Origin of the sequence: Phytomonospora sp. NPDC050363, from assembly GCF_040655735.1 — a bacterium.
Classification (GTDB): Bacteria; Actinomycetota; Actinomycetes; order Mycobacteriales; family Micromonosporaceae; genus Phytomonospora.
Map to the genome: position 1 here is coordinate 433,920 of NZ_JBFAKK010000003.1, position 115,343 is coordinate 549,262.

Genomic DNA, 115,343 nt, shown 5'->3' on the forward strand with positions numbered 1-115,343 from the left:
ACGTCTTCTACCGCTACGCCGCCGAGGACGTCGAACTCGGCGGCGAGACCATCCCCGAGGGCTCGACGGTCATCATCTCGCTGCTGGCCGCCAACCGCGACCCGCGACGCTTCGACGACCCCGACTCCCTGGACATCCACCGCAAGGCACGCGGCCACCTGTCCTTCGGCCACGGCGTCCACCAGTGCCTCGGGCAGCAGCTGGCCCGCATCGAGATGCGCGCGGGCTTCGACGGACTGTTCCGGCGTTTCCCCGACCTGGCGCTCGCCGTCCCCGCCGGTGAGGTGCGGGTCAAGAGCGACATGAACATCTACGGCGTCCACGAGCTGCCGGTCACCTGGACCGAGACGGCCGCCTGACGGTCGACCCGTCCGGTGGACCCGCCCGGCGGGCGGATCCACCGGACGGCCTCAGCTCGCCGTCAGCGCCTCCGTCGGCGACAGGCGCGCCGCCCGGATCGCCGGGTACAGCCCGGCGACCGCGCCGATCGCCAGCGTCGCGGCGACCCCGCCGGCCGTCGCCCAGACCGGCACCACCGTGGGCCAGGACTGGGTCGCGGAGTAGAGCGTGGTGACCGCGATCCCGACGACCACACCGCCGACCCCGCCCATCGCCGACAGAAGCAGCGACTCGGCGAGGAACTGCAACCTGATCTGCCCGCGCGTGGCGCCCAGCGACCGGCGCAACCCGATCTCGGATCGGCGCTCCAGCACCGAGATCACCATCGTGTTGGCCACCCCGACCCCGCCGACCAGCAGCGCCACGCCTCCCAGGCCCAGGAGCAGTGCCGTGAAGGCCTCCTCGGTGGCCTGGCGCGCCACCAGCGCGTCGGAGGGCCGCGACACCTTCACCTCGTTCGGGCTCTCCGGGTTCGCCGTCGCCGCCAGCAGCTCCCGCACAGAGGCGACCGAGTCGTCCTCGATGCGCGTGTAGACGGTCGTGGGATGCCCGTCGAAACCCAGCAGCGACTCCGCCGCCGGCCACCCGACCAGCGCCGCGTTGTCCAGTTCGGGCGCCAGCGCCACCGCGTCGAGGATCCCGACCACGGTGAACCACCGCTCGCCCAGCCAGACCTGCACGTCGGGGGAGGCCGCGGGCACGCCCAGCAGGCGGGCCGTCGACGAGCCCAGCACCACCGCCGGGTAGCCCTCGGTCGCGCCGTTGAGCCACGTCCCGTCGGCGAGTTCGGCCGCGACGGTCTCGGTGAGGCCGAGCTGGACGGCCAGCACCGAGATGCCGCCCGACTCCGCCTCGGGGATCTGGTCGCTGCGGTAGACCTTCGCGTCGGCCACCTCTCCGGTCGCCGCGACCACCGTCACCGGCTCGATCCGCGCGATCATCCGCGGCGAGTCCGGCGGGAGGGTGGCCGAGGACCCGTTCATCGACTGGCCCGGTGCGACGGTGAGCAGGTTCGTGCCCAGCGCGGCGAGGGTCCGGTCGAGCCCGGCCCGGCTCGACGAGGAGATCCCGACCACCGCGATCATCGCCGCGATCCCGATCGCGATGCCCAGCGCCGACAGGAATGCCCGCAGCGGGCGGGTGCGCAGGCCGGCCGCGCCGACGCCGAGGACGTCGCGCGGGCTCAGCCGCGCCGGAACGAGCGCCATCTCAGACCACCGCCCCGTCGCGCAGGGCGACCTGGCGCGGCAGCGCCGAGGACAGCTCGCGGTCGTGGGTGATGATGACGATCGTCGTACCCGCCGCGTTGAGCTCCCGCAGCAGCGTCATCACGCCCTCGCCGGATACCGAGTCGAGGTTGCCCGTCGGCTCGTCGGCCAGCAGCAGCGCCGGCTCCCCGACGACGGCCCGCGCGATCGCGACCCGCTGCCGCTCACCGCCGGACAACTCGTGCGGGACGTGCCCGAGCCGGTCCCCGAGCCCGACGCGCTCCAAAGTGGACACCGCCCGGCGGCGGCGCTCGCGCGGCGGGACGCCGGCGTAGAGCAGACCGTCGGCGACGTTGTCGACCGCCGGCAGTCCCGGCGCCAGGTGGAAGGACTGGAAGACGAAACCGATCCGCCGCGCCCGCAGCGCCGACAGCCGCCGGTCGGACAGCGACGCCACGTCGTGACCGTCGACCCGCACCGTGCCCGACGAGGGCCGGTCGAGGGTCCCCATCAGGTTCAGCATCGTCGACTTCCCCGAACCCGAGGGCCCCACGATCCCGACGAGCTCGCCGTAGTCGACCGACAGTGTGACGCCGTTGAGGGCGGCCACGCCCGGATAGGACTTCGCGACCGCGTCGAGCTCGACGACGCTCATGACGGCATCCCCACCGTCATGCCCTCGGTGAGGCCGTCACCGCTGACCTCCACGCGACCCCCCGCGAACAGGCCCGTCTCGACGGCGACGATCCGCGTCGCGCCGTTCTCGACGACCTGCACGCCGTACCCGCCCTCGCCGAGCGCGAGCAGCGCCGCGACGGGGACGGTGAGCACGTCGGGACGTTCGGAGGCGGTGAACTCGACCTTCACGGCGGCCTCGCCGAAGCCGTCGAGCGCCTTTTGGTCCTTCAGCGACACGGTGACCCGCAGCTTCGTGACGTCCTCCTGATCGGCGCCGTCGCCGGGATCGACGACGGTCTCGACGGCGGCGATCTTCCCCTCGGTGCGCTCCCCGTCGGGCAGCCTCACCTCGATCGCGTCGCCCTTCTTCGCGAGGCGCTCGTCGGCGACGTCGAGGTCGACGGTGACGACCCGGCTCATGCCGGTGTAGTCGAGGACCGCCGACCCCGGCCCCACCGCCTCGCCGATGGAGAGCCGGTGCGTGCCGATCCGGACCGCGCCGGGCGCGAAGACCACCCGGCCGAGTTCCACGACGCCGGTCTCGGCGATCCCCAGGTCGGCCTGCCACGCCCGTACGGCCGTGGCCGTCGACTCCGAGTAGGTCTCGTCGACGGTGAGACCGGTGTAGCCCAGCTCGGCCAGGTTCTCCTCGAACTGCTCGACGTCATCGCCCTCGACCCCGGGAACCAGGTCGCGGTAGGCGGGCAGCTTCCCGTACAGCAGCAGCACCGGCACGTCGTCGACCCGGCACAGGGCCTTTCCCCGCTTGACCGCCGAACCCGGCAGCGGCAGCGACGTCACCGTGCCGGCCGCCCTCGCGGTGAAGGTCGCCTCCTCGCCGTACACCAGCTCCCCGCTCTCCGAACGGGTGTCGACCAGCGTCCGGCGGTCGACCGTCGCGGTCGCCGGCAGCGGCGCGCCGGCGTCGTCGTCGCCGTCACCACCCGACCCGAAGGCGTCGAAACCGCTCGCGGCGGCCACAGCGCCCGCGACCACGACGACCGCCGTGGCCGCGAGGACGATCCGGCCGGTTCGCCCGCGCCGGCGCTTGGAAGTGGAAGGCGCCGACATCACCCGGCGTCCTTCGAGTCGTGCGAACCCCCGGCCGGCATGAGGTCCCCGCAGGCCTCCTCGGCGGCGGTGAAGTCGGCGTCACTGCCGGGCGGGGGAGCCTCGTACTGGATCCCGCCCTTGGGCTCGGGGTCGGGGAAGTCGTCGACGCCGTGCTCGCGCATGCACTTCGAGTACGCCCGCAACTGTTCGAGGACCTCCGGATCGAGCTCCGGCGGCTCGCCCCCGTTGGGCATGAACTCGCGGCACTTCTCCTCGGCGGCGTCGAGCGTCGCCCGGTCGACGCCCTCGGGAAGACTGATCGAACCCTCCCCGTTGGCGTTGACCTCCGGGTCCGGCATCGGCACACCGTTGTCGCGCATGCATTGCGCGTAGTCCAGGATCGCCGAGGCCGGGTCGGCCGTCGCAGAGCCCTCCGCCGACGGATCCCCTTCGCCGCCACCGCAGCCGGCCAGACCGAAGAGCGCGAAGGCCCCGGCCGCCACGGTCGTCCGCAGCCTCATCGTCGTTGATCGCATGACCGTTCCTCTCACGGACCACCGGACCGTCCGGCCGTCCGCGACGAAGTACACGCCGGACGGGATAACCCCGGCGTCACCGAATTCGTTAACGCCGGGGAAATGCGGCCATGAGCGAGCATGGAGGCATGCGAATCCTGGTGGTCGAGGACGAACCCCTGCTCGCCGACTCCGTGGCGAAGTGGCTGCGCGGCGACGCGCACGCCGTCGACGTCGTCAACGACGGCGCCGCCGCCCTCGAACGCGTCGGCGTCCACGACTACGACGTCGTCGTCCTCGACCGCGACCTCCCGGTCGTCCACGGCGACGACGTCTGCCGCGAGATCGTCGCCGGAGACTCCCCGGTCCGCGTCCTCATGCTCACCGCCGCCACCGCCGTCAGCGAACGCGTCTCGGGACTCACCCTCGGCGCCGACGACTACCTGCCCAAGCCCTTCGCGTTCCCCGAACTGTCCGCGCGCGTCACCGCGCTCGGCCGCCGCGCCCGCCCCGCCGCGCCCCCGATCCTCCAGCGCGCCGGCATCCGCCTCGACCCGCACCGGCGCGAGGTCTTCCGCGACGGCCGCTACGTCCCCTTGTCGCGCAAGGAGTTCGCCGTCCTCGCCGAACTCCTGCGCGCCGACGGCGCCGCCGTGTCGGCCGAACAGCTCCTGGAGAAGGCCTGGGACGAACACGCCGACCCCTTCACCAACGCCGTGCGCGTCGCGGTCCTCAAACTCCGCCGCAAGCTCGGCGACCCGCCCGTCGTCCTCACCGAACCCGGAGTTGGGTACCGGATTCCATGAAGAGACTGACGATCCGCGCCCGCCTCACCCTCGTCTACGGCGGCCTGTTCCTGCTCGCCGGGATCGTCCTGCTCGCCCTGACCTACGTCCTGGTCTCGCAGCGCATCCCCGGCGGAAGCGTCGAGAACAACGTCAGCGGCAGCGGGGTCGCGCCCAGCACCCCGACCACTCCCGGCCCGGAGACGACCTACGTCAGCCAGATGCTCGAAGACGCCCAGCGCGACACCGTCGACGAACTCGTCACCCAGGGCGCGGTCGCCCTCCTGGTCGTCGGCGCGATCGCCGTCGCCCTCGGCTGGCTCCTCGCCGGCCACCTCCTGCGGCCCCTCCACCGCGTCACCGAGACCGCCCGCCGCATCGCCGACGCGCCCGCCGCCGCCAGCCTCCACGAGCGCATCGACCTCGGCGGCCCGCACGACGAGGTCCGCGAACTCGCCGACACCTTCGACGTCATGCTCGAACGGCTCGACAAGTCCTTCGACGGCCAGCGCCGCTTCATCGCCAACGCCTCCCACGAACTGCGCACGCCCCTGACCCTCAACCGCGCCCTCATCGAGGTCGCCGTCCACAGGGGACCCGCCTCCGACGAGGTCCGCCACCTCGGCGAGACGCTCCTGGCCGTCAACGCCCGCCACGAACGGCTCATCGAAGGCCTGCTCCTGCTCGCCGACTCCGAACGGCAGCTCACCGACCGCGCCTTCGTCGACCTCGCCGACATCGTCGAGCACGTCAGCGAGATCGAACCGCCCGGCTCGGTCGTCGTCCACACCGCCGCCGCCGAGGCGACCACCACCGGCGACCCGATCCTGCTGGAACGGCTGGTGCAGAACCTCGTCGAGAACGGCGTCCGCCACAACACCGAGGGCGGCTGGGTCCGCGTCGCCAGCCGTACCGCCGAGGACGGCTCGGCGGTCGTGGAGGTCAGCAACACCGGACCGGTCGTGCCGCGATACGAACTCGCCTCGCTGTTCGAACCCTTCCGGCGGCTCGGCGCCGAGCGCCTCTCGGCGACCTCACCGGGTGCCGGGCTCGGCCTCTCCATCGTCCGCGCGGTCGCCCAGGCACACGGAGGCGGCGTGCGCGCCGAGCCACGCGAGGGCGGCGGACTCGTCGTCACGGTGACCCTTCCGCCCGGCTGACGCGGTTCGCTTATCCCTCGATGCCTTCGAAGACAAGCAATCGCGACATAATGCCTGCAGGGTGCGCCCTCATCCGGCGGGCCCGGCCGCTCCGGCGGTCACGTCGGGTCCGGCGGCCGAGGGTGCGCGCCCTCGGCCGCCGGGCCGCGACGTCCGTTTACGGTCAACCCCCAGGAGATCGGGCGGCCCGCCACCATGGAGCCTGCCCGTCCGGCTCCATAACTTCGAGATCGTGATCAGTCTCCACGGACTCAGCAAGCGCTACGGCGACAAGACGGTCGTCTCCGACCTGTCCCTCTCCATCAGACCCGGTGCCGTCACCGGCTTCCTCGGCCCGAACGGCGCGGGCAAGTCGACGACCATGCGCATGATCGTCGGTCTCGACCGCCCGAGCTCGGGCAGCGTCGACATCGACGGCGTCCCCTACTCCCGCCTCACCGAACCGCTCCGCAAGATCGGAGCCCTCCTCGACGCCCGCGCCGTCCACCCCGGCCGCAGCGGCCACGCCCACCTCGTCGCCCTGGCCCGCAGCAACGGGATCCCGCGCCGGCGGGTCGCCGAGGTCCTGGAGACCGTCGGCCTCGGCGCCGCGGCCCGCAAACGGGCCGGTGCGCTCTCCCTGGGCATGAGCCAGCGGCTCGGCATCGCCGCCGCCCTGCTCGGCGACCCCGAGGTGCTCATGTTCGACGAGCCCGTCAACGGCCTCGACACCGACGGTGTGCGCTGGGTGCGCGGACTCATGCGCGGGCTCGCCGACGAGGGCCGGACCGTCTTCGTCTCCAGCCACCTGATGAGCGAGATGCAGCTGACCGCCGACCACCTCGTCGTGATCGGGAAGGGCCGGCTCATCATGGACGCGCCGCTGGCCGAGGTCATCGCCCGCAGCTCCCTGACCGCCGTGGTCGCCCGCACACCGCACGCCGACGACCTCGCGCGGAGGCTGTCGGCCGCCGGAATGGACGTCGAAAGGCTCGGTGAGAACGAACTCGTCGCGACCGGCGCGGCCATCGAACGCGTCGGCGACATCGCCCACGAGGCCGGCATCCGGCTGCACGAACTGCGCACCCGGGAGGCCTCCCTCGAACAGGCCTACCAGGAACTCACCGAGGGCAGCGTCGAGTTCGGGGCGGGGGTGGCCGCGTGAACCCGCGACTGCTCGCCCGGACCTTCGGCTCCGAATGGGCCAAGCTGTGGTCGGTCCGCTCGACCTGGTGGTGCCTGGCCGCCGCGACCGTCCTGACGGTCCTGAGCGCGCTCACCCTGGCCGGGGCCACGGCCGCCGACATCACCAACGGCCGCCGTCCGGCCGTGCCCTTCGAGGTCAGCGAGTCGGTGGTGTCGGCCACGATCTTCGTCCAGTTCGCCCTGACGGCGCTGGCGATGCTGGCGGTCACCTCCGAGTACTCCTCCGGCCTCATCCGCGGCACCCTCCAGGCCACACCCGTGCGCGGGCGGGTCCTCGCCGCCAAGGCGCTGGTCCTCGTCCCGGTGATGTTCGTCGCCGGCGTGCTCGCCGGGGCCCTCGCCGCCGTGGTCAACTACGCGGCGCTGTCCATCGACGTCTTCGGCGGGTACGCGACCCTCACCCTCGGCGAGACCCTTGCCGACCTGGCCTCCTCGGGCGTGTTCTACGCGCTGATCGCCCTGCTCACCATCGGTCTGGGAGCCGCCATGCGCAGCGCGGCCGGAACCTTGACGGCGGTGTTCATGCTGGTCATGGGCCTGCCTCTGACGCTCGCGATGAGCGGCAGCGCGGCGGCGCTGGAGATCTCGATGCGGATGCCGATGTTCGCCGGCCTGGCGTTCATGCGCAGCACCGACAACCTCACCGGCGGCCTGATCCCGTACTCCGCGCTGGAGGGACTCGCCTGGCTGGTCGGCTGGGCGGCGGCCGCTCTGGTGGCGGGGTACGTCGTCCTCCGCCGGCGCGACGCCTAGACTCCGCCAACGTGTCGGGCAACCGGATCGCTCGGACCCTGGTCGGCGTGCTCCTCGGCGCGCCGCTCGGGGTCGCCGAGCTGGTCTTCGTGTGCGCGGCCGGTCCGCTGTGGGCGGTACCGGCCGCGCGCCGCGCCGTGGGCGCCGGGACCCGGCGCCTCGTCGCGCTGGAGCGCGCGCGGCTGTCGTCGTGGCTCGGTCATGAGACCCCGCCCGCCGAGGGGAGCCGGACCTTCCTCGCCGTGCGCGGCCTGATCGGCGCCGTCGCCGGCTACGTCTGCGTGGCGGGCGGCTTCCTGGCCGCACTGCTGCTCGGAGGCACCTTCTGGGGCGTGGTCCGCGGCGGGCTCGACTCCGTCCCGGTGCGGATGCCGGGTGTTCAGCTCGTGACCAACACCGGCATGCTGGGACTCCTCGGGGCGGCCGTGCTCATCGCGCTGGTGGCCGGCGCGGTGACGCTGACCGCCGTCGCCGAGCGCCGGCTCGCCGACCGCTTCCTCGGGCCCGGGAGCCAGGAGCTGATGCGCCGGCGGATCGCCGAGCTCACCGCTTCCCGCTCGGGCATCGTGCGGGCCGTCGACGACGAGCGCCGCCGCATCGAACGCGACCTGCACGACGGTGTCCAGCAGCGCGGTGTGGCCCTGGCGATGCTGCTCGGCCGGGCCGCGCACGCCGCCGACCCGGACAAGGCCGCCGGCCTGGTCGCGCAGGCCTACGGCGAGTCGCGGCAGCTCCTCGACGAGTTGCGCAGCGTCGCGTGGCGCATCTACCCCACCGCCCTCGACGAGCTCGGCCTGCGGGCGGCGCTGGCGGGGGTGGCGGAGCGGTCGAGCGTCCCGGTGACCGTCCACTACGGACTGTCCGGCCGTCCGGTCTCGGCGGTGGAGACCGCGCTGTACTTCGTCGCCCGCGAGGCGATCACCAACGCGGTGAAGCATTCCGGTGCCCGTGACATCCTGGTCGTGCTCGGCGAGGACGCCGGCATCGTGAGCGTGTCGGTCTCCGACGACGGCCGCGGCGGCGCCGACCCCGCCGGCGGGGGCCTCGCGGGACTGGCCCGCCGGGTCGGAGCCCTCGACGGCGAGTTCCGGGTCGCCAGCCCGCCGGGCGGGCCGACCGTGGTGGAGGCGTTCCTGCCGAAGGGGGAGCCGTGCGCGTGATCCTCGCCGACGACTCGGTGCTGCTGCGCGAGGGACTCGCGCGGCTGCTGGAGGACGCCGGGCACGAGGTCGTCGCGGCCGTCGGGGATGCGCCCTCGCTCGTCGAGGCGGTCGGCGAGCACCGGCCGGACGTGGCCGTCGTCGACGTCCGCATGCCCCCGACGCACACCGACGAGGGGCTGCGCGCTGCCTGGGAGATCCGCGAGCGCTTCGGCGGGGTCGGCGTGCTGGTGCTCTCGCAGTACGTGGAGGAGGCCTACGCCGCCAGGCTCGTCGCGCAGGACGGGACGGGTCTGGGCTACCTGCTCAAGGACCGGGTCTCGGAGGTCGCCGGGTTCCTCGACTCCCTGGAGCGGGTGAGGGTGGGGGAGACGGTCTTCGACCCCGAGGTGGTGCGGCAGATGCTGTCGCGCACGACCCGCGCCGACCCGCTCGCGAAGCTGACCGGCCGCGAGGGCGAGGTCCTGCGCTGCCTCGCCGAGGGTCTGGTCAACGCGGCGATCGCGCGGCGCCTGCACGTCTCGCTGAGCACCGTCGAGAAGCACGTGAACGCGATCATGGAGAAGCTCGAACTCGGCCGCGATCCCAGCTACAGCCGCCGGGTGCTGGCCGTGCTGCGCTACCTGGGCGGCTGAGCCGCACCCGTCCGGGCGCCGGTCCGGACGGGTGCGGCGACCCCGCCCCGGGGTCAGGCCACCACCGAGATCGCCGAGCGCGACTCGTCGTGGGGGAGGTAGTGGACGTCGACGACGCTGCCGACCTGGAGCCTGGCGACCGCGGCCGGGGGGACGAAGGGCTCCTTGCGGACCTCGAAGGTGGTCCCGTCGGGGCGGGTGATCACCACGTCGAGGATGAGCTTGGGCTTGCCGTCGCGCATCTGGCCGGGGACGGTGAGGGACGTGACGACTCCCCGCGCGGGGATCCCGGTCCGGGCGATGTGCAGGGCCTCCTCGGTGACCGTCCCCTGCCGCAGGGCCAGCTGCTCCATCGCGGTGCGGGCGAGGTGCTGGTCGCCGGAGCGGTCGAGCTCGACCTTGTCGGTGCGGCCGGGCACATAGCGCACCGGGATCATCGCGCCGGGCTGGAGCATGGCCAGCTGGGTGACGGGGAGGATCGCCTTGGCCTGGCTGCGGAAGATCTCCCCGCGCCCGCCGACCACCTCGAGTTCGAGGCGGATCTCGGGCTGGCCGTTGACCTCGGTGCCGGTCGGGCCGGCCGACAGGACGGTGCCCATGCCGACCGGCGCGTCGCGGAACTCGGGACTGTTCTTGCCGGTCAGCGCGGTCATGACGCTGTCGCCGGTGAGAACGAAGGCGATGATGAAGGCGGTGAGGGCCAGCGGCGGGATGATCGCGGTGACGCCCAGCCAGTTCTCGACCGTGCTGTACTCCGTCTCGCCCTGACCGGTCAGCCCGTACCAGAGGTAGAAGGCCATCGCGCCGATGACCAGGGCGGTGACGGACCTGCGGATGATCTTCTTCATGGGTCTTCCTTCCTCGGACTCACTCGATGGACCGAAGGTATGGAGCCGCCGGCGGCTACCGATCCCAGGTTTTGCGGGTTCGGGTGACCGGGCCCATAGGATGGCCGCATGCCGACCGTCCCGCAGCGTCCGCGCGCCCTCGTGCTCCACGAGGTGTGGCGGGAACTGCGCGGTGTCCAGTCGCTCAGCGGCCCGCAGGGCGCGCCGCTGAGCCGCACGGTGAAGCTGATCCTCGACCCGCTGGTGATCCGCCCGGTGTCGCATCCGGAGTGCGCGGGGCCGCTGGTCGCGGCTGACGGTGCGGCACTGCTGCGCGAGCTGGTCACCTCGGCGGCCGGCGTGCTCGCCGCGACCGCCGACTGGTTCGCGCTGTTCAAGCGCGTGCGGCGGCTGCTGCGGATCACCGAGGGGCACCCGCAGGACCGCTACTTCCAGCGCTGCTTCGAACTGGCCACATTGGAGGGCCCGCCCGACCCGGTGCGGGACCGGCCGGGGGTCGAGGAGATCCTGCGCGAGCTGCACGGCTCGGCCGGCGGCCGGACCGTCGAGGCGTTGAAGACCCATCTGGCCGACCCCGTCCTCGCCGCCGAACTGGACACGGTGATCAAGCGGGCCTGGGCCGCGCGGGACGAGACCCCGCTCCCCGAAGCGCACGAGCCGGGCCTGACCGAGGTCCTCGACGCCTGCCCCGCCGGAGACCCCGGGCCCGCCCTCCGGGGCCTGACCGCCGCACGGGCCGGGACCGCCACCGGCCGGGCGCTCTGGACGCGTCGGCCCGTCCTGGCGGCCGGTGCGAACCCGGCGCGGTCGCTCGGCCTGACCGACCGCGAACTGCCCGCCGCACCCGAGCTCGGCACCGCCGGGACGGCTCCGGCCGCGCCCTTCGACCGCAGCGTCTACCAGCGCGTGTTCACCGCCCTGCGCACCAGTGCCGACCGCGCCGAACTGCCGCCGGTCGCCGAACTCGTCGACGCCGAGATCGAGCGCGCCTGCAAGCCGTGGGCGCTCGACGCCGAGGACCTGCGCGTCGTCGCGACCGTCGGCGCGCGCCTCGCCGTCGGACTGCGCCCGCTCGGTGCCGACGACGGCGGCGGCGACACCGCCGGTCACCGCGCCGTCAACGCCCGCTGGCGCCGTGAGGCTTACGTCCTGCGCGCCCGCCGCCTGCGCCTGTCGCCCGAGGCGGAAACCGAGCCGCTGGCCCGCGTCGCCGAGGATCTGCGCAGGCCGGGACCCGCCTACCTGCGCCGTCTCTGGGCGCGACTGCACGGCCGCGACGTGCGCGGCGCCGGTGTCGCCGACGGCGAGTTGTGGGACGTGCTCGACGGCGTCGCGCGCTCGGTCATCCTCGACCACCGCGACCGCGTCCGCCGGGCCCTGTCGGTGACACCGTGAGGATCCTCCGCGACCGCCACGGCGCCCTCGTCATCACCCCGCACGACGGCCTCCCGCCGGACGAACCCGAGGTCGACGCGGCCGTCCTCGACGTCGCCGGCGGCCACCTGACCTGGAGCGTGCTGGCCGCAGACGCACCGGTCGCCGTCCTCGACGACCCCGAGGCCGCGCAGTCGTGGATCTGGGCGCTCTACGGCGAGGAGATCGCCGTCGCCGCCGCCGAGGCACCGGACTCCACAGCGGACTACGCGCCCGTCCTTCCCGAACTCGCCGGCACCGCCGCCCGCCTCGCCTACGCGCACTGGGCCGCCCGCTGGTGGCCCGCCTCCACGATCGACGCGATCCCACCGCTCGACGAGACCCTGCTCAACGCCGAGATCGCCGAACTGACCGAGGAGTGCGAACTCCTCTTCGCCGACACCGAGGCCGAAACAACCCACGTCGCGGCTCCCGCGCTGGAAGGCCCGACGGCCTACGCGCTGGCCGCCGGGCCCGCGACCGGACCCGACCCCGGCATCCCGATCGCCCGCGGTACCACCGGAACCGACTGGCGCCGCTGCCCACCGGGCCTGATCGACGCCTCCGAGCAGGCCGTCTCCTGGCAGGTGTCGCGTCTGGCGGCGCGCACGGTGGTCGCCGTCACCGCCGTGCCCGCGCCGGGCCTGCCGTCGACGGTCCCGGCCCACCTGTGGCCGCACGCGACGGTCACCGGAGCCCCGGAGGAGATCGCCCTGCGCCTGCGCGAGGACGCCTGGATCGGTGACTCGGCCCTGCCCGGCGCCACCGGTCCCGACATCACCGTCGAGGTCCACCTCCCCGGCCTCGCGCCACCGGTCGCCGCCGCCGACCGGGACCTGCGCGGCCGCGTCCGCGCCTTCGCGCACGCCCGCCTCGACGGAATCCGGGCCGGCACGCTCGCCGAACCCCTCCGCGCCGAGTCCGCCGCCGCCGAGACCGAGACGGACTACTGACGTGTCCCGAGCCGACCACCTCTCCGCCTCCCTGTTCAACGAGGGCCTCGCCGCTCTAGCCCGCGGCGACAACCACGCAGCCCGCGACTCCTTCGACCGCGCGGCACTGACCGCCGCCACCGAACCCGCACTGTCCGACCGCCGCGCGCACTGCCTGACCAACTGCGCCCACGCCGCCGCCGCGCTCGGCGACCACACCGGCGCCCTGGCGATGCTCGCCATCGCGCTCGACCTGTGCGATCGCTCCACCGGCGACGCGCTGGCCGGACTGCGCGTGATCGTCCTGCTCGGACAGGCGCCCGCCCTCATGGCCACCGGTGACTACGACGCCGCCGGAGTCGCCCTCGACCGCGCGCTGGCGATCCTCGACGGCGAAGCGCCCGTCGCCGACGACGAACAGCGCGTCGAACTGCGCATCTCGGCCCTGATGTCGCTGACCATGCTCGCCTCCTACCGCGAGGACTGGGCCCGCGCCAACGAGCTGGGCACCCGCTGCCTCGCGGTGGTCACCGCCCAGCGCCCCCACTTCGCCGGCGTCGCGCTGATGAACCTCGCCGACATCGCCCTGCACACCGGCCGCGTCGAGCTCGCCGTCGACTTCGGCGTACAGGCCCTCGCCTCCTTCGAGGAGTACGGCGACACCGCCGGAGCCGCCGGGATGCGCCGGTCTCTCGGCCAGATGTACCTGCGCTCGGGCCGCCTCGACGAGGCCGAGCCAGTCCTGACCGCCGCCCACGCCTACTTCGAGGCCGCGGGCATGCTCCACCAGGCCGCCGCCGGACTCGACATGCTCGGCCTGCTCGCCGCCGCCGGCGGGGACATGCCGAACGCCGGTGCCCGCTTCGCCGCGAGCGCCGAGTTGTTCGAACGCCTCGGCCAGCCGGTCGAGGCCGCCGAGGCGCGCGGGCGGCAGGGCGTGGTCGTCTACTTCGCCGGCGACCGCGCCGGAGGCGAGGCGCTGCTCGCCGCGACCGCCGCCACCCAGACCGCGCACGGCCTGCCGATCCGCGCCGCTCAGATCCACGTCATCATGGCCACCCTCTTCGAGCAGGAGAACGACGCGGCCATGCTCGCCCGGGCGGCCGACCTCGCCGTGCCCGCCGCCCTGGCCGTCGACGCCGTGGCCCGCACTCTCGCCAGCGGACGCCAGCGCGACCAGTGGCGCCGCAACGTCGCCGAACCCGCGCTGTGGCTCGCCTTCCGGGTCGCCGCCCGCTCGGGGAACGGCCCGCTCGTGGCGCAGCTCGTGGAGTCCCGCTGCGCCGGTTCGACCCTGGAGCACCGGGTCGAGGCCGAGGAACCGCCGCAGGGGATGGAGGCGCTGATGTACCCGCCCGAAGTGCCCGTCTCCATCGGCACCGCCCTCGCCGAGGCCGCCGCCGGTCCGGGGCTCGCGCTGGCCCTGCCGCCGCGCCTGGCGCTCACCCCGCACGGCGGTGTCGCCCTCGACGTCCACCTGACCAGGGCCGCCGAGCGTTACGGAATGCCCGTGCGCGCCGAAGGGACGATCCCCTCGTGGTGAATCAGCCGACCGTACTGCTGCGCTACGCCGACGCCGGTCACCTGTACGCGAGCTGGCGCTGGACCGACTCCCTGCACACCGCCGAGGCGGCCTACTTCCCACAAGACGGCGTCGACGCGGCCGTCGGCGCGCTCACCGCCGCTCTGCCGGGTCTCGGTGGTGGCCCGGGCGCCGCGGGTCCCGGTGAACTCGCCGGCATCGACGGGGTCGAGGCCGCACTGACCACCGGCGCCTTCTCCGGCTACGAAAGCGAACTGGCCCTCGCCCGGCAGTTCACCCGCGCTCTCCTTCCACCCGGTCTGGCCGTGCGGCTCGACGAGATGTACGCCGCCGGAATCCGCCCGCGCCTGCGGATCCAGCCCTCTCCGCGCATCGCGCAGATCCCGTGGGAACTGCTGGCCACCGAGCCCGAGGACATCCGCCTCATCGAGATCGCCGACGTCAGCGTGCTCGCGCCCGCCGGGGTCGCGCACGCTCCCGGCCGAAAGGTCCGCGAGTGGGCGTCGTCGCGGGAACTGCCGATCGTGGCGGTCCTCGATCCCCGGGTCCCCGGCTTCCGCGCCGACTCCCGGCTCGGTTCGGTGCTGGGCCGCATGAACGGCGAGGCGCCTTTGGCGGTGCACGTCGCGGGGCTCGCCGGAAGGCTGCGGCCCGCGGTGAGCGACCCGGTGCAGGCCTTCCGCCGTACCGACGTCGACCGCGACTGGCTGGGAGGCGTCCTGCGCGGGGGCGCCGGACGGCTCCTGTACGTGGGGCACGCGACGGCCGCCGTTCCCGAGTCGGGGGAGGGCGAGCACGCGCAGCTCCATCTGGCCTGCACCGCCGAGACGGAGGGATTCGCGCCCGTGCTGCGCGGCCACCGGCCGCTCTCGGCGAAGGACCTGCTGCTGGGGACCGACCGCTACCCGATGCCCAGCCGGGTGGCGCTGATCGCCTGCGAGAGTGGCGGGGACCTGCGCTTCACCGAGACGCTCGGACTGGCCTCCGCGGCGATCCTGGGCGGTGCCGAACTGGTGACCGCGACCCGCTGGACCCTGGCCACCGACTTCGCCGTCGAACGCGCCGGCGGCGCCGGCCGCCCGCTTCAGGACGCGGTCGTTGCCGTCGACTCCGCGCACGACGCCGAGGACCCGGTCGAGGCCCTCGGCGCGTGGCAGCGGTCGCGGCTCGCGGCGTGGCGGGCCGGCGGTTCGGTGGCCGACTCTCCGGTGCTGTGGTCGGCCTTCAGCACCTTCGACACGAGCCCGGCGGTCATGCCCGGGTGAACACGACCGTCGCTCCGGTCGTCTGGGCGGCGGGTACGAAGGGATCGCCGCCGAGGGTCCGGCCGATGTTGAAACCATTGCCGCGCAACAGATCCACCGTCGCGTCGAGGTCGGTGACGGCGGTGGTGAAGGAGACGAAGGCGGGCAGCCCCGGGGCGACCGTGCCGGGCAGCAGCCGGTTGAGGCGGCTCGCGCGGACGAGGGTCAGCGTGGAGGCGCCGAGCTCGAAGATCCGCCCGTGGTCGACCCGGCGCGGTTCGCGGTCCAGGAGCGCGCTGTAGCGGGTGGCGTGGGCGTCGAGTTCGGCGTCGGGCACGCACAAGGCGGAGTCGGTCAGGCTGGTGGCCCCGTTGGCGTGCGCGGGGATCTTGCGCGCTTCGCGGACGGCGGGCGGGGCGTTGGACGCCGCCCCGACGCGGCCCTCGGGCATACGGGCGTCGGCGCCGAACCCCAGGTAGGACGCCGCCTCGGTGGAGACGCGGCCATCCTCGGTCCACACTGGACGGCTGATGTGGTGCACCCCGCGGTAGGCGATCTGGGCCCTGTCGAGGCGCTCGGCGGTCGCCCACGGGTCGGGGCTTTCGAACATCGTGATGTGCAGGCCCTCGAAGCGGGCGAGGAACTCGCCGATGTAGGCGCTGGTCGCCCTGATCGCGCCGAAGGTCGCCTCGCGGCGGTCCACGGGCACGTCGATCGGAATGAGCCGGGCGTCGGCGGGCAGGTCCGCGCCGCCGGCGGTGACCAGCTCGACGAAGTCGTGCCGGAAGTCGATGTGGGCGTTGCCCGCGCCGAATGGCACGAGCTTGTTGCCCGACTGTGCCGGATCGTCGCGCCAGGCTGGGAAGCCGGGCGGCGAAACGTGGAAGCCCAGGCGCCGGTAGATCTCGGCGCTCGCGCCGATGTCGGCGACGATGTGGCCGACGTGGTGCAGGCCGGTGATGTCGTGGCTCATGGTCGCTCCTGAGGGGTGTGGCCGTAGGCGAGCTCGCGGAAACCGTCGGCGAGGCGGGTGAAGGACGCCGCGGCCCGGGCGGCGATCGCCGCCCGGCGCTCGGGGTCGGGGGCTTCGGCCGGTTCGAAGACGCGGCGGAGGGTCTCGGCGAGCCGGTCGGCCTTGGCGTCGAGGCCGAGGGGGAGGCCGGCGGGCAGGAAGGGCTCGATGGCGAAGAAGCCGTAGACGATCGTCGGGAGGGTGTAGTCGAGGTCGGCGGGGGAGAGGTCGCCGCGCAGGAGTCCGGCCTCGGTGAGCAGCGCGACGTACTCGCCCGACGCGAGGATCTTGGCGTCCTGGAGCGGGCGGCGCGAAGGATCGGCGACCAGGCCGCCGAGCGTTTCGGTGTCGCGGGTGAAGACCGCGCGCAGGACGGGGCGCCGCATCGCCTCGACGAAGTAGCGCCGCATGTAGCGGTGCAGCGCGACCTCGGCGGGGTCGGCGGTGATCGCCGCGGCCACTCCGTCGATCATCTCGGCCGCCTCGCGGGCGGCGACGGCGAGGAAGAGGTGCTCGCGGGTGCGCCAGTGCAGGTAGAGCGTGCCCTTCCCGACGCCGGCGCCCTTGGCCACGTCGTCGACGGACACGCGGCGGCTGCCATGGCGCAGCAGCAGGTCGCGCGCGGCGTCGAGGATGCCGTCGGCGCGGGCGACGAGGTCGGTGCGGCCCATGCGAAACTCCGTGACTCGTGACCAGATTGGTGTTCTGGTCACGAGCATAGCGCGCCGCTAGGCGCCCTCGTGCCCCAGGCGCGTGAGCACCGCGTCGGCGATGTCTCCCAGTGCTCGCACCTGCTCGGGCGTCATCATGTCGATGAGGTGCGCGCGGACCGAGGCGACGTGCCCCGGCGCGGCCTCCACGATCGCCGACATGCCCGCCTCGGTGAGCACCGCGAGCGAACCGCGCGCGTCGGCGGGATCGGCCTCCCTGGTGACCAGTCCGCGCTTCTCCATGCGGGTCAGGTGGTGCGAGGTCCGGCTGTGCGACCAGCGCAGTCGTGCGGCCAGCTCGCCGACCGCCAGCCGGGCGCCCTCCAGGACGGAGAGGTTCGACAGCACGTCGTAGTCCTGGTCGGAGAGGCCGGCCTCGTCGGCGAGGTCGCGGGCGATGCGGGCGTCGAGGAGGTTGCGCATCCGCCGGTAGCCGAGCCATGCGCGCATCTCGTCGGGGGTGAGCCATCGCGGTTCGTTCATGGATTCAGCCTAGCGCTTAGTTGACGTGTCACATAAATCGCGCTAGGTTTATGTGACACGTCATCTAAAGAGGAGTTCCCGTCATGTCCCGCCTTCGTCTCCTGGTCCTCGCCGCGTCCACCCGCACCGGCTCCTACAACGCCGCCCTCGCCGAGTTCGCCGCCCGCCGGATCGCCGCCACCGGCGCCGATGTCACCCGCACCACCCTCGCCGACTTCCCCGTCCCGCTCTACGACGGCGACCTCCAGGAGGAACAAGGCGTCCCCGCCGGCGCGCACGAGCTCGCCGCGCGCATCGGCGACCACGACGGCGTCGTGATCGTCTCGCCCGAGTACAACTACTCGATGCCCGGCAACCTCAAGAACCTCATCGACTGGGTCTCGCGCATCAAGCCCTGGCCTACCACGGGCGTCAACGGGCTGCTCATGTCCGCCTCGCCCGGACCCGTCGGCGGACACCGCGGCCTCATCGCCCTGCGCGTCCCCCTCGAAGGCATCGGCGCGCGCCTCCACCCCGACATGTTCTCCCTCGCCGCCGCCGACCGCGCCTTCACACCCGAAGGCGACCTGGCCGACTCCGCGCTGAGCGCCCGGCTCGACGCCACCGTCGAGGCGTTCCTCCACGTCGTCGAGGCCACCAAGCACTACCGCCGGGAAGCCGTCGCGGCCTGACTCACAGCCAGCCGTTCTCCCGGGCGGTGTGCACGGCCTGGATCCGGTTGTTCCGGCCGGTCTTGCCGATCGCCGAGGACAGGTAGTTGCGCACCGTGCTGTCCGACAGGTGCAGCCGACTCGCGATGTCGGCCGCCGAGGACCCGTCCCCGGCGGCCCGCAGGACGTCGCGCTCGCGCTCGGTCAGCGGATTCCCGCCGACACTGAGCGCGCCGGCGGCGAGGTCGGGGTCGATCACCGTCTCCCCGGCCAGGACCGCGCGGATCGCGCGCGCCAGACCGTCGACGGGCCCGTCCTTGACCAGGAAGCCCTTCGCCCCCGCCTCCATCGCCCGCCGCAGATAGCCGGGGCGGCCGAAGGTCGTGACGATGACGACCTGGCAGTCCGGCAGCTTCGCGCGCAGCTCACGGCACGCGTCGAGGCCGCTCGCGCCGGGCAGTTCGATGTCGAGGAGGGCCACGTCGGGCATCGTGCGCAAGGCCTCCGGGACGATCGCGAGACCGTCGGCGACCTCGGCGATGACCTCGATGTCGGCCTCCAGATTCAGCAGCACCGCCAGCGCGCCCCGCATCATCGCCTGATCCTCGGCGATCAGTACCCGGATCACTCGCCCGTTCCTTCCGTAGTCGTCGGCGCCTCCACCCGCAGCGTGAAACCGCGCCGCGACCGCGTCGCCTCAAGCCTGCCGCCGAGCGCCTCGGCGCGCTCCCGCAACCCCCGGATCCCCTCGCCCGCACCCGGCCGCGCGGGCCCGCCGTCACCGTCGTCGGCGACGGTCAGCACCGCCGAGGCGTCCCCGCCCGACACCGTGATCGTGCAGGAGCGCGCACCGGAGTGCCGGATCACGTTCGTCGTCGCCTCCCGCACGACCCAGCCGAACAGCGCGTCGACCGGCGGCGCGAGCTCGCCGTGGCGCTCGACCCGCAGTTCGACGCCGGCCGCGTCCAGCGCGATCCGCGAGCGGTCCAGCTCCCGCGCCACGTCGGCCTCCCGGTAGCCGGTGACGGCCTCGCGCACCTCGGCGAGGGACTGCCTGCCGATCGACTCGATGTCGGTGGCGTGCGCGGCGGCCATGCCGGTGTCGGCGGGGAGTACCCGGCGGATCACCTCGGCCTTCACGACGATGACCGAGAGGGTGTGACCGAGCAGATCGTGCAGGTCGCGGGAGAAGCGCAGCCGCTCCTGGTCGACCGCCCGCCGGGCCAGTTCCTCGCGCGTGCGGTTCAGCTCGGCGATCGCCGAGAGCAGCCGGTGGAAGGTATAGGTGCCGAAGCCGGCGAGGAAGGTCGTCAGCGCCGTCACCCACGTCTGCGTCCAGTCCTCCGAGCGCCACCAGGTCACCAGCGCGCCGAGGACGGTGACCAGCAGGATCGCGCGGTGCGCCCAGCGGGGTGGCGCGACCGACCCGAAGGCCAGCGCCAGGAGCGCGAAGAGCGTGAACCAGTGGTCGCCGTAGTGGGCGGCCGCCGCGAAGGTCACGGCTGCCTGGACCGCCAGGAGCGCGACGACCGGTCGCGAGTCACCGGGCCGGCGGCCGGAGTAGGCGGCGAACACGGCAAGGGTGAAGGCCGCGAACGTCGCCAGTACCGCCGACCACGCGAGCCAGGCGGGGGCGCGGTCGCCGGCGTCGAGCAGCGGGTCGATGAGCAGGACCGGCGCCCACATCCAGATCGTGAAGCGGCCCGGCCCGTACGCGCCGATCGCCGGCATCGGGCACGGCCGGGGAATCATGACCGACCGCCGCTCGGGTTCGCACGTGGCCCGCATCGCCGCTCCTCTCGTCTCCTCATCGCCGGGCGTATCCGGCGATGAACGGTACCGTCAGTCCCAACCCCACGGGCATGTCGAAGTCGCGTGTCTCGACCTGCGCGAACGCCGCCCGGCGGATCGCCGCGGCGGTGTCGCGGACCGGGTCGCAGCCGCGGTCGAAGCGCCGCGAGAACGGCGCCCAGATCCGCTGGAGCCATCTCGTCGGGGTTCCCGCGGGAGCCGCGACGTGTTCGAAGAACACGAAACGACCACCGGGCCGCAGGACTCGGGCGACCTCGGCGAGCGCGGCCTCCTGGTCGTCGACCGAGCACAGGACGACCGTCGAGACGACCGCGTCGACCGACTCGTCGCCCAGCGGGATGGCCTCGGCGGGCGCGTCGAGGATGCGGGCCTTTCGGTCGTGCCGGACGGCGTTGACGCGCAGCCGGTCGTGGACACGACGGTCGGGTTCGAGGCCGATCCACTCGGCGCCGGGGTTCAGCAGGCCGAGGTTCGCCCCGGCGCCGGCCCCGATCTCCAGGACCGTGCCGGAAAGGCCGCGCAGCAGGTCGCGCTTAAGCGTCTCGTACATCGCGCTTCCCCAGCAGTGCCAGGCCGCCGGCGAGGGTGGCCCCGCCGACCAGCAGGTGCATCGCGACCAGGACGAGAACGGTCGTGGCGGTGCTGCCGCTCATCGGGCCGACGATCAGCGACATGAGCGTCCCGACGGTCGCCAGGATCATCCAGACCGTGCGGCCCTTGGCGAAGCGGCGCAGGAAGGAGGCCACCCCGAGCCCCATCACCGTCGACACCGCCGCGCCGAACACGACGGACGCGAGCGTGACGGTCACGTCGGCGTCACCGGTCTTGGCGACCAGGGAGTGGCCGCCGACAGGGTCGACGAGGACCCACAGGACGACGGGCAGGGCGATCGCGGCGGCGAGGGTGGCGAGCCAGACGACGGACTTGGGGCGGGGCTTGGCGGCGGTGGTGGTGGTGGTTCGGGTGGTGCTCGGGGTGGTCATCTGATCCTCCGGAAAAGAGATCGGTGGGTATGCCGATGACGCTACGGACGCGGAGGATCCGCAGGTAGAGACGGATGTCGCGGCTTGGATGTGACAGATTGCCCGGCCGTGTGGATCACACTTCGACAACGCTTGGACGGTGGATCTTGCGCGGTGGCCGCCGATCGGGTGGACTACTGCGGCCCCGAACGTCTTCGCCCAGGAGTGCCCACAGTGGATGAACAGTCCTTCGCCGTGCCCGAATCCCCGTCCTGGCCCACATCGCGCCGGACCCTGCCGATCGTGCTGGCCTCTCTTGCCGCCCTCGTGGTCGCGGCCGCCGCCCTCCTCGTGTGGAGCCCGTGGTCGGAGCGGGAGTTCGCCGCCGACGAGGTCCCGTCCTCCTGCGCCGACCTCGCCGCCGTCAAGGACGCCGAACTGCCCGGGTCGCCGCCGGGCAAGGAGGAGGTCTTCGACAGGCCGGGCTACGCCCGTGTCGAAAACGGAGACATGAAGGGCACGACCCTCATGTGCGGCTGGGCCACCGAGGAACTCGTGCTGACCCTCTACCTCGAATTCTGGGCCGACGGCGTCGACGCCGCCGCCGAGAGCTTCGCCGGCACCATGGCGGACTTCGCGCACGGTGAGTCGCCCGACGTGGGAGACGAGGCCGTCTACGTTCTGCAGCAGTCCCGGGGTGCCCTCGCATACGTCCGAACCGGAAACGTCATCGTGAAAGCGGCACCGACGGCCGCGGAGTCGGGCGACCTGACCGACGAGGACGTCATCCGCCTGCTGACGGCCCTCGTCGAGGCGATCGAAGGCTAGACCGGCGGGGACCGGCCCTCGCAAGCGCGCATCCACGGTGGACCCCGCCGGCCGGGCCACGCTCAGTCCAGCAGCTTCCCGAGGCTCGCCCGCAGGCCGGCCATCGCGTCCCAGTAGAAGCGCGGGCCGTAGGACACGCGCGCGACGCCGATCTCCCGCAGCGTCGCCAGATCGAGGTGCTCGCCGACGTTGCCGTTGACCGGGCCGGGGATCTCGGCGACGAGGGCGGCGATGTCGTCGGCGGCGCGCACGCCGATCGGGTAGACGCAGTCGGCGCCGGCCTCCAGGTAGAGGCGTCCGCGCCGGATCGCCTCGGCGACCCGGTCCGGCTCGGGCGTCCTGCCGGAGGGCAGGAAGGTGTCGACGCGGGCGTTGACGACGATCGGGACTCCGGCGTCGTCGGCGGCCGAGCGCACCTCGGCGAGCCATTGGGCCTGTGCGCCGGCCTCGGCCGGACCGCCCGTCTCGTGGTCGGTGTCCTCCAGGTTGCAGCCGACCGCGCCGGTCTCCAGCAGGCGGTCGACGAACTCACGAGCGCGCATGCCGTACCCCGCCTCGGCGTCCACGGTCACGGGCACCTGCACCGCCCGGGCGATCCGCCCCGCTGCGGCGAACATCTCCCGCCAAGGCGCGCCCTCGCCGTCGGGGTAGCCGAGCATCGCCGAGAGCGCGTTGCTGGCCGTGGCGACCACGGGGAAGCCCGCCTCGACGACGATCGCCGCGCTGGCGGCGTCCCACGCGTTGGGGAGCACGAGCATCTCGCCGCGGTGCAACTCGCGGAGTGTGTCGGCGCGGGCTTCGCGATCCACCGTGTCAGCGGTCATCGGTGTCCTCCTGCTCAGAAGATGGCGGTCGGATGTACCGACACCGCCGGGGACCGAAACTGGTCGCCCAGTGCACTCCCTAGATCCGCACCGTCCCCGCGCACCCGTCAGCGCCGCCCGGAACTCCGCCGACCGCGACCCGTCCGGCCGCGTGGCCGGCAGGATGTTGCCCGGACTCAGATCGCGGTGCACGACGCCCCGCGAATGGGCGTGCTCCAGCCCGTCGAGGACCTGGCCGATCACGTCGACGGCCTCGGCCGCCGCGATCCGCCCGCCCTCGCCGTCGAGCAGGGCCGTCGAGACCGCCGCCGGGGCAGTACTCCATCGTGAAGCAGAAGGTTCCGCCGCCGAAGCCGGCCTCGCGCAGTTCGGCGATGTTGGGATGCCGCAGCGCGCGCGTCAGCGCGACCTCCCGCAGGAAGCGCGGGCGAGCCGCGCGCTCGCGGCCACCCTCGGCAGCATCACCTTCAGCGCGACCTCCGCGCCGCTCTCGTCGTGGCGGGCCAGGTGCACCGCGCCCATACCGCCCCGGCCGAGCTCGCGGATCAGCGTTTACCCCGCGATCGGCGCCAGGTCGCGCCGCCCGTCGCGCGCGAGGTCGAGCAGGAGCCGCAGGACCGCGGCCGGCTCTGCCTGGCAGGAGGCGCACACGTACTCCTCGCCCGCGCCGGCGTCGCCGATCTCGCGGTCGCACTTGGCGCAGCGGGCCAGGAACAGCGTCCGCTTCGGCTCGTCGGCGGCCGCGATGGCCACCCGGAAGACCGTGTCGCCGAGCCGGATCCGGTCGCCGTCGGCGAGGTCGTGCTCGGGGAAGATCGTCGAGGTGGCCTCCTCGGGCGACCGGCCCGGCGCCCGCCGGCCGATCCGCGTCTCGTTGACGTAGGTGCCGTTGAGGCTGCCGAAGTCGCGGATCCGCGCGGCCGGCGGGTTGACGTCGAGCAGGCAGTGGTGGCGCGAGACGGTCCGGTGGCGCCGGTCGTCGGGCAGCCTCGGATCGCAGTCCTCGGCCCGCCCCAGGACGCGGGTCGTCCGCTCGGTGAACACGTACTCGACCGCCTCGCCGGCGCCGTCCACCTGCGACAGCGTCACCTTCGCCGTCACCGGGCACCGCCCGGGCCGGCCGCCAGTTCCCAGTCCAGCTCCCAAAGGCGCATCGAACCGTCACCGCCGCCGGTCAGCGCGAAACGGCTGTCGGGGGTCACGGCGAGACCGGACACCTCCGACTGATGGCCCACCAGCGCGGCGACGCACCGTCCACTCTCGACCTCCCAGACCCGCAGCGCCCGGTCCCTGCCGCCCGACAGCGCGAAACGCCCGTCCGGACTGAAACGGACCACCCGGATCCCGTCGGGCGCGGCGTCGAAGACCCGCAGCAGACGCCCGGACCCGGTGTCCCACCAGCGGACCGTGCGCCCCTCGGCGGTCAGCGCGAAGCGCGCGTCGGCGCTCAGGCACACCGAGTCGACGCGCCGCTGATGTCCACTGAGGACGGCCGTGCGCTCGCCGGTCGTGAGGTCCCAGACGCGCACCGCCTCACCTCCGCCCGCCGAGGCCCCGAGCCCTCCGTCGGCGCTGATCGCGACCGCCGCGATGGGCCCGATGATCCCCGACTCGACCGTGCGCAGCGGCTCCCCGGCGGTCAGGTCCCACAGGCGGATCGCGCCGTCGACCGAGCCGATCAGCGCGAGGCCCGCGTCGGCGCTGAACGCCGCCGGGCTCGCGCCGAGGGTGCGCTGCCCGTCGATCAGCCGCAGCGGCTCACCCGTTTCGGTCGACCAGACCCCGACCGCGCCGTCGCGGCAGGCGCTCACCGCTCGCCGGCCGTCGGCGCTGACACCGACGTTGTCCACCGAGGACGGCTGCTTCGGCAGGACGTGCAGGCACTCCCCGGTGGCCAGATCCCATACCCGGGGATGCGCGTCGAGCCCGGCGGACACCGCGATCCGCGCGTCGGCGCTGACCGCGATGGAGAAGACCGCGCCGGTGTGGCCGTCGAGCGTCCGCGCCTGCCACCCCGCGCGCAGGCCGGCCCGCCGCACCGAACGCCCGAGCGTCCGCCACGCCGACAGGACGCGCTCGGCGCGCTCGTGCCCGGGAACGGCGCGGGCCCGCGACAGCAGATCGAGCGCGCCGGCGTGGTCGCCCTCGGCGGCGGCGCTCTCGGCGTCGCCGACCAGCTCCGCGACCCGCCGGTCGAGCGTGTCGAGCTGTTCGTGCCGGCGCGGGCGGCTCAGCTGCCAGGCGGCGGTGTGCGGCAGGGGAAGCGACCACCACCGCACGGCGTCCTTGCCGACCGTGACGGCCGCGCCGTCGGTGAGCTCGATGCCCCGCAGCTGCCCGAAGTGCGCCTCCGGGAAGGTCCGCAGGCAGCGGCCGTCACGCAGGTCCCACAGCCGCAGCGAGTTCAGGTCGGGCCCGTCGGCCGACATGCCGAAGTGGTCGAAGCCGCCTTCCAGGAGGTGGCGGCCGTCGCCGCTGAGCGCGATCGTGCGCACCGAACCGTCCGTGGGGCCGTTGAGCCGTCGCAGGAGCCGCTTCTCCCGCAGGTCCCACAGTTCGAGGCGGTGGTCGTAGAACGCGATCGCGGCGGTCCGGTTGTCGTCGCGGATCCGCATCGCGGTCACCGCCCCGCGCCCGGGGGGAATGGTGAGCAGGCACTCGCCGGTCGCGACCTCCCACAGGCGGATCGCGCGGTCCTCCCAGGCCGCCGAGAGCACCAGCGTCCCGTCGCGGCTGATCTCCGGCGTGGACTGCCAGTTGTGCCCGTCGAACAGCGGCCGCGTCACCCCCGACGCGATGTCCCAGACCATGACCCGGCCGCGCCCGATCGAGGCGAGCGCGACCGTGGCGTCGCCGCTGAGGCGGACCTCCATGATTTCAGGCTCCGGCCAGTCCTCGGGCGCCCGGCGGCTGTCCAGGAGGCGCCCTTCGGGCAGCGTCCACAGCTGGAGTTCTCCCGAGGAGCCGGTGAGCGCCAGGCGCCCGTCGGCACTGAGGTCGACCGAGGAGCCCGCGCCTTCGAGGACCGGGCCCGCCTCACCGCTGTGGAGGTCCCACGCCCGCACGACGCCGTCGCTGGAGGTGAGCGCCACCCGGCCGTCGGCGCTCGGGACGACGTCGATGAGCGGCGGCGAGACCGGCAGGGTCATTCCCATGTGCGTCTCGGTGCGCGGAACGTAGACGTACCAGGGCATCGAGCGGCCGGCGATCTTCTGGGCGTCGAGGAGTCCGCCGGAGGTAGCGGTCTTCCTCGCGGCGAGCAGATCGGCGTCGTCAGGCTGCTCGGCGAGCGCCTCGTCGAGGTGCCGGACGGCCGCGGCGAGGTCGCCGCGTTCCAGGTGTATCTGGGCGAGCAGGCGTCTCGCCTCCCACGGGGAATCGCCGGCGTGGAGAAGTGCCTCGACGGTGCCGAGGAGGTCGGTGTCGGTGACGATTCCCTGTCTCCACCGCAGAAGCCCGGCGTTGTAGGTGGCCGCGAGGTGCCGCGGGTCGGACGAGAGCGCCGCGGCGAAGGCCTCGCGGGCCTCGTCGGCGCGGTCGAGGTCCAGAAGGGACAGTGCGCGGTTGTTGAGCTCGTCGGCGCGCAGCTTCGCGGCGACCGGCACCGGGCGGGGATGGTCGCGGCCGGTGACGCGGGCGTAGATCCCGGCGACGGCCTCGGCGATCCGCGCCATCGAGGCCGGGCGCTCGGCGGGATCGTCGCGCAGGCAGCGGTCGAGCAGTTCGGCGAGCTCGCCGGGCAGCGGGGGAGGGCCGGGCGTGCCGGGGCCGTCGGTGCGCAGGGCGGCCAGGACATGGCGGGCGGCCGGGCCGGTCATCCAGGTGACACCGCCGGTGTACATCTCCAGGACCGAAACGGCGTAGCTGTAGACGTCGGTGCGGCGGCTCAGGGGACGGCCGGCGGCCTGTTCGGGGGAGGCGTAGGCGGGGGTGAGGCCGCCCGCGGAGACCAGGACGCTGACGTCGGGGCCGGCGTCGCGGTGGCGGCCGGAGCCGGCACGGGCCCGCGCGAGGCCGAAGTCGGTGACCTTCGCGGTGCCCGCGCCGTCGATGAGGACGTTGGCCGGTTTGACGTCCTGGTGGACCAGGCCGTTGTCGTGCGCGTGCTGGAGGCCCCAGGCGATCTGGACCGCCAGGTCGAGGACCCGGGCCGAGGCCGCCGGCTCGCCGCCCGCGTAGAGCCGGCGGTCGATGATGTGCTGCCGCAGGCTACCGCCGGGGACGTACTCGGCGAAGACCAGCGGCACCCCGTCGAGCAGGCGGACGTAGTGGCAGCCGCAGACGTTCGGGTGCAGCCCCAGCGATACCCAGGCCTCGGCCTCGGCGACGAACATCTCGCGGTCGGCGGGGTTGGCGAACATCTCCGGCCGGGGGCTCTTGACCGCCAGATCCGTTGCCCACGACCGGTGCCGGGCCCGGTAGACCAGGCCCATGCCGCCGTCCTCGTGCACGGCGGTCACCTCGTAGCGGCCGTCGATGACGTCGCCGACGCCCCAGCGGGGCGGTCTGCCGATAGCGCGCACGTCCGCCTCCCGCGGTGGATCTAGACGGAGCCGAGCTCGGGGAGCGCCGCGAACTGCGGATGGACGACCGCCGTGCGGGCGGCGTGCGCGGCGAAGCGGCGTGCCCGCGACAGCGGGTGGTCGGGGAACTGCGGGTCGAAGGCCGGGTCGTCGCCGCGGTGGAAGGGCAGGCGGGTCTTCAGCTCCGGGTCATAGGGGTGGGGCATGGACCAGTTGTCGGGCGTGCCGAGCCGCATCATGAGCATCGCCTCGCGCATGCCGGTCGTACCGTGCTCGGCGGCGCGGTAGATCAGCTGCGCGTACTGGGTGGCCTTCGTCAGCGTGTAGATGGAGAGGAAGACCTGGCCGCTGGGCGCGTTCGGCAGCGGGACCTTCACCAGCTGGTACACCGCCCGAGCGCCGCCGAAGGGCATCAGCTCGGCCTGGATGAGGCAGCCGGCCTCGGCGAACATGCCGGCGAACCCGCGGCGCAGCGCCGCCGGGTCGGACATCCAGGAGGCCTCGAAGGGCGATCCCTGGTTGACCTGGAGGGCGACCACGTCGCCGGTCTGGGGATGGGTCCAGGCCTGGCCGTTGGGTTCGGGCTGGAGACCGGTGGTGTCGAAGGTGATCGGCATATGGCGACAATAGCGGCCTGTCCAGGGGGGAAGGAAAGGCTGCGCGGCAGGCGATCGAGCGCACGGAGCCGACGGCGGGGACCCGGCCGTCGAGAGCCGCGGCCGTCCCGAACATCCCCGAAGCCCTGCGTCCCCGCCTTCCGAGCTGCAACGATGCCCCGATGAAGCGCGTGCCCGGTTCGGCAGTGCCACGCCTCGTCCTGTCCCTCGCGGTCGGCCTCGTCGCGGGCGCGGCCGTCACGCTGGCGGCGGGCGCGGCCTTCGGCGTGCTGGCGATGATCACGGTCACGGCGGCCGCGTTCGCCGTCGCCGCGTGGATCGTGCTGTGGCCCATGGACGCCGACACGACCCGCCGCAACGTCACCCGCGAGGACCTGCGGCCCATCCTCGACGAAATCCTCGTCGTCGTCCTCGCGCTCAGCGGGCTGGCCGCCATCGTCATCCTGCTGATACTCGGCCACTCCCGCCAGGCGAACCTCGCCGCCGCCGTCGCCCTGCTCGGCGTCTTCCTCAACTGGGCCGCGCTGCATCTGATGTACGCCACGCGCTACGCGGCCCTCTACTACCGCGACGGCGGATCCGGCGGCATCGACTTCAACTCCGACGATCCGCCCGCCTACCGCGACTTCTTCTACTTCAGCTTCAACCTCGGCATGACCTACCAGGTGTCGGACACCAGCGTCTCCGACTCCCGCATCCGCGCGGTGACCCTGCGCCACTGCCTGATCTCCTACGTCTTCGGCACGGTCATCCTCGCCACCGCCATCAACCTCATCGCCGGTCTGTTCACCAGCTGAAACGCCCGCCCCGAACTCGACCCGGGAACTTAACCCCGCCGAAACCACCGCGACCGGCGCGCCGACCTAGAGTCACGCCATCCTCAACGAGATCGATCCATTCATCGGTACCGCCGCGACCTCCCTGCCAGCGGCGCAGGGGCTCGCGGCCACATGGTGGTGGCCGAAAGCGCAGATCGGCAACACCCACCCCGGCGCGACATCCCCGCTCGGCATGGTCTCCGCCTGCGCCTACTCCGGCGCCTACCCGACCGGCTACGGCCGCTACGCCAAGAACACCGAGGGCCAGCCCGAGGAGCTGTTCGACCGCTCCCAGGCCTCCGGGTTCACCCACTTCCAGCAGTCGGGCACCGGCGCGATCCGCAAGTACTACAACTACGTCCGCGTCACCCCGATGATCCAGCCCCTCGACGCCCTCGGCCAGGCCTGGCCGCTGCACGACGAGACCGCCGAGGCCGGCTACTACGCAGCCACGCTCGACACCGGCGTGCACTGCGAGATCACCGTCGGCGCCAAAGTCGCCGTCCACCGCTACACCTTCCCCGAACACCGCGGCGCCAGGATCGTCGTCGACCTCTCCTGCGGGGGCCTGGCCATCGACCAGGGCCGCACCGTGCCCCTGCGCGCCCACATCGAGAGCACCGGGCACGACCGCGCGAGCGGCACCGTCGTCGTCGAGGGCGTGCCACTCTCGATGCACATCGAGGTCGACACGCCCGGCTGGCGCCAGATGCTCTGGTACGACCGCCGGCTCATCGAAGGAGGCACCCGCCTCGACTTCGACCGCATCCGCCAGACGACCCTGCGCCCCTTCGGCCTGCTGTTCCTCGGCCCCACCCGCGCCGGCCAGAGCGTCGAGGTCCGCATCGGCTTCTCCCTGCGCGGCCCCGAACAGGCCCGCCGCAACCTCCACCGCGAATGCGGCCAGAGCACACCCGCCTTCGACACCGTCCGCGCCCACACCCGCGAACGCTGGCGCGACCACATGGGACGCGTCGAAGTCCAGGGCGGAACACCCGCCCGACGGCAGGTCTTCGCCACCGCTCTCTACCACTCCCTCGTCAAACCCTGCTTCGCCGACGACGAGAGCCCCTTCTGGCCCTCGTCGGGCCCATTCGCCTTCGACGTCTGCACGATGTGGGACATCTACAAGACGCAACTGCCGCTGCTGTCGGCGATCGCCCCCGACCGGGCCGTCGACCTGCTGGAGTCGCTGATCCGCGTCTGCGAGGAGGAGGGCAACTTCCCCATCGGCTACCGCATGGCCCGCGGCGCCGACCGCTTCTTCCGCCAGGCCAGCGCCCTCGCCCACACCGCGCTCGCCGACGCGCACGCCCTCGGCCTCGGCGACCTCGACTGGAACTGGGCGCTGGTCCACATGGAGGCCGACCTGCGCCGCCTCTACGGCGAGGACTTCTACGAGAACGGCGTCGTGCACCCCATCTCCCACACTCTCGACCTCGCCTACGCCTACCACTGCACCGCCGGTGTCGCCCGTGCCCTCAACGACGGCCCGCTCGCCTACGACCTCGCCGCTCGTGCCCACCTCTGGTCGAACGCCTTCGACCCGGCGACCGGACTGCTGCGCGACTCCTCCTTCTACGAGGGCGGCAAGTGGAACTACTCCTTCCGCCTCATGCACGACATGGCCGGGCGGATCGCCATGGCCGGCGGCGACAAGGCCTTCATCGCCATGCTCGACGCCTTCTTCGGCCGCGGCGCGCCCGCCGTCACCCAGCCCGGGATCCGCCCCGACCCCGCCGAGATGGCCATCGGCTACGCCCTCAACCGCTTCGAAGGGCTCAACAACGAACCCGACATGGAGGCGCCCTGGTCCTACCACTACGCCGGGCGCCCCGACCGCACCGCCGAGATCACCCACGCAGCCCTGACCTGGCAGTTCGGCACCGGCCCCGGCGGCCTCCCGGGCAACGACGACTCCGGCGGCCTGAGCTCGTGGTACGTGTGGGCCTCGCTGGGCCTGTTCCCCGTCGCCGGGCAGAACCTCTTCCTCGTCAACGCCCCCGCCTTCGAGCACGCGACGATCCGCCTCGGCGACCGCGAGTTCACCGTCGAGACCACCGGCCACCGGGCGACGCCCATCGGCTGCGACGACCCGGAGGCGACGCCGCCGCCGCAGTACGTGCGCTCGGCCCGCCTCAACGGCAAACCCCTCGACGTGGCGCACCTGCGCGCCACCGACCTGCACGCGGGCGGCCGGCTGCACCTCGAACTCGGCCCCGAACCGACCGCTTGGGGCCGCAAGGTCCGACCCCCGTCACTGTCCGACCCGCACGGGACCGGAGCACGCACATGAACCGACCCGACCGCCGCCTCGTCATCGTCGTCCGCGCCGACCCCGTCATCTGCGGCCACTCCGGCGAGGCCCGCAACCTCGCCGAGGTCGCCCTCACCCGCGGCTTCGACGACGTCCGCCTGCTCACCTGGCCCATCCCCGCCCTCCAGGCCGCCGGCCTGCCCCTCAAGCCACTCGACCGCATCTCGCCCTACAGCCCCGGCATCACCGTGGAGCGGCCCGAACCCGTCGGCGACTACCGCGTACCCGACGGCCGCTACATCGCCGGCCTCACCGGACGCCTCGTCGAACTGCTCGCCGAACCCGCCACCGCCACGTGCCTCTCGCTCTACCTCGCGCCGCACACCGCCGTCGTCGCCGACGCGGTCGCCGCCGCCCGCGCCGTCGGATACACCACCGGCATCCGCACCATGGCCAAGGCCGTCGGCTCCGACGTCACCAACGTGATCCGCTCCTGCCTGCGCGAAGGCCGCTTCGGCGCCGCCGTCGTCCTGCTGACCACCTTCCTCGCCAACGATGACGTGCTCGCCGTGTCGGAGTACACCCGGCGCGAGATCATCGCCTCCGCCGAGGACGTCGACAGGCACTGCGGCACCCGCCTCGCCGAGGAATGCCGGCGCCGCGTCACCGTCAGCTACCCGCCGATCGACACCGCCGCCTACACCGGCCTCGACCCCTCGGCAGTCGACGCCGCCCTCACCCGCCGTGGCCTGGAACGCGACGGCTACGTGCTCTTCCTGTCGCGGGTCACCCGGGCCAAGGGCGTCTACGACCTGGTCGAGGCATTCGCGCGGACGCGGGCCCGCGCACGGGTGCGGCTGGTCATCGCCGGGAACGGCCCGGCGCTCGAACACCTCCGGTCGACGGCCCACCACGACGACCGCGTCGTCTTCCTGTCCGATGTCGACGACGAGGAGAAACCGCTGCTCATGCGCGGCTGCGCCGCATACACGCTGCCCACCAGACCCGAACCCGACTTCGTGGAGACCTTCGGCATCGCGCTGACGGAGAAGATGCTCGCCGGCGGCGGGCCCGTCATCACCACCGTCACCGGAGGAACCGGCGAAGCGGTCGGCGACACGGCCCTCATCGTCGAGGCCGGCGACGTCGCCGGCCTGGCCGCCGCCATCGACCACGCCGTCCTCGGCATGCCCGCCGGCGAGCGCGAACTGATGGCACTGCGGGCCCGCGCCCACGCCATGTCCTTCGACCGCGCCAGAGTTTTCGACGAACTCTTCGCCACCTCGAAACCGGCCGCGCTCGCCGGCTTCTAGGCCGGCACCTCACATTCGGGCGCGCCACGTCGTCGTAACACTGGAGGGCCGCGCACGCGGTCCGGACAGAGAGGACGGGCGACCATGTCCACACAGGACGAAGCCGCGATCCGCCGGCGTGTCGACGGGATCATCGAAGGGCTCCGTGCCAAGGACCTCGAACAGCTGCGAGGCCTGTATGCGGCCGACGTCGTCTCCTTCGACATCGACCCGCCGCTCCAGCACGTCGGAGTCGAGGCGAAACTGCGCAACTGGGCGAGGGTCTTCCAGTTCTTCGAGAAGGTGGACTACGAGGTCCGCGACCTCGAACTCACCGTCGGAGGTGACGTGGCCTTCGGGCACTGCTTCGGGCGGCTGAGCGGCACGCTGGCGAGCGGGGCCGCGACCAGCGGCATGTGGGTCCGCGCGACCTTCTGCTTCCGCAGGACCGACGGCGACTGGCTCATCGCGCACGACCAGGTCTCCGTGCCGCTCGACATCGCCAGCGGCAAGGGCGTTGTCGACCTCGAACCCTGAGACCCGCCGGGCGATGCAGCGCTTCGTTGACATGAAGACACAGAAGGGACGGCCGGCGGGGGTGGTTCGTCGCCGGGACGGTAGGCGAGTCCGAGCAGGGCGCGGAGAACTCCGCGCGGGCCCGCGCGTCGGCGCTGTCGAGCAGCGGCTGCGCGAGCACCGGAGGGTCCATCGTCACCTCAGCGGCGCCGGTGCGTTCCCACGTACGTGCGCTGCTCGAACAGGGTGGTCCAGAGACGATCGATGAAGCCGGTCATGACGGTCCTCCAAGGTCGGTTCGGACTAATGCCCGCTCAGGGGCGTGATCAAACCTCGATGGGCGTCTCGCCCGCCGAGTCGATCACGCCGCCGGACGGCTCACCGTGAGGTCGCGGTCGAGCGGCCGCAGCTCCGTTCCGGTCTCGATCAGGAGCGTGCGGGTGAGGCCCGCGGAGAGGCCGCGCTGCTCGGCCAGCTCGCGGACGGTGGCGCCGGCGCGGTAATGGCCGGCCAGGACCATGCCGAGTCTCACGCGATCGAAGTCCGTCACGTTCTCGTATCCCCCGTAATTGATCATGCCCAGTAAACGATCAAGGAACTGGAGAGTGACGCCGTGGCCGAAGTCCCGGCCCGTCGAGGGCCGGGACTCCGGTGGGCGTTCAGCGGTTCTGCCTCTCGACGGCCTGCCGCAGCTCGTCCTTGTTCATGTCGGAGCGGCCCGCGACGCCGGCCTTGCGGGCCTGGTTGTACAGGTCGTCCTTGGTGACGTTCTGGTCGAAGTAAGGCGTCCCGGCCAGCTCGCTGAGGCGGCGCTCCTCGAATGCGGCGCCCAGTTCGTCGAGCTTGGCGGCCGGCGTCTCCTCCCGCAGCGCGGGCAGGATCTCGGTCTCCTCTTCCTCGACGTGGTGGGTCACGGCGTGGATGAACTCCTTGCACGCGTCGGCGAAGGCGGGCGTGCCGATCGCGGCCTCGGCGGCGGCGAGCTTCTCCTCGGCCTCGCGGTGCTCGTCGACCCCGTGGTGGACCTGCTCGGCCTCGCCGGGGTCCTCCTTGACGAGGGCGGGGTAGACGTGCTCCTCCTCGGCGACGCTGTGCGCCAGGAGTCGCGCCTTGATCTCGGCGAGGACCTCGCGCGGGTCGCCGTCAACGACGCGCAGGGCGGCGAACAGCCGCTCCATCACCCGGTGGTCGTTCATGATGGCGGTAACGGCATCCATTGCTCACTCCGTTCGGTTCGTGTGGGACGACTGGGTACCCGGGCGGCGTGAGGCGAAACGCCATGACCAGGAAACTCTCACCCGGACGGGTGACTCCGGGTTTGTGGGGCGGTGCGCCCGGGTAGTCGAACGAATGTGCGTCCGGCAGCCCCCGCCGGCGGAGCACGGTCCAGGGAGGCCCTCAAGATGGCTAAGGCCCGGCGAAGCGCGTGACCACTTCATCGCCCGAAGCGAACCCGCCGTTTCCGACACTCCACGCCCAGCCCTTGGCGGACGGCGGGAAGGAAGAACCCGCCCGGCGGTCGTCCCCCAAGGCCTCCCGCGCGGGCAAGCCGAAGGTGAAGGTGACCGTCAAGAACGCCGGTCCCCTCAGGACCGTTGGCGCGTTCGTCGGGCTCGCCGCGTGGCTCACCGCGGCCGTGGTCGCCGGTTTCAGCCGGGCGTGGCCGACCGTGCTGCTGTCCGCGGCCGGGATGATCACCCTGGTCATGGTCGTGCTCAACCAGCGCGCCACCGTCCGGGAGCAGCGCAGGATCGCCGCCCAGGTCGAGCGCCTACTGCGCGACGAGGGGTGACGGGCGACCGCATGGGACAGCGCCCAACGGAACCGCCGGGCGCTGTCGGGTGGCGACACCCGCTGAGAGGCCCCGCGTCTTGAGCCGGATCCCGACACGCCGTATCGGGATCCGGGCCGCCGAGATCTGAGTTCCCCTCGCCCGACTCGCCCAAACATGCCCGTCATGTCCACGGCTTCGACGGGCGCGGTGACGAGGGGACAGGGCCTGCTCAGCGGGGGCCGGGCACCGCGCGTGTCGCGATGAGATCATGTGGAGATTCCCCGCATTCCCTGAAGGAGCACGCCGGCCGTGGCGAACCTCAGAGTCACCTACGACGAGACCGCCGATGCCGCGTATGTGCACCTCACCGATCCAGGAGTCCACGTCAAGGCGGCACGCATGTACGCCTGTGATCCGGCCGAGGTCGGCGGGATGATCAACCTCGACTTCGGCGAGGACGGACGCCTCATCGGCATCGAGATACTGGCGGCCGGCTCGAAACTGCCCGGCCACGTGCTCGAATCAGCCGAGCGCTTGGACGCTGAAGGCTCATGACCTGCCCCTAGGCGGCCCCGCTGGCCGTCACCGTCGCCGAAGGCGTGTCCTGTAGATCATGTGGGTTGTTCACAGTGGTGTTGTGGTGCGTCGTGGTGAGTTGACTGATGCTGCGTGGTTGGGGACGCGAGCCGTTGTTGCCGTCTCTGGTGGTGCGTGGGGGCAGGTGGCGTGATCATCGCTTGGTGATCAACGGGATTTTGTGGAAGTTGCGGACGGGTGCGCCGTGGCGTGATCTGCCGGAGCGTTTCGGTCCGTGGAAGACCTGTCATGAGCGGCTTCGCCGTTGGACCGCGGATGGAACCTGGGACAAGATCCTCGCGAGCGTGATCGTCCACGACGACGGGCAACCGGTCGAGTGGGTGATCAGTGTCGACTCGAGCGTGGTGCGGGCGCATCAGCATGCCGCTGGTGCCCGCAAAAGGGGGATCTGAGGGGGCGTCGCCGGCCGCGCTAGCGGGTGAGGCGATCGGTCGTTCTCGGGGCGGGTTGTCCACGAAGATCCACCTTGCGGCCGATGGACGCGGTCGGCCTCTATCGATCCTGTTGACACCAGGTCAGGTCGGTGACAATCCGATGTTGTTCCCGTTGCTGGAGGCGATCGCGGTCCCGACCGGAAACCTGGGTGGCCGCGCCGCCGCCCGGATCTGCTCCTGGCCGACAAGGGCTACGCCCACGACTCGACCCGGCGCCGACTGCGCCGGCGCGGGATCAAGCATGTGATTCCCGAACGCGCCGACACCATCAACCGCCGCGCCGCGAAGGGTTCACGCGGCGGGCGGCCACCGGTCTTCGACAAGGCCGCCTACAAGCAGCGCAACGTCGTCGAACGCTGCTTCAACCGGTTGAAGCAATGGCGTGACCTGGCCACTCGCTACGCCAAACGCGCATCGATCTACCAAGCCAGCCTGATCATCGCCGCCATCATGATCTGGCTCCCATGATCACCAGGATACGGCCGAAGGCGTCAATCAGTCCGTAACCACGGTGATGCTCAGCAAGCCGCACCCGTACGCCTTCGCGCGCCCGATTCCTTCCTCCACGGCGGTGCGCAGCAGGTCGGGGTCGGTGACGGTGCCGAGGCCGTCGAAGCGCGTGATGACGTGCTTGATCGGCCGCCGCTGGTCCCCGCTGCGGGCGCTTTCCTGCCGGGTCGCGGTGAGCGTGTCGACGTCGAGGCCGCTGGCGGCGGCGCGTTGCCGCCACCACTCCTCGGCGTCGCTCCCCGACAGCGTCAGGAGCTTGCCGGCCTTCTCACCGGGCCTGCCCGCGGGACGCTTGGTCGCGTTGGCCGCGATGCGGTACTCCACGCGCGCCCCGCTGGTCAGGGCGTCGAGCAGCGGCCGCAGGTCGGTGGTCTCGCACGTGCCGTACCCCTCGGGAAGCCGCCCGAGCCGGGGCTCGTCGCGGGTCTGGGCCAGCAGCCGAACCGCGGGCGGGTCGGCCTCGATCCGGTAGAGGATCCCGGCCTCGTGGCGGGCCTGGTCGCCGAGGCCGTCCTCGACAAGGGTCATCACCCGGCGGTGCATCTTCACGGTGTCGTCGAGATCGTCGCGGACGTCCCGTCGGCTCAGGTCGGGCGTGATGCGGGTCAGCCACATGTCACCGGGCTCCGTTCGGGTAGGACTTCAGGCGGGACAGGTGTGCTCCCGGTGGGGTAGCTGCGGGCCGTCGAAGGACGGACGGTTCGGTGACGAAGTCTAGGTGCGGGCGCTCAGGCGCCGGTGGGAGGCACGCGGCGGGTGTGTCGCGGCCGACCCCGATGAGTCCTCCGGGACCGGCACCGTCGGTGGCGGCCATCCCCGCGGCATCGTCCATTATGGACGCCATGTCCACCCTGGAACTCCTCCGCTCGACCACGCCCGTCCTCCGCGTCCACGACTCCGGCCTCATCGGTCCCGACGCCTCCCCCTATTCCAGCTGCCAGGCCGGCGGAGTTTCGCGGGACGAGCCCTATGCGCTCATCGCCGACGACGCCGAACTGGTCGGCGTGAACCTGGAGACCGGAGAACTCCACCGGCACAAGCTGCGCGGCGAATCGACGCCCAAGTCGATCGTCGGCCTGACCGGCCGCCGCTTCGTGGTGGTCAGCATCCTCGACGCCCACATGTACGACCTTGCCGACGGGAAGCTCAGGCTGCTGCGCGAGTGGGACGAGTTCAATTCGGGCGGCTCGGTCCTCCAGGTCGCCGCCACCCCCGACGCCTCCCGGATCGCCATCGCCGCCGGAGACCGCGTCTGGGAGGGAAGCGTCAAACGCAAGAAGCTCACCTCGGTGATCCGCAGGCACAAGGAACTGTCCCGGTACGCCGTGGCACTGTCGGACGACGGGCAGACCCTGGTCTGCGGCGGCCCCGGCGGCGCCACCGTCCACACCGGGCGTCCGCCCGGCCCCACCACCGAAGTCCGCTTCCCCGACAGTACGGACATCCCCCTGCTGGCCACAGGTCTGTCGCCCGACGGCGAACTGCTGGCCGTCGGCGACGACATCACCCGCACGGCCCTGTGCGACCTGTCCACAGGCGACCTCCGCCCGCTGGACACCTCCGGCAAAGCCATCGCGATCGACTGGCTCCCCGACGGCTCCGGCTTCGCCGTGGTCACCCTGACCCGCGAGATCTACGTCTTCGACCGCGAGGGCCAACCCGTCGCCGTCGCCGGCCACCCCGACTCCGGCACCCGCTACTTCTATGCGGGCGGCTGGCTCCCCGACGGCACCGGCCTGTGGGCCGCGACCGAACACGGCCTCATCGTGACCTGGAACTTCGCCTAGCCGGTCCGCTTCAGCGCCCTGTCAGGAGCTCGTTGAAGCGGCCACTCGCCAGGGCGGTGTCCAGCGACGGTTGATCCTCGCGCCACGCCTGACAGCTTTGGTGCACCGTTCAGACCGCCGCCCACCGTTGCGCGCCCACCGTCCAGTCCCATCAGTTCGGCGATCGTGGAGGCGCGCTGGAGAATCGCGGCCGCGGGCGGGTGGTACGCCGCGAAGAACCCGACGTCGGAGTGTGGATCGCCGATCCGCGGCGATGGGTCGACCGCCAGGTAGCCGTCCCGGGCGCGGAGGATGTTCTTGTCGACGAAGTCTCCGTGGAGCAACACAGGCCGGTCGGTGGTGGCGCACAGCGCCATCGCTGTCGCCTTGGCGGCGCCGAGCCGGATGAGCCCGGCGTTTCCCCGCTCGGGCTCACCCCTGGCCCGCCGTTCGAGCCGGATGTCGTCGAGTGCCCGTGCCTCAAGCGTGGGATAGACCTCTGCGAGGGTGGCGAACGGGAACGCCCCGGGCGCGGCCCGATGCAGACTCGCCAGCAGGCCGGCCGCCACTTCGGAGGCCTCCTCGTCGTTGCCCACCGGCAGCGGCGTCCCTGGTCGTACCCGCTCCAGCAGCAACGCTCCGACAGCGAAGTCGGTATCGATGAGACGCACCGCGGACCCCGTGTCCACCCAAGCGGCCAGCGCCGCCGCTTCCGCATGCGCCTGCTCAGGCGGATTCACCAGTTTGACGACGACCTCATCCCCGCCGACTCTCGCGGCGGCGAAGACGTCCGCGCTGCATCCCCCGTCCAAGCCATGAGCGCCTTCGAGGTTCCAGCGAAGCTCACACGCCCGGAGCCTCCGTGCGACGTCGTCCACGGCGACATCGTCGCAGTCGAGTACCGCGCGAGGAGCGCGGGATCGCGATGCGGCGCGATTCCTGCCGGTGACCTGCCGGTGGATCGCCTTGAGCGGACCTCGCGTCACTGCTGTAATTCCTGCATGTGATGGCGCTGGTCATCGATCACTTACCACCACCGATCTACTCAGTCCGGAGGAGAACCATGCCCAATTTATCCCGGCGAGCGATGCTCGCCGCTGCCGTGGCCATTCCCACTACCGCCGCCACCGTGGCCCTCACCGGTGGAACCGCGCACGCCGAGTACAGCTGGGGTCGCACCCTGGAGAAGGGAATGCGGGGCGACGACGTCGCGCAATTACAGGTCCGGGTCGCCGGCTGGCCGGGTTACGACAATGTCCTGGCCATCGACGGTGACTTCGGCCCCGCCACCGAGGCCGCTGTCTCACGCTTTCAGGGAGCCTATGGACTCAGTCGAACCGGAATCGCCGGCTCGAGGACTTTCGAGAAGATCTATGCGATCCAGAGTGCCGACAACACCCCGATTCACTTCACCTACGCCGAGCTGAACAAGTGCAACAGCACCTACGGCGGAGGCAAGGTGAGCGCGGAAGCCGCGAAGATCAACGCCAGGCGTGTCATGTGGAGGCTGGAGGCGTTGCGCCACGCCTTGGGTGACGAGCCGATCACGGTCTCCAGTGGATTCCGGAGCGAAGCGTGCAATGACGCCGTCGACGGCGCCCCCGACAGTCAGCACATGTACGGCCGGGCCGCCGATCTGACCGGCAGCCACTCGCTGTGCACACTGGCCAAACAGGCCCGCAACCACGGCTTCAACGTGATCCTCGGACCCGGCTACTCCGGACACGGCGACCACGTCCACGTCGACATCGGCTCGTACCACCAATGGTCGGCGCCCAACTGCTTCTGATCTCCGACCACCGCGACGGCCGCGCTCATCGAGGGGCGCGGCCTCCTGAGGGCGGAGTACGTCGGGTGGCGCTCGGCCCTCGAAGGCGGTGCTCCGCGCCCTGCCCGAGCTGCGGGTGTCTCGCACTCTCCCAAGCGGTCATATCGCGCGCCGGGGTGCAGCGATCTGCGCCGCTTGCTGGCTTTGTACCCTCATCACCATGCGTCTTGTCGTGGCCCGCTGCTCCGTCGACTACGTCGGCCGTCTCACCGCACACCTGCCACTCGCGCCGCGGCTGCTGATGCTCAAGGCCGACGGGTAGGTTTCGGGCCAAACGTCCGATTCGCTCGGTGAGGAATCTTGGGATCGAAGGGTCTTTGAACCTTCACCACACACGGCCCTTAAGAGCCTCGAGTCTTGACCTGCGCATGCTCGTCCAGGCTTGCCTTCCACTGCGGCCAGCCAACGAGTCCGTCGTCAGGTCAATGAAGGGTCCGTCGCGGCGAGCGACGGGCCGTTTCGAACTGAGAGCGCTTCTCTGCCCGGAGCCGTCGATCAGCCGACTTGCCTGCGGTTACAAGCCACTATGGACAGTGCGGTTGTCTTCCGCTGCCTTGGGGTCTTGTCAACGTCGCTCTTCGTTGCTAAGTTTCGGTCCGCCCTAACTCTCTGCCCTTGCCCATGCTCTGCCCTTGCCCACGCCCTAGACCACGGAGCCCACGTGATCTTTCGTGCCCGCATGCCCATGCGCGCTGCCCTTTTGCCTGCCCTTGCCGTCGTAGCAGCCATCGCTGTGGTGGTGGGACCGGTCGAGCAGGCGAGTGCCGCTGATCCGGCCTGCCCCGAGCCCGTACTGACTGCTGAGTTCCCATCGGCGAAGTCGGAGCGTGGGGCGCAAGCCCTTGCCGCAGTCTGCGGCTTCTCCGTCGAGGTCTTGGACCTGGCGACTGAGTCGACCAAAGTGATGGCGGAGCCGGATGGTTCGTTCAGCATGTCATCGACGGGCGACGTGAGTCGTGCAGAGAAGGACGACGCGTGGCGGCCGATCGACACGACGTTGGTGCAGGGCTCGGACGGCAAATTTCGGCCTGCGGTCTCCACCGCTGATGTCGAGTTCTCGGCTGGAGGCGCGGCTACGTTCGCGGTGATGCGCGGCTCGGGTGCAGACTTCTCGCTCAGCTGGCCGACCGCACTGCCGCAGGGTGTGGCCTCGGGTGATTCGGTGACGTATCCCGAGGTGTTGCCCGGTGTCGACTTGGTGGCCCGTGCGACGGCGACCGGGTTTTCACACGTGCTCGTGGTGAAGACTCCCGACGCTGCGGCCAACCCGGCCGTGAGGGAGGTCGATTACCGCATCGGCGGGTCAGCGACGTTGCGTGAGTTCGGTAACGGGCTGGTGATCGATGGTCCGGAGGGTGTCCTCGCGTCTGCACCGAGCGCGCATGTGTGGGACTCGAACCTTGGGGATTCTGCGCCGCAGACGCGTGGACTGGCGACCGAGGAGCCGGGCACATCCGCCCTGGAGAGCGAGTCGTCGCCCTCAGGCCCGGGGGACGCGGCGACGGTCGCGCCTGCGGACGTTGTGCTCTCGGAGGAATCGTTGACGATCGTCCCGGAACCCGGTGTCCTGGACAGCGGCGTTTTCCCGGTCTACATCGATCCGACGTACGAGAAGTCCCCGATGAAGTGGATCCCGGTTAACGACAACCAACCGAACACGTCGTGGACGTCGGGTTCGGCGTTCCCGCGTGAAACCGCTCGGATCGGATCGGACTGGGATTCGCCGGGAAGCATCTGGCGAGCGCACTTCCAGTTCGATGTGACCTCGCTCAAAGGAAAGCGCATCACAGGTACACCTGTGGTCGATGTCTATGCCACCCACTCCGGTTGGTGTGGGGGCCAGAACGTGGAGATCTGGCAAACCTCCAGCATCGACAACAGCACGACCACTTGGAACGGGATGAAGGAGTCTTGGCTGCACGGCGATCCGCTTCAGACCAAGGCATTCAAAGCCAACGACGCCTGTACCGATCCGCAAGAGTCGAACCACTCGGTGTTGTATACCGCGTCGGGCATCAAGACGCATGTCCAGCGGCACGCCGACTCCAACTACAGCTGGATCACGTTCGGCTTCCGTGTACCCAGCGAGTCGGACAAACAGTGGGCGAAGTTGAAGCCCTCGGACGTCACCTTGAAGGCCACGTACGAGAACCGGCCGTCGAACCCGGTGGCCATCGAGTCGGTCCCGGGCGGCAAGTGCCAGATGGGGATCACCGGCCCACCATCGGGCACGACCGCCGGGCCGGCGTCGACCTCGCCGGGCCCATGGATCAACAACCGCACACCGACCCTGGTCGGCAAGGGCACTGACCCGGACAACCTCAAGGTCGAGTTCGATCTGGACGGGCCGACGTCGCCTGCAGTCAAGGTGATCTCCGCGACGTCGAACACGGCCGTGAACTGGAAGACGCCTGTCCTGACCGACGGGTCGTACAGCTGGCGTGCTCGGGCGTCCGACAACGCACAGAGCACCAGTTGGACGAAACCCTGTTACTTCAAGCTCGACTCGGTGCGGCCGACCCAGCCGACGGTGCAACGGACCTCAGGACCACCGGTAGGGGGAGAACCGGTGTCGTTGACCCTTGGATCCACCGACGCCGCCTCGGGTGTGGCGAGCTTCGCGTATGGAGTGAACGAGGAGGTCGCGCGCACGAGCGTGGCCGCGGTGAGTTCTGCGGTGTCGATCACGTTCACGCCGCAGACCGGCTGGTCGGTGGTCTACATCTGGGCCGTCGACAAGGCCGGCAACTACTCGGCACGGGTGACCTACGACTTCATGCTCGGTGAGATCATCGCCGCGGAACCAGCCGGTGCGTGGCGGTTCAGCGGTGACCTGCTCGATGATTCGGGCAATCGCAATGACCTCGTCGCGGATGCGACAGGGACGACGTGGACGGCAGACCGCGCAGGCCATGGCAGTGCCGCGATCGGTCTCGACGGGACCGGATGTGCGCGATCGAGCGCGATCGTCCGCACTGACGCCGCCTATTCGGTGGCGGGCTGGGCCCGGGTAGCCAACAAGAACAGCTACCACACGCTCGTCAGCCAGTCCGGCGTCGAACGTGGGGCGTTCAGTCTTCACCACACCGACACCGCGAACGCCGACCGCTGGCGATTCAGCCTCGCGCAGACTGACAACGGGACCACCGAGTTCGAGTCGCTCACTTCGTCGGTTGCGGTCGGAGTCGGGGAGTGGCACCACATCGCCGCCACTGTTGACCCGGTGGCCAAGTCGATGAAGATGTACCTCGACGGCGTCGTCGTGGCCGAGAAGACCTTCACCTTCAGCTTGTGGAACGCGGGAAACGACTTCCTCATCGGCTGTGTCGGTGGAGCTTCCACGGTCTGGAACCAGATGGCCGGCGCCGTTGATCACGTCGGAGTGTGGCAGGGCACGTTGACGCAGGACGAGATTCGGCGCGCGATGTCCGAACTACCCGCAGCAGCTGTCGCCGATTGGCAGCTCGAAAAGTCCGGAGTGGACTCTTCTGGCCGCGGGAACGACTTGGCCATCCCCGAGACCGCGGCATGGACGCACGACCAGTTCTCGCGCACCGATTCCGCAGTGGTGTTCGATGGTTCGGCCTGCCTGGCCCCATCCTCGGCTGTGCTGCGAACCGATGAGTCGTTCACCGTTTCGCTGTGGGCCAAGGTCGATGCCAGCGCCCCGACAGGTGCCGCGACGGTCGTGTCGCAGAGCGGCGGAATCCAATCGGCGTTCGCGGTTCAGCGAGGCGCCGACGGGAACTGGCGGCTCACCAGTACGTCCGCCGACACCAGCGGCGCCACATCGGTCAGCCTCGCCTCCCTGACCCCCGCGAAGACAGGTGAGTGGCAGCATGTACTGGCCACCTTCGATGCCAGCGCACGCGAACTCGCGTTGTGGGTCGACGGTGCCCTGCAGGCAACGGCGGCGGCGCCGAGTACGAGCTGGAACGCTGCTGCACCGGTGCAACTCGGATGTCAGCGTCTCAGCGGTGGCTCGACCACGATGCCCTTCACCGGTGCGATGTCGGACGTAGAGATCTGGCGCGGAAAGTTGTCGACGGCGCAGATCGCTGACGTCCACGGAGGCGTGGCCGCCGTACGCGACGAGGCGATCTGGATGCTCAACGGCGGCACGTTCGACCCGTCGGGACCGGACGGGTTGGCCGATAGTTCGGGAAATGGGCGCAATCTGACGGTGACGGGTTCCTACACCTGGACCGACGACCGCTTCGGCTACCCAGAGTTCGCACTTGCCCTGGATTTGTCGGCCAACGCGTGCGCAAACTCGACGGGCCCGGTCGTGCGGACGGACTCGTCATTCACCATCGCCACCTGGGTGAATCTCGATGGCGTGACGGGAGACCACACAGCCGTCGCCCAGGTCGGCGCCAGTGGATCGGCCTTTACCCTCGGGCTGCACGACGGGGCGTGGAGCTTTGGGGTTTCCGCTGGTGACTCGGCGACGGCCACATGGTCGCACGCAACGGCACCGACCAGCGCACCTGAGACCGCTCCCGCAGCCCAGACCTGGACGCACCTCGCCGGTGCGTTCAATGCGGCAACTCGCACGATCACGATCTATGTCAACGGCGATGCCGTCGGCTCCGCGGAAGCACCCACGACGTCATGGAACGCGTCTGGTCCCACCCATGTCGGGTGCTCCGGTCTAGACGGTTCCGGAGCCCCGATCAGCCCACTCGGTGGCGCTGTCGATGAGGTTCGTGTGTGGACCTCGCTGGTCGACCCCAACCGCATCAGCGAACTCGGCAACCAACGCCCATGAATGCCCGCCCACGACGTGAAGGAACGACGCTGATGCCCCGCCGTTCTCGCCCCGCCCGCCTCCGTTCGTGGCTGAGCCGACCCGTCGGGTACCTGACGGTGGCCGCCCTCGTTGCGTCCACCTTGGCCGCCATCCAAGTTGTGGTCCTCAACGACCCCGAAGGTGACCTGCCCGGCTACGAGGCACACGAATATCCCGATGCGGTGATCGACGTGCCTGCGCTGCCCAACGATGGTGGCGTCTGGCAGCCGGGAAGCGACGCGTGGCCCGCACCCGGTCGGGTCACCCTCGCCGTTGGTGCGGCTGGGATGGCCGGTGACCTGCCAGTGTCGATCACGGGCACCGGTGCGGGCTCGGTGGCGGTCGAGCTCCTCGGGAAGGACGTGTCGCAGACGCTCGGTGCCAGTGGACCGGCCGTGCTCGTTGAACCCGAGACTGCCGGTGACTTCGGCGCGAGCCTCACCTACGACGCGTTTCGTAACCTCTATGGCGGAGACTGGCAGCGGCGTCTCTCCCTAACCCGCTTCCCGGCTTGCGCGGCGAGCACCCCGTCGGTCGATACCTGTCGCATCGGCGAGCGTGTCGAGTCCGACAACGACCTCCGAGCCGGCGCCATTTCGGCCGGCGCCGCCGAGCCGATGGTCCTGGCGATCACCGCTGAGGAGTCATCGGAGACCGGCGACTACAAGGCCACCGACCTGCAAGCCTCAGGTTCCTGGACGGCCGGCGACGGGTCGGGAGGTTTCTCCTACAGCATCCCGGTCAAGCTGCCTCCCGCCGAAGGGCCGGTGCCCGAGCTCGCGTTGTCGTACTCGTCGCAGAGCGTCGACGGTCGCATGGCTGGGGCGAACAACCAGGCATCCTGGGCCGGTGACGGCTGGGACATCCCGCTGAACTTCATCGAGCGCAGCTACGTCTCCTGCGCCGACGACAAGAAGGCCGTCGACGGCAAGGACCCGAACAACAAGGACAAGGACAGCGGCGACCAGTGCTGGAGCGGTGAGTCGGAGAACATCACCGTCTCCCTTAACGGCAGCAACGGATCCCTCATCCAAGACGACGACGGCACGGGCTGGCACCTTCAGGCCGACGCGAACTGGAAAGTCCAGCTGCTCGGTTCACCTGCCACCACGGACGCCTCAACCACCGAGCGCTGGGTGGTGACCACCCCGGACGGGACGAGGTTCTTCTTTGCCTCCGACGTCGCCGACGCGTCGTCCCGCTGGACGGTTCCGGTCTTCGGTAACCACCCTGGGGAAGACTGCCACGTAACGGAGTTCAAGGACTCCTCCTGCAAGCAGGCCTACCGTTGGCTTCTGGACAAGGCCATCGACATCAATGGCAACACCGTCACCTTCGACTACGCCACCGAGACCGGCTACTACGGTGCCGCGGCGGACAAGGACACCCGCGTCTCCTACATCCGTGGCGGGCGGCTGCAAAGCATCTCCTATGGGTTGCACTCTTCGGAGCCGGACACGAAGGCCACCGCGAAGGTCGTCTTCGACACAGCCGACCGCTGCCTCGTCGACGACTGCTGGACCGACGGCAAGGCGGTCACGAAGAACTGGCCGGACGTGCCATGGGATTCCTACTGCTGGGAGGAACCGTGCACCGAGGAGCTGTCACCGGTCTTCTTCAACAGCAAGCGGCTGACGAAGATTCGCACCCAGATCTTCAACGGTACGAGCTACGACGACGTCGAGTCCTGGGCGTTCACACACGAGTTCAAGGCCGCTACACGGGAGTCCTCGGCCTCGCTCTGGCTCAAGCAGCTTCAGCACACCGGCTACATCGGGACCGACGTCATCGAGCCGCCGATCGTGTTCACCGGCATCGAGTTGGCCAACAATGCCAACACGGCTCCTGGTGCCCCGTTGTTCTCTCGGTGGCGAATCGACACGATTCGCACCGAGGCCGGCGCTGACATCCACGTTTCGTACTCCGCGATGGACTGCGGGTATGGCAACCTGCCCGCCAAGGTCGAGGACAACAGCAAGCGCTGCTACCCCGTCTACTGGACTCCCGAGGGAGCTCCCGACCCGGTCCGCGACTGGTTCCACAAGTACGTGGTCACCGAGGTCACCGAGATCGACCACACCGGAGGACAACCGACCGTCAGCACCAAGTACGACTACTCCACGGTGGATGGCGGGGACAAGAACACCGGAACCCTGTGGGGATACGACACGTCAGAGTTCACCAAGAAGAAGCACCGCACCTACGGGATCTGGCGTGGTTACGCTCTGGCGACCACGACCGTCGGCGACGCGACCTATGCCCCGCCGCTGACAACGCAGAAGCGGTTCTACCGAGGCTTCGACGGCGAAAAGCTCCCCGACAGTACGCGTCGCGACGTGTGGGTCACCGACTCTGAAGGCGTCAAGCACGAGGACCACGAGGCTCTCTCCGGGATGATGCTTGAGGAATCGGTCCTCAATGGAGCGGTCATCGAGCAGTCCACGGTCACCGACTACTGGACGCACGAGACGGCCTCGCGCACCCATGCTGGTGGCACCGACCGTGCGTACTTCGCCGGTCCTGAAGTCGCGAAATCCCGATCGTGGCTGGCCACCGACTCGGTGACCGGTACGAAGACCTGGGCACGAACCGAGTCGGCGACCACCTATGACAACGCCACCGGTCTACCTGTCACCGTGTCTGAGCTGGGAGATGTCTCCAAGGCCGGTGACGAGACATGCTCGACGACGACCTATGTCTCCAATGACACGAAGTGGTTGCGAGGTCTGACCGCGAGAGTCGAGACCGTCGGGAAGAAGTGCAAGGATCCGGTTACTCGGCCTGCCGATCTCATCAGTGATGAACTGACCTTCTACGACGGCGCAACCAGCTACACCGCGACCCCCTCAAAGGGCATGGCGACCCGCACCGACACCCTCGACAAGTGGGAGAACGGCGCCGCCGTCTACGCGACCGGCGAGCAGAAGACCTACGACAAGCTCGGACGCGTCCTCACCACGACCGACGCCTACGGATCGACCACGACAACCGCGTACACGCCTGTCGGAGCAGGGCCGGTCACCGAAACCCTTGTCACCAACGTCTTGGGACATGTCACCCGCACCTTGCAGAACCCGGCCTGGGCCGAACCCACCGCGATCATCGACGCCAACAGCAAGCGCACCGATCTCGAACAGGACGCACTCGGCCGACTCACCAAAGTCTGGCTGCCAGGCCGCGCCAAGGCGACGCAGACACCGAACCTGGAGTTCTCGTACCTGATCCGCAACGACGGGCCGCTGGCGGTGACGTCGAAACGGCTCGGCCCGAATGGGAAGTACATCACCGAGATCGGCCTGTTCGACAGCCTGTACCGCAGTGTCCAAACCCAGGAGGACACCATCGCAGGTGAACGCCTGGTCACCACCACGGCCTACGATGATCGCGGCCAGGCCATCGTGGAGTCGGGCCCCAACCACGCCACCGGCGTACCCAGCACCGAGCCCGTGCTGATCACACCGGGCGCCGACCGGACGCGCCTGGAGAAGACCTACGACGCCCTCGGACGGATCGGCACTGAGACCACATACGACGGCAACGAGGTCCTCTTCACCGGCGGCACCGTCTACGGCGGCAACACAACCGGATGGCAGGTCCTGACCAGCCCGCCCCAGGGCGGCACGATCCAAGCCACCGTCAGCGACGTTCACGACAACGTCACCGAGATCCGTCAGTACACCGACCAGACGCTCACCGACCACGTCTCCACCAGCTACGAATACGACGTCGCCGGTAACCTCACCACGGTCACCGACGCCATGGGTCGAGAGTGGCTCTACGAGTACGACCTGCGCGGCCGCTCCACGAAGGTCGACGACCCCGACAAGGGCGTCGCCACGACGCGGTACAACAACGCCGGCGATGTCACCTGGTCCAAAGACGCCAACGACAACATCGTCGAAACCGTCTATGACGAGTTGGGTCGCCAGAAAGAGCGATACTTCGCCAAGGACGTCAACGGTGTCGAGACCGGCCGCACCCTGGTCGCCAAGACGATGTACGACACCGTCGCCAAAGGCCACCTCGCCGAATCGAGCACCTACCTCAACGGTGACCCCGCCAAGGCGTTCACTCACAAGGTCACCCGCTACAGCGACGCCTACGACGTCCTCGACGAGACCTCGATCATCCCGTCGGTACCAGGGCTGGAAGCACTGTCCGGCTCGTACCGGGTCATGCGTTCGTTCTCCGTCGACGGTTCACTGAAGTCCACCTTCTACGGTGCTCTCGGAGGCCTGAAAGCAGAAAACGTCGTCGTTGGCTACGACGACCTCGGTAACGGACTTACCGTCACCGGCAACGACTCCGACGGCGTGAAGAGCCGCAAATACGTCAGCACCGCCGCCTACACCCCCTATGGTGAGCTCCAATCGCGCACCCTTGGACCGGCGACAGGCAATCGGGTCTGGGAAGGCCGCCAGTACGAGGCGGCCACCCGCCGCCTGGCCAAGTTCGAGATCGCGCGCACCGGTACGGTCACCAACATCGCCTCGGTGCGCTACACCTACGACCAGGCCGGCAACGTCCGATCTGTCGCGAACGCCCCCACCGACAACGACGGCGCGGTTCGACCTGGCACCAGCGACGTCCAATGCTTCGACTACGACTTCCTGCGCCGCCTGAACCAAGCCTGGGCACAAGGTGAGGGCACTTGCGGCGATCCCAGCCTCACAGCGCTGGGCGGACCCGCCAAGTACTGGAAGACCTACGCCCACGACGACTCCGGGTCCCGCGCACAGACCGTCGACAAACATCTCAACCGCACCACTGACTACGAGTACGACAACTTCGACCCGGCCAACCCGAACGCCGCGCACCAGTCCCACGCCGTTACACGGGTCGTGACCGGCTCGGCTGTCGACCATTACGACTGGGATGACACCGGCAACCTCTCCTACCGCATGGTCGCCGACCGCGCGGAGAACCTCACCTGGACCCCGCACGGCAAACTCGCCTCGATCATCTCCGACGAGGGCACCACGAAAATGGTGTACGACGCCGACGGGAACCGGATCGCACGCATCGACGCCAATGGCGACGCCTCCCTGTTCGTGGCCGGGCAGGAGGTGACCTTCACCAAAGCCACGAGCAAACTCACCGGAACCAGGTACTACGAGCACAACGGCGACATCGTCGCCTCCCGCACCATGAGCACCGGCGCCACGATCGACGACACCATCTGGCAAGGCGCCGACCACAACGGCACCGCCTCCTGGCAGATCAACGGCACCACCATGGTCGAGTCGATCCGCTACACCGACCCCTACGGCGCTATCCGCGGCACCACCGGTGGCACATGGGGCGGTGGCCAACGCGGCTTCGTCGGCGGCATCGACGACCCAGGCGGGTTTACGCTGCTGGGCGCTCGGTTCTACGACGAGAATCTAGGCGCGTTCATCTCGGTCGATCCCAAGACCGACCAGTACGACCCGCAGCGCATGCACCCCTACGCATACGCGAACAACAACCCCGTCACCTTCAGCGACCCGGAGGGTCTGTTCTGGGGCGCGATCGCCAAAGCAGCCTCCTCGGTCGGCAACGCCGTCGCCAGCGCCGCCCAGACTGTCGTGGACAACGCCGGCACTATCGCCGCGGTTGCCGGGGTCGTCGCGACCGTAGCGACCTTCCTGCCCCCACCCGCCCAGATCGTCGCTGCCGCAGCAGGAGCCGTCGCGGCTGTTGCCGGCGCGATCGACACCGCAAAATCCTGCATCGGCGGTGATGCCGCGGGCTGTGCCATGGGCGTCGCGAGCATGATCCCCGGCGTCCGGACCGTCGTTGATGCTTACGACACGGTCACCGGCGCGGTTGACGCAGTCTCGGCCTGCACCGGCGGCGACGTCATGAGTTGTGGAACCGGCGTCCTCGGGATGCTCCCCGGAGGCAAAGGAAAGAACGGCCCCGGAAGCGGCAAAGATCCCGACAAGCCCGGGGGCTGCAACAGCTTCGTACCCGGTACCGAAGTCCTCATGGCTGACGGCACCCGGAAGCCCATCGAGGAGGTTGAGCCTGATGACCAAGTCTTGGCCACCGAGCCGGAAACCGGCAGAACCGGTGCACGCCCCGTCACGGCACTGATCACAGGCGAGGGAACCAAGGAACTTGTCGAAATCAGCGTTGACACGAACGGTGATGGAGAATCTGATGCAGCAGTCATAGCCACTGGCGGGCACCCAATCTGGGCTGAGAACGTTCGCTCCTGGGTTACGGCTGATCACCTTCAGTTTGGTGATCAAATCCAGACGTCGACCGGTGTCCCTGGTTTTGTCACCCAAACCCTCTCCTACAAAACCGAAGCGGCCGTATACAATCTCTCTGTCGCGGACATCCATACGTATTATGTGGACTTTAAGGGGACTGGTGTCCTTGTTCATAATACTAATGAAAACGAGGACTGTGGGTATGATCTAAATGGGAAAGATCCGATGAGTATTGTCCCGGATGATGCATCTATGCGTCCCCTTACTCCAGATCCAAATGGTGGCGCACAATACGGAGTCGAGTATAAGTGGACGAACGAAAAGGGGACATCAAGGTTGCGCATCCATGGCCCAGACGGTAAGGCTCCAGAAGGGTCAAACGCAAGGACGAATATCACCTACCGGGTTCAAATTGGTTCGCGCTACCAGGATATCAACGGAAGGCTATATCACCGGCAAGTGCACAACAATAAGAGTCCGAACTACAATCCGAAGGCGGCCAATGCGACGCATATCACCTGGATGCGTAAGTATAAGTTGCCACTGATGTTTTAGGGGGAGATCTTGGCTGGAATTAGTCACGGAGCGCTGGTCGATCTTATCAGTGGCCTGTTCTCATCCGATGAGGACCAGCGCTGGCATTCAGCAGGAACTGTCCGTGACTGGGAATCCTCGTATAGTCCGAATCAGCGTCGTTTGCTGGTGCGAATGCTGTCGCGCCTCGCGGCGACAGAACCGTCCGAACGCGTTAGGGAGCAGCAGCTTGACGCTCTCTGTGAGTTGTTTGATCCATATGTAATGGATCATGCCGATGTTTCGGCAGTGCTCCAAGTCAATCTGGCGAAACTTGATCGGTCCTCGCGCGTCTGGATCGAGGCTCTGATGGAGGATCTTTCAGGGAAATAGTGTCTCGTGATTCTGTTGCAGTGTCTTGAAATAGTATGGGTCGTTGTGTTCATTGTGGAGCTTTCGGACGGGCAGCGTGTAGAGCTGTCGGGGTTGATTAATTCGCCGGTGGTGTCGGCGAAGGTCGCGACGCGTGCCCGGGTCGTGTTGTGGCCGGGCCAGGGACGGACGCGGGTTGATGTCGCGGGCTTGGCGGGGGTGTCGTTGCCGACGGTGGATCGCTGGAAGGCGCGTTTCGTCTGCGAGGGCGCCGCGGGGTTGATCGGGCGTAAACCCGGTGCGGGGAGGGTGCAGTCACGGCGGCGGGTCGGTCGCGGATCGTGGCGATCACCCGGGCCTCGCGCCGGTCTTGACGGGGTTGACGCACTGGTCGAGCCGGGTCCTTGCCGATTGGTTGCGCCGTGAGGAGGGCATCGACGTGTCGTGGCACTACATCACCCGCGTTGGCGCGCCGAAGGACTGAAACCGCACCGCACCGGCACTTTCAAGATTTCGGCCGATCCCGCGTTCGCCGTTAAGGTCGGGTCTGCCGCCACCACGGCGCTTGATGCGCCCGATGCGCAACCGGATCAACTCCCGGTCATGTGCGGGATGGTCGGGATGCTCGGCCTGGAGGCGCCGTGACTCTGAAATTGAACCCGTGTGGGGCGGTCAGCTTCCGGCGCCAAACCGGACAAGCTGCGCCTGTACCCTCCCTTCATGCGCATCGTCATCGCCCGCTGCACGGTGGACTACGTCGGCCGCCTGACGGCACACCTGCCTCTAGCACCGCGTTTGCTACTTTTGAAGGCCGACGGCTCGATCCTCGTGCATGCCGACGGCGGCTCCTACAAGCCCTTGAACTGGATGACTCCGCCTTGCACGATCCAGCAGGCCGAGGGGAAGTGGACCGTCACGAACAAGGCGGGGGAGCAGCTGATCATCACGATCGAGGAGATCCTCCACGACTCGTCGCACGAACTCGGTGTGGACCCCGGCCTTCGCAAGGATGGGGTGGAGGCGCACTTGCAGGAACTTCTGGCCGACCAGCCCGGTGTTCTCGGCGACGGCTACACCTTGGTGCGGCGGGAGTTCCCGACGGCGATCGGGCCGGTCGACCTCATGTGCCGCAACGGCGAGGGCGGCAGTGTGGCGATCGAGGTGAAGCGGCGGGGTGAGATCGACGGCGTGGAGCAGTTGACCCGCTATCTCGAACTCCTCAACCGCGACCCTCTGCTGGCGCCCGTGCAGGGGGTGTTCGCGGCTCAGATGATCAAGCCGCAGGCACGGGTCCTGGCCGAGGATCGCGGTATCCGGTGTGTGACGGTCGACTACGACGCGTTGCGCGGCATCGAGAAGAACGAACTGACGCTCTTCTAGACGCACACGGTGGCGGCCGGCGAGGTCGATCCGGTCGCCGTGACGCCGTCTCTGCGGATCGTCCCGGTGGCCTGTAGGCAGTGGCCCCGGGCATGCAGCGGCAGCGTCTGCGCCCAATGGTCGTATCGGGCGGCTTCGTAGATCTCCTGTCTGGTGCAGGTGGGGCCGGGGCTCGTCTCCTCGCAGATGGTCAGGGAGACGTGGACGTCGGCTGGTGCTCGACCGGCGGCGGTGACGGCGCACTTGGTGCCCGTGGCGGAGTCGCCGAACACACTCAGTTCGCCCATGCGGGTGCCGTCAGGCGCGTGCAGGGCGACGTGCGCCAGGTACTCGCTCAGGCAGGCGGGCTGCGGGCTGTTGGGGACGCCTGCGGGCGAGGCCGCCGACGTCGGGAGGAGGGCCGCGACCAGGGCGGCGGCGGCCGCGGCGGCGAAAGTCCTCATCACGAGCACTCGGTGGCGGGCACGAGGGCGGCGAAGGTGGCGAGGGGCAATATGGTGCGGCGCATGGTTCCTCCGTGGCTGGTACTGGCGACTGCCGGAACAGATCGTGACCCGGCCGGGTGACCGGTGCGGGCGTTTCGCGGACCCGGGGCGTGCGGGGATTCCCGCGCACGCCCACGGGGCCCTGTCAGACGGGACTCCGCTGAGCCGTGAGCGAGCCGAGCACACGGCCCTGCGTTGGCGCGGGGTCGTCGACGGCCGCGACCAGCAGCACGGCCCCCACGACGGCCGCGACCAGCAGTAGCGCCAGCCCGACGAGCATGAGGACGCGTTTCGGCTTGGGAGCCTCGGCGACGGCCGGCGCCGTCTCGGCGGGCGCCGCGACCTCCCCGGCGGCCGCGTCCTCCGCGCGCAGCGCGGCGTACGGCGCGAAGGGGTCGGTGGTGGCCTCCGCGCGTGTGCCGTTGGGGCCGGTGAAGGTCAGGGGCGGCGGCGTGGGCGCGCCCGGCTCCGGGGTCTCGGGCGGCTTCTCCTCGGCGAGGACCGACGGCGGCTCGGCAGGCCAGCCCGGCCGCGCCGCCTGCGCCGGGATCTCCGCGACCGGGATCTCCGCGACCGGGGCCTCCGCGACCGGGGCCTCCGCGACCGGGGCCTTCTCGACCTCCGCCGCCACGGGAGCCTGTTCCTCCGACGGCGGTGGCGGCACGTCCTCCACCGCCGTCGCCGACATCTCCGCCGCGACCTCGGCGACGGCCCGCGCCGGCCCCTCGGCCTCCTCGGGCATCAGCGCCAGCAGTGTCCCCGAAGCGTTGAGCGCCTCGTCGCAGCACCGCGCGAGATCGCCGTTCGGCGGCTTCGCGCCGGTCTCGATCTTGCTGATGTAGCCCTTCGAGTAGTTCGTGCGCAGCGCGAACTCGGCGATCGACAGCCCCGCCTCGGTGCGCAGCCTGCGCAGGCGGATGCCGAAGGTCTCCTCCCCGGCGGCCGTCGGCGGTGCCGACGCGCGAGGCGCCGCCGCCTTCTTCCGCGTGCGCTTCTGAACGGTTTTCAGCTCTTCGGTCGTGATGCCCGTGTTTTCCCCCATATGACGACTATAGGAAGATCGGCGGACACTTTTAGCCGGACGCGGCGACCCGGCCGCGTCCGGCCTGTGAAGATCAGCGCCTGCTGGGGTCGGACATCTGCTGGAGCATCCAGGCGACCGAGCTGCGGGCGGCCCTGTTGCGAGCCTCGCTCACACTGGCGACCATGGCCCGGTCCTTCTGGCTCAGGCGCGCCTGAGCGCCCATGTTCTCCTGGCTGTCGGGCAGGATCGACGACAGTCCCAGCAGCGCCGAGCCCCCCAGCGCGAGCCAGACTCCGATGCCGAAGTCGACGGTGAAGGCCCCGTGCTGAATGGGGCTGAGGACGAACCAGTACAGCACCACGACGGCGGCGACATAGGCGCCGAAGCGGGCGGGACGCCGCGAGTTCGAGGCCACCGAGACGACGGCGGCGAGCGCGGCGATCAGCAGCGGGATCGTCAGGGAGAGCAGGAAGTGCGCGGCTCGGCCGCGGTCGATGAGACCGAGCAGCGGGTAGTTGTAGGGCGCCCAGCCCGGGGTGAAGTCGACGAAACCGGCGGACAGGAAAGCCGCCGCGGACGATACCGCGAGCGAGCGGGACGAGTTGGAGCGCATGTCGTACGCCTCCCCGCTGGTCACCGGATGGTGACCACGTCAACGATTGTCGTTAGGGGACGACGGACGAGCAATCGCCTCAACGGTGGCGGATGCGCATCAGGCGATCGATGAGTTTGTTGTGCTTCTCGGCGCGGGCGAAGGACAGCAGCGGGAAGAGCTGCCGGACCCGCCGCCTGGCGATCGACTTCGCGTAGGCGAACTCGCGCAGTCCGTCCTCGCCGTGGATGCGCCCGAAACCGGACTCGCCGACTCCGCCGAAGGGCAGTCGCGGCATGCCCGCGAAGGCCAGCGTCGAGTTGACCGCCGTCATGCCCGACTTCATCCCGCGCGCCAGCCGCATGCCCGCCGCGCGAGCGAAGACCGCGCCGCCCAGGCCGTAGGGGAGCGCGTTGGCCCTGGCGAGGCCCTCGTCGGCGTTGGGGACGCGGTTGACGATGAGGACCGGCCCGAAGGTCTCCTCGCGCATGGCGCGGGCGTCCTCGGGCACGTCGACGATGATCGTGGGGTGCACGTAGGGCGGCTGGACCGACTCCGGTCCGCCGACGGCGAAGACCCCGCCGCGCTCGGCGGCGTCGGCGATGTGGCCGGCGATCACGTCGATCTGGCGGGGCATGGTGATCGGCCCGACCTGGTCCTCGGGCCCCTCGCCGACGCGCAGCTCGCGCGCCCCGGCGGTCAGCCGCGCCAGGAAACGCTCGGCGACCGACTCCACGACGTACACGCGCTCGATGCCGATGCAGGTCTGCCCCGCGTTGAAAAGCCCGCCCCACAGCGCCGCGTCGGCGGCGGCGTCCACGTCGGCGTCGTGGTCGACGATCAGCGCGTCCTTGCCGCCGCACTCCAGTACGACCGGCGTCATCTTCTCCGCGCAGGCCGCGTAGACCTTCTTCGCGGTTGCCGTCGACCCGGTGAACGCGAGCTTGTCGACGCCCGAGCGGCACAGCGCGGCACCGGTCTCACCCGAGCCGTGCACGACCTGGAGCACCGGCTGCTCGACGATCCCGGCGAACACGTCGGCCAGCCACTGCCCGACCGCCGGTGTGTACTCGCTCGGCTTGAACACCACGGCGTTTCCCGCCGCCAGCGCGTAGACGATCGAGCCCAGCGGCGTGAGCACCGGGTAGTTCCACGGCCCGATCACACCGACCACGCCGTACGGCCGGTACTCCAGGTGCGCCGAATGGTCCACGAGCACCAGGCTCGTGCGCACCCGGCGCGGGCCCAGGACCCGCCGGGCGTGCTTCGGCGCCCAGTTGAGGTGTTCGAGGGCCGTGGCGACCTCCGTGCGAGCGTCGCTGAGGGTCTTGCCCGTCTCGGAGTGCATCAGCGACAGCAGCTCCGGCATCCGCTCCGACATCGCCCCGCGCAGCCGCAGCAACCGCTGCCGGCGGCCGGCGTGCCCGAGGCGCCACCACCACTGCTGCGCCACCCGGGCGGTCGCCACGGCGCTGTCGACGGCCTCGGCCGAGGCGACCGGGAACCTGCCCACGACCGTGCCGTCGGCCGGGGAGAGGGAGACGAGTTCATCGTCGATGACCAAGGGGGTGCCATCGCTGCTCATGTACCGAGACTAGGGATGTCCGGCGCCAGTCTCAAGACCTAAGTTACCGACGGGTTGGGATCGTCGGATACGTCCCCGGTGACACCTGGCAGACTCCGGGTTGACCACACAACGAGGAGGTTGCGGTGCGGGAGAACTCCAAACGGCGCGTAGGCGTCGTCGGGCTCGGGACGATGGGCGCGGGGATCGTCGAGGTATTCGCCCGGGGCGAGTTCCAGGTCGTCGGCGTCGAAGTCGACGAAGCGGCCCGCGAACGCGGCGCCGAGCACTTGCGCAAGTCGACCGACAAGGCCGTCTCACGCGGGAAACTCAGCACCGAGGACGCCGCCGCGCTGCACGAGCGGATCACCCTGACCACCGACTTCGCCGCCCTCTCCGAGGTCGACCTCGTCGTCGAGGCCGTGCCCGAGCGCATCGACATCAAGCACGACCTGTTCCGCCGCCTCGACGAGATCTGCGAGCCGCGCACCATCCTGGCCACCAACACCAGCTCGCTGCCGGTCACCCAGATCGCCGAGACCACCGGCCGGCCCCTCCAGGTCGTCGGGATGCACTTCTTCAACCCGGCGCCGGTCATGAAGCTCATCGAGGTCGTCCACACCCCGGTCACCTCGAGCCAGACCGTCGACCTCGTCCGCGAGCTCGCCCTCGGCCTCGGTAAGACGCCGGTGGTCTGCGGCGACAAGCCCGGCTTCATCGTCAACCGGCTGCTGTTCGGCTACCTCAACCAGGCCGTCGCCATGGTCGACGACGGTGAGGCCACCGGACCCGAGATCGACGCCGCCATGCGGTCGGCGGGTTTCCCGATGGGCCCGATCATGCTCCTCGACGTCATCGGCCTCGACACGTCCGTGCAGATCCTCGACACCATCTACACCCGCGACGGCCAACTCGAGCGCTACGCGGCGGCGAAGTCGCTGCGCTCGCTGGCCGCCGAAGGCCACCTCGGCCGCAAGACCGGCCGCGGGTTCTACGAGCACGGTTCCCCCGTCGTGCCCGCCGAACTCGACGAGGACCGCGCCGCGCGGATCGCCGCGACGCTGCTCGCGCCGCACCGCGCCGACGCCCGCCAGATGATCGACTCCGGCTACGCCACCGCCGAGGACATCGACACCGCCATGACGCTGGGCTGCGGCTACCCCAAGGGCATCCTGACCGCCTGACGGGAAACGAACGCACCGCCATGGCGGGAAGCGGCAGCTCGTGTCGTGTTCTCGTCATGGCGGTTTGTCGTCTGCCTCCGACCCGGGAAACCCGGCGGCTCCTCTGCGAGGGTGTGATCACCCACCCCTATCGCCGGAGTTCACATGACCCCCGCATTCCCCGGGCGCAGACTGGGCGCGACCATCGCCGCCCTCGCCGTCGGCGCCGTCACGCTGACGAGCGCGGTCGTCGCGCCGCAGCCGGCGCACGCGCAGGAGCCCGGAGCACTCACCGGATCAGCGCGGCCCGCCGGGCAGCCCACCACCGTCACCCTCATCACCGGAGACCGCGTCCAGGTCTCCCTCGCCGCCGACGGCACCCCCTCGGCCGTTGTCGAGTCGTCCACCGACTTCTACACCCGCCGTGTCGGCGACGACCTCTACGTCATCCCCGTCTCCGCCGAGCGCGCGCTCGCCGAGGGCCGCCTCGACACCGAGCTGTTCAACGTCACCGGCCTGGTCCGCCAGGGCTACGACGACGCCTCCCGCACCGACCTGCCGCTGCTGGTGACCGGCTCGCTGCCGCAGGCGCGCGGCCTCAGCGGCGTCAGCACCGGCGTCCACCTCGACTCGATCGGCGCGACCGCCGTGACCGTCGCCAAGGACGGCCTCGCCGCCGCCTTCGACGGTCTCACCGGCGGCACCGCCCGCGGCACCGGCACCGGCAAGATCTGGCTCGACGGGAAGGTCGAGGGCTTCGACCTCGACCCGACCACCGGCGTCGAGCAGACCGGCGCGCCCGACCTGTGGAACCTCGGCCTCAACGGGGAGGGGACCAAGGTCGCCGTCCTCGACACCGGCTACGACGCCGCGCACCCCGATCTGGCCGGCCAGGTCCTCGCCGCCGAGGACTTCACCGGCGAGGGCAGCCCTCTCGACCGCGACGGCCACGGCACGCACGTCGCCTCCACCATCGCCGGGACCGGTGCCGCCGACGCGAGCAAGGTCGGCATGGCCCCCGGCACCGGCCTGCTCATCGGCCGCGTCCTCAGCTACGGCGGCGGCCAGACCTCGTGGATCGTCGCGGGCATGGAGTGGGCCGTCGCGCAGGGCGCCGACGTGGTCAACATGAGCCTCGGCTCCTCCGAGCCCACCGACTGCACCGACCCGATGGCGCAGGCCGCCGCCGAGCTCAGCGCGCAGTCGAAGACCCTCTTCGTGATCGCCGCCGGCAACAGCGGCATGCGCGAGACCGTCTCCTCGCCCGGGTGCGTCCAGGGCGTCCTCACCGTCGGCGCCGTCGACGCCGAGGGCGCGACCGCGAGCTTCTCCAGCCGCGGCCCGGTGCCGGGGAACCACGAGCTCAAGCCCGACATCAGTGCTCCCGGCGTGGCCATCACCGGCGCGGCCGCGGGCAGCCTCGGCGAAGTCCACTACACGCGGATGTCCGGCACCTCCATGGCCACACCGCACGTGGCCGGCGCCGTCGCGCTGATCCGCCAGGCCCACCCCGACTGGACCGCCCAGCAGGTCAAGGCCGCCCTCGTCGGCTCGGTCAAGCGGGAGAACCGGGCGAAGGCGCCCAACAGCACCGTCTACGAGCAGGGCGCCGGCGAACTGTGGCTGCCGGGCGCGCTGAACGCCACCGTCACCAGCGACACCGGCGTCCGCCTCGCCGACTTCGCGTGGCCGCACGGCCGCGACGAGCGCGCCACCAAGAAGGTCACCTACACCAACACCTCCGACAAGCCCGTCACCTTGACCCTCGAAGTCGACGACCTCACCGGTGCCGACGGCGACCGCGTCCCGTCGCGGGCCATCACCCTCGAAAGCAGCCGGATCACCATCCCCGCCAACGGCACCGCCACCGTTCCCGTGACGGCCAACGGCTACCTGCACGGCCTCGACGCCTCCTCCTACGGGGAGATCGGCGCCCGCATCGTCGCCACCGGCGAGAACGGCGTGCGCGTCACCACCGCCGTCGGCTTCTGGCTCGAACCCGAGACCGTCGACGTCACCGTCAAGGCCGTCGACCGCACCGGCGCCCCCGCCACCTCGGGGTACCTCGACATCACCGACACCCACCAGCCGGCCCGCTCGCTGATCTACTTCACCGGCGAGGACATCACCCTGCGCCTGCGCGCCGACAGCCACGTCCTCAGCGGCTTCATCCGCACCGCCGAACCCGACGGCACCTTCTCCTACAGCTACGTCGGCGACCCCGAGGCCCGCCTGACCGCCGACACCACCATCACCCTCGACGCCCGCAAGGCCAAGGCCGTCACCGTCACCGGCGACCGGCCGCTGACGATCCGCTCGGGCTCCCTGCACGTCGGCCGCAGCTTCGACGGCTGGATCGTCGACAACTCGGTCTTCGCCGCCAACGGCCCGGCCTTCTACGCAGCCCCGACCGACCGGGTCCGCGACGGCGAGTTCGACTTCGGCACCTACCTGCGCGCCGCCGACCCGTCAGTCGCCGAGAAGGACAGCACCTACGTCTACAACCTCGCCTTCACCGGCGACCGCGTCTCCCGCGACCAGTCCCACCGAGTCCGCGACCGCGACCTGGCCACGGTCACCGAGAACTACCACACCCAGCGCACGCCCGGCGTGGCCTACGAGTGGACCCGCGTCCTGCAGGACAACGGCGCCAACCCGATCTACGCCGGCAGCGGCAACCCGGTCACCGTCCCGCTGACCCGCACCGCCTACTACACGCCCGGCCCGACCTGGCAGCAGATCGCCACGACCCAGCGCATCCGCGGCGAGACGTGGTTCGGCACCGCCCAGGCCTACGGCAAGCGGCAGCAGGGCGAGGTCGACTGGTTCAAGCTCCCCGCTCACAACAGCCTCGGCCGCAACTCCGACGGCACCCCCACACGGGTCGCCGAGCGCCAGGGCACCCTCGTCGGCTTCGCCTTCGCCGCCCTCAAGGACGGTGCCGGACACGTCGCCGCCGGCGGCTTCGGCGACATCGGCAACCTCCGGATCTACAAGAACGGCGAACTCGTCGGCGACAGCGCCTGGCCGAGCGGGCAGGCACTCGTCGGCTCCGACGACTGCGTCCTGCGCGTCGAGGTCACCCAGTTCGGCTTCGACAAGGCCAACTGGGAACTGGCCAAGGGCACGCTCACGAACTTCGAGTTCGCCTCCAGCCGGCCCGAGGGCGACACCCTCCAGGCCCTGCCCGTCGCCATCCCGTCCTACGACGCGCCCGTCGACGCCTACAACCTCGCCCCGAACACCGACACCGCGTTCCCCGTGACCGTCGGCCTCGACGGTCAGGACGGCTACGACCCCGGCGCCATCACCTCCCTCACCGCCAAGGTCACCTTCGAGCCCGTCGAGATCTTCGGTGCGAAGCCGGTCAAGGACTACGCCTGGACCGAGGTCCCCGTCGTCCAGCGCGACGGCCGCTGGGTCGCCCTCGTCGACAACACCGCCCACGCCGGAGGCATCGCCTCCCTGTGGGTGAACACCGTCGACGCCAACGGCAGCAAGACCGAGCAGATCACCGTCAACCTCTACGGTGTCGCGTGACATTTCGGCGGTAAGCACGCAGGGCGGCCGGATCCCGACCGGCCGCCCTGTGCGTTTGTCGCCTCTTCCCGCATACTCCTTTGCTGTGGAGCTGCGTGCGCTGGGCATCGACGCCGAACAGGAGCGGATCTACCGTCACCTGGTCTCGGCCGGGCCCGCCCACGCCCCCGAACTCGCCGCCGGCTTCGGCATCGAGGACGCCGCCCTCGACCGCCTCCTCGACGCGCTCACCGCGGCCGGCCTCGCCACTCGCGACGGCGACCGCTACCTCGCCGCGCCGCCCGAGATCGCGCTGCGCTCGCTGCTGGTGCGCCGCCGCGACGAACTCGGCCGCGCCGAGACGGCCCTCGCCGAACTGACCGAACTGTTCCGCGCCTCGGCCGCCGGACGCTCCGTGCGCGACCTGGTCGAGGTCGTCGTCGGCGTCGACGGTGTACGCCAGCGCTTCGGGCAGATCCAAAGCGGCGCCGCCCGCGACCTGCGCGCCTTCGTCCGCGCCAACCCGATGGCCGTCTCGGCCGCGCAGAACACCGCCGAGAACGAGGCCGTCCAGCGCGGAGTGCGCTACCGGGTCGTCGTCGAGAAGGACGTCCTGGCCGAACCCGGCCTGCTCGTCCGGGCCGAGGCGTCCCTCGAAGCGGGGGAGGAGATCCGGATCATGCCCGACCTCCCGCTGCGGATGATCATCGCCGACGGCGAACTCGGCCTCGTCCCCCTCAACAGCGCCGGCGAACCCGGCGCCATCGTGGTCCACCCCAGCGGGCTCCTCGACGCGCTCATCGCCCTCTTCGAGTCGACCTGGGACCGGGCCCTGACCCTCGAACCCGAGGCGCCCTACGCCGACGACCTCATCGAACTCGACCGGCGCATCATCGCCCTGCTCCTCCAGGGCTTCACCGACAACGCCGTCGCCAAACAGCTCGACGTCTCGGCCCGCACCGTGCAGCGCCGGATCCGCTACCTCATGGACGAGGCGCAGGTCAGTACCCGGATGCAACTGGGCTACCGGCTGTCCACGCTGGGCCGCCTGCGCCCGGACGGCGCCTGATTGATCCCGGGTGGATCACCGCCGCCATAATCTCTTGACATGAGCCCCCGCCGGAATCGACGCACGCCCTCGGCGGGCGTCGCCGACCCCGAGAACGGCCGCCGGAAAGTCGAGGCCGTCGAGGACGGCCCCGACGGCGAGCAGTGGTACGTGCGTCACATCCCGGGCGTCAACGCCACCAAGGTCTACCGCTGCCCCGGCTGCGACCAGGAGATCGGCGTCGGCCTCCCGCACGTCGTGGCCTGGCAGGTCGACGGCCCCGTCGACGCCCGCAGGCACTGGCACGGCGGCTGCTGGCGTGCCAGGGGCCGCCGCGCGCCGCGCACGTCACGACATCGCTGAGGGCGTACCCGGCCGCGCCGCGGGTCCGGGGTGGCAGACTCGATTCCGTGACCTTGATCCGCGCGAACTCCATCCTTCCCGCCCGGCGTGAGGCCCTGCGGCTGGAGACCGCCGACGGCCTCGGCCTCGTCGCCGAAGTCGCCCTCCCGCTCGACCGCGACCCGGTCGCCACGCTGATCTGCCTGCACCCGCTGCCCACCCACGGCGGGATGATGGACAGCCACATCTTCCGCAAGGCCGCCTGGCGCCTGCCTGCGCTCGCCGACCTCGCCGTGCTGCGCTTCAACACCCGCGGCACCTCCAGCGTCCAGGGCACCAGCGACGGCGCCTTCGACAACGGCGAGGGCGAGCGCTTCGACGTGGCCGCCGCGCTGGAGTACGCCGAGTTCCACGAGCTGCCGAGGGTCTGGCTGCTGGGCTGGTCCTTCGGTACCGAGCTGACCCTCAAGTACGGCTGCGACCCCTCTGTCGAGGGCGCGATCCTGCTGTCGCCGCCGCTGCGCAAGGCCGAGCCGGCCGACCTGGCGGTGTGGGCGGAGTCGGGCCGGCCGCTGACGGCGCTGATCCCGGAGAACGACGACTACCTGCGGCCCGCCGAGGCCGAGGAGCGCTTCGCGGCGATCCCGCAGGCCGAGGTCGTCGGCGTCGACGGCGCCAAGCACCTGTGGGTCGGGCACGCCGAACTCGTCCTCGACGAGGTCGTCCGCCGCGTGAACCCCGCCGCCGCGCTCCCGCTGCCGACCGAGTGGGACGGCGAGATGACCTACGGGGACGCCAGCGCCTACGCCGACCGGACCGTCGCCGCCTTCGCCGACGTGCCGCGCCCATGAGTTCCGAGGTGGTCTACCGGGCACACGGGCAGGGCACCCCCGTGGTGCTCCTGCACGCGTTCCCGCTGCACGCCGGGATGTGGGCGCACGTCGCCGAGGACCTCGCCGCGGACCACCTCGCCATCACCGTCGACCAGCGGGGCTTCGGGGAGTCGGCCGACGTTCGGCTCCCCGAAGACCCGAGCCTCGACGTGTGCGCCGACGACGTCGCCGGTGTCCTCGACGAGCTCGGCGAGTCCGGCGCGGTCCTTGTCGGCGTCTCGATGGGCGGGTACGTGGCGATGGCCTTCGCCCGGCAGTACCCGCACCGTGTGCGAGGGCTCGTCCTCGCCGACACGAAGGTCGCCGCCGACACCGCCGCGGCCGCCGCGAAGCGGCTGGAGATCGCCGAACGGGTTCTCGCCGACCGCGACATCGCCGGCCTGGCGGCGTCCATGCTGCCCGGGCTGCTGGGCGCCACGACGCACGCCGAGCGTCCCGAGGTCGTGAAGGAGACGTTGCGGATCCTCACCGAGGCCTCGCCCGAAGCCGTCGCGTGGGCGCAGCGGGCCATGGCCGCGCGGTCCGACTCGACGGCCGCGCTGAACCGGCCGGACGCGCGCGGGCTCGTCGTACGCGGCGACGAGGACGCGCTCATGTCCGTTGAGGACGCCGAAGGTGTGGCCCGCGCGCTCCGGCACGTCTGCGGCTCGCCCGTCGCCATCGCCGGTGCCGGGCACCTGCCGCCGCTGGAGCGGCCCCGGCAGTTCGCCGGGGCCGTCCGTCAGCTCACGCAGCCGGTCACGTAGTCGCGGATCTTCTGTGGCACGTCGGTGCCGCAGGCGTCGCCGACCTGCTGGAGGCGGCCCTGCACGCGGTGCGCGACTACCTTGCTGATGTCGTCACCGGCCCCGACGCCGCCGCGCAGCGGGGTCGGCTTGCGCACGGTCAGGCCGACGAATCCGTCCGCGCAGATGGTCTCGGTGACCGTCGTGCCGTCGCCGAACCAGGTGGCCGCCGCCGTGGCCAGCTCGTCCTCGGTGGGGCAGGACGCCTCGCTGTCGTCGGTCGTGCGGGTGGCGGCGTAGGTCGCCAGGCTCGCGCCGCCGAGGAAGGCCACGGCCAGGGCCGCGACCGCGATCGTCTTCGTCGTGCGGCCCAGCCGCCCCTGCCGGTTCGGCTCGGCGGCCGGCCGTGCAGGGATCGCCAGGTCGGTGACGGTCGGCGCCACCGCGGGGCGGGGACCGCCGGTCGGCGCGAGTTCGGCCGCGACCGTCTTCGGCCGGCGGCCCGGTGCCGGCGCGGCGGAGATGTCCATCGTCGACAGCGCGTCGCGCAGTTGCGCCGCCGTCGGCCGCATCCGGGGGTCGGCGGTGAGGCACACCGCGAGGATGTCGGTCAGAACCGTGCTGACGCCGGGGATGTCGGGAACCGGCGCGGCGCGCAGGAGCGGGTCGCCGAGGCTGCCGCCTTCGGTGGTCAGCCAGGGCACGCGTCCGCCGAGGGCGCCGTAGAGCAGGGTGCCGAGGTCGTAGACGTCGGCGGCCGGGCTGACCGCCAGTTCGCCCGCCGAGGCGGCGTCCAGGTGCTCGGGCGCGGTGTAGGCCGACTTGCGCAGCGGTCGCGCGAGCAGGGGAGCGGTGGCGTCGAAGCCCGCGAGGAGAAGCTGGTCGCCGCCGCCGAGGAGCGTCGTCGCGGGATGCACGGCGCCGTGGATGAGGTCGATGGAGTGGACGGTCGCCAGGGCGTCGGACAACGCGACGCCGATGGCGCGGCAGAAGCCCGGAGTGAGCGGCCCCGACTGGCGCAGCCGGTCGCTGAGCGACGTTCGCGTGGTCTGCACGGCGAGGTAGGGCCTCGCGGTGCCGGTGAGCCCCACGGCGTGCACGGCGGCGATGTGAGGGTGCGTGGAAAGGCGGGTGACGCGGCCGGCCCAGTCGAGGAAGGTGCTGCGCCGGGCGCCGACGGCCCGCTCGTTGCCGAGGGTGACCACCAGTGGTCCCGGTTCGTCGGGCAGGGAACCGGTGAACACCGCGGCGACGTCGTCGCGGTGCAGTAACCGGCTGAGACGTACGGCGCCGGCGGCGGAGAGGTCGGTCATGCGCGTTTCACCCCCTTCCCGGGGTGACGGGTCGTTGCGGGCACGTTGGGCTCCTAAGCGAGATCCTGGCGCGGAATGTGCACCTCACGCACCAGCAGCTGTACCGCGGCGACGGCGGGCACCGCCATGAGGGCACCGACGATACCGAACAGCGCCGTGCCGATGAGCAGCCCCAGGATCGCGCCGAGGTCGCTGACCTTGACCGATTTGCTCATCATGCGCGGGTAGATGACCCAGTTCTCGAGTTGCTGGTACAGAACGAAGAAGATCACGCAGGCGATGCCGACCGGTATCGAGACCGAAAAGCCCGCAAGGCTCACGATAACGGCACCGATGGTCGCACCGACCTGCGGGATGAGGTCGAAAATTGCCACGATGAGGGCCAGTGCGTAGGCGTACTTGATGTCCACGATGAACATGAAGATGAAGGACGTGACACCGGCGATCGCGGCGATGCCGAGCGCGCCGATGGTGTAGTTGCCGACCTTGGTGAGCATCTCGTCGCCGAGGACCTGCGCACGCGGGCGGCGGTCGGCGGGCAGCAGCCGGTAGGCGCCGTCCTTGAGCCGGTCGAAGGCGGCCAGGAAGTAGAAGGTCAAGATGACGACCATCAGTCCGTTGAAGACGGTCCCGCCGACCACGCCGACCACGGAGACCAGTCCGCCGGCGGCGCTGGTGATGTTCTCGGCGCTGGCGGCGCTCTTCAGGTTCTCGATGATCTGGTACTGCTCGTTGAGGTCGTTGATGAAGCGGTTGCCCTTGAGGTTCTCGATGTAGGCGGGCAGCGCGTCGACGAAGCTGTTGATCTCGGTGATCAGCGGCGGCAGGAGGGTCGCGAAGCCGCCGCAGACCACGATGAACATGACCAGGGCGACGATGGCCACGGCGATGCCGCGCTTCTTCACCAGGCGCTGGACGCGCACCACCATCGGGTTGATGCCGATGGCGAGGAAGCCCGCGATGATGATCGAGAGCAGCACGCCCCAGGCCTGCTGGAGACCGATGTAGAGCATGTAGGCGACGATGAGCCCGAGGCCGCCGAAAAGGCCGTAGCTGAACGGCGTCTGCCGGAATCGCCGGCCGGGCATGCCGTAGGGGTTGATCGGGTTCGTTTCGGCCTTGTCCGACCCGCCGGCGTGGGCGGCCTCCGCTTCGGCGTGGGCGGCCGAATCGGTGCGGGTGGTGTCGGAGGGAGTGTCGTCGGGGTCCGGCGAACCGGGGGCGGGCTCAGTGGACATGCGGCCACTGTAGCGATTATTGAAGGTCAGCGGCATTACGGGCGTGTCGGCGCACGGGCGTGGCGGACATGGTTGTGCGCTAACGGACGACGCGGTTACAGGCGGTGTGCGAAGAGGCCGTTTCGCGACCGGGTACGGGCGGTGCGGGCCGACTCCGCTTGCGCCTGAGACGACGAAGCGCCGCCGGACGGACCGGCGGCGCTTCCTCGACTCGTTCGGCGCTACTTCTTCCCGGCTCCGGCCGGTTCGCCCTGCTTGGCCTCGGCCTCGTTGTCCTCACCGGACTCGCCTTCGGCGTTGTCGGCCCCGGCCTTCGTCTCGGCGGCCGACTCCGGCTTGGCCTGCGACCTCGGATCGGAGGGCCTCGGCGCGACGTTCTTACCCGCGGGAGGCGCGGGCTTGGGCGCCTTGGCGTCCTTGCCGCCGGCGGCGTCGGCCGTCTCGGGCCCCTTGGCCGTGGCGCCGACGGGTTCGGCGGTGGCCTCCATCGCGTCCTCCAGCAGCGCGTCGGCCTGCGCACGCGCGGTGTCGAGGATCGCCTCGGCGTCGCGGCGGGCGGCCTCGGCGGCCTGCTTGGCGCTCTGCTCGGAGCGGGCGCGCAGGTCCGCGACCCGCTTCTCGGCGCGGGAGACGAGCTCGGCGGAGCGTTTCTCGGCGTCGGCGAGCAGTGCCTTCGACTTCTCGTCGGCCTCGGTGGTGACCTTGCCGGCGTACTCGTCGGCACCGCCGCGAGTGGAGTTCACGTACTCGTCGGCGGACGTGCGGGTCGACTCGGCGTACTGGTCGGCCTCCCCGCGCACCTTGGCGACGTACTCGTCGGCGCCCGTGGTCGCCGAACGCGCCGCCTCGTTGGCCTTGTTGGTGACCGCGGCGGCGTGCTCCTCGGCCTTCCTGCCGATCTCCGCGGCGCGCTTCTCCGCCTCGCCGACGAGCGTGCTCGCCTGCTCGTTGGCCGTGCGGCGCTGCTGCTCGGCGTCGGCGGCGTAGGCGTCGGCCTCCTTGCGGATGCGCTCGGCCTCGCCCGCGGCGTCACTGGTGATCTTCTGCGCGGCCTGCTCGGTCTCGGCCCGGAAGGTGCGCATCTGCGTCGTGGTCTCGTTGCGGATGCGGTTGGTCTCGGCGATCGTCTCGTCGCGGACCTTCTTCGCCTCCTGGAGGGCGGCGTCGCGGGTCTGCTGGGCGGTCGCCTCGGCCTCGGCCTGGGCCTTCTCCGCCGACTCGCGAGCGGCCCGGGTGACCTGCTCGGCCTCGGCCGCCGCGGCCTGCTTGGCCTGCTCGGCCTCGACCTCGGCGGTCTGCTTGAGCTGCTGGGCTTCTCCGCGCAGACGCTCTATGTGGGCCACGAGCTGCCGGGCCTGCTCGTCGGCGGCGGAGCGGATCTGGGTCGCCTGCTCCTGTGCCTGCTGCGCGAGCTGGGCGGCCTGCTCCTGTGCCTGCGCGACGATGCCCTTGGCGCGCTGCGTCTGCCGGTTGAGCTCGGCCTCGACCTGGGTGCGACGGTCCGCCTCGGCCTTCTCGGCGGCGGTGCGGCGGGCGGCAAGAGTCGTCTCGAAGTCGCGCCGGGCGGCCTCGGCCTCCTCGTTGGCCTGCGCGAGGATGCGGTCGACCTCCGCGCGCTGGCCGGCGACGGCCTGCTCGGAGCGTTTCTTGATCTCCTCGGCCTCTTCGCTGGCGAGGGTCAGGATGTGCTCGACCTTGGCACCGAGGTGTTTGTAGGACACCTCCTCGCCGACGGCCGCGCGCCGCCTGATCTCGTAGATCTGGGCCTGCATCTGCTGAACCTGCGAGACCAGTCCTTCGACCTGCGCCTGCGCCTCGGCCTTCTCGGCCGCCAGACTGGTCAGCTGCGCGTCCATCCTGGCTATGTACGCGTCGACCTGTTTCTTGTCGTAGCCGCGCAATTGCTGGTCGAAGCCACCGCTGCCGTCCGAGCCAGCGAAGCCCGCGAAGAAATCTCCACCTGCGCCTTGAGACATAGCCACATCCTCACATGCCAAACCCCGCCCTGTCGGAGGCTATGCCCAAAGACCGGCACACCCTTCAAAGGGGCGGGGCATGACCTCGCACCTGATTCGCCCGAAGCCCTACCGTCCAAGCCCGCCCGCGACCCCGGCGGGGATCGAGCGGTTACGTCATGACGGTAGCGCGTGAGGCTGAAAGACTCCTTAAGACGTCTGAGATGAAGCGGAGACCTTCTCATCGTCGGACTTGTCGGACGCCTCGGCCGGCTTGGCGGCCTCGGTGAGCCCGCCCAGCGCCTCGGCCGGCACGATCCCGGCGAGACCGGAGATCATCTGGCGCAGCTGGGACTGGAGCGAGTCGCGCTTGCGGGACAGCTCGTCGACCTCGCGGTTGGCGGCGCTGGTCTTGGCGTCGGCCTCGGCCTTGGCGTCGGCGACGAGGCGCTCGGCCTCGGCCTTGGCCTCGGAGACGTTCTTCTCGGCCGAGGACTTGGCCTTGTCGACGGTCTCGGTGGCGTAGCGCTCGGCTTCCAGGCGGCGCTGCTCCGACTTCTGCTCGGTCTCCTTGGCGCGCTCCTCGGCGTTGCGCGCGCGGCCCTCGGCCTCGTTGACGAGCTTCTGGGTAGCGGTGACCGCGGCGGTGTGGCGCTCGGACTCCTCGCGCTCGGCCTTCTCCCGGCGCTCGGCCAGTTCGAGGGCGAGAGCCTGGAGTTCCTTGTCGCGCTTCTCCTTGGCCTCGGCGTAGAGCTTGGCGGCCTCGGCGCGCTTCTCCTCGGCCTCGCGCGCGGCCTTCGCCCGCAGCTGGGTGATCTCGCGCTCGGAGGTGGCCCGCATCGTGGCGACCTCGCGCTCGACGGAGGCCTTCAGCTCGGCGACCTCGTGCCCGGTCGACGACCGCAGCTGCTTGGTCTCGCGGTCGGCGTCGGCGCGCAGGGTCTCGGCCTCGCGGCGCGCCTGGACGCGCAGTTCGGCGGCCTCGCGCTCGGCGGCGGTCCGAAGGTTGCCGGCTTCGCGCTCGGCGCCCTGCTTGACGCTGGCGGACTCGCCGCGCGCCTTGTCGGTGATCTCGCGGGCCTCAAGGCGCGCCGCGGACAGAATGCCCTCGGTCTCGCGCTTCGCCTCGGCCCGGTGCTCGTTCGCCTGTTCCTCGGCGAGTCGCAGTATCTGCTCAACACGGGTGCCGAGTCCCGAAAGGGTCGGTCGGCTGTTCTCCTCAAGCTGCTTTGCCTGATCGGCGAGACGCTGCTCAAGTCCGTTGACACGCTGCTCGGCCTGTCGCAGGCGTCGCTGGGCGTCGGTCATCCGCTGCTCGGCCTCGCTGCGCGCGCTCTCGGTCTGCGTGAGCGCGGCGTTGAGCCGCTGAACGAAATCGTCGACCTGCGCCCGGTCGTATCCACGTAGCCCAACAGTGAAGTCAGGCTTGTTGTTGGCGTTATCGAAGAATGACTTAGAGGGCTGCTGGGGCATTGCCACATCGTTGCAGACAGCGGGTGGGGGTGCGCAACCCCCGTCGGGGTATCTGGAGCCGCGAATTTGCTGTGAAATCCGCGGAGGCCATCGACGCGCTGTGAGCATTGTCGGCTTGGTCCGATTTAAGGGTGCCTGTAACGCTTAAGGACGTAAAAGGTTACGGGCGTGATCGGCCATAAATGCAGCCCGAGTTTTATTAGGGCCCCGCTGTGGCGGGGCCCTAACGTCACCGTCGGTCGCCGCCGGGTCCTAGGAATCCAGCAGCATCGCGCAGTGGATGAACCCGAGGTGAGAGTACGCCTGCGGATGGTTCCCCAGGCCGCGCTCGGCCAGCGGATCCCACTGTTCGGGCAGCAGACCGGTGGGTCCTGCCTGGTCGACGAGCTGTGTGAACAGTTCCTCGGCGTCGGCGCGTCGCCCGATCTTCAGGTAGGCCTCGATGAGCCAGGCCGCGCAGATCAGGAAGCCGCCCTCGACTCCCGGCAGACCGTCGTCGCGACGGTAGCGGTAGACCGCCGACCCCGAACGCAACGCCGCCTCGGTCGCCTCGACCGTGTCGATGAAGCGCTGGTCGCTCGGGTCGAGCAGCCCGGTCAGACCGATCCACAGCGTCGCGGCGTCCAGGTCGGGCTCGCCGTAGGCGGCGGTGTAGGTCCGCAGGTTCTCGTTCCAGCCGTGCTCGAGAACGTTCTCGGCGATCGTGTCGCGCAGCGCCGCCCAGTTCTCCTTGCGCGGCAGGCCGTGGTTGTCGGCCAGGTAGATCGCCTTGGTGATGGTGTACCAGCACATGACCTTCGAGTACACGTGGTGCCTCGGCGGGCGCGGCGCCTCCCACAGGCCGTGGTCGGGCTCGTGCCAGCGGCGCTCGACGGCGTCGGCCATCGCCAGGATGACCTCCGACTCGAAGTCGCTGAGGCCGCCGCGCAGGTCGGCGACCGCCGCGACGAGGTCGGCCACCGGGCCGAACACGTCGAGCTGGACCTGCTTGTTCGCCGAGTTGTTCACCCGCACCGGCCGCGAACCGGCGTAACCGGGCAGCGTGTCGATGATCCCCTCGGGAGGCAGCGGAAGACCGTCGATCGTGTACAGCGGCGACAGCCACTCCGGGTGCCCGGCCGTGGTCTCGATGACGTGCGCGCACCACTTGAGGAAGTTCTCCGCCTCGTGCAGCGACCCCAGCTCGACCAGCGCCCGCGCGGTCATCGAACCGTCCCGGAACCAGCAGAAGCGGTAGTCCCAGTTGCGCACGCCGCCCAGCTCCTCGGGCAGCGAGGTCGTCGCCGCCGCCAGGATCGCCCCGGTCGGCTCGAAGCACAGCCCGCGCAGCGTCAGCGCGCTGCGCATGACCATGTCCCGCTTGAGCTTCGGCAGCTTCAGCTTCGCCGCCCACTCCTGCCAGGCGTCCTCGTTTCCACTGCGGCGCTCGTCGATCGAGGCCGCCGAGGCCTTGAGGTCGTTGGAACCGGCCCGCATCTCCAGCACGACCCGCCCGCCCAGCTCGTTCAGGTCGACCAGCGCGGTGGCCGTGTCGTTCTGCCCGTCGGAGGCGACCTCCCAGTCGACACCGGGGGAGCGCAGCACCAGCGGCTCGTTGTAGCCCAGCATCAGCAGGCCCTCGCCCAGCGGCTGGAGCCGCACGGGAAGGCTGCCGAACTCCGGCCTCGGCGCGAACTCGACCTTCGCGACGGTGTTGCCCGTCAGCTCCCGGACCAGCGTCGTGGTGTGGGCGTCGCCGGCCCGCAGTTCGGTTCCGTCCAGCCAGTCGGTGACCGTCAGACCCGACCAGCGCGTCTCGACGCTCATCGTCTCGTGCTTGTAGCGCTGCCCCAGCGGCAGACCGCCCTTGGCCGGCCCGACCGTGAAGTGCCCGGCCGTGGTGCCGCCGAGCAGGTCGGCGAACAGCGCGCCCGAGTCCGGCTTCGGGTGGCACATCCAGGTGATCCGCGCCTCCGGGCTGACCAGCGCGTTCGCGGCGCCGTCGGCGAGCATCGAGTGGCGCTCGATCAGCACCGACTGCTCGCCGTACAGCCACGAGCGCCGCGTCTGGAGGAGCGTCGCCAGCAGCTGCGCGACCTCGTAGGTGTCGTCCACGCGGAACTGCGCCAGCGAGTTCCCCTCACCGACCCGCACGCCCATGTCGGGGCCGTGCAGGTGCGCGAAGGCGTTCTCGTCGGTGACGTCGTCGCCGATGAACAGCACCGCGGAGGCGCCGAGCTGCTGCCGCAGCGAGTCCAGCGCGGTGCCCTTGTGGGTGGTCATCACCGACAGGTCGATGACCTCCTTGCCCTCGGTCGTCTGCACGTCGGGCCAGCCGCCGGGCCCGGCGTTGACGGCCGCGAGGACCTCGGCGGCCACCGGCCGCGGCGCGGTCCGGGTGTGCACGGCGATCCCGGCGGGTTTGGGCTCCAGGCGGATGCCCTCCTTGTCCCGCGCGATGTCGGCGATGGCCGCGCTGATCTTGTCGCGGAGCGCCACCTGCTCGGAGGTGAGCGCGTGGGTGAAACTCACGTCGAACTCGGAACCGTGGCTGCCGACCAGATGGATCTCGCTCGGCAGCCGGGACAGCGCCGCCAGGTCGCGCAGCGCGCGGCCGGAGATGACCGCGACCTTCGTCTGCGGGAGAGTCGCCAGGGCGCGCAGCGCCGCGACGGTCTCGGGTAGAGGGGTGGCCTTCGCAGGGTCGGTGACGATGGGCGCGAGGGTGCCGTCATAGTCACAGGCCACCAGCAGCTGTGGCGTTCTCGCCAGCGCCGCCAGTGACGAGCGGAGGTCGGCGTCCATGGAGGACGTCATAATGGTCTCGGTCATGCCTTCAGGCTCCTGCGGGCGTGTCGAGATCACCCGCGTGGTCGTTCACTTCGGCGGGCGATAGATCGTTTCGGACATGTTCAACGGTTATTGCGGCTTTGTTTCAATATTGCCGGGATTGTACGCGGTAGCCGCCTGCGGAACGCCGAGCGCGGTCAGGAAGGCGCTCGCCCAATGCCGGACATCGTGTCCGCGAAGATACCGCCGCATGGTTCGCATCCTCCGGACGCGGTCGACGGTATCGGCGTTGATGGCGTTCATAAGGGTGGTTTTCAGCCCGTCCAGGTCGTGCGGGTTGACCTGATAGGCCTGCCGCAGATCCCCGGCCGCCCCGGCGAACTCCGACAGGACCAGCGCCCCGCCGAGGTCGGTGCGCGAGGCGACGTACTCCTTGGCGACCAGGTTCATGCCGTCGCGCAGTGGGGTCACCATCATGACGTCGGCGGTCAGGTACAGCGCGGCGAGTTCCGCCCGGCTGTAGGACTGGTGGAGGTAGTGGATGGCGGGGAGTCCTACCCGGCCGAAATCACCGTTGATCCGGCCGACCTCGCGCTCCACGGCCGCGCGCAGCGTTTTGTAGTGTTCGACGCGCTCCCGGCTCGGTGTGGCGACCTGCACCATCACCGCGTCGGGCACCCGGAGGCGGCCTTCGGCCAGCAGCTCGCGGAACGCCTTCAATCGTTGCTCAATGCCCTTGGTGTAGTCCAGTCGGTCGACCCCCAGGATCAGCGTTCGGGGGTCGCCGAGCTCGGCCCGGATCTCCTTGGCCCGGCGCTGCACGGCCCCGCTGACCGCGGTGGCCTCCATCTCGGCGACGTCGATGGAGATCGGGAAGGCGTCGGCGCGTACGGTCCGGCCGCCGATCTCGACCTCCTTGCCGCGCGGCTTGAGGTCGAGCAGGTGGCGGGTCAGGCGCAGGAAGTTCTGCGCGGCCAGCGGGCGCTGGAAGCCGACGAGGTCGGCGCCGAGCAGGCCGTCGAGCAGTTCGAGCCGCTTGGGCAGCTGCATGAACAGCTCCACCGGCGGGAAGGGGATGTGCAGGAAGAAGCCGATCCGCACGTCGGGGCGCAGCCTGCGCAGCATCGCCGGGACGAGCTGGAGCTGGTAGTCCTGTACCCACACGACGGCGTGCTGGGCGGCGACCTCGGCGGCGCGCTCGGCGAAGCGGCGGTTGACGCGGACGTAGGCGTCCCACCAGCTGCGGTGGTAGCTGGGCGGCTCGACGGCGTCGTGGTAGAGCGGCCACAGGGTGGCGTTGGAGAAGCCCTCGTAGTACGAGGCCAGTTCGTCGGCGCTGAGCGGGACCGGGCTCAGGCGCATGCCGTCGAGCTCGAAGGGCTCGGGTGCTTCGCCGTTGCCGCCGGCCCAGCCGATCCAGGTGCCCTTCTCGTTCTGCAGGACGGGTTTGAGCGCGGTGACCAAGCCCCCTGGGCTCTGCCTCCACTCACGGCCGTCCTCGGTCATTACCTCGTCGACGGGCAGTCGGTTGGCGACCACGACAAAAGGCGCACCTTTGTCGGTTTGACCGCTTTTAGGAGACACGGGCTGGTTCCTCCTCGATCATTCGCATGCGTGGCGTGACGAGCCTACTGGCGCACGGTGACAGGAGGCGGGACCGTGATGGGAATCCGGCTACGTGATCGTCACGGCCGATCCTGACGCCGAGTTTAGTGGAGTACCCGATCCTTGTCAGCTTGGTTCACTGCCGCTATGGTTCATTACATGAGTAACGAACCGACGAGCCGGGCGGTGGTGGATGTTCGACGACGGGACGCCGATTTACCAGCAGATCGCCACCCGGATCAAGCGGGACATCCTCGACGGGACCATCGCCGAGGGTGAGCAGGTCATGTCGACCAACCAATACGCCGCCTTCTACCGGATCAACCCCGCCACCGCGGCCAAGGGCTTCCACCAGCTGGTCGAGGAGGACGTGCTCCACAAACGGCGCGGCATCGGGATGTACGTCACCGAAGGCGCCCGGGAGCGGCTGCTGGCCCAGCGCCGGGCGCGCTTCTTCGTCGAGGTGGTCGAACCGATGGCCGCCGAGGCGACCCTGCTCGGTGTACCCCTCGCCGACATCTTCTCGCACCTTGAAGAGCTGGAGACCCAGAAGAGGCGCATGCGATGAACCCCTCCTTCGAAGAGCCGAACAATGTCGTGGAGGTCGACGACCTGCGCGTCTCCTACGGCGACGTCACCGCCCTGGAAGGCGTCTCGCTGACCCTTGAGGCGAACAAGATCTACGGCCTGATCGGCCGCAACGGATCGGGCAAGACCAGCCTCATGTCCGTACTGGCGGCCTTCCGCCGCCCCGACTCGGGCCAAGTCCGCGTCGAGGGCCGCGACCCCTACGAGGACGCCGAACTCGCCTCGCGCATCTGCCTGATCCGCGAGAGCGGCGACCTGCCCACGGCGAAGGTCCGGCAGATCCTGTCGATGATCGCGCGGCTTCGCCCCGACTGGGACGAGGCCCTCGCCCAGCGTCTGCTCGCCCGTTTCAAGGTTCCGGCCGACCGGAATGTGATGAAGCTCTCCCGCGGCATGAAGTCGGCCCTCGGGTGCGTCATCGGCCTCGCGTCGCGGGCCCCGCTGACCATGTTCGACGAGTCCTACCTCGGCATGGACGCCCCCGCCCGCTACATCTTCATCGAAGAACTGCTCGCCGACTACGTCGAGCACCCGCGGACCTTCATCGTCTCCACCCACCTCATCGAGGAGTTCGCCCGCCTCTTCGAGGAGATCCTGATCATCGACAAGGGCCGGCTGATCGTCCACGACACCGTCGACACCCTCCGCGAGCGCGGGGTGGCCCTCAGCGGCCCCGCCGAGATCGTCGACCGCTTCGCACTGGGCCTTGAGGTGCTCGGCGAGCACACGCTCGGCCGGACCAAGCAGATCACCGTCTACTGCCACCCCGGCGACGACCTGCGCCGACAGGCCAAGGCCGCCGGCCTCGAACTGGGCGCGCTGCCGCTGCAGGACCTCTTCGTGCACCTGACCACTCGGGAGGACGCCCCGTGACCGCCGTCATCTCCGATCGCGGGCACCGCGTGCGCCGCCTGCGCGGCCTGTGGCCCACCTACCAGGGCATATTGCTGGGAAACCTCTGGTATCTCGGCTTCTGGGCGGTGCTGATCGTCGTCTACACCGGCATCGCGCTGGGGATCTGGCTGTGGGGCTCCACCGACATCAGCCTGTGGGAGACCTCGACGAACTCGACCAAGGGCACCATGGCGGCCGTCGGCGTGATGCTGGCGCCGGCCTTCCTGCCGATACTGGTCGCCGCCGGGTTGACGCGCCGGTCCTTCGTGGCCGCCGCGTCGGCCGCGCTGGCGACGCTCGCGGCGGGGTCGTCGCTGCTGGTGGCGCTCGGGTTCGTCGTCGAGCGATGGATCTACGCGGCCAACGAGATTCCCGGCACGCTGCAGAACGAGCACCTCTACGACGACACCTCCCAGCTGCACCTGGTCTTCGTCGAGAGTCTCCTGCTCCAGCTGGCCTACGCGGTCTCGGGGGCCCTGATCGGCCTGTGCTTCTACCGCTTCGGCGCCTTTCGCGGGATCCTGCTGATCCTGCCGTGTTCGGTCCTGGCGGCGAGCACGGAGGCGCTCATCACCGGCGGGACCTGGTTCGGCCCGGAGGTGGGCGCGGCGCTCGGCGCGGGCTGGCCGAGCTGGGCGCTGATCGTGGTGCCGGCCGCGGCGATCGCGGTGGGGCTGCTGATCGTGCGGGCACTGGCGATCGGCGCGGCCGTGCGGCCCCGCAAGACCTGAGCGGCCCGGTCCGCCGCGGCGGTGTGACGGCCGTCGCGGCACCGGGATGCCACCTGAGTTGGTGGCCGTGGCGGAGGCTTGACAAGATTGAGCGGCGTGTCCGCGCGCCGCATCGAGAAGCGACCACCGACCAGCTTTGTGAGGAAGACGCCACCGTGGCTCAGTTCATCTACACGTTCGAGAAGGCCCGCCGCGCTCTCGGGGACAAGGTCATCCTCGACAACGTCACGCTGTTCTTCCTCCCCGGAGCCAAGATCGGCGTGGTCGGCCCCAACGGCGCCGGTAAGTCCAGCCTGCTCAAGATCATGGCCGGCATCGACCACGTCACCAACGGCGAGGCCAAGCTCATGCCGGGCTACACCGTCGGCATGCTGGCGCAGGAGCCCAAGCTCGACGAGTCGAAGACCGTCCTGGGCAACGTCGAGGACGCCGTGGCCGACACCAAGGCCAAGCTCGCGCGCTTCGACGCGATCGCCGAGGAGATGGCCACCGACTACACCGACGAGCTGATGGAGGAGATGGGCAAGCTCCAGGAGGAGCTCGACCACGCCAACGCGTGGGAGATCGACTCCAAGCTCGAACAGGCCATGGACGCGCTGCGCTGCCCTCCCGGCGACGAGATGGTCTCCCACCTCTCCGGTGGTGAGCGCCGCCGCGTCGCGCTGTGCAAGCTGCTCCTGGAGGAGCCCGACCTGCTCCTGCTCGACGAGCCCACCAACCACCTCGACGCCGAGAGCGTCCTGTGGCTCGAACAGCACCTCGCGAAGTACCCCGGCACCGTCGTCGCCATCACCCACGACCGGTACTTCCTCGACCACGTCGCCGAGTGGATCCTCGAACTCGACCGCGGCCGCACCCACGTCTACGAGGGCAACTACTCCCTCTACCTGCAGAAGAAGGCCGACCGCCTGGCCGTCGAGGGCCGCAAGGACATCAAGCTCCAAAAGCGCCTCAAGGACGAGCTGGAGTGGGTCCGCTCCAACGCCAAGGCCCGCCAGACGAAGTCGAAGTCGCGCCTCGGCCGCTACGAGGAGATGGCCTCGGAGGCCGAGAAGACCCGCAAGCTCGACTTCGAGGAGATCCAGATCCCGCCCGGCCCGCGCCTGGGCAACACCGTGATCGAGGTCGACGACCTGGTCAAGGGCTTCGACGGCCGCACGCTCATCAACGGGCTGAACTTCTCCCTGCCGCGCAACGGCATCGTCGGCATCATCGGCCCGAACGGCGTGGGTAAGACCACCCTGTTCAAGACGATCGTCGGCATCGAGAAGCCCGACGCGGGCTCGGTCAAGGTCGGCGAGACCGTGCAGCTGTCCTACGTCGACCAGGGCCGTGAGGGCCTCAACGGCGACAAGACGCTGTGGGAGGTCGTCTCCGACGGCCTCGACCACATCATGGTCGGCAAGGTCGAGATGCCCTCGCGCGCCTACGTGGCAGCGTTCGGCTTCAAGGGCCCCGACCAGCAGAAGCCCACGAAGGTCCTCTCCGGTGGTGAGCGCAACCGCCTCAACCTGGCGCTGACCCTCAAAGAGGGCGGCAACGTGCTGCTGCTCGACGAGCCCACCAACGACCTCGACGTCGAGACCCTGTCCTCGCTGGAGAACGCGCTGCTGGAGTTCCCCGGCTGCGCCGTGGTCATCTCCCACGACCGGATGTTCCTCGACCGCGTCGCCACCCACATCCTCGCCTGGGAGGGCGAGGAGGTCGACGGCCAGGAATGGCCCACGCCGAAGTGGTTCTGGTTCGAGGGCAACTTCGAGGCCTACGAGAAGAACAAGATCGACCGTCTCGGCCCGGAGGCCGCCAAGCCGCACCGCGTCACCCACCGCAAGCTCACCCGGGACTGACCCATGGCCCGGTACGTCTACCAATGCCCGCTGCGCTGGTCCGACATGGACGCGTTCGGTCACGTCAACAACGCGCGCTTCCTCACGCTGTACGAGGAGGCCCGTGTGGCGTTGATGTTCAACGCGGCCAAGAAGCACGGGCTGGGCTCCTTCGCCGAAGGCGTCGTCATCGCCCGCCACGAGATCGACTACCTGCGTCCGGTGGACTACGGGATCGGCTCGGGCGACGGCGACGCCTCCCCGGAGGTGCGCATCGAGCTGTGGGCGAGCGAGATCCGCAACTCGGCGTTCACGGTGGACTACGAGCTCTACGACGACGGCCGGCTCGCCGGCCGGGCCAAGTCCGTCCTGGTCCCCTTCGACCTCGCCGGAGGCCGCCCGCGCAGGCTCAGCGGCCCCGAACGGGAGTTCCTGGAGGACTGGCGCGGATGAGCCGCGCCGACCCGCCCACCCTGGTCGAGGCGTCCAGCGCCGGCGACGCCGCCGAGTTCGCCGCCCGGGCCATGCGCTTCGGCCCCGACGCCCTCGTCCGCGTCCGCCCCGCCGGAGACGGCACGGGCAGGCTCTGGACCGTCCTGCCGTTTCGCGTACTGGCGTGCCGGACCGTCGCGACCTCCTTCACCGAGGACGCGACGGTCCGCGCCGCCGACCTCCGCCGCCCGCCCGGCTCGGCCGAGATCCCGGCCCGCCACGACGGCGGGTGGCGCACCACCCTCCCGGCCTCCGACGGCGAGGTCGTCGAAGTCATCCCCGGACCCGAACTCGCCCGCCTCGACCGCGCCGCCGCCGAGACCCTGCGTTCGCGCAGGGGACAGGGCATCGGCGACCGCAGGCTGCGCGACGCGCTCCTCGACCATGTCGCGGTGACCGTCGTGGCCGGCGACGTCGAGCACGAGGTGCCGCTGAGGTTGGTCGTCGGGCTGCTCCGCATGGGCCTGCACGATCCGGCCGAACCGGCGCGGGTGCGGCTGTCGGGCCGGCGCGTCGGACTGGAGGGCACGCGGGGCTCAGTGTGGCCCCTCGAAGCCGGGCTGCGCGTTCTCTAGCGCCGCAGCCGGTCTCCGGCGAGCGGGCGCTTCCTATGGTGTCACCTCCTAAGGAGGCAAACGATGAAGAAGTTCGTGGCCGTGGGCGTGCTCGTCCTCGCGGCACTGGCGGCCGGGGCGTGCAACAAGGCGCCCGGGACCGTCGGCCAGCCCGACGTGGGCTCCAGCGGCTCGTCGGCGCCGGCACCGGGCGGGTCTCCCGATGACAGCGCCTTCCCGTACCCCGGTGACAGCGGCCTGCCGGGTCGTCCCGGGCCCGGCGATCCCTCGGTTCCGGCCGACGGCCAACTCAATGTGGTGGTCAAGCTCAGCGGCCTCGGCAAGGCCGTCGCGGTCCACTACGGGATCAACGGCCAGGAGACCAACCTGCGCAGCGCCGACCTTCCCTGGGGGCAGCAGCTCAAGGCGACCTCCGGCCAGACCGTGACCGTCGGCGGCAGCGCTCCGGCGGGTGAGCTGACGTGCCAGATCCTGGTGAACGGCACGCAGGCCGTCGCCGACACCGGCCCTCTGCCCCAGTGCAGCTACACGATTCCGTAGCTCTGCGTGACCCCGGTCACCGGTACGGGTGATTCGCGACGAACGGCGGGTTCCAGGCGCATGAGCCGGGGATCCGCCGTTCGGTCGGTTTTCGGGTGGATCACGCGTGATCGGGACCGCTGACCCTGGCCAGGGCCCTCTACGCGCCGGTACGGTTCGGGACGGCGGCCGCACACGGGTCGCCGCTCACGGGAGACGGCAACACCAAGGGGACGGACATGGCATGGTGGCGCAGCCGCCGGGCGGGACAGGAAACGGCCGGCGCGAAAAACGACGTGGCGACGACGGAGGAGAACTCCGCCGAGAAGGCCACGGCGGTCAAGGCGGGCGCACCGAAGGTGCCGGCTCCGCGTGGCGCCGTCGATGACACCGTTCGCGAACAGCGGGTCCCCGACGGGCTCGACCCGAACCTCGCCGCCGACCTCGACCGGCTGACCCGCAACGCGGTGCAGGCGACAACGGTCCGGCGGCTGACGACCGAGCGCATCACCGCGGCCCTCAAGCGCCTCAAGATCCGCTACCTCACCGACGAGAACGGCGCCGTCCTGGCGATGTGGGAGCGCCACGTGCTCCAGATCGCCTGCGAGGGCCCCGGCGGGGAGATCCTCGTCCTGCGCGCCCGCGCCTACACCACCGTCGCCCCCGAGTGGGTAGACCGGGCCTACACCGCGGCCAACGAGTGGAACCGCACCCGCCGCTTCCTCAAGTCCTACGTCGGCGCCGAGACCGAGAGCGGGCAGTTCCCGCTCTACGGCGAGGTGCAGCTCCCGCTGGTGCCGGGCCTGCACGACGCGCTGCTCGACGAGGTCATCGACTGCGCCGCCGCCGTCTCCGGATCGTGGGCCGACTGGCTCTACGACGAGGGCGCGGTGCTCTAAAGCCTTCCCCCACCCCCCGGTGCCCCGGTCCGACGGATCCCCCTCCGCCGGGCCGGGGCACGTTCCGTTCTCCGCCCGGCGAGTCTCCTCGGTCAGGTCGCCGGCGTGGTCGGCGAGTCGAGCCACGCGTCGACGAAGCCCGTCAGGTCCTCGTCGCCGTAGCGGTTCACCCACGCGGTGAACGAGGCCCGATCCTGCGTGGTGTTCGGCTGCTCCTGGACCCATTCGCGCAGCATCCGCTCGAAGGTCTCCGCGCCGAGCTCGCCGCGCAGTTCGTGCAGCATCAGGGCCGTGCAGAAGTAGACGTTGCGGGCGGCGAAGGCGGCGGGGTCGTAGGCGCCGGGCGGGCCGTAGTCGCCGCGCAGCTCCTGGTCGGCGTCCCGCCACACCGCGACCGCCTCGGCCTCCGTGAGCAGACCCTCGTCGACGGCCCACATCGCCTCGGCGTAGGTCGCCATCGACTCGTTGAGCCACACGTCGCGCCAGTCGCGCGGTGACACCGCGTCGCCGAACCACTGGTGCGCCAGCTCGTGCAGCAGCACCCGCTGGGTCCGCGGCCCGCCGAGGGAGGCCAGGCCCGCGCTGATCGTCACCGTCCCCTGCGTCTCCATGCCCGAACGACCGCCGACGACCACGACACCCGCCTGCCCGAAGGGATAAGGCCCGTAGCGGGCCTCCAGCCAGCTCAGCATGTCCGGGATGCGCGCCACGGCGTCCACCCACTCCGGCGGCGCGTTCTCCGGCAGCCACGACATCACGCGCACCCCGTCGCCGAAGACGCCCTGGTCGTGCAGGGTGAAGCGCCCGACGGCCAGCGTCGTCACGTAACTGGCGACGGGTTCGGGGGAGTGCCAGACGCTGGTCTGCTCGCCGTCGGCGACCTCGGTGCCCATGTGCTCGCCGGTGGCCACGGCGGTCCAGCCCTCGGGCGTGGTGACGCTGAAGTCGTAGAGGGCCTCGTCGGAGGGGTGGTCGTTGACCGGGTACCAGGTGAAGGCGCCGTAGGGCTCCTGCATCGTCCACAGTGAACCGTCGGAGTCGACGTTCATGCCGACCCCGGCGGCCATGTCCGGACGCTCGGCGGGAGCCGCCACCGGGGCCGGGACCCCGTGGTAGGTGACGGTGAGCAGGATGTTCTGGTCCTTGTGGACGGTCGCCGGGACGGCCAGGTCGTGCCCGTCGTGCGTGGCCGTGACGACCTGCCCGCCGACGGTCGCCTCGGTGACCGTCAGGCCCGCCGCGAGATCGAGGCGCAGTTCGGTGGCGTCGCGGACCGGCCGGATCGTCAGCGCGGCGCGACCGTGGAGGACGGCGCCGTCCGGGTCGTAGCGAAACGACAGGCCGTAGTGCAGGACGTCGACGGCGGGATTGCCGTACGCGGGGTAGAGCGGGTCGGCGACCGGTTCACTGAGGCCCGCCGACAGGTCGGCGGGCGCCTCGGGCGCGGGCGGCGGTGGCTCGCCCGAAGTGGACGAACAGGCGGTGAGCAGGGCCGTCGCCGCTAAGAGCGCGGCGATCCCCCCGGTTGCTCGCGTGTGCATGCGTCCCCCGTTCCGCCGGTCACCGTGGAGTCGTCGGTGAGTCCAGCCATTCGTCGATGAGCCCGGTGAGGTCCTCACCGGCGTACTGGTTGACCCACGCGGTGAAGCTCGCGCGGTCCTGATGCGTGTTCGGCTGCTTCTGCACCCAGTCGCGCATCATCTCGGTGAACCGCGCCTCGCCGATCACCTCACGGATCTCGTACATCATCAGCGCCGTGCACACGTAGACGTTGGAGGACGCGAACTGCCGCGCGTCGTAGTCGCCAGGCGCGCCGGCCTCGTCGCGCAGGGCCTGGTCGAGGTCGCGCCAGTTCTCGACGACCTCGCGCTCGGTCAGGTAACCCTGGTCGGCGTTCCACATGTCCTCGATGTAGGTCGCCATCGACTCGTTGAGCCACACCCCGCGCCAGTCGACGGGCGTCACCGCGTCGCCGAACCACTGGTGGGCCAGCTCGTGCACGAGGATGCTCTCGATGACCTCCTGGCCCAGCGCGCCCAGCGCCGCGCTGAAGGTGATCATCTCCTGCGTCTCCATCGCCGACTCCCCGCCGACGAGCACCACGCCCGCCGAGTCGAAGGGGTAGGGGCCGTAGCGCTCCTCGATGTAGGCGATGTGCTCGGGCATCTTGCGGATGGCGTCCTCGAACACCCGCATCTGCCCCGGCGGGACCCAGGCGGTGATGGGCAGACCGTTGGGGCCGCTCAGTTCCAGCTTCTCGAAGCGGTCGACGGCCAAGGTCGTGAGGTAACTGGCGACCGGGTCGGCCGAGTGCCACGCGAAGGTCGTCTCCCCGCCCGAGGGCGTCTCACCGGCGAAGCTCCCGTTGGCCACGCCCGCCCAGCCTTCGGGGACGGTGACGGTGATGTCGTAGAGCGCCTCGTCGGAGGGGTGGTCGTTGACCGGGTACCAGGTGAAGGCGCCGTAGGGCTCCTGCATCGTCCACAGTGAGCCGTTCGGTTCGGGGCGCAGCCCGATGCCGTCGCCGGAGAAGTCCTCCCGCGTCGTGGGCGCCGGGGCCTTCTCCGGAACGCCGGAGTAGCCGATCTCCACGACAGCCTGCGCGCCCACCGGCAGACCCGTCAGGACACTGAGGTCGTAGCCCGACTGGGTCACCGCGACAGCCGTACCGTCGACGGTCACCTCGCCGACCTTCAGGTTGTCGGCGAAGTCGAGGCGCAACTCCGAGATGGTGGTGACGGCTCGGACCGTGAGCGTGGCGGTGCCGTCGAGGACCGTGGACTCGGGGTCGTAGGCGAGGGCGAGACCGTAGTGGAGGACGTCGATGTCGGCGTTGCCGAAGTCCGGGTAGAGCGGGTCGGCGACGGGTTCGCTTTGGCCGGCGGTGAGGTCGGTGGGGGCTGGGGTGGGGGCGGGGGTGCCTGCGGCGGGTGGGTCGATGCGGGTGGGGGGCGTGCACGCCGCGAGGAGGCTGAGGGTCGCGAGGGTGGCGAGGGTGGCGCGGGCGCGGTGGGCGCGGTGGGTGGTGCGGGCGCCGTGGGCGCCGCGGAAGGTACGTCGCCGGATCATGTCCACCCCACACTCTGTCGATGCCGTGACGGGTGGGAAGTGTAGCCGCAGGGGGCGAGGGGAGGGTGGGGGAGATCGAGGGGGGTGGATGGGAGGGGCGTGCGGGGGTTGGTTGCGCACCAGGTGGCTTCTTGGGGCTTCTTTCGCCTCGCCTCCTTTTCGTGACCCGTCTTCGATGTGCGCGGTCCGTCCTGCGGCTGTTCCTTGGCAGCCGCCCACCCTGCTGGTATTTTTCTGGCTCCGCTGCGCGTTTCTGGCTCCACTGTGCGTTCGCTCTGCTTCGCCTGTCGCGGCGTGCTTTGCCTTCCCCGCTGAAGGGCCGCTTCGTGCTTCCGCTCGCAGTCTTTCGGCTCTCTGCTTCGCACTGCTCTGGCCGCCCCGTCGCGTTGCCGATTCCCGCCGCTCTTCACCGTCCCCCTGGCTTCATCGTCCCCCGGCTTCACCGTCCCCATCCCGCGTCTCCAGCTCTCGTGCCTGGGCGCAGCCCTGTTCCTTCCCGTCTTCCCGTCCCGCCTTGCCTTGACTTGATTACCCGTCGCTCTCGACTGCCGCGCGTTCCCGGCACCCGCTCCCGGCACCCGCTCCCGGCACCCGCTCCCCTCGTCATGCCTTTGTTTGCTGCCTTGCGATCCAGCCTCGCCTTGCCCTGGCTTCATCACCCGCCGCTCTTCAGCCCACCACCGCGCGTTCCCCGGCTCTCGCACTGCTGCGCCCCACGGTCCTACGGCCCCCAACCCCTGGCCTTGGCCTTGGCCTCCGCCTCACGCCTGCGCGCCAGCACCTCATCAACGCCACTCGTTTCGCTCCTGCGCGTTCGCGCCTCGCGCCTTCGCGCCCTCGCGCCAGCCCGTACGCCTTAGCTCCGGCGGTGCTCGCTTCCATCTCGTGCGGCTGCTGGGGTTCCTTGCGTAAGTTCCTGGGGCGCTGCCCCAGACCCCGGGCCTCGCTCTGGAAACGGTGGGGTGCCTCGTCCTTGGGCTCTAGCGCCCCACTGGCGCTTCACCCTGCAGAAGGTTTGGGGTTGTGTGCTTGGGGTGTTTCCGTCTCACGGCCTGTTCAAGGGCACCTGGGGAACCTGCCGGGGTCAAGGGAAAACCCGCCCTTGACCCCGACAGAACCCCCCAGGAAGATCCAATCACCGGCCGACCGACGGAAACACACCTCCAGGCGAGGCTTCTGCCGTGCTTCGCACGGTTGATGCGGACGCCGAAGACGTCAGCGGCAGCCGCACACGAGATGGTGCGGCCAGCAGCCGCGCACGAGACGGTCCGGCCACCAGCCGCCACGAGACGGTTTTAGCGGCAGCGGCACACGAGATGGTGCGGCCAGCAGCCGCGCACGAGGTGGTTCGGCCACTAGCCGCCCACGAGACGGTTTGAGCGGCAGCCGCACACGAGGTGGTTCGGCCATCAGCCGCGCACGAGACGGTTTGAGCGGCAGCGGCACACGAGGTGGTTCGGCCGTCAGCCGTGCACGAGAAGGTTCAGCCACCAGCCACCAGCCACCAGCCATCAGCCGCACACGAGCCGGTTCGAGCGGCAGCGGCACGCGGGATGGTTCTGCCATCAGCCGCGCACGAGAGGGGTTCAAGTGACAGCCGTACCCGCGTGGCTTCAGTCTCTGCGGCACGCGATCGTGTCCGGCGTTATACCTCACTTAGGGGCGATTCCCGTGCCCCACGCCACCGTGCCGCGCTTCCGGGCCCCACGCCATCGCGCATCGCGTTCCCGTACCTTGCGAGTGCCCTGGTGTCTCGGTGCGTCAATCCTCATCCGCACTCTTCGTCACGTTCCGCACTGACGTGCCACCGCGCATCGCGCCCCGCGCCCCGAAAGCGCCCTACCGCGCTCACGTGCCCAGTGCCGCGCTCAGTACCCCGCCAGCGCCCCCGCCGTCCTCCGCGTCGTGCCTACGCGTTCAGCATGAAGTGCGCCGCCCGCTCCATGTACTCCCACAGCGGCTGCTCCAGCTCGGGTGGGAGGTCGAGGGAGTCGATGGCGGTGCGCATGTGCTTCAGCCAGGCGTCGCGGGCGGCGGCGTCGACCTTGAAGGGGGCGTGCCGCATTCGTAGGCGGGGGTGCCCGCGTTCGTCGGAGTAGGTGTGGGGGCCGCCCCAGTACTGCTCCAGGAAGAGCTGGAACCTCCGCGCGGCCGGTCCGAGGTCTTCCTCGGGGTACATGGGCCGCAGCAGCGGGTCGGTGGCCACGCCCTCGTAGAAGACGCTCACCAGCCGCTCGAACGTCGCCGACCCGCCGACCGCCTCGTAGAAGCTGGTGGGGACCGGTGTGTTCGTCAACGAGAGGTTCGGCTGCTCGGGCACGTGTTCATCCTGCCAGTGGTCTCGTGGTGATGGAATCCAAGGCGAGGCCCGTCACATTCTCAGGCGTCGGCCTTGGCGGCGGCGTCGGGGCGACCCAGCGGCGCGGGCTTCGGCTTCGCCTCCTCTTTGGGGGGCTCGGCCGGTTCCCGCGGCGCCGGCGGCTTCGCCGCGACGGTCGCTTCCTCAATGGTGCGCGCCGAGGGCCACGTGAGCACAAGCAGACTGACGAGGATCACACCGGCGATTCCCCACATACCGACCGAGTCGGTCATCGACAGGGACGTATTGGCCAGCGCACCGACCCCGAGGACCGCGGCGCCCTGGGTGAGCATCACGCCGGTCTGCATGACGCCGAAGGCGCGCGCCCGGAAGTTGCCCGGCAGCGTCTGGACGAACAGCCCGTTGAGGGCCATGAGGATGCCGCCGGCGAGGTTGACCAGGGCGGTCATGACCATGACGACGGGGAGGGAGGGCTCGAACATCGCCGGGATGAGGATCAGCGGGGTGACCATGGCGATGGGGCGGATGACCTTCAGCCTTGTCGACGGCTTCATGAAGCGGCCGATCACCAGCGATCCGATCGCCGACCCGATGGGGGCGGCGGCCATGATGGCGCCCTGCATGTAGCCGTCCCCGCGCAGCTCGGCGGCCCAGGCGGGCGCGGCGGCCTCGGGGATGATGGCGAAGCCGACGAGCAGGAACACCAGCAGCGCGATCGAGCGCAGGACCCGGTGCGAGAACACGAGTTTGATGCCCTCGCCGGTCTCGCGGAACAGGTTGCGGCGGACGTTCGTGGCGCCCTCGGCGGGGCGTGAGGCCACGAAGATCCAGATGAGCAGCGCCGACAGGGCGAAGGTCCCGGAGTCGAGGAGCAGGGCCAGTCCGGCGTTGACGGTGGCGAGCACGCCGCCGACGAAGTAGCCCGACAGCTGCGCGATCTGCCGCGTCATGCCCTGCACGGCGATGGCCAGGACGTACCGGTCGCCTTCGAGGATCTGGGGGAGCATCGCCGACCTGGCGGCGCGCTCGGCGGGGGTGACCATCGCGACGGTGAACAGCAGCGCCAGCATGACCGGCAACGGCATGCCGGGGATGGCGATCAGCGCGACCAGCACCATGCGCAGCACGTCGCTGATCATCATGGTGCGCCGGTAGGGGTAGCGCTCGACGAGCGCCGAGAGGATCGGCGCGCCCAGCAGGTAGGGCGCGTAGCTGACCGCGAAGGTCGCCGCCGTCAGGAGTGTGTCGCTGGTCTGCTGCCACACCAGGAACGTGACCGCGACGCGCGCGAGCATGTCGCCGAGGACCGACATCGTCTCGGAGACGAACAGCGCGCGGTACTCCCGGATGGCGAAGATCTCGCCGAAGGTGGCGGTGCGTTCCTGCGGCCCCTCAGACACCCTGGCTTCGCCTTTCCCCGACGGTTGCTGCGGATCACCGGCCACATCGGACGTACGCCATGCGCCGACATACTTTCGTCACCCGAGTCTGCCCTATCGGCTGATGTCTTGGGTAGCCCGGGGATCGTTCTGCCGCCTTAAAAGTCGCTAATAGTCGGACTTCTGACGATATTGCGAAGCCTTATTTGACCGGAGCGTTACCACCAGAGCGCATCTGAGCCTGCAAATCGGTCAATCCGGCGGCGATCCCGGCGACCCGCATCGCCTCACTGATCCGCGCGCGCAGTTCACGTCCGAGCCCCCACTGGGAATCCGGGTCGGTCTTGAGGCTCACGCGCAGCGTCGTCGCGTACGGCGTCACGCTCTCGACGCCCAGCAGCTCCGGCTCGGCGAGCATCACCCGGCCCCAGCGCTCTCCCTCGGCGACCGTGTCGAGAACCTCGGTGATCACCTCGCTCGCCTTCTCGATGCTCTCCGTCGGCGCGATCGGCACGTCGATGATCACCATCGCCCAGCCCTGGCTCATGTTCCCGACCCGGATGATCTCGCCGTTGCGGACATACCAGAGCGACCCCTTGGCGTCGCGGATGGTGGTCACGCGCAGCCCGACGGCCTCCACCGTCCCCGACGCCTCGCCGAGGTCGACGACGTCGCCGACCCCGTACTGGTCCTCCAGCAGCATGAACATCCCCGAGATCACGTCCTTGACCAGCGCCTGCGCACCGAAGCCGATCGCCAGCCCGACGATCCCGGCACTGGCCAGCAGCGGACCGAGGTTGATGTTGAACTCGGCGAGGATCAGCATCGTCATGATCGTGAAGATGACGCCGGTGACCATCGACCGCAGCACCGAGCCCAGCGCGCGCGAGCGCTGGCGCCGGCGCTCGCCGACGATGCTCGCCGGGGAGCCCAGCACGGCCGGGACCTTCTCCTTGAACGGGCGCAGGATGCCCGGCGACTTGCCCTCGCCGTTGGCGCTCGTCATGCGGGTGATCGCCCGGTTGATCAGGTTCCGGGCGAGCAGGCACAGCAGGATGATGAAGATGATGCGCAGCGGCTTGACGATGACCTCGCCGCTCTCGGCCAGCCAGGGGATCTTCGTCCACTGCCAGAGGAGGTCGCACGCCGAACCGGCGTCGGTGCTGGTGGTGCAGGCCGGGGGTTCCTCGGCGATCAAGGTGATGGACACGGGTCCTTAGTACCCCACGTAGCTCGGCGGCGTACCTGCCGGGTGGTCCGCCGCGCCCAGGGGCGGGTCATCGTCCGCCCGCAAGCGGTATGGAGGGGCACCGATGTGGGCGAATCCGGCACCGCGGCCCCCTCCCGCTTTCGGTCGGTGTTGCCCGCCGGACGTCCGCGCGTGGCCAGGTGCGCCCCTTGGACACCCCACGGATTCATACCGCTTGGTTAATGGGCATGCATTTGTCGGGCACATGAGTAAGACTTGCAGCGGTAACAGGAGGTGAGGCGGTGAGTGGAACACACATACCGAGCCCGGGACTGACGACCAACGGCCATGCCGCGCTGGTCCTGAACGCCACGTACGAGCCCCTGTGCGTGGTATCGGTCCGGCGTGCCGCGGTGCTGCTGCTCTCCGAGAAGGCCGAGGCGATCACGCACGGGGAAGGGTTCTTGCAGAGTGCTCTCAAGACCATCCCGATCCCCTCGGTGGTCCGGCTCAATCGATACGTCAAGGTCCCGCACCTGAGAAAGGTGAGCCTCTCCCGGCGGGCGATCTTCGCCCGCGACCGGTGGCGCTGTGCCTACTGCGCCGGCCCGGCGGAGACGATCGACCACGTCATGCCGCGAAGCCGCGGCGGCGGGCACGTGTGGGAGAACGTGGTGGCCGCCTGCGCGCGGTGCAACCACAAGAAGGGCGACAAGACCCCCAAGGAAATGGGCTGGCGCCTCGCCACGGTCCCGTCGGTGCCCAAGGGCGCCGCCTGGCGGGTCCTGGGCCACCGCACGCCCGACCCCCGCTGGGAGTTGTGGTTAGGCAGTCGTAACTGAGCCGGACGCCCCTCACATGACGTGAGGGGCGTTCGTCCGTCTCAGGTGACGCGGCCGGGCTTGGCGTCGAAGGACAGGTGCCGCTCGTCGGCGACCAGGTCGCGCAGGCGCGACAGTCCGGTGTGGACGTCGGTGAAGCTCGTGTAGAGCGGTGCCAGGCCGAGGCGCACGCGGTCGGGCGTCCGGTAGTCGGGCACGACCTTCGCCTCGCGCATGGCCTGCGCGATGCGCCAGGCGTCGGGGTGGTGGACGGTGACGTGCCCGCCGCGGCGCTCGTCCTCGGCCGGTGTGGACACCGAGAAGCCGAGCGGGACGAGCCACGACTCGGCGAGGCGCAGCGCGTACGAGGTCAGCAGCGTCGACTTCGCGCGGATCGCGGCCATGCCGGCCTCGGCGATGATCCGCGCGCCCTCGCGAACGGCCGTCACGCCCAGTACCGGCGGCGTGCCGACCTGGAAGCGCTCGACGCCGTCGGCCGGGTCGTAGTCGGCGCCCATCGCGAACTGCTCGCGCTGCCCGAACCAGCCCCAGATCGGCTGCCGCAGCGAGCGCTGCAGGTCCTCGCGCACGTACAGGAAGGCCGGGGCGCCCGGTCCGCCGTTGATGTACTTGTAGGTGCAGCCGACGGCGAGGTCGACGTCGGCGTCGTCGAGCGCGACGGGGACCGCGCCGGCCGAGTGGCACAGGTCCCACAGGGTCAGTACGCCCGCGCGGTGGGCGGTGGCGGTGATCGACGCCATGTCGGCGATCGCGCCCGAGCGGTAGGACACGTGCGAGAGGCACAGCAGCGCGCCCCGCTCGTCGACCGCCTCGGCGACGGCGGCGGCGTCGACGCCCTTGTCCAGGTCGGTGCGGATGGTGCGAAGCTCCAGGCCGCGCTGGGCGGCCAGGCCCTGGAGGATGTAGCGGTCGGTGGGGAAGTTGTCGTCGTCGGTGATGATCACCGAGCGGTGCGGGACGGCGTCGAGGGCGGCCGCGGCGAGCTTGTAGAGATTGACGCTCGTCGAATCCGAGACGATCACCTCACCCGCCCGCGCGCCGACGATCTCGGTCGCGATCAGGTCGCCGGTCTCGCGCGCGAGGTCGATCCAGTGGTCCCACGCGCCGATCAGCTCGCCGCTCCACTCCTCGTCGACGACCCGCCGGATCGCCTCCCGGGTGGCCTTCGGGGTGCGCCCGAGGGAGTTGCCGTCCAGGTAGATCACATCGGGGTCGCCGATGACGAAGCGCTCCCGGAAGGGCGCCAGCGGGTCGGCCGCGTCGAGCCCGGCCGCCTCGTCGAGGGGATGATCGATCGCCATGACGAATATGAGAGCAGATCCCCACCCTGCCGATGTTGGCGAGGCGCCTTCGATTACGGTTAGCTCGGCAGTTTGGACAATCCATCATCGTCGAGGCCCACATGACAGCCCTTGAAGCAGTGCTGGTTTTCGCCGGCATCCCACTCGCAGTGGTCCTGATCGTGGTCGGGCTGGTCTACGGCCCGAGCACCGGCTCGAAGTCGCGCCGGTACCGTCCGGGACGCCCGTTCACGTTCACCCCGGTGTGGTTCCTGGCCCGCCCGGAGGAGATGTCCCTGGCCAGCGCGGGCACCGACATGGCCCCCGCGAGCGTGAAGGCGCTGTCCTCGGGTGCGACCGCGCACGCCGAGGACCAGGAACTGACCGGTCTGGTCAGCGCGACCGTCAAGGGAGGCGCAAGTGGCAGCTGGTGAACTCGCCGTCCGCGAGGAGACGCACGCGGCTCCCTCCGCGGCCCGCCCGGACGTGCTCGACGGTCCTTTCACGACCCGTCAGCTCCTCCGCATCGACGAGGCCCTCCGCCTCGCCGAGCGCACCGCCGAGACTCTGACGTTCAGCGTCTACGTCGGCCCCCTGCACGAGCCGACCACCGGTGCGGCCCGCAAGCTCCACGACCAGCTTCCCTCGCCCGCCGACTCGGTGCTCATCGCCGTGTCGCCCGAGCAGCGCAAGCTGGAGATCGTCACCGGCACGCAGGCCGTGAAGCTGATCCCGGACCGCTCGGCGGCTCTGGCGGCCCTGTCGATGACCGCCGCCTTCGGTGGCGGCGACCTGGCCGGCGGCATCGTCACCGGTCTGCGCATGCTCGCCGACCAGGCCAGCTAGCACGACTTTCACGTGCGGCCCCGGTTCGGTTCCCGAGCCGGGGCCGTTCGCCGTCTCAGTCGACGAGTCCCGACTCCCACGCCCACGCGGCGGTCTCCACCCGGTTGCGGCACCCGAGTTTGCGCTGCACGCTGCCGAGGTGCGTCTTGACCGTCGACAGCGAGATGTGCAGCTGCGCGGCGATCTCGTGGTTGGTGCGGCCGCGCGCGACCAGGCGCACCAGGTCGAGTTCCCGGTCGGTGATCGGCAGCTCCGCGACGCGCTTGCGCGGCGCCGTGAGCTGCTCCAGCAGCCGGACGGTGATCGCCGGGGAGATCATCGCGTCACCGGCCGCGGCGGCGCGCACGGCCTCGATCAGCAGCGCCGGACCGCTGTCCTTGAGCAGGAAACCGCACGCCCCACCCCGCAGCGCGCTGTAGACGTACTCGTCGTGGTCGAAGGTCGTCACGATGATGACCCGCAGCGGACCGGCCACGTCCGGACCCGCGACCAGCCGCGTCGCCTCCAGCCCGTCGAGGCGGGGCATGCGGATGTCGAAGAGGCACACGTCGGGTCGGAGCCTGCGCGCCAGCTCCACCGCCTCCACCCCGTCGGAGGCCTCCCCGACGACCTCCATGTCCGGCTGCGCGTTGAGGATCATCGCGAAACCGGTGCGCACCATCTGCTGGTCGTCGGCGATCAGAACCTTGATCATGAGCGTGATTGTCCCGCAGTCGGCCCGAGCGGAAGGACGGCGGCCACGCGCCACCCGCCGTCGTCCTGGTGACCGGCCACAAGGGACCCGCCCAGCGCGTCGGCGCGCTCGCGCATGCCGGTCAGCCCGAAGCCTCCCGACGGCGTCCGTGCACGCCACCGAGTCGTCTCCGCGCCGTCGTCGACGACCTCGACCCGCACCGCCCCGTCCATGGGAAGCAGCCGCACGACCACCCGCGTCACGTCCTGCCCGTGCTTGCGCACGTTCGTCAGCGCCTCGGTCACCAGCCGGTTGACCGTCGAGGCGACCGCGTAGGGCAGGCCCTCGCGGCGCACGTCCGGGCTGATCTCCAGGCTCACCGGCGGGCCGACCTTCCCGTACTCGCCGACCAGCCGCTCCAGTTCGTCGAGGCTCTCCGCCGGCGCGGTCGTCGCCGCCTCCTCCGAACGCAGCACCCCGACCAGGCGCCGCATCGACGACAGCGCCTCGACGCCGCTTCGCTCGATGTCGCCGAACATCCGCTCGTAGGCGTCGCGGTCCGGCTCGGTCGTTCCCGCCAGGAACCGCGCCGCCTGGGCCTGCACGACGATGCCGGTGATGTGGTGGGCGACGAAGTCGTGCAGGTCGCGCGCCAGTTCCAGGCGCTCACCGCGCTTGGCGTCCTCGGTGCGGCGGCGGCGTTCGGCGTCGACGCTGCGCAGGTACACGCCGGCCGCGAGGCACACCGAGGACCAGCCGAGGACGAGGACCATGAAGAACACCAGCGAGGGGCCGGTGAACTCCCGCAGGGGCACCGCGACGGCCGCTCCGGCGACCACGGCGGCGTAGGCGACGACCACCGAGCGGTCGAGTTCGCGGACGACGAGGGTCAGCAGGACCGGCAGCAGGCAGATCTCGGTGATGCTGCGGCTGCCTATGCCGTCGGCGGCCACGGCCATGATCAGCGTGGCGGCCGCCGAGACGATGACCGCTACAGGCGCCCAGATCCGCAGCGGGCGCAGCCAGACGGTCACCAGGACGGTCACCGCGCCGCTACCGGTGACCAGCAGGTCCCATGGGAGCGCGGCCGGGGAACTCAGGTCGACCAGGAGCAGGACGCCGCCGATCCCGGTCGCGCACAGGCGCAGCAGGACGCCCGCGCAGGAGTGGATGCGGGGGGCCGCGCTTCGGAGTTCGCCGATCACAAGCCCGAGGCTACGTGCCGTGCCGGAGACCGCATCGAACTTTCGGCCGAGGCCGGGCGCGCACAACCGGTCCGCGGTCCGATGCCGTGACCTGGGCCCACGCCGCAGTCTCTAGGCATGACGGCTTTCTTCCACATCCTCATCCCGGTCATGGTCCTGCTGGGGGTGGTCGCCTTCGTCGGCGGCGGCCTCCTGCTTCCCTTGTTCGAGATCGCCGAAGAGCGCGACGCGAAGGCCCTGGCGCGCAAGGAGACCCGGTGAACTCCGCGCCGGCCGTGCTGGCCGGTTCGGGTCTGGTCAAACGCTTCGGTACCACCACGGCCCTGGCGGGAGTCGACTTCCAGGTCGCCCGCGCCGAGTCGGTGGCGATCATGGGCCCCTCCGGCTCGGGCAAGTCGACCCTGCTGCATTGCCTCGCGGGAATCCTCGGACCCGACGAGGGCCGCGTGACGCTCGACGGCAAGCGCATCGACGACCTCGGCGAGGCCGGCCGCAGCGTGCTGCGGAGAACCCGCTTCGGTTTCGTCTTCCAGTTCGGCCAGCTCCTGCCCGAACTCCCGTCGGTCGAGAACGTCGCGCTGCCCCTGATGCTCGACGGGGTGCCGCGACGCATCGCCGTCACGCGCGCCGCCGAGTGGTTCGCCCCGCTCGGCCTCGGCGGACTCGAACAGCGCCGCCCCGGCGAACTCTCCGGCGGCCAGGCACAGCGGGTGGCGATCGCGCGGGCACTGATCAGCGAACCCGCGGTCGTTTTCGCCGACGAGCCGACCGGCTCGCTCGACCAGACGACCGGCGCCGACACCCTGCGGCTGCTCACCGAGTCCACCCGCAAACAGGGCGCCTGCCTCGTCATGGTCACCCACGACCCCACGGTCGCCGCCGCCTGCGACCGTGTCGTGGAGGTCCGCGACGGGCTCATCCGCGGCGGTGCGAGCGCCGCGCCCCCGCGCTCCGCCCCCACCGCCCGCCCGGCAATCGCCTTCTCCCCCGGAAACGTCCCCACCGGACCCGCACCGGCCGCCCCGGGCGTCCGGCACGACGAACACGGAGCCCGCCAGTGGTGAAGTCCTTCGCGATCAGCCTCCGCCTCCTGCGCGGCGCCGGACGCCACGGCCTGCTCGGCACGCTCCTCACCGTCGTCGCCGTCGCGGTCTCCACGATGCTGCTCCTGGCGGCCCTGGCCGCCAACGGCGCCTTCGCCGCGCGAGCCGAACGGGCCGCCTGGCAGACCCCCTCGCCGACCTCGCCGGAGTCGGCGACGGCCGTGCAGTCCACCAGCGTGGAGTACTTCCAGGACAAGCCGGTGACGGTCATCCGCCTGGCGGCGCTCGACCCGGCGGCACCCGTCCCGCCCGGACTGCCCGCCTTCCCGAAACCCGGCGAGTTCTACGCCTCACCCGACCTGACCGGCCTGCTCGCCTCCACCCCCGCCGACCAGCTCGCCGACCGCTTCCCCGCCCGCACCGGCGGCCTGGACCGCTCGGTGCTCGCCGCGCCCGGGCAGCTCGTCGCGGTCCTCGGACTGGAGGCCGCCGACCCCTTCCTGACCGTCCCGGACGGAGCCCCGGTCGACCCCGGCACCGTGCCCACCCACATCGCCGACTTCGGCGGCGCGCCCTCCCTCGACACCGTCATCTACGACCTGCTGCTCAAGATGGCCACCGCGATGGTCGTGGCGCCGCTGCTCATCTTCGGCGCGGCCGCCGCGCGCCTGACGGTCGCCCGGCGCGACACCAGGCTGGCCGCCCTGCGGCTGATCGGCGCGACACCGGGCCAGGTCGTCTCCATGACCGTCGCCGAGGCCGTGCTCACCGCCGTCATCGGCGCGGTCCTCGGCGCCCTGGTCTACCTGGCCGGCTTCGCCGGACTCGCGCAGATCCCCATGCAGGGCCAGACCTGGTTCACCTCCGACCTGTGGGTCGGCCTGCCCTGGCTGCTCGCCGTGCTGGCCGCCGTGCCCGTCCTGACCGGCGTCAGCGCGGCCATCGGGCTGCGCCGGGTCGTCGTCAGCCCTCTCGGCGTCGCCCAACGGCAGACACCGCCCGGCCTGCGCGCCATCCGGCTCGTCGCGCTCGCCGCGGCCCTGATCGCCGCCTCCTTCGTGACGGCCGGGACCGGCGCCATGATGGTGATGATCGTGCTCGGCGCGGTCTTCCTCGCCATCAACCTCGTGGGGCCGTGGGTCGTCGGGATCATCGGCCGCATCAGCGCCGCCTTCGCGCGCGGACCCGCGCGACTGCTCGCCGCCCGACGCCTCGTCGACGACCCGCGCGCCGCCTGGCGCACGGTCGCCGGGGTCGCGCTGACCGGTTTCGTGGCCGGTTTCGTGGGTCTGCTGAGCCCGGCAACGCTTGAGACCACCGACAGCGACCGGACCGTCCTGAGCCTGCGGGCCGAGGACGCGTCCGCCGTGGACGACGTGACGGCCGTGCTCGCCGCGAAGGGGATCGACGGGGGCGTCGAGGTGGCCGAGTCGGGGAAGGACTACGCCTACATCGCCGTGACCGTCGCCGACGACCCCGCCACGGTCGACCGCGCGAAGGCGGCGCTGACCGGCGTGGTCCCGGGGCAGGCCCCGATCGCCGACTCCGACCAGGCCGCCGAGGGGCGGATCCTGCTCGGCGACGTCCAGGTCGGGGTGCGGATCGTGCTGATCGTGTCCTTCCTGGTCGCCATCGCCAGCGCGGGGATCGCCAGCGCGTCCTCGGTGCTCGACCGCAGGCGCACCTACGGCCTGCTGCGACTGGCGGGGACGCCGCTGAAGGTGCTCAACCATGCCAGGGCCATCGAGACCCGCATCCCGCTGCTCGTCATGGGCGGTGGCGCGATCCTCGTGGGCATCTTCTGCGGAGTCCCCTTCGCGGCGGCGGGCGCGTTCAGTCCTTCGGGACTGATCACCCTGGCGACCTGCGTGGTCCTCGGCTTCGGCGGGGTGGTCGCGGCCAGCGCGCTGAGCAGGCCGCTGCTCGACTCGGTGACCTCCAGCCCGACTCCGAGCCCGGACTAGCCGACGCGCCGGCCGCCCGGCGGCTCGCGTCCGCCGGGCGGCTAGGGCGTGTCCGGGTGATCACTGCGGGGCTGCGGCGGACTCGTTCTCCCCCTGGCGGCACCGTTCCTTCGCCCAGGTACAACACCGGTACCAGGGCGCAAGAACGGCTTGCCAGAAGAAAAACGAGCCTCGCCTCGCACCCACAAGATCACCAGGACACACCCTAGTCCACGATGAACCAGTTCCCGTCCTGGTAGGACAGGGTGTAGTCGCCGAGGTCGCTCTGGCCGAACTCCACGTTGGCGACCACGGCCTCGACCGGGACCTCGACCTTCCCGTTCGGGCTCATCACGAGCTTCGAGGTGTCGACCGTCGCGGTCCGCAGGGCCGCCGACTGCTCCTCGCTGATCATGCCGAGGACGACCCCGAAGGTGCTCTTGCACGGTCCGAGCCCGTCCTCCTGCGCCTTCTCGGCGGCGGGTCCGGCGATCTCGCAGACGGTGTCGAGGTCACCGGCGCCCAGGGCGTGCAGGTAGTCCTCGAAGCGGGCGGCGGCCCCCTCCTTCGTCTTCGGGACGGCCGTCGGGTCGGGGGCCGTCGACGAGGAGGGGTCCTGCGGCGCCGACACGGAGGCCGAGGGACCGTCCGACGGCGTGTCGAGCGCCGGCGTCTTCTCTTCGCCGCAGGCGCTGAGGGCCAGCAGGCCCGCCATCGCCAGGGCGGCCAGCATGACCGGAGCGGTGGTCGCGGATCGGGACGGGCGGCGCTTCATCGGTCTCCTCCGTGAACGTGTGGGAACCGACGCAGGCTACCGGCCGCGGGCAATCGCCCCAGGTGCCGCGATCGCGACGGTCACGAAGAGGGTCAGCGACGCGAAGAACGGGCCCGCCGCGAGGTGGTCGAGGAACGCCCGGCCCTCGGCCGCGCTCAGGTACCCGGCCTCGACCGCGCGGCCGGTGACGCGGCGAAATCCCAGGATCTCGTCGGCCGCGCCGGCATCGCGGAAGATCGAGGTCACCGGCAGGACCAACGCGACCTCGAAGCCCGCACCGGCGGCCAGCCTCGCCAGCCGCCGCCCGATCACCGCGTTGCGGACCACCCGCTCGGCGACGAAGCGCGTGTAGGCCCGCGCGATCTCGGGGGAGGGATGGTCGACGGCGAGGGTCTCCCAGTCGGGCTCGCCCATCACCAGGCGGCCGCCCGGACGCAGGATCCGGCGTGCCTCGGCGAGCGCCCGCGATGGCTCGGCGACGTGCTGGAGGACCCGGTCGGTGCGGACACGGTCGACGGTGGCGGTACCGAAGGGCAGGTCGTGGACGTCGCCGATCACGACCTCCACATCCGGCAGCGCCCGGACGCGCTCGGCGGCCGGGCCGGCCATCGACGGGTCGTGGTCGATCCCGTAGACGCGGGCGGCGCGGGCCATCGCCGCCAGGTCGGTGCCGGGGCCGCAGCCGAGGTCGACGACGGTGTGCCCCGGACCGATCTCCAGGGCGTCGAGCAGCAGCGGCTTGTAGGCGCGACCGGACTCCGAGGCCGCGGCCCGGTCGAGGTAGCCGACGCGGTCGGGCACGGTGGCCTCGAAGATCGCTGTCATCGCCACTCGCCCCGGACGCGCAGGGCCCGCTCCAGTTCGTCGCGGCCCTCGGTGACCAGTCGCCGCAGGTGCGCCGGGCTGCCGGTGTCGGCGAGCCAGGCGTCCATGGTCTCGACCGTGGCGCGCTCGGCGGGCAGGAAGGGCGTGGTGTGCCCCAGTTCCGAGGCCCGCTCGTTCTGCCCGGCGGCGGCCAGTTCCGCGATCAGGTCGAGGTGCCGGCGCACGTACGGGCGCAGCACGTCGACGTCGTCGGCGCGCCAGAAGCCGGCGAGCGTCGCCCGCTGGAGCCTGTTGGGCGCCTCCAGCGGCGCGATCGCCGACCAGGCGACCGCCTTGTCGACCGCGTCGGGCAGCGCCGCCCGCGCGGTCACCGCGCTGTCGCGGCCGGAGGTTGTGTCGTCGCGGGCCAGTTCGGCGTCGATGACGGCCGAGTCGGCCGCTCCCGCCGCCGCGAGTCCCTGGATCAGGGTCCAGCGCAGCCCGGAGTCGACGGTGATCCCCGGGGGGACGCCGTCGCCGTCCAGCCAGCCCCGGATGCGGGCGATGTCCTCGGCGCCGCGCGCGTTGGCCGCGTAGGTCTTCACCCACGTCAGCCGCGCGCCGCCGCCCTCGGGTGCGGTCTCGATCGCGCGGAGGGCTCCGGCGGCCAGCAGCTCACGCGCCCGCGCCTGCTCCGGCTCGGGGGTGTACCAGTTCTGCGCCAGCCGCACGAAACGGCCCATGATCGACAGGATGCCGTCGTGCGACTCGCCGGGGAGCCGCTCGGCGACCAGCCGCAGGAAGTCCGTCGCGGGCATCAGCCCGTCACGCAGCATGTTCCACGCGGTGCTCCAGCACAGCGCGCGCGGCAGCGGCTCGGTGAACGCGTTCATGTGCGCCGACACCGTCGCCAGCGACCGGTCGTCGAGGTGCGTCTTGGTGTAGGTGAGGTCGTCGTCGTTGAGCAGCAGCACGTCGGGCTGCCGCTCGCCGGTCAGCTCGGGCACCTCCGTGCGCTCTCCCGACACGTCCAGTTCGACGCGGCGGCGCCGTTTCAGTTCGCCGCCGTCGAGGTCGTAGAGGCCGATCGCCATCCGGTGCGTGCGCAGCGTCGGGCCCGCCTCGGGCGCGGTCTGCACGACGGCGAAGGACGTGTAGGCGCCGTCCTCGCCGAGCGCGAACCGCGGCGCGAGGGTGTTCACCTCGACCGTGCCGAGCCAGCGCGCCGACCACTCGCCGAGGTCGCGGCCGGAGGACTGCTCCAGCGCGTCGCGCAGGTCGGCGAAGCCGGCGACGTCCCACTGGTGCTTCGCGAAGTACTCGCGCAGCCCGGCGAGGAAGCCGTCGAGGCCGACGTAGGCGACGAGCTGCTTGAGGACGCTCGCGCCTTTGCTGTAGGTGATCGCGTCGTAGTTGGCGCGGCCGGCGGCCACGTCGGGGATGTCGGCGCGGATCGGGTGGGTGGTCGACAGCTGGTCCTGCCGCGTCGCGCTGTTCTTGCCGCCGACCTGGAAGGTCGTCCACGCGTCGCCGAAGCGCGTCGCCTCGGCCGTCGCCCAGTACCCGGCCCACGTCGCGAAGGACTCCTTGAGCCACAGCTCGTCCCACCAGCGCATGGTCACCAGGTCGCCGAACCACATGTGGGCCATCTCGTGGTACATCACGTAGGCCCGGAACTCCCGCTCGGCATCGGTGACCTGCGAGCGGAAGACGAAGTACTCCTCGGCGAAGGTGACCGCGCCGAAGTGCTCGGTGGCGCCGGAGTTGTACTCGGCGGCGGCGACCTGGTCGTACTTCGGCAGCGGATAGCGCACCCCGAAGTTGTCGTTGAAGTGGGACAGGCCGGCCTTGGTGAGTGCGAACAGCTCCTCGGCGTCGAGGTGCCCGGCCATCGAGGCCCGGCAGTACAGGCCCAGGTCGATGCCGTCGTGCTCGTCGCGGACCTCGTGGTACGGACCGGCGCACAGCGAGGTGATGTACGTGCTCATGCGCGGCGCCTCCTCGAAGGCCACCACGTGCGCGTCTCCCTCGGCGGTGTCGGCGGCAACGGGCATGTTCGAGATGACGCGCCAGTGCGCCGGCGCCTTGACCGTCAGCGTGAAGGTCGCCTTCAGGTCGGGCTGGTCGAAGCAGGCGTACATCAGCTGCGCGCCGTTGGACTCGAAGTGCGTGTAGAGGTAGACCTCTCCGTCGACGGGGTCCACGAGACGGTGCAGGCCCTGGCCGTCACGCGAGTAGCGGACGCGCGCGTCGATCACGAGATGGTTGACCGCCGCGAGCCCCGGCAGGCGCAGTCCGGCCGTGGGGGAGTACTCCGACACGTCCACGGGCCGTCCGTTGAGGACGGCGGAGGCGATCGCCTCGGCGCTGAGCTCGACGAAGGTCTCCGCGCCCGGTTCGGTGCAGGAGAAGCGCAGCTCGGTCCGCGAGGCGAACAGCTCGTCACCGACGGTCAGGTCGAGGTCGACGTCGTAGGAGTCGACCGCGAGCAGGCGGGCGCGCTCGGCGGCCTCGTCGCGGGTGAGGTTGTGCACGTGTGCCACTGCTGCTCCGAGGGGTCGGTGGTCGGTGTCGGTCCGGCTTTGCGAAGGACTTTACGCACCGGCCGGGCCGGCGCGGGCGGCCTCGCGGGGATGAGGTGCCGAGCATGACGAAGGGGCGCCGACCCAGGTCGGCGCCCCTTCGCTTCGTGCTATCCGGTCACCGCGTCACGAGCACGGGCCCGCAGGGCGCGGGCGATGTCGTCGCGGCCCTCGGCGATGAAACGGCGCATCGCGTCGGGGCGGTCGCCCTCGCTGAGCCACGCGTCGACCAGGGTCAGCGTCTTCTCGTCGACGTAGAGGCGCGGGAAGCCCATGGAGGCGTACTCCATGGCCACCGTCGTGTTGCGCATCTCCCACACCACCGGCACCGACGCGAGGAACTTCACCACGTAGTCGGCGGTCAGCTCCAGCTGGTCGGGGTGCCAGAAGCCCAGCTGCATGGACCGCTGCGCCCAGTTGGCCAGCTCCGAGTCGGTGGTCAGCCGCTCCCAGACGGCCGCCTTCGACTCGGCGTCGGGCAGGGACGCGCCCGCGATCGTGGCCTTGCGCTGGCCGTCGGCGGTGTTGTCGCGCTCCAGCTCGGCGTCGATCTCGGCGCGCCCGACGGCCCCTTTGCCGGCCAGCGCGATGATCAGGTGCCAGCGCAGGTCGGTGTCCACGGACAGCCCCGCCGGCACGCCCTCGCCCGCGAGCCAACCGCGCAGCATGGCCAGGTCGGCCTCGTCGCGGGCCAGGTCGGCGAAGGCCTTCGTCCACTGAAGGTGGAAGCCGCTGCCGGGCTCGGCGGCCGACATCGCGTCCTTGGCCGCCTTGGCCGCCAGCGCGCGCAGCTCCGGAGCGTGCTCGGGCGTGGCGAACAGCGAGATCGCCGTGCCGACCTGACGCAGGATCGCCGTGACGATGTTGATGTCGCGCTCGGCGGGCAGGCCGCTGGCGACCAGCCGCACGAAGTCGCTCGCGGCCATCTCGGCGTCGCGGACCATGTCGAAGGCCGCGGTCCACACCAGCGCGCGCGACAGCGAGGACTCGAAGGCCGCGACGTGGTCGACGACCGTGGCCAGCGAACGCTCGTCGAGGCGGATCTTGGCGTAGGTGAGGTCCTCGTCGTTGAGGAGCAGCACGTCGGGCTGACGCACACCGGCCAGCCCCGGGATCTCGGTGAGCTCACCGGCCACGTCGAGTTCGATCCGGTCGCGCTTGACGAGCTTGCCGTCGACGAGGTCGTAGAGGCCCACGCCGATGCGGTGCGTGCGCAGCGTCGGATAGTCGGCCGGAGCCTCCTGGCGGACCGCGACGGACGTGTAGTTCCCGTCGCCGTCGACCGAGACCTCCGGGCGCAGCGTGTTGACCTGCATGGTCTCCAGCCACTGCGCGGCCCACTCGCGAAGCTCGCGGCCCGAGGCCGACTCCAGCGACGACAGCAGGTCACCGAAGGTCGCGTTGCCCCACTGGTGCTTGCCGAAGTAGTCGCGAAGACCCGCCAGGAACGGCTCGATGCCCACGTAGGCCACCAGCTGCTTGAGGATGCTGGCGCCCTTGGCGTAGGTGATGCCGTCGAAGTTGGCCGCGACGGCCTCTAGGTCGGGCATGTCGGTGTAGACCGGGTGCGTCGAGGACAGCTGGTCCTGGCGGTAACCCCAGGTCTTGCGCAGCGACAGGAAGGTCGTCCACGCCTCGCTGTACTTGGTCGCCTCGACGTTGGCCCAGTGCGCGGCCCAGTCCGCGAAGGACTCGTTCAGCCACAGGTCGTCCCACCAGCGCATGGTGACCAGGTCGCCGAACCACATGTGCGCCATCTCGTGCAGGATGACGTTCGCGCGCTGCTCCAGCTCGAAGTCGGTGACCTGCGAACGGAACAGGTAGCTCGCCTCGGCGATCGTCACGCAGCCGTAGTTCTCCATCGCGCCCATGTTGTACTCGGGTGCGAAGACCTGGTCGTACTTCGGCAGCGGGTAGCGCACCCCGAAGTTGGCGTGGAAGTGGTCGAAACCCTGGCGGGTGATCTCGAACACGCCCTCGGCGTCGAGGTACTGCTTCATCGACTCACGGCAGTACAGGCCGTAGACGATCCCGTCGTGCTCGGTGGTCACCTCGTGGTACGGACCGGCGCACAGCGCGTACAGGTACGTGCTCATGCGCGGGGCCTTCTCGAAGTGCACCACCTTCGCCTTGGGCAGAGTAAATCCGCCGCTCGGTCGCCCGGAAGCACTCTGGGAGCCGCTTGCGCTCCGTTCCGCTCTTCCCTCGCCGGCGGAAGCCCTCTCCAGCGGCTCCTCCGAGGCGACCGGCATGTTCGAGATCGCGCGCCAGTGCTCGGGAACCGTCACGCGCAGCGTGAACTCCGCCTTCAGGTCCGGCTGGTCGAAGCAGGCGAACATGCGCTGCGCGTCGGCCACCTCGAACTGCGAGTACAGGTACACCTCACCGTCGACACCGTCGACCATGCGGTGCAGGCCCTGCCCGGCGGTGCTGTAGGCGCAGTCGGCCTCGATGACGAGAGTGTTGTCGGCGGCCAGACCAGTGAGGGTCAGCCCCGCCTCGGGCGTGTAGCCCGCGGTGTCGACCGGCTCCCCGTTGAGGGTCGCCGAACGGATGTTCTCCGCGGCGAGCTCGATCTCGGTGCTCGCACCGGGCTCGGAGCAACCGAACTCGACGGTCGTGAGCGAGACGAAGGTCTTGTCGCCGACGGTCAGGTCGAGGGCCACGTCATAGGAGGCCACCTCTAGAAGGCGGGCCCGCTCGGCGGCGTCGGTCTGTTTGAGAATGCGGGTCCCCGCCACGTTGCGACTCCCTCGTGAGGTTGATGGTCCCCGCGAGTCTGACACGATCGCTCACTGTGCGGACACCGGCCGCCGGGTGTGTGGTGGATCGAGTGCGCAGAGGCACCGAGGTGAGCCTCGCTCGCTCTCATCGCTACCCTCACCGGGTGAGCAGAGCAGCGCACCCGATCAAGAACGCCTGGCTGTCGACCACTGGTGACACCGGCGCCAAGAACTACGACGAGTTCGCCGACGACGCCGAAATCACTGACATCATCACCGCCAATCCGGCCTCCGCGCTCGCGGTCGAAATGCCGCACCTGACACCCGAGGCGCTCGCCGCCGGGCTGTCCTTCGAGCAGAGCCTCCCGCAGGCAGCCGAGCGCCTCGCGGCGCTTCAGGCCGCCGGCCGCTACACCGGCCACGACGACGTCGTCGTGGTCTACCGCATCTCCGGCGGCGCCGGAGAGCAGCCCGCCTACGGCGTGTGGTGCCTGGTCGACACCGACCAGATCTCCACCACCGCCGACGAACCGGGCCTGGTCATCCGCAACGAGGACGTCTTCATCGAGAAGGTCCGCCAGCGGGCCGCGCTCACCGCCGAGCTCGGACACCTCTTGTCCCCGGTCCTGCTGATGCAGACCGGATCCGGCGAGAAGCTGCACGCGGCGCTCGCCGAGCTGTCGGCGACCCTCGGCGATCCCGCCGCCGTCGACGTCGATCCGGCCGGCCGGCGCCACGAGATCTGGCCGGTCACCGGCCCGGCGGCCGACGCGCTCCTGGACCTGGCCACCGGCGGGGACCTCATCGTCGCCGACGGCAACCACCGCAGCCTCGCCGCGCAGATCGGTGAGCTGCCGCGCTTCCTCGCGGTCGTCACGACACCGGAGTCGGTGGCGATCCAGCCCTACCACCGTCTGATCGCGAAGCTTCCCGTCTCGCTCGACGACCTCTTCGCCGCCCTGCACGGCGCGGGTGTCGACGTGGTCGAGGTCGAGGGACCGGCGGCGGTTCCGGCGGTCGGTGATCCGGTGCGGTTGTACGCCGGCGGTCGCCATTTCGATGTGACTCTCCCCACCGGCGACGGCAGCGTCGTCGACCAGCTCGACCACGCGCTGGTCGAGCGGCTGTTCCTGCGCGGCGCCCTCGATCTCGACCCGGGCGACAAGCGAGTCACGTACGTGGGCGGCGACTACCCGCCCTCGTGGCTGGTGGGCGAGGTGGACGCCGGCCGCGCCGACGTCGCCGTGCTGATCGCGCCGGTCACCGTCGAAGACTTCATCGCGGTCAACCTCGACCGCCTGAAGATGCCCCGCAAGAGCACCTGGTTCACCCCGAAGGCCCGCGCCGGGCTCGTCCTGGCCCAACTGGAGAACTGATTCGACATGCGCGTCTACCTCGGCTCCGACCACGCCGGATACGAATTCAAGGAGCACCTCGCCAAGCACCTGCGCGAAAGCGGCCACGATGTGGTCGACGTCGGCCCGCACGCGTATGACGCCGAGGACGACTACCCGCCGTTCTGCCTGGCCACGGCCGCGAAGGTCGTCGCCGACCCGGGCAGCCTCGGTGTGGTGATCGGCGGGTCCGGCAACGGCGAGCAGATCGCGGCGAACAAGGTCGCGGGCACTCGGGCCGCGCTGGCCTGGAGCGAGGAGACGGCGCGCCTGGCGCGTCAGCACAATGACGCCAACATCGTCTCGATCGGCGCCCGCATGCACGGCGCCGACGAGGCGGTGGCCATCGTGGAGGCCTTCCTCGCCACGGACTTCAGCGGCGAGGCGCGGCATTCCCGGCGGATCGGGCAACTGGGCGAGTACGAACGGACCCGGGAGCTTCCGGCACTGCCCGGCTAACCTGGAACCAGCGGCCGAGCACGATCGACCGGAGGGGTGGATATGAGCCAGGGTCGGAGACAGGGTTCAGGCGATTGGGAACCGACTCGACGTCTGCCACATCCTCCGCAGGACCCGCACGAGACGGCGCGCACCCGGAGACTGCATCCGATGCGCGAGGAGACCCGCACCGAGCCCATCCCGCGCACGCCCCAGGCGCCGCGGGAGAGCCCGGTCAGCGGGCCGCCGGTCTCCCCGGCGGGTCCCACCATGCGCGGCCGCGCGACGGTCCCGCCGCAGCGTGCGGCGCACACCGCGCCGCACGCCGAGTACGAGACGCTCACCGACCTTCCGCACCGCGAGAAGGTGGCGTGGTTCGGCCCGGACAGCCGCCTCGGCGGTTCGCGCCGTGGGCTTGAGCTGTCGATCGCGGCGGGCCTGTTCACCTTCGTCGCGTGGGGGATCTGGGCCTTCGACAACAAGGCCGGCTCCTTCGTGACGCACCTGGTGTTCTTCCTCTTCGTGGTCCTGGTGGCCGTGGGCGTGTTCTGCGCGGCCCGCATCGCCGGGTACTACCTGTACTCGCGCGTGCTGCGCCGGCGTCGCGGAAGCGCGCGCCTGTCGCACCTGCTGACGGCCGCCTTCCTGGTGCTGGCCGGTATCGGTTACCTCAAGGACGTCACGGCGATCGCCGAGGGACTGGATTGGATACAGGGGCTCATGTGACCCCTGTGGCGGCCGGGGGCCGTTATCAGTGGTCCAACACACGAAACTTTGTCGGCGTCTGATACAACGAAACCTCCCCTGGGACCGTCTCTATTACGGACCCCTTTACAGGAGGAACGACGTTGTCTACCCCCACACAGACGCTCGGCATGACCAAAGAGCAGCGCGAGGACTTTGAGCGCGACGGCTTCATCATGCTCAAGGGCGCCCTGAACGCCGAAGAAGTGGCGACGTACGCCGCGGGCATCGACCGCGTCTACGAAGAAGAGAAGGCCGCCGGTCAGCTGAGCCCGCAGGGCTCCATGCACAAGCTCTCGGCTGTGACCAGCTGCCCCGAACTCGCACCGCTGCTCAACCACCCCAAGACCTTCCCGATGGTCTGGTCGATGATCGGCTGGAACGTCCACGTCTACCACTCGCACCTGGACAAGCACCCGCCCATCCCGGGCCGGCGTCCCCCGCGGTTCGAGTGGCACCAGGACGGCGGCCGCCAGAACCGCGAGCTGGAGACCGACCCGCGTCCGCGCCTGTCGGTCAAGCTGGCCTACTGGCTCTCCGACGTCTCGGAGCCCGGTCGCGGCAACCTGAAGGTCATTCCCGGCAGCCACAAGGCGAACTGGATCGACGGTCCGCCCAAGCGGGACATGGAGTGGCCCGACCCGCCCGGAGCGATCGAGGTGACCGCCGACGCCGGTGACGTCATCTTCTTCGACCGCCGGATCTGGCACGCGCGTTCGGACAACTACTCGGACGTGACCCGAAAGGTCGTGTTCTTCGGGTACACCCCGCGCTGGATCACCGTCCGCGACGAGGTCAAGGACCTGCCGAACCAGCCGTGGTGGAACGACCTCGACCCGGTTCAGCAGCAGCTCCTCGACGGCATCAGCGACAACGGCGACCACCACTGGGGCCACTGGCCGAAGGACGTGCCGCTGTACAACTGGCTGGCCGAGCGCGACCTGTTCGACGCGGACAACCCGCCGCTCAAAGCCTGATGGCCAATCTGGCTTCGCGCATTCACGCGCGTTCGCACCTGACCGGTAGCTTCACGCTCCGGTCAGGTGCCACGTCGACGGAGTACTTCGACAAGTACCTCTTCGAGTCCGACCCGAAGCTGCTCGACGAGATCGCCGCGACGCTCGCGCCGCTGGTGCCCTCCGACATCGACGCCCTGGCCGGACTCGAACTCGGCGGCATCCCGATCGCGGTGGCGCTGTCGATGCGGACCGGTCTGCCGATGCGTTTCGTGCGCAAGGAGGCCAAGCCGTACGGCACGTGCCGGCTGGCCGAGGGCGGCCGGATCGACGCGATGCGGCTGCTCATCGTGGAGGACGTGGTGAGCACGGGCGGGGCGATCCTCGACGCGGTCCGCGAACTGCGCGCGGGCGGGGCCAAGGTCACTACGGCGTTGTGCGTGATCGACCGCGAGACCGGCGGTCTGGAGAACCTTGCGGGTGAGAGCGTGCGGTTGCGCGCGCTGTACCGCATGTCCGAACTGCTGGGTTAGCAGGGGCCCACCAGAGGTCCCCACAGACGCGGGCCACATGGCCCGAGCGGCCCACGACAGCGAGCCCACGCGAGCAGGCCGGCCCCCAGCCGGCCTGCCGCCCCACCCCACCCCACCCCACCCACGGGCACGCAAACCCCACCCAGGGCCCGCAACCCAGGCGCAGGTCCGGGTCCAGGGACGGAGTTCCTGGTGGGGTCTGGGGCAACGCCCCAGCAGGGTCCAGGGACGGAGTCCTTGGTCAGGGGTCTGGGGGCGAAGCCTCCCAGCGGGGTCCAGGGGCGGAGCCCTTGGACGGGTCTGGGGCGGTGCTCAGCAGGGTCCGGGACGCAGTCCCGGCGGGGGTGCTGGGGGCGGAGCCACCCAGCCGGGCGACGACCGCGAGCACCACAGACCGAAGCCGAAGCCGAAGCCGCCCAACCCCCGGACGAGCCGCCACCCCACCAAACGCCGCGCACAACCCGGCGGAGAACCTCGACGCCGTAACCCGGTCGCGAAGCCTCGGGACTACCGGTTAGTCTGGTACCGCTCGCGGGCGTAGCTCAATGGTAGAGCCTCAGTCTTCCAAACTGATTACGCGAGTTCGATTCTCGTCGCCCGCTCAGAAGAGAAGCCCCGCAGCTCACAGGCTGCGGGGCTTCTTCATGGACTCACTTCTTCTTGGAACACGTCAGCACGATCACCGCGTCGGCGGCCAGCCGCGCCCCGGGTTCGTGGGACTGCTCGACGACCGTCCAGTTCGCCGCGATGATGACCAGGCTGTCGCCCTCGTCGGCCGAGCCGAACTCCACATCGGTGAAGCCGAGCCTCTCCAGTTCGTCGCGGGCCACCGCGGCGTTCTGGCCGACCACGTCCGGCATCTCCAGGACCACCGGGGTGGGCTCCTCCTCCGGCCCCACCGCCGCCGGAGAGCTGACCGCCGTCGTGGGTGAGGGCTCCTCCCTGCCGCCGCTCACGAGGTTGCCGGCGACCACACCGAGCACGCAGACCACTACCACCGCAGCCGTCACCCCGGCGACGATCAGCACGGTCCTGCGTTCGGGGCGGCCGGGCGCCCGAGCCGTCCGGTCGTCCATGAGGGGACTCCTCTCCGGCGTCGCCGTCACGCGCCTCACCGTTCATGGTGCGGTCGGTGAGGGTCGGTGCGCAATGCGTGCCCCCACCCCGCCCATAACCCCCACGACTCCCTCCGGGCCGTGTTGTACGCTTCCTTCCGTCGGTGACCGCCCTCGCGGACCCCGGCTCCTGCACCCGGCGCGGCATCTTCGGCCGCCGCGCCGCGGGTCGGACGCAAAGCCCGTGCCTCGCACGGTTTCGGGACGTGGCGCAGCTTGGTAGCGCACCCGCTTTGGGAGCGGGGGGTCGCAGGTTCAAATCCTGTCGTCCCGACCATTCACCCGGCCGACGCCGACCTCACAGGTGGCATCGGTCATGCTCCATGGGGAGTCCTTTTTCCGTGGCCTAGACTCGGGCGGGGCCCGCATGCTCCCTCGACGACACCGCATGCCACGCACAACACTCACCAATGCCACGTACCAAGGAGTCACGCCTGTGAAGAGCACCGTTGAAACCCTGAGCGAAACTCGGGTTCGACTCAACGTCGAGGTGCCTTTTGAGGAGCTTGAGCCGCAGCTGCGTCAGGCGTACAAGAAGATCGGTGCCCAGGTCCGCATCCCCGGCTTCCGGCCCGGGAAGGCGCCGGCGCGGATCATCGACCAGCGTGTCGGGCGCGGTGCGGTGCTCGCCGAGGCGATCGACGCGGCTCTCCCCGAGCAGTACGTCGCCGCGATCAACGAGCACGACATCAAGGCCCTCGGCCGGCCCACCATCGAACCGGGCGACATCGAGGACGGCCAGCCGCTGACCTTCACCGCCGAGGTCGACGTGGTCCCCTCCTTCGAACTCCCCGACCTGAGCACGCTGACGATCACCGTCGACGAGCTCAACGTCGAGGACTCCGAGGTCGACGAGCAGCTGGAGAGCCTCCGCCTGCGCTTCGCGACCCTCAAGGGCGTCGAGCGCCCCGCCGCCGAAGGCGACTTCGTCTCCATCGACCTCAACGCCACCGTCGACGGCGAGGAGATCGAGGGCGGCTCGGCCACCGGCATCTCCCACGAGGTCGGCGCCGGCAATCTCCTCGACGGCCTCGACGAGGCCCTCGTCGGCATGAGCGCCGCCGAGACCAAGACCTTCGTCACCAAGCTCGTGGGCGGCGACCGCGCCGGCCAGGACGCCGACGTCGAGGTCACCGTCCGCAGCGTGCGCGAGCGTGAGCTCCCCGAGCTGGACGACGAGTTCGCCACCCTCGCCAGCGAGCACGACACCATCGAGGAACTGCGCGCCGAACTGCGCGGCAACCTCACCACCCGCGCCGCGCAGGCCCGCGCCGAGCAGATCCGGGTCAAGGCCGCCGAGGTCCTCGTCGAGGCCGCCGGTGTTCCGACCCCCGAAGGCGTCGTCTCCGACGAGGTCGAGCACCGCAAGGGCCACCTCGTCGAGCAGATCCAGCAGCTCGACTCCACTCTCGAGGACTTCCTGGCCCGCCAGGACAAGACCGTCGAGCAGTTCGAGACCGAGCTCGCCGAGCAGGCCGGCATCGCGATCCGCAACCAGCTCGTCCTCGACAAGCTGGCCGACGCGGAGAACACCGAGGTCACCGACCAGGAGCTCACCTTCGCCGTGGTGCAGCAGGCGCAGCGCCAGGGCGTGCCGCAGGAGCAGCTCCAGCAGTACGCCGACCAGCTGATGCGCTCGGGCCAGCTGCGCAGCCTCGTCGCCGACCTGCGCCGCTCGAAGGCGCTGGAGTCGGTCATCGAGGCCGCCACCGTCACCGACACCGCGGGGTTCACCCTGGGCGAGGACGAGCTGTTCCCCGGCCGTCGTGAGGCCCGTGAGGCCGAGGCGGCGCAGGCCGCCCAGGCCGACGGCGACGACGAGGGCCAGGCCGACGGCGAGGACGACGGCAAGTAGCAGGCGCCACCGCGCGCTTCGACGGCGGCGGTCACCCGCGAGGGAGGCCGCCGCCGTCGGCGTTCGCCTCCGGCACGCCACCGCGGCGCGCCCGGGCTCGCGAACGGTTTTCGCGTGACCGCCCGCCCGGGCGGCCACCACGGTGTCACCCGGTACAGCCCGAGGAAACCCCGGCCGCGCGAGGCCTCTCGCGGGTTATATTCCGCTTCGCGGGTCTGCTGCGCTGACAGCGAACAAACGCCCGCCACGACCGGTTTTCGGGCCGTCACCGACTAGGGTCGCTGATGCGACAAGACTTCTACTACGGACCTGAGAGGGCGCAATGAGCGATCTGATCATCCCGAATGCGTCGATCGTCGCCCGCGCCGCCGAGACGGGCAGTCTCGACGACAGGGTGTTCGACCGGCTGCTCAAGGAGCGCATCATCTTCCTCGGCAGCGAGGTCAACGACGAGGTTGCCAACAGGCTCTGCGCCCAGTTGCTGCTGCTTGCCGCCGAGGACCCCGAGCGCGACATCCAGCTGTACATCAACTCGCCGGGTGGCTCCGTCTACGCGGGTATGGCCATCTACGACACGATGCAGTTCATCCCCAACGACGTCGCCACGCTCGCCATGGGCATGGCCGCCTCGATGGGGCAGCTGCTGCTGTGCGCCGGAGCGCCGGGCAAGCGGACCGCGCTTCCCCACACGCGGGTGATGATGCACCAGCCGTCGGGTGGCATCGGCGGAACGGCGTCCGATGTGGCCATCCTCGCCGAGCAGATGCTGTACACCAAGAAGATGTTCCAGGAGCGGGTAGCGCACCACACGGGGCGTACGGTCGAGGAGATCGAGACCGACTCCGACCGCGACCGCTGGTTCACCGCCGAAGAGGCCAAGGACTACGGATTCATCGACAGTGTCGTGACGGGTGCGGCGCAGCTGCCGTCGAACGGGTAAGGGATATAGACGTGTCAGAGATCTTCAGCCAGAGCAACCTGCACAGGGCCGTCACCGGTATCGCGGGAGCGCCCGCCGTGCAGAACCGGTACATCATCCCGTCGTACGTCGAGAAGACGTCCTACGGGGTGAAGGAGATGAACCCGTACAACAAGATGTTCGAGGACCGCATCATCTTCCTCGGATCTCCTGTCGACGACACCTCCGCCAACGACATCATGGCCCAGCTGATCGTGCTCGAGGGCAACGATCCCGACCGTGAGATCACGATGTACATCAACTCGCCCGGTGGCTCCATCACCGCGCTGATGGCCATCTACGACACGATGCAGTACGTCCGCCCCGACATCCGCACGGTCTGCATGGGCCAGGCGGCCAGCGCCGCCGCCGTCCTGCTCGCCGCCGGAACCCCGGGCAAGCGGATCGCCCTGCCGAACTCGCGGATCATCATCCACCAGCCGGCCACCGAGGGCACCTTCGGCCAGGCCTCCGACATGGAGATCCAGGCCCGCGAGATCCTCCGCATGCGCAAGCAGCTGGAGATCGTGCTCTCCCTGCACACCGGCAAGTCCCAGGAGCAGGTCCGCAAGGACATCGAGCGGGACAAGATCTTCACGGCCGAGGACGCCAAGGAGTACGGTCTGATCGACAGCGTGCTCACTTCGCGGAAGAAGAACGCGGTCGCATCGGCGAGCTAAGCTCATCCGCCGGGGCGATGAACTCCTTCGCCCCGGTGCGATGGCCGCAAATGCGGTCGATGGCTTGACGACCAGGTACGGTCAAACAGGAGCGGACAGGCGACGCCGGGCGAGCCCAGCCCGGTGCTTGAGACGGCAGGGAGACCCAGGTGGCACCTCGCATCGGAGAGAGCGAGCTACTGAAGTGCTCCTTCTGTGGCAAGTCCCAGAAGCAGGTCAAGAAACTCATCGCCGGACCCGGTGTCTACATCTGCGACGAGTGCATCGACCTATGTAACGAGATCATCGAGGAAGAGCTCGCCGAGGCCGGCGAGGTCAAGTGGGAGCAGCTGCCCAAGCCCAAGGAGATCGTGGAGTTCCTCGACCAGTACGTGGTCGGTCAGGATCACGCGAAGCGGTCCCTCGCGGTGGCGGTCTACAACCACTACAAGCGCGTCCAGGTCGAGGCCTCGTCCGCCCATCGCGGCGACTCGGGCGTCGAGCTGGCCAAGTCGAACATCATGATGATCGGCCCGACGGGCAGCGGCAAGACACACCTCGCCCAGACCCTCGCGCGGATGCTGAACGTCCCCTTCGCCATCGCCGACGCCACCGCGTTGACCGAGGCCGGGTACGTCGGCGAGGACGTGGAGAACATCCTCCTCAAGCTCATCCAGGCCGCCGACTACGACGTCAAGCGCGCCGAGACGGGCATCATCTACATCGACGAGATCGACAAGGCGGCCCGCAAGTCGGAGAACCCGTCGATAACTCGCGACGTGTCCGGTGAAGGCGTGCAGCAGGCGCTGCTGAAGATCCTCGAGGGCACCGTGGCCTCGGTCCCCCCGCAGGGCGGCCGCAAGCACCCCCACCAGGACTTCATCCAGATCGACACCACCAACGTGCTGTTCATCTGCGGTGGCGCCTTCGCGGGCCTCGACCAGATCATCGACCAGCGGATCGGCAAGCGCACCATCGGCTTCGCCGCGCAGCTGCGGACCGTCGACGACTCGTCATCCGACGACATCTTCGCCGACGTCATGCCCGAGGACCTGCTCAAGTTCGGGCTGATCCCGGAGTTCGTCGGCCGGCTGCCGATCATGACGACGGTCAAGAACCTCGACAAGGAGGCGATGATCCAGATCCTCACCGAGCCCCGCAACGCGCTGACCAAGCAGTACCAGCGCCTGTTCGAGCTCGACGGTGTGGAACTGGTCTTCGACGACGACGCCCTCGAACCGATCGCCGACCAGGCCATGCTCCGGGGCACCGGCGCTCGCGGCCTGCGCGCGATCATGGAGGAGGTCCTCCTCCCGGTGATGTACGAGGTGCCCAGCCGCGCCGAGGACGTCGCGAGGGTGGTCATCACCCGCGACGTGGTCCTCAAGAACGTCAACCCGACGATCGTGCCGCGCGACCGGATGGTCAAGCGCCCGCGCATCCGCCGGGACAAGTCCGCCTGAGGCGCCCTGGGGCACCTGGCGCCCGTGAGAGACACCGGCCGGGGCCGGTCCGCGAGAGCGGGCCGGCCCCGGCCTTCATCATCGGTGCGCCGGGGTTTCCCGCCTCAGCCGAAGGAGTAGTCGACCGCCTCGACGGCCGGTACGAACCCGATGCGGCGGTAGACGCCGTTGCTGGTCGGGTTGTCCTGGTCGGCGTACAGCATGCAGCGTTCGACCTCCTCCGTAGCGAGGAGGCCGGCGCACAGCCGCGACACCGACGCCGCCGCGTATCCCCGGCCGCGGTGCTCGTCGGGGGTGTAGACCGCCGTGATCCGCGAGACGCCCTCGACGGCGTCCAAGCGCAGGGCCATCGACACCGGTGTCCCCGCGTCCTCCCACAGCCACAACAGGCCGCGATCGACACGGCGGTCGACGATGTCCAGGCGCTCCCGGCGGGTGCGCCGGACCGGCCCGTTCACGTCGCGGGTGAAGGCCTCGAACCAGTCGGCGAGCAGCTCGCGGTCGGCCGGCACCGCCCGCCTCGCGTTCCCGGGGACGCCGTCGGGAATGAGCGGCTCGGTCAGCTCGTAGACCGTCCGTGAGGTGCCCCGGCGGGCCGGCGCGCCCATCCGGACGCTCCAGCGGGCGACGAAGCGCTCGACCGCGGCGCGGGGGCCGGTGATGCCCGGCAGATCCGGGCGCAGCTCGCACAGGGCGTCGGCGAGCGCGACGACGACCGGTTCGGGGAGGCCGGGCAGGCATAGTTTGTGCGGGGGAGTGAGCATGGCGACGCCGACGAGTTCGCCGTCGTCGAGGACGCTCAGCCACATGGCGTCGGCTTCGAGGTCGGTGAGCCCGTCGAGGCGGGCGCGGACGCCTGCGGCGATGACGTTGCCGGTCGCGGTGTCGCGCCGCAGGAACGGCAGCGCGCCGGCCGCGAACGCGGCCAGGTCGGGTTCGATCTGCACACGCATCCGCGCAGTCTTCCAGGCCCGCGCTCGGCGCGCCTTGCCGCGCACGGCCCGGACCACGGTCGACGCGCGGAAAGTGCAAGACTTAACGCCATGACGCAGCCCAACCTAGGTAACTCCATCTTCACCCGGGGAGCCGTCGACCTCTCCGGACTCGGTACGCCGCGGCCCGCGCCGCAGGCGTCCCCGCAGGCCGGCGCCTCCGCCGGTGGGGGAGTCGCCGTCATCGACGTCACCGAGGCGACCTTCCAGAGCGAGATCATCGACCGTTCGATGAGCACGCCGGTGGTCGTCCTGTTCTGGGTCGAGGGCGATCCCTCCTCGGCCGAGCTGGTACCGGTGCTCGAACGCCTCGCCGCCGAGGGCGGCGGACTGTGGACTCTGGCGAAGGT

At 70.4% G+C, this 115,343-nt stretch carries 100 protein-coding genes, 2 tRNA genes and 3 pseudogenes (2 of these 105 cut by a window edge); 61 read left to right on the forward strand and 44 right to left on the reverse strand.

The features are described 5' to 3' along the window. Window positions 1-359: the end of a cytochrome P450 gene (locus tag AB0I28_RS10070; RefSeq protein ID WP_357491580.1), read on the forward strand. 868 nt of this gene lie to the left of the window's left edge; 359 of the gene's 1,227 nt are visible here — the last part of the coding sequence; its start codon lies beyond the left edge, outside the window; the stop codon is at window positions 357-359. Between the two features lie 51 nt (window positions 360-410). Here the strand turns inward: AB0I28_RS10070 and AB0I28_RS10075 are convergent, their stop codons facing one another. Genes AB0I28_RS10075 through AB0I28_RS10090 form a run of 4 tightly spaced genes read right to left on the reverse strand, consistent with a single transcriptional unit; the run spans window position 411 to window position 3,874 of the window. Then, entirely contained in the window at window positions 411-1,607 is a 1,197-nt protein-coding gene (locus AB0I28_RS10075; protein WP_357491582.1) for an ABC transporter permease, read from the reverse strand. Window position 1,608: 1 nt separating this feature from the next. After that, entirely contained in the window at window positions 1,609-2,262 is a 654-nt protein-coding gene (locus AB0I28_RS10080; RefSeq protein ID WP_357491584.1) for an ABC transporter ATP-binding protein, read from the reverse strand. Continuing rightward, the gene (locus AB0I28_RS10085) at window positions 2,259-3,356 is read right to left on the reverse strand and encodes a peptidoglycan-binding protein (RefSeq protein WP_357491586.1); all 1,098 of its coding nucleotides are present in this window, start codon (window positions 3,354-3,356) and stop codon (window positions 2,259-2,261) included. Before AB0I28_RS10085 ends, AB0I28_RS10080 begins: the two co-directional genes overlap by 4 nt. Further along, a complete protein-coding gene (locus tag AB0I28_RS10090; protein ID WP_357491588.1) occupies window positions 3,356-3,874 on the reverse strand; it encodes a hypothetical protein in 519 nt (172 codons plus the stop codon). Before AB0I28_RS10090 ends, AB0I28_RS10085 begins: the two co-directional genes overlap by 1 nt. Before the next feature lie 128 nt (window positions 3,875-4,002). Here AB0I28_RS10090 and AB0I28_RS10095 point away from each other — a divergent pair, with 128 nt between their 5' ends. The 6 genes from AB0I28_RS10095 to AB0I28_RS10120 all read left to right on the forward strand — a co-directional run bounded on the left by AB0I28_RS10095 (window position 4,003) and on the right by AB0I28_RS10120 (window position 9,531). Then, on the forward strand, window positions 4,003-4,659 hold the full coding sequence (locus tag AB0I28_RS10095) for a response regulator transcription factor (protein WP_357491590.1): 657 nt from the start codon (window positions 4,003-4,005) through the stop codon (window positions 4,657-4,659). Further along, window positions 4,656-5,798: an ATP-binding protein gene (locus tag AB0I28_RS10100; RefSeq protein WP_357491592.1), complete on the forward strand. Its 1,143-nt coding sequence runs from the start codon at window positions 4,656-4,658 to the stop codon at window positions 5,796-5,798. Before AB0I28_RS10095 ends, AB0I28_RS10100 begins: the two co-directional genes overlap by 4 nt. Window positions 5,799-6,030: 232 nt before the next feature. After that, on the forward strand, window positions 6,031-6,942 hold the full coding sequence (locus AB0I28_RS10105) for an ATP-binding cassette domain-containing protein (protein ID WP_357491594.1): 912 nt from the start codon (window positions 6,031-6,033) through the stop codon (window positions 6,940-6,942). Further along, the gene (locus tag AB0I28_RS10110) at window positions 6,939-7,736 is read left to right on the forward strand and encodes an ABC transporter permease (RefSeq protein ID WP_357491596.1); all 798 of its coding nucleotides are present in this window, start codon (window positions 6,939-6,941) and stop codon (window positions 7,734-7,736) included. Before AB0I28_RS10105 ends, AB0I28_RS10110 begins: the two co-directional genes overlap by 4 nt. 11 nt (window positions 7,737-7,747) lie before the next feature. After that, a complete protein-coding gene (locus AB0I28_RS10115) occupies window positions 7,748-8,896 on the forward strand; it encodes a histidine kinase (protein ID WP_357491598.1) in 1,149 nt (382 codons plus the stop codon). Continuing rightward, a complete protein-coding gene (locus AB0I28_RS10120; protein ID WP_357491600.1) occupies window positions 8,887-9,531 on the forward strand; it encodes a response regulator transcription factor in 645 nt (214 codons plus the stop codon). The genes AB0I28_RS10115 and AB0I28_RS10120 overlap by 10 nt, the downstream gene beginning before the upstream one ends. 53 nt (window positions 9,532-9,584) lie before the next feature. On the opposite strand, the gene AB0I28_RS10125 is transcribed toward AB0I28_RS10120, so the two are convergent. Then, the gene (locus AB0I28_RS10125) at window positions 9,585-10,379 is read right to left on the reverse strand and encodes a hypothetical protein (RefSeq protein ID WP_357491602.1); all 795 of its coding nucleotides are present in this window, start codon (window positions 10,377-10,379) and stop codon (window positions 9,585-9,587) included. A 108-nt stretch (window positions 10,380-10,487) separates the two neighbouring features. On the opposite strand from AB0I28_RS10125, the gene AB0I28_RS10130 reads away from it, so the two are divergent. Genes AB0I28_RS10130 through AB0I28_RS10145 form a run of 4 tightly spaced genes read left to right on the forward strand, consistent with a single transcriptional unit; the run spans window position 10,488 to window position 15,532 of the window. Beyond that, window positions 10,488-11,774 carry a hypothetical protein gene (locus AB0I28_RS10130; protein WP_357491604.1) on the forward strand — a complete coding sequence of 429 codons (1,287 nt, stop codon included), beginning with the start codon at window positions 10,488-10,490 and terminating at the stop codon, window positions 11,772-11,774. Next, window positions 11,771-12,745 carry a hypothetical protein gene (locus AB0I28_RS10135; protein WP_357491606.1) on the forward strand — a complete coding sequence of 325 codons (975 nt, stop codon included), beginning with the start codon at window positions 11,771-11,773 and terminating at the stop codon, window positions 12,743-12,745. The genes AB0I28_RS10130 and AB0I28_RS10135 overlap by 4 nt, the downstream gene beginning before the upstream one ends. A 1-nt stretch (window position 12,746) precedes the next feature. Continuing rightward, window positions 12,747-14,267: a tetratricopeptide repeat protein gene (locus tag AB0I28_RS10140; protein ID WP_357491608.1), complete on the forward strand. Its 1,521-nt coding sequence runs from the start codon at window positions 12,747-12,749 to the stop codon at window positions 14,265-14,267. Then, on the forward strand, window positions 14,261-15,532 hold the full coding sequence (locus AB0I28_RS10145) for a CHAT domain-containing protein (protein WP_357491610.1): 1,272 nt from the start codon (window positions 14,261-14,263) through the stop codon (window positions 15,530-15,532). Before AB0I28_RS10140 ends, AB0I28_RS10145 begins: the two co-directional genes overlap by 7 nt. Here the strand turns inward: AB0I28_RS10145 and AB0I28_RS10150 are convergent. The 3 genes from AB0I28_RS10150 to AB0I28_RS10160 are packed head-to-tail and all read right to left on the reverse strand — an operon-like array spanning window position 15,519 to window position 17,716. Then, window positions 15,519-16,484 carry a VOC family protein gene (locus AB0I28_RS10150; RefSeq protein WP_357491612.1) on the reverse strand — a complete coding sequence of 322 codons (966 nt, stop codon included), beginning with the start codon at window positions 16,482-16,484 and terminating at the stop codon, window positions 15,519-15,521. The genes AB0I28_RS10145 and AB0I28_RS10150 overlap by 14 nt on opposite strands. Beyond that, a complete protein-coding gene (locus AB0I28_RS10155; protein WP_357491613.1) occupies window positions 16,481-17,194 on the reverse strand; it encodes a helix-turn-helix domain-containing protein in 714 nt (237 codons plus the stop codon). Before AB0I28_RS10155 ends, AB0I28_RS10150 begins: the two co-directional genes overlap by 4 nt. A gap of 57 nt (window positions 17,195-17,251) precedes the next feature. Beyond that, window positions 17,252-17,716, reverse strand: a complete 465-nt coding sequence (locus tag AB0I28_RS10160; RefSeq protein WP_357491615.1) for a MarR family transcriptional regulator — start codon at window positions 17,714-17,716, stop codon at window positions 17,252-17,254. Between the two features lie 83 nt (window positions 17,717-17,799). Here AB0I28_RS10160 and AB0I28_RS10165 point away from each other — a divergent pair, with 83 nt between their 5' ends. Beyond that, entirely contained in the window at window positions 17,800-18,387 is a 588-nt protein-coding gene (locus AB0I28_RS10165) for an NAD(P)H-dependent oxidoreductase (protein WP_357491617.1), read from the forward strand. A 1-nt stretch (window position 18,388) separates the two neighbouring features. On the opposite strand, the gene AB0I28_RS10170 is transcribed toward AB0I28_RS10165, so the two are convergent. The 4 genes from AB0I28_RS10170 to AB0I28_RS10185 are packed head-to-tail and all read right to left on the reverse strand — an operon-like array spanning window position 18,389 to window position 21,161. Then, entirely contained in the window at window positions 18,389-18,994 is a 606-nt protein-coding gene (locus AB0I28_RS10170) for a response regulator transcription factor (protein ID WP_357491619.1), read from the reverse strand. Next, complete coding sequence (locus tag AB0I28_RS10175; RefSeq protein ID WP_357491620.1) at window positions 18,991-20,154, reverse strand: histidine kinase; 1,164 nt, start codon at window positions 20,152-20,154, stop codon at window positions 18,991-18,993. Before AB0I28_RS10175 ends, AB0I28_RS10170 begins: the two co-directional genes overlap by 4 nt. 19 nt (window positions 20,155-20,173) lie before the next feature. Continuing rightward, complete coding sequence (locus AB0I28_RS10180) at window positions 20,174-20,728, reverse strand: class I SAM-dependent methyltransferase (protein WP_357491622.1); 555 nt, start codon at window positions 20,726-20,728, stop codon at window positions 20,174-20,176. Then, entirely contained in the window at window positions 20,712-21,161 is a 450-nt protein-coding gene (locus AB0I28_RS10185) for a DUF6069 family protein (RefSeq protein WP_357491623.1), read from the reverse strand. Before AB0I28_RS10185 ends, AB0I28_RS10180 begins: the two co-directional genes overlap by 17 nt. A 213-nt stretch (window positions 21,162-21,374) precedes the next feature. Here AB0I28_RS10185 and AB0I28_RS10190 point away from each other — a divergent pair, with 213 nt between their 5' ends. Beyond that, window positions 21,375-21,968 (forward strand): hypothetical protein, encoded by a 594-nt coding sequence (locus AB0I28_RS10190; protein ID WP_357491625.1) that lies wholly within the window; start codon window positions 21,375-21,377, stop codon window positions 21,966-21,968. A gap of 62 nt (window positions 21,969-22,030) precedes the next feature. Here the strand turns inward: AB0I28_RS10190 and AB0I28_RS10195 are convergent, their stop codons facing one another. Next, entirely contained in the window at window positions 22,031-22,792 is a 762-nt protein-coding gene (locus AB0I28_RS10195; RefSeq protein WP_357491627.1) for an isocitrate lyase/phosphoenolpyruvate mutase family protein, read from the reverse strand. 186 nt (window positions 22,793-22,978) lie between these two features. Here AB0I28_RS10195 and AB0I28_RS10200 point away from each other — a divergent pair, with 186 nt between their 5' ends. Further along, on the forward strand, window positions 22,979-23,122 hold the full coding sequence (locus tag AB0I28_RS10200; protein ID WP_357491629.1) for a hypothetical protein: 144 nt from the start codon (window positions 22,979-22,981) through the stop codon (window positions 23,120-23,122). Window positions 23,123-23,344: 222 nt separating this feature from the next. Here AB0I28_RS10200 and AB0I28_RS10205 read toward each other — a convergent pair whose 3' ends face one another. The 3 genes from AB0I28_RS10205 to AB0I28_RS10215 are packed head-to-tail and all read right to left on the reverse strand — an operon-like array spanning window position 23,345 to window position 27,932. Beyond that, window positions 23,345-23,893: an FHA domain-containing protein gene (locus AB0I28_RS10205; protein WP_357491631.1), complete on the reverse strand. Its 549-nt coding sequence runs from the start codon at window positions 23,891-23,893 to the stop codon at window positions 23,345-23,347. Then, a complete protein-coding gene (locus tag AB0I28_RS10210) occupies window positions 23,890-27,315 on the reverse strand; it encodes a protein kinase (RefSeq protein WP_357491633.1) in 3,426 nt (1,141 codons plus the stop codon). The genes AB0I28_RS10205 and AB0I28_RS10210 overlap by 4 nt, the downstream gene beginning before the upstream one ends. 20 nt (window positions 27,316-27,335) lie before the next feature. Next, window positions 27,336-27,932 carry a hypothetical protein gene (locus tag AB0I28_RS10215; RefSeq protein WP_357491635.1) on the reverse strand — a complete coding sequence of 199 codons (597 nt, stop codon included), beginning with the start codon at window positions 27,930-27,932 and terminating at the stop codon, window positions 27,336-27,338. Between the two features lie 161 nt (window positions 27,933-28,093). Between AB0I28_RS10215 and AB0I28_RS10220 the strand changes: the two genes are divergently transcribed. From AB0I28_RS10220 to AB0I28_RS10235, 4 genes are all read left to right on the forward strand, one after another. Next, window positions 28,094-28,729: a DUF1345 domain-containing protein gene (locus tag AB0I28_RS10220; protein WP_357491637.1), complete on the forward strand. Its 636-nt coding sequence runs from the start codon at window positions 28,094-28,096 to the stop codon at window positions 28,727-28,729. A 103-nt stretch (window positions 28,730-28,832) separates the two neighbouring features. Further along, window positions 28,833-31,046 carry a GH92 family glycosyl hydrolase gene (locus AB0I28_RS10225; protein WP_357491980.1) on the forward strand — a complete coding sequence of 738 codons (2,214 nt, stop codon included), beginning with the start codon at window positions 28,833-28,835 and terminating at the stop codon, window positions 31,044-31,046. Beyond that, on the forward strand, window positions 31,043-32,320 hold the full coding sequence (locus tag AB0I28_RS10230; protein ID WP_357491639.1) for a glycosyltransferase: 1,278 nt from the start codon (window positions 31,043-31,045) through the stop codon (window positions 32,318-32,320). The genes AB0I28_RS10225 and AB0I28_RS10230 overlap by 4 nt, the downstream gene beginning before the upstream one ends. An 84-nt stretch (window positions 32,321-32,404) precedes the next feature. Further along, window positions 32,405-32,836, forward strand: coding sequence for a nuclear transport factor 2 family protein (locus tag AB0I28_RS10235; RefSeq protein WP_357491641.1), 432 nt, complete (start codon window positions 32,405-32,407; stop codon window positions 32,834-32,836). Window positions 32,837-33,176: 340 nt separating this feature from the next. On the opposite strand, the gene AB0I28_RS10240 is transcribed toward AB0I28_RS10235, so the two are convergent. Further along, window positions 33,177-33,392 carry a hypothetical protein gene (locus AB0I28_RS10240; RefSeq protein WP_357491643.1) on the reverse strand — a complete coding sequence of 72 codons (216 nt, stop codon included), beginning with the start codon at window positions 33,390-33,392 and terminating at the stop codon, window positions 33,177-33,179. A gap of 82 nt (window positions 33,393-33,474) precedes the next feature. After that, window positions 33,475-34,032 carry a hemerythrin domain-containing protein gene (locus AB0I28_RS10245; protein WP_357491645.1) on the reverse strand — a complete coding sequence of 186 codons (558 nt, stop codon included), beginning with the start codon at window positions 34,030-34,032 and terminating at the stop codon, window positions 33,475-33,477. A gap of 209 nt (window positions 34,033-34,241) precedes the next feature. On the opposite strand from AB0I28_RS10245, the gene AB0I28_RS10250 reads away from it, so the two are divergent. The 3 genes and pseudogenes from AB0I28_RS10250 to AB0I28_RS10260 all read left to right on the forward strand — a co-directional run bounded on the left by AB0I28_RS10250 (window position 34,242) and on the right by AB0I28_RS10260 (window position 36,088). Next, window positions 34,242-34,607, forward strand: coding sequence for a low affinity iron permease family protein (locus tag AB0I28_RS10250; RefSeq protein WP_357491647.1), 366 nt, complete (start codon window positions 34,242-34,244; stop codon window positions 34,605-34,607). Between the two features lie 291 nt (window positions 34,608-34,898). Next, on the forward strand, window positions 34,899-35,144 hold the full coding sequence (locus tag AB0I28_RS10255; RefSeq protein ID WP_357491649.1) for a DUF2283 domain-containing protein: 246 nt from the start codon (window positions 34,899-34,901) through the stop codon (window positions 35,142-35,144). Between the two features lie 85 nt (window positions 35,145-35,229). After that, window positions 35,230-36,088, forward strand: a pseudogene (locus AB0I28_RS10260) (IS5 family transposase). Window positions 36,089-36,115: 27 nt separating this feature from the next. Here the strand turns inward: AB0I28_RS10260 and cas6e are convergent. Continuing rightward, a complete protein-coding gene (cas6e, locus tag AB0I28_RS10265; protein ID WP_357491651.1) occupies window positions 36,116-36,745 on the reverse strand; it encodes a type I-E CRISPR-associated protein Cas6/Cse3/CasE in 630 nt (209 codons plus the stop codon). Between the two features lie 227 nt (window positions 36,746-36,972). Here cas6e and AB0I28_RS10270 point away from each other — a divergent pair, with 227 nt between their 5' ends. Further along, window positions 36,973-37,917 (forward strand): WD40 repeat domain-containing protein, encoded by a 945-nt coding sequence (locus AB0I28_RS10270; RefSeq protein WP_357491653.1) that lies wholly within the window; start codon window positions 36,973-36,975, stop codon window positions 37,915-37,917. Here AB0I28_RS10270 and AB0I28_RS10275 read toward each other — a convergent pair. Continuing rightward, window positions 37,914-38,774, reverse strand: a complete 861-nt coding sequence (locus tag AB0I28_RS10275) for an aminoglycoside phosphotransferase family protein (RefSeq protein WP_357491655.1) — start codon at window positions 38,772-38,774, stop codon at window positions 37,914-37,916. The two genes, AB0I28_RS10270 and AB0I28_RS10275, sit on opposite strands and share 4 nt — an antisense overlap. Before the next feature lie 128 nt (window positions 38,775-38,902). On the opposite strand from AB0I28_RS10275, the gene AB0I28_RS10280 reads away from it, so the two are divergent. From AB0I28_RS10280 to nucS, 7 genes and pseudogenes are all read left to right on the forward strand, one after another. After that, a complete protein-coding gene (locus AB0I28_RS10280) occupies window positions 38,903-39,685 on the forward strand; it encodes a D-Ala-D-Ala carboxypeptidase family metallohydrolase (RefSeq protein WP_357491657.1) in 783 nt (260 codons plus the stop codon). A 199-nt stretch (window positions 39,686-39,884) separates the two neighbouring features. Further along, window positions 39,885-39,983, forward strand: a pseudogene (locus AB0I28_RS10285) (endonuclease); the annotation flags it as partial. Window positions 39,984-40,385: 402 nt separating this feature from the next. Then, window positions 40,386-44,495 (forward strand): LamG-like jellyroll fold domain-containing protein, encoded by a 4,110-nt coding sequence (locus AB0I28_RS10290; protein WP_357491659.1) that lies wholly within the window; start codon window positions 40,386-40,388, stop codon window positions 44,493-44,495. Window positions 44,496-44,593: 98 nt separating this feature from the next. Continuing rightward, on the forward strand, window positions 44,594-51,271 hold the full coding sequence (locus AB0I28_RS10295) for a polymorphic toxin type 30 domain-containing protein (protein WP_357491660.1): 6,678 nt from the start codon (window positions 44,594-44,596) through the stop codon (window positions 51,269-51,271). A 462-nt stretch (window positions 51,272-51,733) separates the two neighbouring features. Further along, a complete protein-coding gene (locus tag AB0I28_RS10300; RefSeq protein ID WP_357491982.1) occupies window positions 51,734-52,027 on the forward strand; it encodes a helix-turn-helix domain-containing protein in 294 nt (97 codons plus the stop codon). 18 nt (window positions 52,028-52,045) lie between these two features. Next, entirely contained in the window at window positions 52,046-52,246 is a 201-nt protein-coding gene (locus tag AB0I28_RS10305) for a hypothetical protein (protein ID WP_357491662.1), read from the forward strand. Window positions 52,247-52,321: 75 nt separating this feature from the next. After that, entirely contained in the window at window positions 52,322-52,981 is a 660-nt protein-coding gene (gene nucS / locus AB0I28_RS10310; RefSeq protein WP_357491664.1) for an endonuclease NucS, read from the forward strand. Here the strand turns inward: nucS and AB0I28_RS10315 are convergent. The 4 genes from AB0I28_RS10315 to AB0I28_RS10330 all read right to left on the reverse strand — a co-directional run bounded on the left by AB0I28_RS10315 (window position 52,978) and on the right by AB0I28_RS10330 (window position 56,667). Then, complete coding sequence (locus AB0I28_RS10315; protein WP_357491666.1) at window positions 52,978-53,424, reverse strand: hypothetical protein; 447 nt, start codon at window positions 53,422-53,424, stop codon at window positions 52,978-52,980. The genes nucS and AB0I28_RS10315 overlap by 4 nt on opposite strands. Before the next feature lie 187 nt (window positions 53,425-53,611). Further along, window positions 53,612-54,508, reverse strand: a complete 897-nt coding sequence (locus tag AB0I28_RS10320) for a helix-turn-helix transcriptional regulator (protein WP_357491667.1) — start codon at window positions 54,506-54,508, stop codon at window positions 53,612-53,614. A 73-nt stretch (window positions 54,509-54,581) separates the two neighbouring features. Continuing rightward, on the reverse strand, window positions 54,582-55,103 hold the full coding sequence (locus AB0I28_RS10325) for a hypothetical protein (RefSeq protein WP_357491669.1): 522 nt from the start codon (window positions 55,101-55,103) through the stop codon (window positions 54,582-54,584). Between the two features lie 79 nt (window positions 55,104-55,182). Continuing rightward, complete coding sequence (locus tag AB0I28_RS10330) at window positions 55,183-56,667, reverse strand: aldehyde dehydrogenase family protein (RefSeq protein WP_357491671.1); 1,485 nt, start codon at window positions 56,665-56,667, stop codon at window positions 55,183-55,185. A 125-nt stretch (window positions 56,668-56,792) separates the two neighbouring features. Between AB0I28_RS10330 and AB0I28_RS10335 the strand changes: the two genes are divergently transcribed. The 6 genes from AB0I28_RS10335 to AB0I28_RS10360 all read left to right on the forward strand — a co-directional run bounded on the left by AB0I28_RS10335 (window position 56,793) and on the right by AB0I28_RS10360 (window position 64,357). Beyond that, window positions 56,793-57,830, forward strand: a complete 1,038-nt coding sequence (locus tag AB0I28_RS10335) for a 3-hydroxyacyl-CoA dehydrogenase NAD-binding domain-containing protein (RefSeq protein WP_357491673.1) — start codon at window positions 56,793-56,795, stop codon at window positions 57,828-57,830. Window positions 57,831-57,974: 144 nt separating this feature from the next. Next, window positions 57,975-61,349 carry a S8 family serine peptidase gene (locus AB0I28_RS10340; RefSeq protein ID WP_357491675.1) on the forward strand — a complete coding sequence of 1,125 codons (3,375 nt, stop codon included), beginning with the start codon at window positions 57,975-57,977 and terminating at the stop codon, window positions 61,347-61,349. 85 nt (window positions 61,350-61,434) lie between these two features. Further along, a complete protein-coding gene (locus AB0I28_RS10345; protein WP_357491676.1) occupies window positions 61,435-62,397 on the forward strand; it encodes a helix-turn-helix domain-containing protein in 963 nt (320 codons plus the stop codon). A gap of 39 nt (window positions 62,398-62,436) precedes the next feature. After that, the gene (locus AB0I28_RS10350; protein WP_357491678.1) at window positions 62,437-62,739 is read left to right on the forward strand and encodes an ATP/GTP-binding protein; all 303 of its coding nucleotides are present in this window, start codon (window positions 62,437-62,439) and stop codon (window positions 62,737-62,739) included. Window positions 62,740-62,786: 47 nt separating this feature from the next. After that, window positions 62,787-63,569, forward strand: a complete 783-nt coding sequence (locus tag AB0I28_RS10355; protein WP_357491680.1) for an alpha/beta hydrolase — start codon at window positions 62,787-62,789, stop codon at window positions 63,567-63,569. Continuing rightward, complete coding sequence (locus tag AB0I28_RS10360) at window positions 63,566-64,357, forward strand: alpha/beta hydrolase (RefSeq protein ID WP_357491682.1); 792 nt, start codon at window positions 63,566-63,568, stop codon at window positions 64,355-64,357. The genes AB0I28_RS10355 and AB0I28_RS10360 overlap by 4 nt, the downstream gene beginning before the upstream one ends. Here AB0I28_RS10360 and AB0I28_RS10365 read toward each other — a convergent pair. The 6 genes from AB0I28_RS10365 to AB0I28_RS10390 all read right to left on the reverse strand — a co-directional run bounded on the left by AB0I28_RS10365 (window position 64,333) and on the right by AB0I28_RS10390 (window position 74,668). Further along, complete coding sequence (locus tag AB0I28_RS10365; RefSeq protein ID WP_357491684.1) at window positions 64,333-65,649, reverse strand: protein kinase; 1,317 nt, start codon at window positions 65,647-65,649, stop codon at window positions 64,333-64,335. The genes AB0I28_RS10360 and AB0I28_RS10365 overlap by 25 nt on opposite strands. A gap of 53 nt (window positions 65,650-65,702) precedes the next feature. Next, window positions 65,703-66,887: an AI-2E family transporter gene (locus AB0I28_RS10370; protein WP_357491686.1), complete on the reverse strand. Its 1,185-nt coding sequence runs from the start codon at window positions 66,885-66,887 to the stop codon at window positions 65,703-65,705. 221 nt (window positions 66,888-67,108) lie between these two features. Further along, window positions 67,109-68,863, reverse strand: coding sequence for a hypothetical protein (locus AB0I28_RS10375; protein ID WP_357491688.1), 1,755 nt, complete (start codon window positions 68,861-68,863; stop codon window positions 67,109-67,111). A gap of 189 nt (window positions 68,864-69,052) precedes the next feature. Further along, window positions 69,053-70,315 (reverse strand): DivIVA domain-containing protein, encoded by a 1,263-nt coding sequence (locus tag AB0I28_RS10380; RefSeq protein ID WP_357491690.1) that lies wholly within the window; start codon window positions 70,313-70,315, stop codon window positions 69,053-69,055. 252 nt (window positions 70,316-70,567) lie between these two features. After that, a complete protein-coding gene (gene otsB, locus AB0I28_RS10385) occupies window positions 70,568-73,126 on the reverse strand; it encodes a trehalose-phosphatase (RefSeq protein WP_357491692.1) in 2,559 nt (852 codons plus the stop codon). An 87-nt stretch (window positions 73,127-73,213) separates the two neighbouring features. After that, complete coding sequence (locus AB0I28_RS10390) at window positions 73,214-74,668, reverse strand: trehalose-6-phosphate synthase (RefSeq protein WP_357491694.1); 1,455 nt, start codon at window positions 74,666-74,668, stop codon at window positions 73,214-73,216. 214 nt (window positions 74,669-74,882) lie between these two features. Between AB0I28_RS10390 and AB0I28_RS10395 the strand changes: the two genes are divergently transcribed. From AB0I28_RS10395 to AB0I28_RS10430, 8 genes are all read left to right on the forward strand, one after another. Next, window positions 74,883-75,257: a GntR family transcriptional regulator gene (locus AB0I28_RS10395; protein ID WP_357491696.1), complete on the forward strand. Its 375-nt coding sequence runs from the start codon at window positions 74,883-74,885 to the stop codon at window positions 75,255-75,257. Next, window positions 75,254-76,150 carry an ABC transporter ATP-binding protein gene (locus tag AB0I28_RS10400; RefSeq protein ID WP_357491698.1) on the forward strand — a complete coding sequence of 299 codons (897 nt, stop codon included), beginning with the start codon at window positions 75,254-75,256 and terminating at the stop codon, window positions 76,148-76,150. Before AB0I28_RS10395 ends, AB0I28_RS10400 begins: the two co-directional genes overlap by 4 nt. Next, entirely contained in the window at window positions 76,147-76,902 is a 756-nt protein-coding gene (locus tag AB0I28_RS10405; RefSeq protein ID WP_357491699.1) for a hypothetical protein, read from the forward strand. The genes AB0I28_RS10400 and AB0I28_RS10405 overlap by 4 nt, the downstream gene beginning before the upstream one ends. A gap of 155 nt (window positions 76,903-77,057) precedes the next feature. Continuing rightward, window positions 77,058-78,749, forward strand: coding sequence for an energy-dependent translational throttle protein EttA (gene ettA / locus AB0I28_RS10410; RefSeq protein ID WP_357491700.1), 1,692 nt, complete (start codon window positions 77,058-77,060; stop codon window positions 78,747-78,749). Window positions 78,750-78,752: 3 nt separating this feature from the next. Next, window positions 78,753-79,181: a thioesterase family protein gene (locus AB0I28_RS10415; RefSeq protein ID WP_357491702.1), complete on the forward strand. Its 429-nt coding sequence runs from the start codon at window positions 78,753-78,755 to the stop codon at window positions 79,179-79,181. Then, window positions 79,178-79,795, forward strand: a complete 618-nt coding sequence (locus AB0I28_RS10420) for a hypothetical protein (RefSeq protein ID WP_357491704.1) — start codon at window positions 79,178-79,180, stop codon at window positions 79,793-79,795. The genes AB0I28_RS10415 and AB0I28_RS10420 overlap by 4 nt, the downstream gene beginning before the upstream one ends. A 63-nt stretch (window positions 79,796-79,858) precedes the next feature. After that, window positions 79,859-80,335 (forward strand): hypothetical protein, encoded by a 477-nt coding sequence (locus AB0I28_RS10425; protein WP_357491706.1) that lies wholly within the window; start codon window positions 79,859-79,861, stop codon window positions 80,333-80,335. A gap of 218 nt (window positions 80,336-80,553) precedes the next feature. Next, a complete protein-coding gene (locus AB0I28_RS10430) occupies window positions 80,554-81,213 on the forward strand; it encodes a YbjN domain-containing protein (RefSeq protein ID WP_357491708.1) in 660 nt (219 codons plus the stop codon). A 92-nt stretch (window positions 81,214-81,305) separates the two neighbouring features. Here AB0I28_RS10430 and AB0I28_RS10435 read toward each other — a convergent pair whose 3' ends face one another. The 5 genes from AB0I28_RS10435 to AB0I28_RS10455 all read right to left on the reverse strand — a co-directional run bounded on the left by AB0I28_RS10435 (window position 81,306) and on the right by AB0I28_RS10455 (window position 89,191). Continuing rightward, window positions 81,306-82,754, reverse strand: coding sequence for a M1 family metallopeptidase (locus tag AB0I28_RS10435; protein ID WP_357491710.1), 1,449 nt, complete (start codon window positions 82,752-82,754; stop codon window positions 81,306-81,308). Window positions 82,755-82,773: 19 nt separating this feature from the next. Next, window positions 82,774-84,282 (reverse strand): M1 family metallopeptidase, encoded by a 1,509-nt coding sequence (locus AB0I28_RS10440; protein WP_357491712.1) that lies wholly within the window; start codon window positions 84,280-84,282, stop codon window positions 82,774-82,776. Between the two features lie 1,909 nt (window positions 84,283-86,191). Continuing rightward, window positions 86,192-86,602, reverse strand: a complete 411-nt coding sequence (locus AB0I28_RS10445; RefSeq protein WP_357491714.1) for a globin — start codon at window positions 86,600-86,602, stop codon at window positions 86,192-86,194. 59 nt (window positions 86,603-86,661) lie between these two features. Next, a complete protein-coding gene (locus AB0I28_RS10450; RefSeq protein WP_357491716.1) occupies window positions 86,662-88,002 on the reverse strand; it encodes an MFS transporter in 1,341 nt (446 codons plus the stop codon). Window positions 88,003-88,183: 181 nt separating this feature from the next. Continuing rightward, window positions 88,184-89,191, reverse strand: coding sequence for a mechanosensitive ion channel family protein (locus AB0I28_RS10455; protein WP_357491718.1), 1,008 nt, complete (start codon window positions 89,189-89,191; stop codon window positions 88,184-88,186). Between the two features lie 311 nt (window positions 89,192-89,502). Between AB0I28_RS10455 and AB0I28_RS10460 the strand changes: the two genes are divergently transcribed. Continuing rightward, the gene (locus AB0I28_RS10460; RefSeq protein WP_357491984.1) at window positions 89,503-90,012 is read left to right on the forward strand and encodes an HNH endonuclease; all 510 of its coding nucleotides are present in this window, start codon (window positions 89,503-89,505) and stop codon (window positions 90,010-90,012) included. A gap of 41 nt (window positions 90,013-90,053) precedes the next feature. Here AB0I28_RS10460 and kynU read toward each other — a convergent pair whose 3' ends face one another. Continuing rightward, window positions 90,054-91,313 (reverse strand): kynureninase, encoded by a 1,260-nt coding sequence (gene kynU, locus AB0I28_RS10465; protein ID WP_357491720.1) that lies wholly within the window; start codon window positions 91,311-91,313, stop codon window positions 90,054-90,056. Window positions 91,314-91,414: 101 nt separating this feature from the next. Between kynU and AB0I28_RS10470 the strand changes: the two genes are divergently transcribed. Together AB0I28_RS10470 and AB0I28_RS10475 are read left to right on the forward strand one after the other, a co-directional pair. Next, a complete protein-coding gene (locus AB0I28_RS10470; protein ID WP_357491722.1) occupies window positions 91,415-91,726 on the forward strand; it encodes a hypothetical protein in 312 nt (103 codons plus the stop codon). Then, a complete protein-coding gene (locus AB0I28_RS10475; protein WP_357491723.1) occupies window positions 91,713-92,138 on the forward strand; it encodes a DUF5130 family protein in 426 nt (141 codons plus the stop codon). The genes AB0I28_RS10470 and AB0I28_RS10475 overlap by 14 nt, the downstream gene beginning before the upstream one ends. Before the next feature lie 55 nt (window positions 92,139-92,193). On the opposite strand, the gene AB0I28_RS10480 is transcribed toward AB0I28_RS10475, so the two are convergent. Both AB0I28_RS10480 and AB0I28_RS10485 read right to left on the reverse strand, forming a co-directional pair. Then, window positions 92,194-92,832 (reverse strand): response regulator transcription factor, encoded by a 639-nt coding sequence (locus tag AB0I28_RS10480; protein WP_357491724.1) that lies wholly within the window; start codon window positions 92,830-92,832, stop codon window positions 92,194-92,196. Continuing rightward, window positions 92,829-94,016: a histidine kinase gene (locus AB0I28_RS10485; RefSeq protein ID WP_357491726.1), complete on the reverse strand. Its 1,188-nt coding sequence runs from the start codon at window positions 94,014-94,016 to the stop codon at window positions 92,829-92,831. The genes AB0I28_RS10480 and AB0I28_RS10485 overlap by 4 nt, the downstream gene beginning before the upstream one ends. 117 nt (window positions 94,017-94,133) lie before the next feature. Between AB0I28_RS10485 and AB0I28_RS10490 the strand changes: the two genes are divergently transcribed. The 3 genes and pseudogenes from AB0I28_RS10490 to AB0I28_RS10500 all read left to right on the forward strand — a co-directional run bounded on the left by AB0I28_RS10490 (window position 94,134) and on the right by AB0I28_RS10500 (window position 97,023). Continuing rightward, window positions 94,134-94,277 (forward strand): hypothetical protein, encoded by a 144-nt coding sequence (locus AB0I28_RS10490; RefSeq protein WP_357491728.1) that lies wholly within the window; start codon window positions 94,134-94,136, stop codon window positions 94,275-94,277. A 32-nt stretch (window positions 94,278-94,309) separates the two neighbouring features. Then, window positions 94,310-94,936 (forward strand): annotated as a pseudogene (locus AB0I28_RS10495) (ABC transporter ATP-binding protein); the annotation flags it as partial. Between the two features lie 137 nt (window positions 94,937-95,073). Then, window positions 95,074-97,023: an ABC transporter permease gene (locus tag AB0I28_RS10500; protein WP_357491730.1), complete on the forward strand. Its 1,950-nt coding sequence runs from the start codon at window positions 95,074-95,076 to the stop codon at window positions 97,021-97,023. A 205-nt stretch (window positions 97,024-97,228) separates the two neighbouring features. Here the strand turns inward: AB0I28_RS10500 and AB0I28_RS10505 are convergent, their stop codons facing one another. From AB0I28_RS10505 to pepN (AB0I28_RS10520), 4 genes are all read right to left on the reverse strand, one after another. Further along, complete coding sequence (locus tag AB0I28_RS10505) at window positions 97,229-97,777, reverse strand: hypothetical protein (protein ID WP_357491732.1); 549 nt, start codon at window positions 97,775-97,777, stop codon at window positions 97,229-97,231. A 36-nt stretch (window positions 97,778-97,813) separates the two neighbouring features. Further along, entirely contained in the window at window positions 97,814-98,602 is a 789-nt protein-coding gene (locus tag AB0I28_RS10510) for a methyltransferase domain-containing protein (RefSeq protein WP_357491734.1), read from the reverse strand. Continuing rightward, window positions 98,599-101,115, reverse strand: coding sequence for an aminopeptidase N (gene pepN / locus AB0I28_RS10515; protein WP_357491986.1), 2,517 nt, complete (start codon window positions 101,113-101,115; stop codon window positions 98,599-98,601). The genes AB0I28_RS10510 and pepN (AB0I28_RS10515) overlap by 4 nt, the downstream gene beginning before the upstream one ends. A gap of 158 nt (window positions 101,116-101,273) precedes the next feature. Then, the gene (gene pepN / locus AB0I28_RS10520) at window positions 101,274-103,904 is read right to left on the reverse strand and encodes an aminopeptidase N (RefSeq protein WP_357491735.1); all 2,631 of its coding nucleotides are present in this window, start codon (window positions 103,902-103,904) and stop codon (window positions 101,274-101,276) included. Window positions 103,905-104,050: 146 nt separating this feature from the next. Between pepN (AB0I28_RS10520) and AB0I28_RS10525 the strand changes: the two genes are divergently transcribed. From AB0I28_RS10525 to AB0I28_RS10550, 6 genes are all read left to right on the forward strand, one after another. After that, window positions 104,051-105,262: a DUF1015 family protein gene (locus AB0I28_RS10525; protein ID WP_357491737.1), complete on the forward strand. Its 1,212-nt coding sequence runs from the start codon at window positions 104,051-104,053 to the stop codon at window positions 105,260-105,262. A 6-nt stretch (window positions 105,263-105,268) separates the two neighbouring features. Then, complete coding sequence (locus AB0I28_RS10530) at window positions 105,269-105,739, forward strand: ribose-5-phosphate isomerase (protein WP_357491739.1); 471 nt, start codon at window positions 105,269-105,271, stop codon at window positions 105,737-105,739. 150 nt (window positions 105,740-105,889) lie between these two features. Continuing rightward, window positions 105,890-106,444 carry a hypothetical protein gene (locus tag AB0I28_RS10535; RefSeq protein ID WP_357491740.1) on the forward strand — a complete coding sequence of 185 codons (555 nt, stop codon included), beginning with the start codon at window positions 105,890-105,892 and terminating at the stop codon, window positions 106,442-106,444. 122 nt (window positions 106,445-106,566) lie between these two features. Further along, window positions 106,567-107,439 carry a phytanoyl-CoA dioxygenase family protein gene (locus AB0I28_RS10540; RefSeq protein ID WP_357491742.1) on the forward strand — a complete coding sequence of 291 codons (873 nt, stop codon included), beginning with the start codon at window positions 106,567-106,569 and terminating at the stop codon, window positions 107,437-107,439. Then, a complete protein-coding gene (gene pyrE / locus AB0I28_RS10545) occupies window positions 107,439-107,951 on the forward strand; it encodes an orotate phosphoribosyltransferase (RefSeq protein WP_357491744.1) in 513 nt (170 codons plus the stop codon). The genes AB0I28_RS10540 and pyrE overlap by 1 nt, the downstream gene beginning before the upstream one ends. 531 nt (window positions 107,952-108,482) lie before the next feature. After that, window positions 108,483-108,553: transfer RNA gene (locus AB0I28_RS10550), tRNA-Gly, on the forward strand. A gap of 48 nt (window positions 108,554-108,601) precedes the next feature. Here AB0I28_RS10550 and AB0I28_RS10555 read toward each other — a convergent pair. Next, the gene (locus tag AB0I28_RS10555) at window positions 108,602-109,027 is read right to left on the reverse strand and encodes a PASTA domain-containing protein (protein ID WP_357491746.1); all 426 of its coding nucleotides are present in this window, start codon (window positions 109,025-109,027) and stop codon (window positions 108,602-108,604) included. Between the two features lie 239 nt (window positions 109,028-109,266). Between AB0I28_RS10555 and AB0I28_RS10560 the strand changes: the two genes are divergently transcribed. The 5 genes from AB0I28_RS10560 to clpX all read left to right on the forward strand — a co-directional run bounded on the left by AB0I28_RS10560 (window position 109,267) and on the right by clpX (window position 114,001). Then, window positions 109,267-109,343, forward strand: a tRNA-Pro gene (locus AB0I28_RS10560). Between the two features lie 159 nt (window positions 109,344-109,502). Further along, window positions 109,503-110,921, forward strand: a complete 1,419-nt coding sequence (gene tig / locus AB0I28_RS10565; protein WP_357491748.1) for a trigger factor — start codon at window positions 109,503-109,505, stop codon at window positions 110,919-110,921. A 322-nt stretch (window positions 110,922-111,243) separates the two neighbouring features. Beyond that, window positions 111,244-111,861: an ATP-dependent Clp protease proteolytic subunit gene (locus tag AB0I28_RS10570; protein WP_357491750.1), complete on the forward strand. Its 618-nt coding sequence runs from the start codon at window positions 111,244-111,246 to the stop codon at window positions 111,859-111,861. A 59-nt stretch (window positions 111,862-111,920) separates the two neighbouring features. Further along, a complete protein-coding gene (locus AB0I28_RS10575; protein ID WP_357491988.1) occupies window positions 111,921-112,559 on the forward strand; it encodes an ATP-dependent Clp protease proteolytic subunit in 639 nt (212 codons plus the stop codon). Between the two features lie 149 nt (window positions 112,560-112,708). Then, window positions 112,709-114,001, forward strand: a complete 1,293-nt coding sequence (gene clpX, locus AB0I28_RS10580; RefSeq protein ID WP_357491752.1) for an ATP-dependent Clp protease ATP-binding subunit ClpX — start codon at window positions 112,709-112,711, stop codon at window positions 113,999-114,001. A 104-nt stretch (window positions 114,002-114,105) separates the two neighbouring features. Here clpX and AB0I28_RS10585 read toward each other — a convergent pair whose 3' ends face one another. Next, the gene (locus AB0I28_RS10585) at window positions 114,106-114,954 is read right to left on the reverse strand and encodes a GNAT family N-acetyltransferase (protein WP_357491754.1); all 849 of its coding nucleotides are present in this window, start codon (window positions 114,952-114,954) and stop codon (window positions 114,106-114,108) included. A 90-nt stretch (window positions 114,955-115,044) separates the two neighbouring features. Here AB0I28_RS10585 and AB0I28_RS10590 point away from each other — a divergent pair, with 90 nt between their 5' ends. After that, window positions 115,045-115,343, forward strand: partial view of a tetratricopeptide repeat protein gene (locus AB0I28_RS10590; protein WP_357491756.1) — the 5' portion only. Its footprint extends 601 nt past the window's final position; 299 of the gene's 900 nt are visible here — the first part of the coding sequence; its start codon is at window positions 115,045-115,047; its stop codon lies off the right edge, out of view.

Coding starts and splice junctions, on each gene's coding strand:
- AB0I28_RS10270 (WP_357491653.1), top strand. CDS start 36,973: ATGTCCACCCTGGAACTCCTCCGCTCGACCACGCCCGTCCTCCGCGTC.
- AB0I28_RS10340 (WP_357491675.1), top strand. CDS start 57,975: ATGACCCCCGCATTCCCCGGGCGCAGACTGGGCGCGACCATCGCCGCC.
- AB0I28_RS10380 (WP_357491690.1), bottom strand. CDS start 70,315: ATGCCCCAGCAGCCCTCTAAGTCATTCTTCGATAACGCCAACAACAAG.
- AB0I28_RS10280 (WP_357491657.1), top strand. CDS start 38,903: ATGGCGCTGGTCATCGATCACTTACCACCACCGATCTACTCAGTCCGG.
- AB0I28_RS10505 (WP_357491732.1), bottom strand. CDS start 97,777: ATGAAGCGCCGCCCGTCCCGATCCGCGACCACCGCTCCGGTCATGCTG.
- AB0I28_RS10530 (WP_357491739.1), top strand. CDS start 105,269: ATGCGCGTCTACCTCGGCTCCGACCACGCCGGATACGAATTCAAGGAG.
- nucS (WP_357491664.1), top strand. CDS start 52,322: ATGCGCATCGTCATCGCCCGCTGCACGGTGGACTACGTCGGCCGCCTG.
- AB0I28_RS10375 (WP_357491688.1), bottom strand. CDS start 68,863: ATGTCTCAAGGCGCAGGTGGAGATTTCTTCGCGGGCTTCGCTGGCTCG.
- AB0I28_RS10330 (WP_357491671.1), bottom strand. CDS start 56,667: ATGAGCAGCGATGGCACCCCCTTGGTCATCGACGATGAACTCGTCTCC.
- AB0I28_RS10130 (WP_357491604.1), top strand. CDS start 10,488: ATGCCGACCGTCCCGCAGCGTCCGCGCGCCCTCGTGCTCCACGAGGTG.
- AB0I28_RS10365 (WP_357491684.1), bottom strand. CDS start 65,649: ATGACCGACCTCTCCGCCGCCGGCGCCGTACGTCTCAGCCGGTTACTG.
- AB0I28_RS10195 (WP_357491627.1), bottom strand. CDS start 22,792: ATGACCGCTGACACGGTGGATCGCGAAGCCCGCGCCGACACACTCCGC.
- AB0I28_RS10180 (WP_357491622.1), bottom strand. CDS start 20,728: ATGTACGAGACGCTTAAGCGCGACCTGCTGCGCGGCCTTTCCGGCACG.
- AB0I28_RS10435 (WP_357491710.1), bottom strand. CDS start 82,754: ATGCACACGCGAGCAACCGGGGGGATCGCCGCGCTCTTAGCGGCGACG.
- AB0I28_RS10420 (WP_357491704.1), top strand. CDS start 79,178: ATGAGCCGCGCCGACCCGCCCACCCTGGTCGAGGCGTCCAGCGCCGGC.
- AB0I28_RS10490 (WP_357491728.1), top strand. CDS start 94,134: ATGACGGCTTTCTTCCACATCCTCATCCCGGTCATGGTCCTGCTGGGG.
- AB0I28_RS10240 (WP_357491643.1), bottom strand. CDS start 33,392: ATGATCAATTACGGGGGATACGAGAACGTGACGGACTTCGATCGCGTG.
- AB0I28_RS10175 (WP_357491620.1), bottom strand. CDS start 20,154: ATGCGGGCCACGTGCGAACCCGAGCGGCGGTCGGTCATGATTCCCCGG.
- AB0I28_RS10185 (WP_357491623.1), bottom strand. CDS start 21,161: ATGACCACCCCGAGCACCACCCGAACCACCACCACCACCGCCGCCAAG.
- AB0I28_RS10570 (WP_357491750.1), top strand. CDS start 111,244: ATGAGCGATCTGATCATCCCGAATGCGTCGATCGTCGCCCGCGCCGCC.
- AB0I28_RS10585 (WP_357491754.1), bottom strand. CDS start 114,954: ATGCGTGTGCAGATCGAACCCGACCTGGCCGCGTTCGCGGCCGGCGCG.
- AB0I28_RS10510 (WP_357491734.1), bottom strand. CDS start 98,602: ATGACAGCGATCTTCGAGGCCACCGTGCCCGACCGCGTCGGCTACCTC.
- AB0I28_RS10320 (WP_357491667.1), bottom strand. CDS start 54,508: ATGGGGGAAAACACGGGCATCACGACCGAAGAGCTGAAAACCGTTCAG.
- cas6e (WP_357491651.1), bottom strand. CDS start 36,745: ATGTGGCTGACCCGCATCACGCCCGACCTGAGCCGACGGGACGTCCGC.
- otsB (WP_357491692.1), bottom strand. CDS start 73,126: ATGACCGAGACCATTATGACGTCCTCCATGGACGCCGACCTCCGCTCG.
- AB0I28_RS10165 (WP_357491617.1), top strand. CDS start 17,800: ATGTCCCGCCTTCGTCTCCTGGTCCTCGCCGCGTCCACCCGCACCGGC.
- AB0I28_RS10430 (WP_357491708.1), top strand. CDS start 80,554: ATGGCATGGTGGCGCAGCCGCCGGGCGGGACAGGAAACGGCCGGCGCG.
- AB0I28_RS10350 (WP_357491678.1), top strand. CDS start 62,437: ATGAGCCCCCGCCGGAATCGACGCACGCCCTCGGCGGGCGTCGCCGAC.
- AB0I28_RS10370 (WP_357491686.1), bottom strand. CDS start 66,887: ATGTCCACTGAGCCCGCCCCCGGTTCGCCGGACCCCGACGACACTCCC.
- AB0I28_RS10150 (WP_357491612.1), bottom strand. CDS start 16,484: ATGAGCCACGACATCACCGGCCTGCACCACGTCGGCCACATCGTCGCC.
- AB0I28_RS10160 (WP_357491615.1), bottom strand. CDS start 17,716: ATGAACGAACCGCGATGGCTCACCCCCGACGAGATGCGCGCATGGCTC.
- AB0I28_RS10095 (WP_357491590.1), top strand. CDS start 4,003: ATGCGAATCCTGGTGGTCGAGGACGAACCCCTGCTCGCCGACTCCGTG.
- AB0I28_RS10125 (WP_357491602.1), bottom strand. CDS start 10,379: ATGAAGAAGATCATCCGCAGGTCCGTCACCGCCCTGGTCATCGGCGCG.
- AB0I28_RS10230 (WP_357491639.1), top strand. CDS start 31,043: ATGAACCGACCCGACCGCCGCCTCGTCATCGTCGTCCGCGCCGACCCC.
- AB0I28_RS10425 (WP_357491706.1), top strand. CDS start 79,859: ATGAAGAAGTTCGTGGCCGTGGGCGTGCTCGTCCTCGCGGCACTGGCG.
- AB0I28_RS10395 (WP_357491696.1), top strand. CDS start 74,883: ATGTTCGACGACGGGACGCCGATTTACCAGCAGATCGCCACCCGGATC.
- kynU (WP_357491720.1), bottom strand. CDS start 91,313: ATGGCGATCGATCATCCCCTCGACGAGGCGGCCGGGCTCGACGCGGCC.
- AB0I28_RS10415 (WP_357491702.1), top strand. CDS start 78,753: ATGGCCCGGTACGTCTACCAATGCCCGCTGCGCTGGTCCGACATGGAC.
- AB0I28_RS10360 (WP_357491682.1), top strand. CDS start 63,566: ATGAGTTCCGAGGTGGTCTACCGGGCACACGGGCAGGGCACCCCCGTG.
- AB0I28_RS10400 (WP_357491698.1), top strand. CDS start 75,254: ATGAACCCCTCCTTCGAAGAGCCGAACAATGTCGTGGAGGTCGACGAC.
- AB0I28_RS10325 (WP_357491669.1), bottom strand. CDS start 55,103: ATGCGCTCCAACTCGTCCCGCTCGCTCGCGGTATCGTCCGCGGCGGCT.
- AB0I28_RS10235 (WP_357491641.1), top strand. CDS start 32,405: ATGTCCACACAGGACGAAGCCGCGATCCGCCGGCGTGTCGACGGGATC.
- AB0I28_RS10075 (WP_357491582.1), bottom strand. CDS start 1,607: ATGGCGCTCGTTCCGGCGCGGCTGAGCCCGCGCGACGTCCTCGGCGTC.
- AB0I28_RS10315 (WP_357491666.1), bottom strand. CDS start 53,424: ATGAGGACTTTCGCCGCCGCGGCCGCCGCCGCCCTGGTCGCGGCCCTC.
- AB0I28_RS10440 (WP_357491712.1), bottom strand. CDS start 84,282: ATGATCCGGCGACGTACCTTCCGCGGCGCCCACGGCGCCCGCACCACC.
- AB0I28_RS10220 (WP_357491637.1), top strand. CDS start 28,094: ATGAAGCGCGTGCCCGGTTCGGCAGTGCCACGCCTCGTCCTGTCCCTC.
- AB0I28_RS10155 (WP_357491613.1), bottom strand. CDS start 17,194: ATGGGCCGCACCGACCTCGTCGCCCGCGCCGACGGCATCCTCGACGCC.
- AB0I28_RS10080 (WP_357491584.1), bottom strand. CDS start 2,262: ATGAGCGTCGTCGAGCTCGACGCGGTCGCGAAGTCCTATCCGGGCGTG.
- pyrE (WP_357491744.1), top strand. CDS start 107,439: ATGGCCAATCTGGCTTCGCGCATTCACGCGCGTTCGCACCTGACCGGT.
- AB0I28_RS10535 (WP_357491740.1), top strand. CDS start 105,890: ATGCGCGAGGAGACCCGCACCGAGCCCATCCCGCGCACGCCCCAGGCG.
- AB0I28_RS10245 (WP_357491645.1), bottom strand. CDS start 34,032: ATGGATGCCGTTACCGCCATCATGAACGACCACCGGGTGATGGAGCGG.
- AB0I28_RS10470 (WP_357491722.1), top strand. CDS start 91,415: ATGACAGCCCTTGAAGCAGTGCTGGTTTTCGCCGGCATCCCACTCGCA.
- AB0I28_RS10085 (WP_357491586.1), bottom strand. CDS start 3,356: ATGTCGGCGCCTTCCACTTCCAAGCGCCGGCGCGGGCGAACCGGCCGG.
- AB0I28_RS10100 (WP_357491592.1), top strand. CDS start 4,656: ATGAAGAGACTGACGATCCGCGCCCGCCTCACCCTCGTCTACGGCGGC.
- AB0I28_RS10215 (WP_357491635.1), bottom strand. CDS start 27,932: ATGCCGATCACCTTCGACACCACCGGTCTCCAGCCCGAACCCAACGGC.
- AB0I28_RS10480 (WP_357491724.1), bottom strand. CDS start 92,832: ATGATCAAGGTTCTGATCGCCGACGACCAGCAGATGGTGCGCACCGGT.
- AB0I28_RS10090 (WP_357491588.1), bottom strand. CDS start 3,874: ATGCGATCAACGACGATGAGGCTGCGGACGACCGTGGCGGCCGGGGCC.
- AB0I28_RS10555 (WP_357491746.1), bottom strand. CDS start 109,027: ATGGACGACCGGACGGCTCGGGCGCCCGGCCGCCCCGAACGCAGGACC.